The sequence below is a fragment of the uncultured Shewanella sp. genome (genome assembly GCF_947501225.1).
GTDB lineage: Bacteria > Pseudomonadota > Gammaproteobacteria > Enterobacterales > Shewanellaceae > Shewanella.
Window position 1 is genome coordinate 57,672 of record NZ_CANMUW010000010.1, and the last position, 114,042, is coordinate 171,713.

90 protein-coding genes, 1 rRNA gene and 1 pseudogene (1 of these 92 cut by a window edge) are annotated in these 114,042 nt (G+C 47.4%); 52 read left to right on the forward strand and 40 right to left on the reverse strand.

The features are described 5' to 3' along the window. The 6 genes from Q1B47_RS14640 to gmk all read right to left on the reverse strand — a co-directional run. Positions 1-641, reverse strand: the start of a protein-coding gene (locus tag Q1B47_RS14640) for an AMP-binding protein (RefSeq protein ID WP_299795081.1). Its footprint begins 1,015 nt before the window's first position; 641 of the gene's 1,656 nt are visible here — the first part of the coding sequence; its start codon is at positions 639-641; its stop codon lies off the left edge, out of view. Positions 642-898: 257 nt separating this feature from the next. Beyond that, the gene (gene trmH, locus Q1B47_RS14645) at positions 899-1,597 is read right to left on the reverse strand and encodes a tRNA (guanosine(18)-2'-O)-methyltransferase TrmH (protein ID WP_299795083.1); all 699 of its coding nucleotides are present in this window, start codon (positions 1,595-1,597) and stop codon (positions 899-901) included. A 69-nt stretch (positions 1,598-1,666) separates the two neighbouring features. Continuing rightward, entirely contained in the window at positions 1,667-2,050 is a 384-nt protein-coding gene (locus Q1B47_RS14650; protein ID WP_299795085.1) for a RidA family protein, read from the reverse strand. 73 nt (positions 2,051-2,123) lie between these two features. Then, positions 2,124-4,229 carry a bifunctional GTP diphosphokinase/guanosine-3',5'-bis pyrophosphate 3'-pyrophosphohydrolase gene (gene spoT, locus Q1B47_RS14655; RefSeq protein ID WP_299795087.1) on the reverse strand — a complete coding sequence of 702 codons (2,106 nt, stop codon included), beginning with the start codon at positions 4,227-4,229 and terminating at the stop codon, positions 2,124-2,126. 13 nt (positions 4,230-4,242) lie between these two features. After that, on the reverse strand, positions 4,243-4,527 hold the full coding sequence (gene rpoZ / locus Q1B47_RS14660) for a DNA-directed RNA polymerase subunit omega (protein WP_012327157.1): 285 nt from the start codon (positions 4,525-4,527) through the stop codon (positions 4,243-4,245). 57 nt (positions 4,528-4,584) lie between these two features. Then, positions 4,585-5,208, reverse strand: coding sequence for a guanylate kinase (gene gmk, locus Q1B47_RS14665; RefSeq protein WP_299795094.1), 624 nt, complete (start codon positions 5,206-5,208; stop codon positions 4,585-4,587). A gap of 382 nt (positions 5,209-5,590) precedes the next feature. Between gmk and Q1B47_RS14670 the strand changes: the two genes are divergently transcribed. The 4 genes from Q1B47_RS14670 to Q1B47_RS14685 all read left to right on the forward strand — a co-directional run bounded on the left by Q1B47_RS14670 (position 5,591) and on the right by Q1B47_RS14685 (position 9,627). After that, the gene (locus tag Q1B47_RS14670) at positions 5,591-6,658 is read left to right on the forward strand and encodes a DUF805 domain-containing protein (protein ID WP_299795096.1); all 1,068 of its coding nucleotides are present in this window, start codon (positions 5,591-5,593) and stop codon (positions 6,656-6,658) included. Between the two features lie 125 nt (positions 6,659-6,783). Continuing rightward, the gene (locus Q1B47_RS14675; RefSeq protein WP_299795258.1) at positions 6,784-7,752 is read left to right on the forward strand and encodes an NTP transferase domain-containing protein; all 969 of its coding nucleotides are present in this window, start codon (positions 6,784-6,786) and stop codon (positions 7,750-7,752) included. After that, complete coding sequence (locus tag Q1B47_RS14680; RefSeq protein ID WP_299795098.1) at positions 7,749-8,813, forward strand: aminoglycoside phosphotransferase family protein; 1,065 nt, start codon at positions 7,749-7,751, stop codon at positions 8,811-8,813. The genes Q1B47_RS14675 and Q1B47_RS14680 overlap by 4 nt, the downstream gene beginning before the upstream one ends. 385 nt (positions 8,814-9,198) lie before the next feature. After that, on the forward strand, positions 9,199-9,627 hold the full coding sequence (locus Q1B47_RS14685; RefSeq protein WP_299795100.1) for a hypothetical protein: 429 nt from the start codon (positions 9,199-9,201) through the stop codon (positions 9,625-9,627). Between the two features lie 203 nt (positions 9,628-9,830). Here Q1B47_RS14685 and Q1B47_RS14690 read toward each other — a convergent pair whose 3' ends face one another. The 4 genes from Q1B47_RS14690 to Q1B47_RS14705 all read right to left on the reverse strand — a co-directional run bounded on the left by Q1B47_RS14690 (position 9,831) and on the right by Q1B47_RS14705 (position 15,112). Beyond that, positions 9,831-10,211: a cytochrome c3 family protein gene (locus Q1B47_RS14690; protein WP_299795102.1), complete on the reverse strand. Its 381-nt coding sequence runs from the start codon at positions 10,209-10,211 to the stop codon at positions 9,831-9,833. 44 nt (positions 10,212-10,255) lie between these two features. Beyond that, a complete protein-coding gene (locus tag Q1B47_RS14695; RefSeq protein ID WP_299795260.1) occupies positions 10,256-11,896 on the reverse strand; it encodes an aromatic amino acid ammonia-lyase in 1,641 nt (546 codons plus the stop codon). Positions 11,897-11,925: 29 nt separating this feature from the next. Beyond that, entirely contained in the window at positions 11,926-13,485 is a 1,560-nt protein-coding gene (locus tag Q1B47_RS14700; protein ID WP_299795104.1) for a flavocytochrome c, read from the reverse strand. A 469-nt stretch (positions 13,486-13,954) separates the two neighbouring features. Continuing rightward, positions 13,955-15,112, reverse strand: a complete 1,158-nt coding sequence (locus tag Q1B47_RS14705; protein ID WP_299795106.1) for a hypothetical protein — start codon at positions 15,110-15,112, stop codon at positions 13,955-13,957. Between the two features lie 648 nt (positions 15,113-15,760). On the opposite strand from Q1B47_RS14705, the gene Q1B47_RS14710 reads away from it, so the two are divergent. Continuing rightward, entirely contained in the window at positions 15,761-17,284 is a 1,524-nt protein-coding gene (locus Q1B47_RS14710; RefSeq protein WP_299795108.1) for a sigma-54 dependent transcriptional regulator, read from the forward strand. On the opposite strand, the gene Q1B47_RS14715 is transcribed toward Q1B47_RS14710, so the two are convergent. From Q1B47_RS14715 to Q1B47_RS14740, 6 genes are all read right to left on the reverse strand, one after another. Beyond that, positions 17,281-17,739, reverse strand: a complete 459-nt coding sequence (locus Q1B47_RS14715) for a hypothetical protein (RefSeq protein WP_299795110.1) — start codon at positions 17,737-17,739, stop codon at positions 17,281-17,283. The genes Q1B47_RS14710 and Q1B47_RS14715 overlap by 4 nt on opposite strands. 30 nt (positions 17,740-17,769) lie before the next feature. After that, positions 17,770-18,447: a molecular chaperone TorD family protein gene (locus Q1B47_RS14720; protein WP_299795112.1), complete on the reverse strand. Its 678-nt coding sequence runs from the start codon at positions 18,445-18,447 to the stop codon at positions 17,770-17,772. A gap of 82 nt (positions 18,448-18,529) precedes the next feature. Then, positions 18,530-19,165 carry a DMSO/selenate family reductase complex B subunit gene (locus Q1B47_RS14725; protein ID WP_299795114.1) on the reverse strand — a complete coding sequence of 212 codons (636 nt, stop codon included), beginning with the start codon at positions 19,163-19,165 and terminating at the stop codon, positions 18,530-18,532. A gap of 12 nt (positions 19,166-19,177) precedes the next feature. Beyond that, on the reverse strand, positions 19,178-21,607 hold the full coding sequence (locus Q1B47_RS14730) for a DMSO/selenate family reductase complex A subunit (RefSeq protein WP_299795116.1): 2,430 nt from the start codon (positions 21,605-21,607) through the stop codon (positions 19,178-19,180). Between the two features lie 40 nt (positions 21,608-21,647). After that, positions 21,648-23,654, reverse strand: a complete 2,007-nt coding sequence (locus Q1B47_RS14735; protein WP_299795118.1) for an MtrB/PioB family decaheme-associated outer membrane protein — start codon at positions 23,652-23,654, stop codon at positions 21,648-21,650. A gap of 15 nt (positions 23,655-23,669) precedes the next feature. Continuing rightward, positions 23,670-24,623 carry a DmsE family decaheme c-type cytochrome gene (locus tag Q1B47_RS14740; RefSeq protein WP_299795120.1) on the reverse strand — a complete coding sequence of 318 codons (954 nt, stop codon included), beginning with the start codon at positions 24,621-24,623 and terminating at the stop codon, positions 23,670-23,672. Between the two features lie 1,030 nt (positions 24,624-25,653). Between Q1B47_RS14740 and Q1B47_RS14745 the strand changes: the two genes are divergently transcribed. Continuing rightward, positions 25,654-37,161: an Ig-like domain-containing protein gene (locus Q1B47_RS14745; protein ID WP_299795122.1), complete on the forward strand. Its 11,508-nt coding sequence runs from the start codon at positions 25,654-25,656 to the stop codon at positions 37,159-37,161. Positions 37,162-37,183: 22 nt separating this feature from the next. Beyond that, positions 37,184-38,413 carry an OmpA family protein gene (locus tag Q1B47_RS14750; RefSeq protein ID WP_299795124.1) on the forward strand — a complete coding sequence of 410 codons (1,230 nt, stop codon included), beginning with the start codon at positions 37,184-37,186 and terminating at the stop codon, positions 38,411-38,413. An 80-nt stretch (positions 38,414-38,493) separates the two neighbouring features. Here the strand turns inward: Q1B47_RS14750 and Q1B47_RS14755 are convergent, their stop codons facing one another. Further along, positions 38,494-39,507 (reverse strand): helix-turn-helix domain-containing protein, encoded by a 1,014-nt coding sequence (locus Q1B47_RS14755; protein ID WP_299795126.1) that lies wholly within the window; start codon positions 39,505-39,507, stop codon positions 38,494-38,496. 36 nt (positions 39,508-39,543) lie between these two features. Continuing rightward, complete coding sequence (locus Q1B47_RS14760; protein ID WP_299795128.1) at positions 39,544-41,142, reverse strand: DASS family sodium-coupled anion symporter; 1,599 nt, start codon at positions 41,140-41,142, stop codon at positions 39,544-39,546. Between the two features lie 339 nt (positions 41,143-41,481). On the opposite strand from Q1B47_RS14760, the gene Q1B47_RS14765 reads away from it, so the two are divergent. The 12 genes from Q1B47_RS14765 (at position 41,482) to Q1B47_RS14820 (ending at position 55,296) form a co-directional block, all read left to right on the forward strand. After that, entirely contained in the window at positions 41,482-42,117 is a 636-nt protein-coding gene (locus Q1B47_RS14765; RefSeq protein ID WP_299795131.1) for a hypothetical protein, read from the forward strand. A gap of 13 nt (positions 42,118-42,130) precedes the next feature. Next, a complete protein-coding gene (locus Q1B47_RS14770) occupies positions 42,131-42,601 on the forward strand; it encodes a CYTH domain-containing protein (protein ID WP_299795133.1) in 471 nt (156 codons plus the stop codon). A gap of 16 nt (positions 42,602-42,617) precedes the next feature. Beyond that, the gene (locus tag Q1B47_RS14775) at positions 42,618-43,943 is read left to right on the forward strand and encodes a hypothetical protein (RefSeq protein ID WP_299795135.1); all 1,326 of its coding nucleotides are present in this window, start codon (positions 42,618-42,620) and stop codon (positions 43,941-43,943) included. A 284-nt stretch (positions 43,944-44,227) separates the two neighbouring features. Next, positions 44,228-45,583: a porin gene (locus Q1B47_RS14780; RefSeq protein ID WP_299795137.1), complete on the forward strand. Its 1,356-nt coding sequence runs from the start codon at positions 44,228-44,230 to the stop codon at positions 45,581-45,583. 9 nt (positions 45,584-45,592) lie between these two features. After that, complete coding sequence (locus Q1B47_RS14785; RefSeq protein ID WP_299795139.1) at positions 45,593-46,417, forward strand: hypothetical protein; 825 nt, start codon at positions 45,593-45,595, stop codon at positions 46,415-46,417. Between the two features lie 81 nt (positions 46,418-46,498). Further along, on the forward strand, positions 46,499-47,167 hold the full coding sequence (locus Q1B47_RS14790; RefSeq protein ID WP_299795142.1) for a DUF47 family protein: 669 nt from the start codon (positions 46,499-46,501) through the stop codon (positions 47,165-47,167). Between the two features lie 12 nt (positions 47,168-47,179). Continuing rightward, on the forward strand, positions 47,180-48,223 hold the full coding sequence (locus Q1B47_RS14795; RefSeq protein ID WP_299795144.1) for an inorganic phosphate transporter: 1,044 nt from the start codon (positions 47,180-47,182) through the stop codon (positions 48,221-48,223). 975 nt (positions 48,224-49,198) lie between these two features. Continuing rightward, the gene (locus tag Q1B47_RS14800) at positions 49,199-51,025 is read left to right on the forward strand and encodes a hypothetical protein (RefSeq protein ID WP_299795146.1); all 1,827 of its coding nucleotides are present in this window, start codon (positions 49,199-49,201) and stop codon (positions 51,023-51,025) included. A 123-nt stretch (positions 51,026-51,148) separates the two neighbouring features. Further along, the gene (locus Q1B47_RS14805) at positions 51,149-52,174 is read left to right on the forward strand and encodes a manganese-dependent inorganic pyrophosphatase (RefSeq protein ID WP_299795148.1); all 1,026 of its coding nucleotides are present in this window, start codon (positions 51,149-51,151) and stop codon (positions 52,172-52,174) included. Positions 52,175-52,387: 213 nt separating this feature from the next. Beyond that, positions 52,388-53,050 (forward strand): adenylate kinase, encoded by a 663-nt coding sequence (adk, locus tag Q1B47_RS14810; RefSeq protein WP_299795150.1) that lies wholly within the window; start codon positions 52,388-52,390, stop codon positions 53,048-53,050. Between the two features lie 414 nt (positions 53,051-53,464). Next, positions 53,465-54,586, forward strand: a complete 1,122-nt coding sequence (locus Q1B47_RS14815) for a hypothetical protein (RefSeq protein ID WP_299795152.1) — start codon at positions 53,465-53,467, stop codon at positions 54,584-54,586. Beyond that, positions 54,583-55,296 carry a hypothetical protein gene (locus Q1B47_RS14820; protein WP_299795154.1) on the forward strand — a complete coding sequence of 238 codons (714 nt, stop codon included), beginning with the start codon at positions 54,583-54,585 and terminating at the stop codon, positions 55,294-55,296. Before Q1B47_RS14815 ends, Q1B47_RS14820 begins: the two co-directional genes overlap by 4 nt. 89 nt (positions 55,297-55,385) lie before the next feature. Here Q1B47_RS14820 and Q1B47_RS14825 read toward each other — a convergent pair whose 3' ends face one another. Continuing rightward, positions 55,386-55,700, reverse strand: coding sequence for an Arc family DNA-binding protein (locus Q1B47_RS14825; protein WP_299795156.1), 315 nt, complete (start codon positions 55,698-55,700; stop codon positions 55,386-55,388). Positions 55,701-55,987: 287 nt separating this feature from the next. On the opposite strand from Q1B47_RS14825, the gene Q1B47_RS14830 reads away from it, so the two are divergent. Beyond that, positions 55,988-56,989: an HNH endonuclease signature motif containing protein gene (locus tag Q1B47_RS14830; RefSeq protein ID WP_299795158.1), complete on the forward strand. Its 1,002-nt coding sequence runs from the start codon at positions 55,988-55,990 to the stop codon at positions 56,987-56,989. Between the two features lie 362 nt (positions 56,990-57,351). On the opposite strand, the gene Q1B47_RS14835 is transcribed toward Q1B47_RS14830, so the two are convergent. The 10 genes from Q1B47_RS14835 to Q1B47_RS14880 all read right to left on the reverse strand — a co-directional run bounded on the left by Q1B47_RS14835 (position 57,352) and on the right by Q1B47_RS14880 (position 65,330). Next, the gene (locus tag Q1B47_RS14835; RefSeq protein WP_299795160.1) at positions 57,352-57,798 is read right to left on the reverse strand and encodes a hypothetical protein; all 447 of its coding nucleotides are present in this window, start codon (positions 57,796-57,798) and stop codon (positions 57,352-57,354) included. A gap of 91 nt (positions 57,799-57,889) precedes the next feature. Next, a complete protein-coding gene (locus Q1B47_RS14840) occupies positions 57,890-58,231 on the reverse strand; it encodes a hypothetical protein (RefSeq protein WP_299795162.1) in 342 nt (113 codons plus the stop codon). A gap of 852 nt (positions 58,232-59,083) precedes the next feature. Beyond that, positions 59,084-59,755 carry a nucleotidyltransferase domain-containing protein gene (locus Q1B47_RS14845; protein WP_299795164.1) on the reverse strand — a complete coding sequence of 224 codons (672 nt, stop codon included), beginning with the start codon at positions 59,753-59,755 and terminating at the stop codon, positions 59,084-59,086. Between the two features lie 405 nt (positions 59,756-60,160). Next, positions 60,161-60,766: a tyrosine-type recombinase/integrase gene (locus Q1B47_RS14850; RefSeq protein WP_299795166.1), complete on the reverse strand. Its 606-nt coding sequence runs from the start codon at positions 60,764-60,766 to the stop codon at positions 60,161-60,163. Positions 60,767-60,772: 6 nt separating this feature from the next. Beyond that, positions 60,773-60,982, reverse strand: a complete 210-nt coding sequence (locus Q1B47_RS14855) for a hypothetical protein (RefSeq protein WP_299795168.1) — start codon at positions 60,980-60,982, stop codon at positions 60,773-60,775. A gap of 269 nt (positions 60,983-61,251) precedes the next feature. Next, a complete protein-coding gene (locus Q1B47_RS14860) occupies positions 61,252-61,488 on the reverse strand; it encodes a hypothetical protein (protein WP_299795170.1) in 237 nt (78 codons plus the stop codon). A gap of 467 nt (positions 61,489-61,955) precedes the next feature. Beyond that, positions 61,956-62,255 (reverse strand): AlpA family phage regulatory protein, encoded by a 300-nt coding sequence (locus tag Q1B47_RS14865; protein WP_299795172.1) that lies wholly within the window; start codon positions 62,253-62,255, stop codon positions 61,956-61,958. 92 nt (positions 62,256-62,347) lie between these two features. Continuing rightward, positions 62,348-63,076 (reverse strand): DUF6387 family protein, encoded by a 729-nt coding sequence (locus tag Q1B47_RS14870; protein ID WP_299795174.1) that lies wholly within the window; start codon positions 63,074-63,076, stop codon positions 62,348-62,350. Positions 63,077-63,080: 4 nt separating this feature from the next. Continuing rightward, positions 63,081-64,295 carry a site-specific integrase gene (locus Q1B47_RS14875; protein ID WP_299795176.1) on the reverse strand — a complete coding sequence of 405 codons (1,215 nt, stop codon included), beginning with the start codon at positions 64,293-64,295 and terminating at the stop codon, positions 63,081-63,083. A 171-nt stretch (positions 64,296-64,466) separates the two neighbouring features. Further along, a complete protein-coding gene (locus tag Q1B47_RS14880) occupies positions 64,467-65,330 on the reverse strand; it encodes a YicC/YloC family endoribonuclease (RefSeq protein WP_299795178.1) in 864 nt (287 codons plus the stop codon). 180 nt (positions 65,331-65,510) lie between these two features. Here Q1B47_RS14880 and rph point away from each other — a divergent pair, with 180 nt between their 5' ends. Both rph and pyrE read left to right on the forward strand, forming a co-directional pair. Beyond that, on the forward strand, positions 65,511-66,224 hold the full coding sequence (rph, locus tag Q1B47_RS14885) for a ribonuclease PH (RefSeq protein WP_299795180.1): 714 nt from the start codon (positions 65,511-65,513) through the stop codon (positions 66,222-66,224). 88 nt (positions 66,225-66,312) lie between these two features. Next, positions 66,313-66,954: an orotate phosphoribosyltransferase gene (gene pyrE / locus Q1B47_RS14890; RefSeq protein ID WP_299795182.1), complete on the forward strand. Its 642-nt coding sequence runs from the start codon at positions 66,313-66,315 to the stop codon at positions 66,952-66,954. 215 nt (positions 66,955-67,169) lie between these two features. On the opposite strand, the gene folE is transcribed toward pyrE, so the two are convergent. The 6 genes and pseudogenes from folE to coaBC form a co-directional block, all read right to left on the reverse strand. Beyond that, positions 67,170-67,829, reverse strand: a complete 660-nt coding sequence (folE, locus tag Q1B47_RS14895; RefSeq protein ID WP_299795184.1) for a GTP cyclohydrolase I FolE — start codon at positions 67,827-67,829, stop codon at positions 67,170-67,172. Positions 67,830-68,066: 237 nt separating this feature from the next. Further along, positions 68,067-70,031 carry a S9 family peptidase gene (locus Q1B47_RS14900; RefSeq protein WP_299795186.1) on the reverse strand — a complete coding sequence of 655 codons (1,965 nt, stop codon included), beginning with the start codon at positions 70,029-70,031 and terminating at the stop codon, positions 68,067-68,069. A gap of 235 nt (positions 70,032-70,266) precedes the next feature. Further along, a pseudogene (locus Q1B47_RS14905) lies at positions 70,267-70,362 on the reverse strand (nucleoid occlusion factor SlmA); the annotation flags it as partial. Positions 70,363-70,431: 69 nt separating this feature from the next. Then, on the reverse strand, positions 70,432-71,025 hold the full coding sequence (gene slmA, locus Q1B47_RS14910) for a nucleoid occlusion factor SlmA (protein ID WP_299795188.1): 594 nt from the start codon (positions 71,023-71,025) through the stop codon (positions 70,432-70,434). Between the two features lie 141 nt (positions 71,026-71,166). Then, positions 71,167-71,625: a dUTP diphosphatase gene (dut, locus tag Q1B47_RS14915; protein WP_299795190.1), complete on the reverse strand. Its 459-nt coding sequence runs from the start codon at positions 71,623-71,625 to the stop codon at positions 71,167-71,169. Further along, positions 71,622-72,824: a bifunctional phosphopantothenoylcysteine decarboxylase/phosphopantothenate--cysteine ligase CoaBC gene (coaBC, locus tag Q1B47_RS14920; RefSeq protein WP_299795192.1), complete on the reverse strand. Its 1,203-nt coding sequence runs from the start codon at positions 72,822-72,824 to the stop codon at positions 71,622-71,624. The genes dut and coaBC overlap by 4 nt, the downstream gene beginning before the upstream one ends. A 144-nt stretch (positions 72,825-72,968) precedes the next feature. Between coaBC and radC the strand changes: the two genes are divergently transcribed. From radC to argA, 4 genes are all read left to right on the forward strand, one after another. Next, complete coding sequence (gene radC / locus Q1B47_RS14925) at positions 72,969-73,646, forward strand: DNA repair protein RadC (RefSeq protein WP_299795194.1); 678 nt, start codon at positions 72,969-72,971, stop codon at positions 73,644-73,646. Positions 73,647-73,774: 128 nt separating this feature from the next. Continuing rightward, entirely contained in the window at positions 73,775-74,011 is a 237-nt protein-coding gene (gene rpmB / locus Q1B47_RS14930) for a 50S ribosomal protein L28 (protein WP_076415159.1), read from the forward strand. A 6-nt stretch (positions 74,012-74,017) separates the two neighbouring features. Further along, complete coding sequence (gene rpmG, locus Q1B47_RS14935) at positions 74,018-74,191, forward strand: 50S ribosomal protein L33 (protein ID WP_011494790.1); 174 nt, start codon at positions 74,018-74,020, stop codon at positions 74,189-74,191. Between the two features lie 283 nt (positions 74,192-74,474). Next, a complete protein-coding gene (argA, locus tag Q1B47_RS14940) occupies positions 74,475-75,794 on the forward strand; it encodes an amino-acid N-acetyltransferase (protein ID WP_299795262.1) in 1,320 nt (439 codons plus the stop codon). 125 nt (positions 75,795-75,919) lie between these two features. Here argA and rarD read toward each other — a convergent pair whose 3' ends face one another. Beyond that, positions 75,920-76,828 (reverse strand): EamA family transporter RarD, encoded by a 909-nt coding sequence (gene rarD / locus Q1B47_RS14945; protein ID WP_299795201.1) that lies wholly within the window; start codon positions 76,826-76,828, stop codon positions 75,920-75,922. A gap of 221 nt (positions 76,829-77,049) precedes the next feature. After that, on the reverse strand, positions 77,050-77,514 hold the full coding sequence (locus Q1B47_RS14950; protein ID WP_299795203.1) for a thioesterase family protein: 465 nt from the start codon (positions 77,512-77,514) through the stop codon (positions 77,050-77,052). Between the two features lie 300 nt (positions 77,515-77,814). On the opposite strand from Q1B47_RS14950, the gene recQ reads away from it, so the two are divergent. After that, the gene (gene recQ / locus Q1B47_RS14955; protein WP_299795205.1) at positions 77,815-79,638 is read left to right on the forward strand and encodes a DNA helicase RecQ; all 1,824 of its coding nucleotides are present in this window, start codon (positions 77,815-77,817) and stop codon (positions 79,636-79,638) included. A 5-nt stretch (positions 79,639-79,643) separates the two neighbouring features. Here recQ and Q1B47_RS14960 read toward each other — a convergent pair whose 3' ends face one another. Then, positions 79,644-81,395, reverse strand: coding sequence for a histidine kinase (locus tag Q1B47_RS14960; RefSeq protein ID WP_299795207.1), 1,752 nt, complete (start codon positions 81,393-81,395; stop codon positions 79,644-79,646). A gap of 515 nt (positions 81,396-81,910) precedes the next feature. Here Q1B47_RS14960 and leuA point away from each other — a divergent pair. From leuA to glpK, 7 genes are all read left to right on the forward strand, one after another. Continuing rightward, the gene (gene leuA / locus Q1B47_RS14965) at positions 81,911-83,482 is read left to right on the forward strand and encodes a 2-isopropylmalate synthase (protein WP_299795209.1); all 1,572 of its coding nucleotides are present in this window, start codon (positions 81,911-81,913) and stop codon (positions 83,480-83,482) included. Positions 83,483-83,546: 64 nt separating this feature from the next. Continuing rightward, positions 83,547-84,641: a 3-isopropylmalate dehydrogenase gene (leuB, locus tag Q1B47_RS14970; RefSeq protein WP_299795211.1), complete on the forward strand. Its 1,095-nt coding sequence runs from the start codon at positions 83,547-83,549 to the stop codon at positions 84,639-84,641. Positions 84,642-84,644: 3 nt separating this feature from the next. Next, entirely contained in the window at positions 84,645-86,045 is a 1,401-nt protein-coding gene (gene leuC, locus Q1B47_RS14975) for a 3-isopropylmalate dehydratase large subunit (protein ID WP_299795213.1), read from the forward strand. Positions 86,046-86,054: 9 nt separating this feature from the next. Further along, entirely contained in the window at positions 86,055-86,660 is a 606-nt protein-coding gene (leuD, locus tag Q1B47_RS14980; protein ID WP_299795215.1) for a 3-isopropylmalate dehydratase small subunit, read from the forward strand. A gap of 516 nt (positions 86,661-87,176) precedes the next feature. Beyond that, positions 87,177-88,490, forward strand: a complete 1,314-nt coding sequence (locus Q1B47_RS14985) for an outer membrane protein transport protein (RefSeq protein ID WP_299795217.1) — start codon at positions 87,177-87,179, stop codon at positions 88,488-88,490. Positions 88,491-88,745: 255 nt separating this feature from the next. Further along, positions 88,746-89,252: a nuclear transport factor 2 family protein gene (locus Q1B47_RS14990; RefSeq protein WP_299795219.1), complete on the forward strand. Its 507-nt coding sequence runs from the start codon at positions 88,746-88,748 to the stop codon at positions 89,250-89,252. A gap of 145 nt (positions 89,253-89,397) precedes the next feature. Continuing rightward, positions 89,398-90,885: a glycerol kinase GlpK gene (gene glpK / locus Q1B47_RS14995; RefSeq protein ID WP_299795221.1), complete on the forward strand. Its 1,488-nt coding sequence runs from the start codon at positions 89,398-89,400 to the stop codon at positions 90,883-90,885. Positions 90,886-90,945: 60 nt separating this feature from the next. Here the strand turns inward: glpK and Q1B47_RS15000 are convergent, their stop codons facing one another. Beyond that, positions 90,946-91,248: a hypothetical protein gene (locus tag Q1B47_RS15000; protein WP_299795223.1), complete on the reverse strand. Its 303-nt coding sequence runs from the start codon at positions 91,246-91,248 to the stop codon at positions 90,946-90,948. 445 nt (positions 91,249-91,693) lie between these two features. On the opposite strand from Q1B47_RS15000, the gene mraZ reads away from it, so the two are divergent. From mraZ to lpxC, 15 genes are all read left to right on the forward strand, one after another. Further along, positions 91,694-92,152: a division/cell wall cluster transcriptional repressor MraZ gene (gene mraZ, locus Q1B47_RS15005; protein ID WP_299795225.1), complete on the forward strand. Its 459-nt coding sequence runs from the start codon at positions 91,694-91,696 to the stop codon at positions 92,150-92,152. Between the two features lie 29 nt (positions 92,153-92,181). Beyond that, positions 92,182-93,123, forward strand: a complete 942-nt coding sequence (rsmH, locus tag Q1B47_RS15010) for a 16S rRNA (cytosine(1402)-N(4))-methyltransferase RsmH (protein WP_299795226.1) — start codon at positions 92,182-92,184, stop codon at positions 93,121-93,123. A 76-nt stretch (positions 93,124-93,199) separates the two neighbouring features. Further along, the gene (ftsL, locus tag Q1B47_RS15015; RefSeq protein ID WP_299795227.1) at positions 93,200-93,514 is read left to right on the forward strand and encodes a cell division protein FtsL; all 315 of its coding nucleotides are present in this window, start codon (positions 93,200-93,202) and stop codon (positions 93,512-93,514) included. 77 nt (positions 93,515-93,591) lie between these two features. Then, complete coding sequence (locus Q1B47_RS15020) at positions 93,592-95,328, forward strand: penicillin-binding transpeptidase domain-containing protein (RefSeq protein WP_299795228.1); 1,737 nt, start codon at positions 93,592-93,594, stop codon at positions 95,326-95,328. Continuing rightward, positions 95,328-96,809, forward strand: coding sequence for a UDP-N-acetylmuramoyl-L-alanyl-D-glutamate--2,6-diaminopimelate ligase (gene murE / locus Q1B47_RS15025; protein ID WP_299795229.1), 1,482 nt, complete (start codon positions 95,328-95,330; stop codon positions 96,807-96,809). The genes Q1B47_RS15020 and murE overlap by 1 nt, the downstream gene beginning before the upstream one ends. Beyond that, complete coding sequence (gene murF, locus Q1B47_RS15030; RefSeq protein WP_299795230.1) at positions 96,806-98,173, forward strand: UDP-N-acetylmuramoyl-tripeptide--D-alanyl-D-alanine ligase; 1,368 nt, start codon at positions 96,806-96,808, stop codon at positions 98,171-98,173. Before murE ends, murF begins: the two co-directional genes overlap by 4 nt. Further along, positions 98,173-99,255, forward strand: a complete 1,083-nt coding sequence (gene mraY, locus Q1B47_RS15035) for a phospho-N-acetylmuramoyl-pentapeptide-transferase (RefSeq protein WP_299795232.1) — start codon at positions 98,173-98,175, stop codon at positions 99,253-99,255. The genes murF and mraY overlap by 1 nt, the downstream gene beginning before the upstream one ends. 72 nt (positions 99,256-99,327) lie before the next feature. Further along, on the forward strand, positions 99,328-100,659 hold the full coding sequence (gene murD / locus Q1B47_RS15040; protein WP_299795234.1) for a UDP-N-acetylmuramoyl-L-alanine--D-glutamate ligase: 1,332 nt from the start codon (positions 99,328-99,330) through the stop codon (positions 100,657-100,659). Beyond that, entirely contained in the window at positions 100,652-101,869 is a 1,218-nt protein-coding gene (ftsW, locus tag Q1B47_RS15045; protein WP_299795236.1) for a cell division protein FtsW, read from the forward strand. Before murD ends, ftsW begins: the two co-directional genes overlap by 8 nt. After that, entirely contained in the window at positions 101,866-102,963 is a 1,098-nt protein-coding gene (gene murG / locus Q1B47_RS15050; protein ID WP_299795238.1) for an undecaprenyldiphospho-muramoylpentapeptide beta-N-acetylglucosaminyltransferase, read from the forward strand. Before ftsW ends, murG begins: the two co-directional genes overlap by 4 nt. A gap of 1 nt (position 102,964) precedes the next feature. Next, positions 102,965-104,434, forward strand: coding sequence for a UDP-N-acetylmuramate--L-alanine ligase (murC, locus tag Q1B47_RS15055; RefSeq protein ID WP_299795240.1), 1,470 nt, complete (start codon positions 102,965-102,967; stop codon positions 104,432-104,434). Positions 104,435-104,564: 130 nt separating this feature from the next. Further along, positions 104,565-105,329 carry a cell division protein FtsQ/DivIB gene (locus Q1B47_RS15060; protein WP_299795242.1) on the forward strand — a complete coding sequence of 255 codons (765 nt, stop codon included), beginning with the start codon at positions 104,565-104,567 and terminating at the stop codon, positions 105,327-105,329. Between the two features lie 3 nt (positions 105,330-105,332). Then, positions 105,333-106,568 (forward strand): cell division protein FtsA, encoded by a 1,236-nt coding sequence (gene ftsA, locus Q1B47_RS15065; protein WP_299795244.1) that lies wholly within the window; start codon positions 105,333-105,335, stop codon positions 106,566-106,568. A 76-nt stretch (positions 106,569-106,644) separates the two neighbouring features. Continuing rightward, positions 106,645-107,826 (forward strand): cell division protein FtsZ, encoded by a 1,182-nt coding sequence (gene ftsZ / locus Q1B47_RS15070; protein ID WP_299795246.1) that lies wholly within the window; start codon positions 106,645-106,647, stop codon positions 107,824-107,826. A 193-nt stretch (positions 107,827-108,019) separates the two neighbouring features. After that, positions 108,020-108,937 carry a UDP-3-O-acyl-N-acetylglucosamine deacetylase gene (lpxC, locus tag Q1B47_RS15075; RefSeq protein WP_299795248.1) on the forward strand — a complete coding sequence of 306 codons (918 nt, stop codon included), beginning with the start codon at positions 108,020-108,022 and terminating at the stop codon, positions 108,935-108,937. A 41-nt stretch (positions 108,938-108,978) separates the two neighbouring features. Here the strand turns inward: lpxC and Q1B47_RS15080 are convergent, their stop codons facing one another. Then, the gene (locus Q1B47_RS15080; RefSeq protein ID WP_299795250.1) at positions 108,979-109,431 is read right to left on the reverse strand and encodes a DciA family protein; all 453 of its coding nucleotides are present in this window, start codon (positions 109,429-109,431) and stop codon (positions 108,979-108,981) included. A 27-nt stretch (positions 109,432-109,458) separates the two neighbouring features. Here Q1B47_RS15080 and Q1B47_RS15085 point away from each other — a divergent pair, with 27 nt between their 5' ends. The 3 genes from Q1B47_RS15085 to Q1B47_RS15095 form a co-directional block, all read left to right on the forward strand. Then, the gene (locus Q1B47_RS15085) at positions 109,459-110,358 is read left to right on the forward strand and encodes a M23 family metallopeptidase (protein WP_299795252.1); all 900 of its coding nucleotides are present in this window, start codon (positions 109,459-109,461) and stop codon (positions 110,356-110,358) included. Positions 110,359-110,417: 59 nt separating this feature from the next. After that, positions 110,418-113,141: a preprotein translocase subunit SecA gene (gene secA, locus Q1B47_RS15090; protein ID WP_299795254.1), complete on the forward strand. Its 2,724-nt coding sequence runs from the start codon at positions 110,418-110,420 to the stop codon at positions 113,139-113,141. A gap of 732 nt (positions 113,142-113,873) precedes the next feature. Further along, a 16S ribosomal RNA gene (locus tag Q1B47_RS15095) occupies positions 113,874-114,042 on the forward strand; the annotation flags it as partial.

The following is a 114,042-nucleotide window of genomic DNA, read 5'->3' on the forward strand; positions in this document are numbered from 1 at the left end:
GGCAGATAGGAGATCAACCTGTCTTCGACATCCGTCTTTAGATCCCGCACCACCGCCTTACAGGTCCAGCCGTAGCTGGCGAAGGTCTGTATCGCACCCTTAGGCTTGCCCGTGGAGCCCGAGGTATAGATGAGGGTCATGACCTGATCCGGCGTCGCGAACGGCACATCGACCAGAGGCTGGCCCATTTCGAGCAAACTGTCCCACTGGTATTGGGCCGGCATGGTGTCGTAGGGCATTGCCATCCTCAGGATATCGCCGCCAACACCGGCTTCCTGATCGGCCCAGTAATCCAGCTTACCGATGAAAATGGCTTTCGCTTCGCTGTGCTCCAGCACATAACGTATGGTGTCTGCATTGGCGGTAGGGTAGATGGGGACGCTGATGTATCCGCCGTGCATCAGTGCCAGATCGGTAATAAACCATTCGGCACAGTTCTTCGATAACACGGCGATCTTATCGCCGGGCTTCAATCCCAGATGCCTGAGTGCTCCGGCGATCTGCTGCATCTTCTGCTGCACATCCAGCCAGCTAAAATCTTTATACTGACCATTGATAGGTTGTCTCAGATAGGTTTTGTTACCGAGCTTGTCGACCCAGTGGGCTAGCATCTCTACAGGGGTTTTAATTGTCGATTCCATCAGCGATTCCATAATTATTATTGTTAAAATCAAACCAAACAGAGCTGTTCTTTTTATTAGTGTTCGATATCTGTGCGGCTACGTCTTTGAGTATGGCGAAAAATGTGATCTATGACAAATTCTTTGGAGAATAAATAGTTGGAAGATGAAAACTTAAAGAGGAATTGAGGGAGAAAGGAATTATATGGCTGGAGTTTGTCTCTGCAAGGGGCGCTCGCTTGTGCCGGAACGACCCTTTAACAGAGATGAAAATAGGCTTACTCTACCGGCTCGGGGAGTGGTGTTCGCATCCTTTCCCACCAGTGGGCATCGGCAACGATTTGCCCCTGTTCATCTACCTTAGGATAGGGGATATCCTTGCGGCGACAAGCCTTAGCGTAGATGGGGTGCCCCTGCTCGAATAGTTTTATCTGGCAATAGGCTTCATCGAGTCTGCGTTGGCCATACATTCCGGCAACTTGTCTCTGACGCTGCGCCTCATACATGATAAGCGCCGAGGCGACCGAGACATTGAGTGATTGCACCATGCCTATCATAGGGATGATGATATGTTGATCGGCAGCGGCGATCCCCTCCGGGCTGACTCCATCACGCTCATTACCTAAGATGATGGCTGTGGGACGCGTATAGTCTATTTCGCGAAAATCTACCGCATTTTCAGAAAAGTTGGTTGCCAGTATCTGCATTCCCTGGGCACGAAACTCAGCTTTAGCCTCATCCATATGATTATGTTTGACGGTTTTAACCCATTGCTGGCTGCCCGAGGCTGTATTACCCGAAACTCGCATCTCAATATCCGGCCAGACCGCATGAATTTGGTGGATCCCCACGGCATCGGCCGTACGAACGACTGCGGCGATATTATTGGTTTTATGGACCTTATCGAGACAGAGGGTCAGATCCGGCTGGCGGTTGTCTAGCATCTGATTGATGCGTGCAAAGCGTTCTGGACTCATGGCTAACTTCTTTGTGAATAGTAAAAAACAAAAGGGCGCCGCAGCGCCCAGGTAGAGGGGAGAGCGAGATTAGATCTCCATGACCCCATCCATCTCAACCAAGGAATCCTTTGGTAACTGCTTAACCCCGATTGCGGCGCGAGCAGGGTAAGGCTGAGAGAAGTAACGCTCCATGATCTCATTAACGGTTGCGAAGTTGCTCAGGTCGGTCATAAAGATGTTGAGCTTGACGATATCGCTCAGTGAGCCGCCTGCCGCTTCACATACTGCGGTAAGGTTTTCAAATACCTGAACTACCTGTGCTTCGAACTCATCGCTGACCATCTGCATACTTTCAGGGTTCAGCGGGATCTGGCCCGAAAGATAGACGGTGCTGCCGACTCTTACGGCTTGAGAATAGGTACCGATCGCTTGTGGAGCTTTATCTGTGGCGATGATGATTTTTTCTGCCATAACACTCTCTCTGTTTTGTTAACTAACTATCGATGAGGAATTTAACGCTTACAAAACTTAATGACTACCATGCTTAGCGATTACGGGATGTGCGTAGCACTTCTGGCAATACCCTGATGCGGCGCATTACGTTGGCTAAGTGGATCCTGTCTCTGACCGAAACGCGCAGATTGATGAGGAATACTCTGCCATCCCTCTCTTCGGTGCTCAGGTTGTGGATGTTGGCACCTTCGGCGGCAACAATCGAGGTGATCTTTGCCAGCGCGCCTTGATGATTCACTATCTCAATTCGCAGGTTGGCTTGATATTCAACGCCCTCTGCGCTGTCCCACTGGACCGGAATATACTTATCCGGCTCGCCTTGATACCCACGAATATTGGCACAGCTCTCCATATGTACCACTAGCCCTTTCCCCGGGCTGACGTGGGCGATAACGGCATCGCCGGGTATCGGACGACAGCAGTTGGCAAAAGTTACCAGCATTCCCTCGGCACCACGGATCGGCATCATGGCCGAGTCTTTATCTTCGTGATGCTCTACCTGATCGCCACGGAGTCGTTGGGCGATCACTATGCTCATGGCGTTGCCTAAGCCGATATCGGCCAGCAGTTCATCTAAGGTGTTATGTTTGGTGTCACTGACTACGCTGTCTATCTGTTCGGCGGAGATGTTGTCTAACTTAGTCTCACCCAGAGCGTGGTTCAACAGGCGTTTACCCAAAGCGACCGCATCATCCTCTTTGAGGCTCTTCAATATCTGGCGGATCTTAGCGCGAGCCTTACCCGTAACAACGAAGTTCAACCAGGCGGCGTTAGGTCTGGCACCCTTAGCCGTAATGATCTCTACGGTCTGGCCTGAAATAAGTGGCTGGCTCAGTGGATAGGCCTGACGATTCACCCGGGCACCGACACAGGTATTACCTACATCGGTATGAACTTCATAGGCAAAATCGACCGGTGTCGCACCGACAGGAAGCTCAAGAATCCGGCCTTCGGGTGTAAAGACATAGATCTCTTCCGGGAACAGCTCTGTTTTGAAGTTTTCGACGAATTCGAAAGAGGTACTGGCGCTTTGCTGCAGTTCCAGCAAGCTCTGCATCCACTTACGGGCACGAACCTGAGTCGTCGTCCCCTGTTCACCCTCGCTGCCCTTCTTATATATCCAGTGCGCCGCTACCCCTTTATCGGCCATCTGGTCCATATCTTCGGTACGGATCTGGATCTCAACCGGTACGCCGTGGGGGCCAAACAGTGAAGTATGAAGTGACTGATAACCGTTGGCTTTAGGGATAGCGATATAATCTTTGAAACGTCCCGGGCGGGGCTTATACAGCCCGTGCATGGCACCCATGACGCGATAACAGGTGTCGATGGAGTCGACAATCACACGGAAGGCGTAGATATCCATCACCTCCTGGAATTGCAGCTCCTTGCTACGCATCTTGTTATAGATGGAGTAGAGGTTCTTTTCACGGCCCTTTACGGTGCCTTCTAGACCTGTGTCTTCCAAGCGAGTGCGAACAGCGGCCTCGATGCTTTGAATAAGCTCTTTACGGTTGCCTCTGGCTGCCTTCACCACCTCTTTAAGTACGCGATAACGCATAGGGTAATAGGCTTGAAAACCTAAGTCTTCAAGCTCGATCTTGATATTGTGAATACCGAGACGATTCGCTATGGGGGCATAAATTTCGAGGGTTTCTCTGGCAATACGGCGACGCTTATCGGGCCTGAGTGCTCCTAGTGTGCGCATATTGTGAGTGCGATCGGCTAATTTTATCAGGATGACCCGAATATCCTGAGTCATTGCCATCATCATCTTGCGGAAGTTTTCGGCCTGAGCCTCTTTCTTATCGCGGAACTTTAGCTTATCGAGTTTGGAGACGCCTTCGACCAGCTCAGCGATGGATTCACTGAATAGTTCAGCGAGTTCCTCTTTGGTGACCGGGGTGTCTTCAATGGTGTCGTGCAGGAGGGCGGCCATAAGCGTCTCATGATCGAGACGCATATCGGCCAGGATGCGGGCTACCGCAACCGGGTGTGTGATATAGGGTTCACCACTTGTGCGCATTTGGCCTTCATGGGCATCACGCGCCACCTGATAGGCCTGCTTGAGTAATTCTACCTGGTCAGGTTCTAAATAACCCGATGCAGACTCCTTGAGACCTTCAAACAGATACAAGTGGCTGTACTCCTTATATTACGTTGTTACGACCTTCGGCAATCGCAGCAACAGCAGCAATTTCAGCTGCTTCACGTTCACGGACAGTTTGGCGCTCATCGGCGTCCAAAGTATCGGCAGTGACTAAACCTAGTTCGATTTCGCGAAGAGCGATAACCGTTGGCTTGTCGTTCTCTTCTTCAACCATAGGGTCTTTACCCTGCACAGCGATTTGGCGAGCACGACGCGCTGCAACCAGGATCATATCAAAACGGTTGCCGATTTGTTCTACGGCGTCTTCTACAGTTACGCGAGCCATGTGTTGAAACTCCAGTGTTAGGATGAAAAAATGACGCAAAATTGTACACGATGACAGTTAGTCTGCCAACAGATCTTTAATCATATCATTTTGAGCATGAATTTGGCCAGCACCAGTTAGGCGCTGACTGCGAATAATGGCGATTAAATCGGCCAGGGCCGTATCAAAATCATCATTAATTATGATGAAATCGTATTCACCATAATGTGAAATTTCAGCTGCTGCCTGAGCCATGCGACCGGCGATGATCTCGTCGCTATCCTGACCTCGCCCTGTTAGGCGCCGCTCTAATTCGGCTCTCGAAGGAGGTAAGATAAACACTCCTATTGCCTCAGGCATCAACTTCTTGACTTGCTGAGCACCTTGCCAGTCGATATCGAGAAATACATCGATACCTTCATTAAGGGTCTGTTCGATCACCTTACGGGAGGTGCCATAGTAGTTACCGAATACTTCGGCCCACTCGAAAAATGCGTTTTCCTCAATTAATGCCTTGAACTCTTCGACCGTAACAAAATGGTAGTGTTGGCCATTCACCTCACCTGGGCGCGGTTGGCGTGTGGTGTGAGACACAGAAACTTGCTTGTCAGTCGGCTTATCTTTCAGTAGTGCCGATATCAGTGAGGACTTACCCGCACCACTGGGTGCCGATACGATAAATAGATTTCCGCGTGCGGTCATTTGCTAAGTATCCAAAAGGTGAAAACGAAAGGTTGCCCCGGATTTACGGGAGATCCGAATATTATACAGCTTAGCAAGGGCGCGGCGCTAGTGTCAGTTTGATTCAATTATGCCAGGTTCAGCCTGTGTCAGCAGGGAAGCTGCAGTGGAACTTAGTTTTATACCGGTAGGAAAGGAGAGCTGATCGGTGAATTTTTCAAGCTGACACTGACTTTGCGGGAGAAATTGGTTAGTCTGTTAGCAGTTAACGCTGAATATATCGCTGGGGGCAAAGTGATATCTTGGTATCAAGGCATTTTTTGGGCGTTTTCTGCGATTTAAAAAATTTATATCCTTTACGTATTATTTCCCATTCGAACGTTATTGTTAGGTGTCGACATTCATGCAATATAGCTCTCTTTTTTGTATCCGCGGGCGAGATAATGGCCCAAGGTTTGCCGCCATCACTGCGCTGGCTTATCTTGTCTTATTGTTGGGTTTTATCTTTATCGGAGCCAGTTCGGCTCTGCTGCTTCTCGCACTTATCTTGATGCCTCTTATCGGGCTTAGTGGCCTTCGTCGGATGCGGGATGCCGCCAGACCAACTTGGCTGCTTGGGTTGAGTTTCATCCCTCTGCTGCTTTTCGTTCTCTCTCTTGTTTACGGCGACAGCCTCAGCTTCGCTGCTAGTTGTGTTGTCTTTGCCGCTCTTATTACAGGCTTTCTTGCGATACAGAGGCCTGTGGGTAAAAACCGCTATCATCAGGGGTATTTCGGGCCTGCAGCCACAGTGGTCAATGCGAAAGGGCGCATGAGGGTCGAACCTACATTAGATGGCTCCGCGGCGGCAGTTACAGGACACAGTTCAGATGTCGATATGGCAGAGCAGCTTAAAGACCATGAACCATATGATGAACCCGTCAGAGGTTTCGATGGCATCTCTATGGCGCAGTGGAGCTCATGGGCGCAACAGAACCGTAAGTTGCTGGTAGGCTCAGTTGTCGGTATCTCTAGCATGGTCATTATCGCCGGTATCTGGTCACTATTTTCAGGGACCGCTGACGATGAGTATGTTGCTCCGGAGCCCGAGGTATCTGAGCCGGCAGTTGTGGTCCAGAGAGATGAGGTGAAGCTTCCCGATGGATTCAGCCTGATACTGGAGCAGGAGTTGCTGGTAATGCGCTGGCTGGGCGAGGCGGATGAACCCGGTATGATCTGGTCTCTGGCTACCGCCGAGGGAGATAAAAGTTGCGCGCATCTGACGTTTAACAATGGCACACGCTACCGCCCGGTCTCGGTTGAGCTGATGCCTGATACCGCTATTGAAGCCAGATTCTCGCCGCTGGACACAGAATCCGTTATCAGCGATATTGCGCGTCGTGGAAGTGTAAAGCTTTGCGGCTATGATTTTAGCCTGAAAGGCAGTCAGTCGGCCCTGGCCAAGAGTGGTACTTTCATCCCCTATCTGTAAGTCGGTATCTTGGCACCCGGGGGAAGCTTTTATCGCTGGATATAAGCTGGCTTTCTCTTTAGACTCTCAGGCCGTATTTGGGGCGTCTATTAATGGCGCCCAACAATGGTGTTGAAATCGAGTGTATGACGCATACAGCAATCATGAATGAAAATAGTCCGTTGACCCTGGTCATCATGGCCGCAGGGCTCGGAAGCCGGTTCGGTGGTGATAAGCAGCTGGCCGCCCTGGGGCCGAGTGGCGAGACCATGCTGGAGTTATCGGCACTATCGGCATATAAGGCGGGTTTCACTAAGCTTGTGCTGGTGATAAGGCCCGAACTGGAAAACCGGCTCGATTCTCTGCTGCGTGAGCGAATCAACCCACTGGTCTCACCCGAGTTTCAAGTCTGTTATTGCTATCAAGAGCTTGATGATCTACCGGCCGGAGCATTGAGCCACCTCGACCACTTTGACCACAGGCAGAAACCCTGGGGGACGGCGCACGCGCTGTGGTGTGCCCGACATAAGGTTAAGGGACTCATGGCGGTGATTAATGCCGATGATTACTATGGCGACAGCGCCTTCGAGCTGCTGGCTAAGGGGTTACTAGCCCGTCCTCAGGAGTGGATGATGGTTGCATATCCGCTGCATCTGACCCTGTCAGAGCATGGCGGAGTAAACAGAGGCGTGTGCCGGGTCGATCAAGGTATGCTGCAGGAAGTTGTAGAGTGGGTGGATATTAGACAGCAGGGTCAAGAGGTAGCCGGTTTGTGTAATGGCGAACCGGGCAATCTAAATGGATCTACACCTGTCTCTATGACCTGTTGGGGCTTCTCTGCCGCCATTTTTGCTGTATTAGAAGATGCACTGGAGCAGTTTATTGTCGAGCATGGTCATGAACAGAGAACAGAGTGTTATCTGCCCATGGTGATTCAGCACCATTTGGATTCGGCGAAACTGAATAGACAAACGGAAAATGAACAAGCAACCGGGTTGATACGGGTCGAAACGGCTCAGGAACCCTGGTTTGGAGTGACCTACCCTCAGGATGTAGCGTGGGTGAAAACTAAGCTCGATGAGCTTGAAGATAATAAGAATGGAGTGGTTGCGTGATCGATTTTATTAGGCAGACTGTGCTGCCCTTTTATGGTATTCCGTCTGCGAATACCTCAGTGTCCCCTTTGGGGAATGGTCACATCAATGATACGTTTCTGGTGCGGTGGGATCAGGGGGAATTTGTCCTGCAGAAGCTCAATACACAAGTCTTTAAGACACCCAATGCATTAGTCGAAAATGCCGATAAAATTGCCCGTTACCTGTCTGACAAGCAAGCAAGTGGCCACTACTCACTTAAGCTGGTCGAGCCGGTTAGAACCCGGGATGGGCTGCTGGCGGCTGACTTAGGTGAAAAAGGGTTCTGGCGGGCGATCAACTACCTCCCACACAGCCATAGCATCGAAGTGGTGAGATCAGAAGATGAAGCCTTTGCCGCAGCCAAAGCCTTTGGCCACTTTTCATCGGCCTTGAGCGGCTTCGATGCCACAGAGCTAACCGATGTCATTGCACAATTTCATCACCTGCCCGGACGTATTGAGCAGTTGCAGGCGGCCGTAGCCACTGACTCTCAAATGAGAGTGGATTCCTGCCGGGAGTGGGTGGATTTTGCGCTTTCCCAGCAGTCACTGCTGGATGAACTGAGTGAAGTGTCGCCTAAGCTGCCACTCAGAACCTGCCATAACGACACTAAGATCAATAACATGCTGTTCGATAAGCGTGATATGAGCAGCCTGGCAATCATAGATCTGGATACCTGTATGAAAGGGCATCTGATGTATGACTTCGGCGATATGGTGCGTACCTTCTGCTCGCCGGAGGAGGAGGACTCTACGGCGCTGGAAAATGTCCGTGTGCGCGAGTCTGTCTTTGCCGCCATCTGTCGTGGTTACCTGAGTGAGTTGGGGGATGTGCTGAGCCGTGAGGAGAGGGAAAGCCTGTGGCTGGGAGCCCGTGTCATCTGCCTGATGATCGGGGTACGCTTCTTAACCGATCACCTCAATGGTGATGTCTACTTCCATATTCATCATGAAAATCACAATCTGGAGCGCGCCGCCAATCAGTTCACTCTCTATAAAAGTCTGCTGGCGCAAGAGAAGAGTCTGACTTCATATCTATAAGCTTTTTGGATAACTTAAATATTCGATAAGCTTCAAACTTGATGGGGGAGAATACCTTCCCCCTCCTTTGACCTAAGTGAACTTTCCATTATCGCTATTCCTGATGGAGAGCTTTGTCTGGAGTTCATCATCCCCCCCCCTGATAAACAAGCCCCTTTACAGTATTGCCGACTTTGAATCTGTCGTTGATTCGATCGTTTTTACCAACCAGTATGTAGCTCACCGGTCACTCGCTTCAGAATCTATATGTTATTGATTAATGGTGGGAGGTCGTGTGCTGCGTAATCGAGTGGGTTGATTTGTACCATTTTTTGGCTTACATGTTCCTACCATATAAAATCATGATTGTTATGATCTCCGTCCACGTTCTGACGGAGAAAATTAAATGGCTTTCAAAAGAATAATAGCAGTATCAGCTATCGTTGCGGCATCAGCCATGATGGTAAGTGTTGCTTGGGCCAATCCGCTAATCGCTGACAATCCAACCATTAAAAGCTACACAACTAATGATGAGCAGTCATTTGTCGGCATTGGCTATCCAATCACTAATGATATGTATGGCTCACAAGGTAGGGCGCAATTCTCTGATATGGTCTCTGCTCTTGAAGAGCAGGGATACATAAAAGAGAAATCTGAGCAGCTGGACGGATCGAATATTTATGAAAAACCGTCTGAATTCTGGCAATGCATAAAGATTGACGGTTGTGGGCAGTATTATTGGATCGGAAAAAACGGCAATGAGATTGCGACTATTAAGCTTGTAGGTAAGCGGAATGGTGTAGGACATCTTGAGGTCGTGATTAAGTCGATATAGATGAGTGGACTGTCCCGGTTTATCTTAAGAACAGTTCTGCATAACAACTGGTCATCATCAAAGCTCACCATAAAAAACGTCCCGGGACCTAAAGGCCACGGGACGGCGGAAAAATACCTTCGTTTATTCAGATTGGGAGCTAAAGCCGGTTATTCCAAAAATTTAATGAGACTGTGATGTAATACCAACTGGTATAAGTTTTTTTAACGCTTCATGTCCGGATATTCAAACTCATGACATTCGTTACAGTATACCTTGCTCTGCTTGTGCTCCTGATGGCAGTAAGTACAGGGCAGGTCGGTGCCGTAATGCAGGCTATCATGGGGGTTAGGCTCTACATCGTGTCCCGCATCCTTCGGGCGCGCCGTCTGCATGGCCATATCATCGCTGCTGCCGTGGCATGACTCACACTGACTCGCTGCCGGAATGGTTTTACGCTTAGCATCACCATGACACACGGCACATTCAACCTTGCCGTTATCATCTGTCATGATCTCTTTATGATAATCCTTCATCTGTACCGCAGAAGCAGCAGGAGCCGCTAACAAGCAGGCTAACAATAAAGTATTAAGGGTTTTAAACATCTTGAAATCCTATTGCGGGGCAGCAAGCCGCCCCGCCTAACCGTTTAGTATTGAGCGATAAAGTCGTGTGACGCCTTGATATCCGGCGTAAATGGACGGTCCAGCTCAACGAATGGCACCTGCTTGCGATAGTCTTTGTACATCGCCTTAGTCGCTTTACCCATGTCCAGTTCTGGAGTGGTCAGCTTACGCAGATCGATGGCCTGAGTTGAGTGCAGCAGTTCGAGGCCGTAGATGTAGTTGGTGTTATCGACGATCTGGATCAGGTTATCCGAAGCCAGCTTCAGGTTAGTGAAGGTATCTTCGATGTTACCGGCAACCGGAATACCGTCGAATGAAACCGGGTTGGCAAGATGCTTGTTACGTACCTGCATATCGACGAAGTTCTTCTGGATAGCACCGAAAGCGTGACCATGGTTACCGGGTGCGCTCAGGAAGCGGGACAGTTTAGTGAAGTGGTTGTCTGACAGATGAATGGTACGCATCACACTGTTGTGAGACACATGGGTTAATGCCACGCTGAGTCCCTGAACGGCAAGGGCAACCGGTAGTGGCTCGAAGTTAGTGGTCGGGAATACGCCGCCTTTACCTTCGATCAGGTACTTAGCCACTTGAGGGTGCTGGGTGTAATCCTTCGATGCATTCAGCACCACGCCTGGGTTATCGTCCGAGTGGTTGATCTGTACATCGATAACTTCGCCCAGATCGGCAAGCGCCTTCTTGGCACCGGCAAAGGTGTAAGCGGTAGTACGGTAGCTCAGTGGATCCTGTAGTGAACGTTTATCGTTCAACTGCCACAGGTAGCTGCCGTCTAACTGATTAAGGATCTCGCTTGTCGCTTCCTTGATGTATGGGAAGGGACGAATGTCATTGGTCTGAGGCAGGAATGGCGAGACGTTGCCGTTCAAACCTTCCAGACTTAGGCTGAATACCGTTGGAGAAACGGTTAAGAGGTGCGATGCATCCTGGTAACCCTTCATGGCATAGGCAACAGCGACAGAGTTGTTAGAGAGGATAGAGAGTGCATCTTTACCGATAGGCTTAAGTGGCTTAACGCCGGCATCTTTCATCGCCTCAACGCTGCTGACACGCTTTCCTTTATAGAACACGTCCCATTCACCGATCATGGCCAGGCCGACATGAGACGCCATCAGGATATCGGCTTCACCCACTGTGCCCTTAGATGGAATTACCGGAGTGATTCCCTTGTTCAGGTACTGCTTGTATAGCTCGGCAACATATGGCTGAACGCCGGTTTGTCCGGCCAAAATAGTGTTAAGGCGTACGGCCAGAGCGACACGGGTCAGGCGAACCGGTACGGCTTCTCCCATCGCGGCGCTGTGAGCTCGCAGTGTGCTGTAGTTGAAGCTCTTGGAGGCATCTAAAACGGCCTTGCTCAACTTACCATCGGCGGTAAACAGCTTCTGATCTTTGTTTAGCCCGACACCTACGGTTAGACCGTATACCGGTTTACCCAGACGCGCCGCATCCATCAACAGCTCATGGGCCTTAACCAGGTTTTTAGCCGCTTTATTGTCAATTTTGACCTTAGCGCCGTCGGCAATTGCCCACGCCTGTGCTTGTGTCATATGCTTGCCATCTAAAACGACACTATCCATTGCCAGTGCACTTCCTGACATCAGGCTCAACGCCAGAGAGGCCATAACAACTTGCTTACTATTCATCATCTTAACCCTTTTTATATTTGACTTAATTATACGTGTTTCAACACAATACTTTTTGATGCGGCACATAATTGACCGGCGTTACGGCCCGTGACTACCCCCTCTGCTACGGCGCAGGCGCCGAGACGACTCGCGCCGTGAATACCGCCGGTTGCTTCACCCGCTGCATACAAACCTTCGATCGGCTTGTTGGTCACCAGATGCAACACCTCGGAGCGGGTGTTTACCTTGACGCCACCCATGCAGTAGTGAACCTTGGGCCACATACGAACCGCGTACCAGGGGCCCTGTTCAAGCTTCATCGCCTTCTGCATGGGCCTGCCGAATTCACTGTCCTCACCTGCATCGACGGCCTTGTTCCAGTTCTCTACCTGTGCCTTGAGAGCATCGGCGGGGATGCCATAGATATTGGCAAGCTCTTCCAGCGTATCGGCCTTCTTGATGACGTTATATTTCAGTCCCCAATCCAGAGTCTGGGCCTTGCTGGCACCCTCTGCGTTAGTGAAACCTATGGGGTAGACAGGTTGCCCCTGTGCGTCACGACGGGTCATGATGGCGTCGGCGCGAGCCTTACGGTCTGCCAGTTCATTGAAGAAGCGCTTTCCGGTTCGCGCATCGACCACTATGCCTCTGGGGTAGGTCGCGATGGTGTTAAATTGTGAGGCGGTACCAAAACCTTTCTCATCGGGAGAGGCCCATGGGCCCAACTGGATCTGATCCAGGTGGATAGGGTTGGCTCCGATCAGCATCATCTGCTTCAGTGCGTCGGCATTGGCACCCGGATGGTTGGTTGAGTCCAGCTCCTTGGTGAGCTTAGGTTGCTGCATCTTACGATATTCGATATCACGGCCGAAGCCGCCGGTGGCCATGATGACTCCCTTACGGGCGCCATAGCGGCGGGTCACCCCGGAGCGCTCTTTAGGGAAGAAGTAGTCGGCCTTAACTTCGATACCCGTTACCCGTCCCTTGTCATCCTCGATAAATGACTCCAGTTTGGTTTGGGTGCGCATTTCTATGCCGCGTTTCCTGGCTGCCTTGATAAGGGGGCGAATGATCCCGGCACCTGAGCTCTCTACGGTTTGTAAAACCCGGGGAATAGAGTGGCCACCGAAGTGTTGTACAAACGGCTTCCACTTGACGCCATAATCAGTCAGCCATTGACACGACTCGGCGGTGCCATTACATACCAGCTTGAGCATCTCTACATCGTTCATGCCTCGGCCCGCTTCGAGCATGTCGGCAACCATGGTATCCACCGAGTCCTGAATACCGTTTTGCTCCTGTAGTGGGGATCCGGCAACAGCCATAGCGCCGCCATTGATGGTGGAGTTACCGCCGAAGACCGGCATCTTGTCGACCACCATTACGCTGGCCCCGCCTTCACGGGCCTGTAGCGCCGCAGACATGCCGGCAAAACCACTACCAACTACAATGACGTCGACCACCTCATCGAATTTGATCGCTTCAGTCGGTGTACATGCGGCACTGACAGGCTTGGCTATCGATGCTCCAAGACCGGTAACGGCCAGAGCCGCTCCTCCGGTAATTAGCTGGCGCCTGCGATGGCTTATAGGTTGTTTGTCACTCATTCTCGTGTGTTCCTTAATCTTTCCGGGCATATCAAACTGCTTATCAGTGTTATTACATGGATAACTGCAGTGACTATGCCAACTGCTATAAATAGATGAGAAAGGTGACGCTTTATGATCTGTAACACTAAATCACGAAATATGATGAATCGAGACCACGAAGTTTCGTGTTCGACTTGATATATCGGCCAATTGGTTTTGTTAGATAACGCTATATAACTAATTCGTGTTTTTGTTTTATATCATCGGGTTGAAAGAATAATGTGAGTTTAAGGTTTAAATCAGGTTGTGAACTCTTGATTTTTAGACGGTGAAGTAAATTGCTGCTTTAATCTGTGTCTATAAAAGAAAAAGGCTCTATATATAATAGAGCCTTTTGTGATGCCATTATTATAATGGCGCAGGGAGTTGAGTTTTTAATTAATCGGTGATGCTTTCAACTGTTTATTCGATATGTAATCGTCAAGAATTAGAAATAGTAACCGAAGTTGATGTTAATACGTTTGTCCATATCATCACCAAATTCAGGTAGGCCAACATGGTCGTTATTCTTAGTCGAGAATGTCATGTTTTTACCCATGATGAAATCGATCATGGTATATGTCGGGCCAGCTGAAACAGCACAGCCTGTGACATTCTGGATGCTGTCATCATAACTTGAATCAGCAACATCGGGGGTCATCAGACCGAAGTCGTTATAACACTTAACGCTACCCCATGATGTTGGAATTGTCTTGGCCAGGTTAAGGCTGTATACCTGCCCTTTGGATGCAATTTCATATTGCCAGTTAACAACCGATACACCGATCTTGTTGTCGTCTGCCGCGTCGGCGGCGTCATACTCATATTGCATCGCCTGAAGTTGCAACTTCCAGCCGTTGTAGATTGTTTCCATGTGCGCGGCAACCGCATACCTGTCGCCATTGTTACCCGTCTTGTTGTTGTAGATCTGACCGGCTTCAACGGAAGCACCTATGGTGGTCGAGCCGCCTTCATGCTCCATGGTATAGGTTTGACGAAGGTTTAACTGATTCGTCTCTTCATTGTTGTATTCGGTGCCATTGTCGATACCGTCATAGGTGGTATCTATGGTGCCGGTGAAGAGATCGGTAGCGTAGCGCTTGATCTCAGACGGTCCATATTCGGCGCCCTTATAGAAAGCTAAGTCTGTGTGCCAGCCATTCTTCTCGTAGATGGCCTTGATACCGATATCATGATCGTCTTCGAAGCCCAGGTAGTAAGGCAAGCCAAACCACCAGCTGTTAGAGATGAAGCCAGGGTTACCGAAGGGAACCTTGTTGATACCAAACTGAAGTTGCCAGTCAGGGTCTATATCGTAGTAACCGTAACCATATTTGATAAAGTTTGTGCTCTTGGTAAAACGGTATTCGGCAGCCAGGCCGAAATCGCCTTTTTTGCCCTTCATGACTAAGGTTGCAGTATCGAAAACCAGGTCTCCGCCTTTCTCTTTTGAGCTGTCATCGTATAATTTCAGGCCATAATTGACCCGCACCGAGCCACCAATATTAATCCCATCTTCCTGGGCCTGAGCACAACCAATAGAGCCGGCCATTGCCACGGCTGTCGCGACGGCGGACAGCATAAGTTTAGTGGATTTTTTCATCATCATTTTCCTGTTACTACTGTTTATTATTGAGTTATTTGCATGCCGTTCAGCCTTTTATATCAAAGGTACTGTTATTCAGCTTTTTTGTGTTTGTGACATAAAAAATTGATATTTCTCACAAACAACTAATTATTGTCGAACAGCATAAGTTGAAATCTTATTCTCACCTGTTACCTGCTAGATCAATTATTAATGAAATTGATTGTCGCAACTTTAATAAAGCAGTATGCATGCCAAGCTATAAATGAGGCGTGTAATGGACAGTTAATTAGATATGAATCAACAAAACACGAAATATCAACAAAACATAACACTAAATGCCGTGAAAACACCTAAGTTTCGTCAAATGTGTTACATCTGTATTCTGCGGCTAATGAGATCCTGTTAACGGTTTTTAAGTAATCTAGATATGGCGCTTATGTGATTAATAAAAGTTTGGCGGCTCATATTATTTGCATAATTACAGTTTAGATCACATATATTTAAATGTTTTTGTGAATTTGAACTCAAAGAATATATTGATGTCACATTAATTGAATTTGGAAGGTATACATAGTTATTATCAAGTTAAATTTTTGATCGGTACCACGGAATCACGAAATATAACGAACTACAATGATATTTAACGATGGCCATTCAGAAGAATCAATGGAAAAGTTCTATTATAAAGCGACTCAATGTTTATGCAGTAGTCTTCAGTTAGAAGAGTCACTACAGAGCTACTTTGATTACATTAAATCCCACCTTCCGATCGATGGGATCTACCTGAATATCTACCGTCCCGACTTCAGCGATATTCAGTTTATCGCTCAGGTCAATGAGCAGCAGTCATCCACCCTGGATAAGCGTATACCGATCAGCAACGAGATGTGTGAGGCGCTGCAGGATCTCGACAGGCCGGTTATCCGTATCGTTAATGATATTGAGCTGGATAATGTGACACAGTTTGTCGCGCCTCAGGTCATTCCCGAAATTAAGTCTGTCATTCTGTTGCGGATGGTTTCCGGCAATACCCATCTTGGGGTCGTGGGCTTTTACGCCAAGCAAGCCGGTGTATTCAGGCCGCGACATGTGGATATGCTGGAACCACATATGCAGACCTTCTCCCTGATAACTGCATTCAATCTTAAGGGGCGTAATCTTCTCAGAGCCAATGAAGCACTGACGGAGCAGAATCAGTCGCTGAAGCGAACCTTGAACATCTGTAATGGTGTTGTGGGCGCTCAATCCGGATTGAAGCTTGTGATGCAGCAGGTAGAGTCCATTGCCAAACTCAATACCACGGTGCTGATGTTGGGAGAGACAGGTTGCGGTAAGGAAGTCATTGCAAATGCCATTCATGAGCTTTCACTGCGGGCCAACAAACCATTTATTAAGGTCAACTGCGGTGCGATTCCCGAGAGTCTGATCGATTCAGAGCTGTTCGGCTATGAGAAGGGGGCGTTTACCGGCGCAGAGTCCCGCAAGGCCGGATATTTTGAGCAAGCCAATGGCGGTACTATTTTCCTGGATGAAATAGGGGAGCTACCGCTGTCGGTTCAGGTCAGGCTGCTCAGGGTATTGCAAAACAGTACCATTACCCGTGTCGGTGGCCACGATGCCGTGCAGTTGGATATCAGGGTCATAGCCGCGACGCACCGTAATCTCAAGGCGATGGTGTCCAGCGGTGAGTTTCGTGAAGATCTCTGGTACCGTCTGGCTATCTTTCCGATTGAAATTCCCTCTCTGAGGCAGAGGCGTGCAGATATTCCGTTGTTAATTCAGCACTTTATCGAGATGTTATCGGCAAAATTTAATCAGGACCAGCTGCCCCGTGTTGCCCCCGAGCAGTTGGCCATTCTGAGTCAGTATCATTGGCCGGGTAATGTCAGGGAGCTGATCAATGTGCTGGAGCGGGCCATTATTCAGCGCCCCAAGGGGCCGCTTAATTTCGACTTCCTCATGCCGGAAGTAGAGATCGAGCATAAGGAGAAGAGGGTAGAGACCATTATTGTCGACCCCAGCCATGCGACCGATAAGCTGGTGCCGCTGGAAACCATGACCCGAAAATATATCGAGCATGCGTTGCGGGTCACGGGAGGGAAGCTCTATGGTCCGGGTGGAGCCGCTCAGTTGCTGGATATCAACCCCAATACCATGCGCAGTAAGATGAAAAAACTAGGTATCTGCTAACGCCCCATATTTCGTTTCTGCAGTCGCCTCTGACGGTTGAGCTCATCGAGCTGTTCGGTCAGATTGAGGATCTGCTGTTGTAACTCGCGGTACTGAGTCGGGCTGAGCTCGCTGTCCGGCCTCTCTTCAAGCTCCTTTGCCGCCCAAATCTTGGCAAGTTGAATGATCAGGTGCTCTGCCTGGGTCAGGTTGTCATGCTCTATCTGTTTGATCATCAGCAGACGGAAACAGTCGAACAGTATGGTGAGCATAAACTCATGGGTGAGGGGCCGATCTTGATCCTGAGTATCAGGCTCCCGAAAGCCGATGGCCGCGATCAGATTAGCGACAGTGGTGACCGTAGTTGCGCCGATAAAGAGGGAGTGGATCTCAGCCTCCTGAAGCAGAGCCTGCTCAAGCTGTTGTGCCAGCTTGCCTTTATTCCACTGCTCTCCGAGCGCCTTGATGAAAGTCATAGTAACTCACCCATGATAAAATCTTATCTGTTAACGATACAGGCGTGCCGTCATAGGGACCAGATTTAATTTCTGTATCAACCCCTCCAGATAGGCTTGTGTAAGCAGCGCAATGCCTCGGTAGAAGTCGGTTTTGGCATGTTCAGCCATCAGTTCGAGACAGCGACCCGACCAGGGGAGCAGGTGTTGCTGTAGCAGTATCATGCAGCTGCGCTCTATCGCTTCACTATCGTCAGATTGAGCCCATTGGGTAAGCATCTGATCCAGCACCGCGAAAAACAGACCGATATGATCGACCGGCTGATTGGTATCCAGCTCGAAGCTGATCCCTTGCTCCTGATAAAATGCCTTCAGTGCCAGTGTAGTCTTGTCATTGAGCAGTTGTCTCTCACTCAGGTAGACTGAACCCCAGGGCACGGCATTGGGTTCGCCGGGTCCATAGAAGAGCTGTGCATAGTCCAGTTTCAGAGCTTGTTGATTATCTCTGGTCCATTGGTCGAGATAGGTCCATTGTCCGAGATAGCCCGATAGCAACTCACGACCACTCGATTCCCGGGCCGAGCCGGTAAATTCAGGCCAGCTTTGGGCGACATCGTGCTCGATAAAGCCCTGAATCAACTCGGGTGTAGGGTCGTTAAAGAGTACATTGTGAAGAATGCGCGCTATGCCTTGATATTCCAGAAGCTCATTTTCGGTAAGGGATGACATGCTAACCTCATTTGTTGAACTAAAAAGTTTTGCAATTAACAGGAAAAAAGGTGCCACTCAAGGGAGTGGCACCAAGCAGGGGTTAAACTTCTGAGTAGTTCAACACTTCTCCGTCGGTGGCGCCGCTTGGGCGGGAGTGACGGTTAGGGGTGATTATCAAGTTTGGTGTCGTCACACTGCTTTCCGGCAGGGGAGCGACATCCGGTGAGATGGCACCCGGGTACTTATCCTTCAACTCATCCATAGGCGCGAAGTCGATAGCACGCATAGGACAAGATTCGACACATGAGGGCAGCTTGCCTTCGGCCAGACGCTCGAAGCAACCATCACACTTGGTCATCACCTTACGGTCTTTGTCGATCTGAGGCGCGTCGTATGGACAGGCTCTTGCGCAGCTTTCACAGCCGATGCAGAGATCTGCCGCCACATGGACTAAGCCATCTTCACGGCGCTTATGCATAGCACCGGTCGGACATGCCTTAACGCACACGGGCTCAGAGCAGTGGTTACAACCAATAGACATGTAGTAGGCGAATACGTTCTGGCTTACTGTGCCATCGCCATTTTCTGTCCACTGTCCGCCACCGTATTCATAAACCCGGCGCCAGTTGATGCCTACAGGAAGGTCTTTACGATCCTTACACGATACCTGGCAAGTTTTGCAGCCGGTACATTTGCTTGCGTCGACATGAAAGCCGTATTGGATATTATTGCTCATTGTTAACTCCTATCAGACCTTACGGATTTCAACCAGGTTAGTATGTTGAGGGTTACCTTTAGTTACAGGTGTGGTGCGCTGTGTTGTCAGGACGTTCAAGCAGCCGCCTTTATCCACATCACCGCCGGGCTGGAACCAAGCGCCCTGACCCAGTGCTGTTACGCCGACCATGATGCGAGGCGTAACCTTGACTTCGACTTCGATGGTGCCGCGGTCGTTGAAGATATGGACCTTATCGCCGGTCTTCAGTCCGCGCTGATTAGCGTCGAGCGGGTTCATCCATACGGCATCCTGTACCACTTCACGTAGCCATGGCACGTTATGGTAGCTGGAGTGTGCACGGCCCTTGGTGTGGTAACCGGTAAGCTGTAGCGGATACTTCTTCTTGGTCTCTGTGTCTTCATAGCCTTCCCAGGTCGGCACATATTTAGGCAGCGCAGATATCACGTCGCCCTCCTTGAGCTTCCAGGTGCGGGCTTTCTCTGCCAGACGCGAAGAGTAGATCTCGATTTTGCCCGATGGCGTACCCAGAGGATTAGCTTCAGGATCGTTACGGAAATCTTCCAGTACGATATAGCCGCCGTCCGGCAGGTACTTGCGATAGATACCCTGTTTGAGCATCACCTCTTTATCCGGCAGTCCCGGTGTAGCAGCTTGAGACTCGGCATAGAATTGATTCAGCCAGTCCTGGCGGCTCTTGCCTTCGGTAAACTCAGACTCGACGCCCATGCGCTTGGCAAGATCGACACATACTTCATAGATAGGACGGCTTTCGAACATAGGATCGACGCCACTGCTCATCTGTACCAGGGTGGCGGTATCACCGGCTGCATAGCTTTGATAGATAAGATCTTCCGATTCTAACCAGGTCACATCGGGAAGCAGAATATCGGCAAACTTGGCACTCGGAGTCATCCAGTTGTCGACCACAAGGATAAACTCACACTTAGACTCGTCCTGAAGTAGCTTCTCTGTCTTACGTACCTCTGAGTGTTGGTTGATCAGGGCATTACCACCATAGTTGATGATAGCCTTGATATCCGTGCCCAGTTTTCCGTCACCCTCTTCATCAAGATCGACACCCTGTACACCATCGGCCAGCACAGTCATGTTTTTACCGTCCTCGATAGCCTGAGTGAAGGTAAAGAATGAGATAGCTTTCTTAACAGGGTTTGCGCCTGTCGGCATAAATGGCGCGTGCAGGAACGAGCCCTTACACAGGCCGCCACAGTTTGTGCCCGGCAGACCCAGTTGGCCTAACAGGATAGGTAGCATGTAGCCTGCGCGTGTGTTGTTCTCACCGGCGGCCTGGCGGTTAAGAGAGGCCGCAATTTGAATGAAGGGAGCACGAGCCGCAGCCAGCTCACGGGCAAGCTCCACAATGACATGGGCTTCGATACCCGTAATTGCAGCCGCCCATTCGGGGGTCTTAGCGTTAGCGCCGGGGGTTGAGTCGCCAATGGTGGTGTTATCGAGAATATAAGCCTTATAGCTCTCTTCATATCCTACACCGGCAGGCATGGTCTTCTCGTCGTACCCGACGCAGTACTTGTCCAGGAAGGCCTGATTGACCTTGTTAGTGGTGATCCACTCATAGGCCAGGGCTTCAAACAGCGCCGCATCGGTACCGGGACGGATAGCGATCCACTGATCTTCCTTACCTACCGCGGAATCGGTATAACGTGGATCGATCAGGATAGTCTTGAAGTTGTTTTTCTTCTTTTGCATCAGGAAGTCATAGGCTTCACCTGAACCACTCATGCGGATCTCAGATGGGTTGTAACCTACCATCAGCACTAAGTCTGAGTTTTGCATCTCTGACACGCTGCTTCCCTGCCAGCCCGGGCCCGCAGAGCCATAGGTCTGTCCGGCAGCTTCATAGATTTGTGACCAGCTATAGTCACCATAGGCGTTGAGATAACCGCCTTTAAGGTTCATCAGGCGGTAGAGACACTGTTTACCCGAGAAGTGATAACGGGCACCCGAGTTATAGGTGAAGTGAATCGATTCGTTACCATATTGGTCTATGGTGCCTTGCAGCTTCTCAGCCACGATATCCAGTGCTTCGTCCCAGCTGATACGCTCAAATTGACCGCTGCCGCGAGGGCCGACACGTTTCATCGGGTACTTCAGGCGATCGGGAGCATAGACACGCTTTCTCAGTGAACGACCGCGAAGGCAGGCGCGCACGTCGTGATCGCCGAACTCATCTTTGGTGGTAAATTCTGATTCAATGCGGGTGATCACCCCATCGGTAGAGTAAACCTGTACCGGGCAGTTAGAACCACAGTTAACCAGACAAGCCGACCAGTTCAGGTTTTCACCGGCAACTGGTGGCGTAGGCGGTACCACTTCAACATCTTTAGAGCTTGAGTTACAGCCTGAAACCGTCGCTGCGCAACTTAGTGCTGCACTCATTTTTAAGAAACTTCTGCGTTCCATTATTTTATCCTCATTGCAGTTATGATTAGCACTGTTTGCATTAGCGCAGCTGGTAGCTAAACGACAACATCACTTGGTGCGCGTTATAGTTATGGTTCAGGTTGCCTAAGGTGGTCAGTCCCGGAACGGTATCGACATCGATTTGCGCGTAATCGGTGTCGTAATAGCGTTCATACTGGTAAGCCAGTTTTAACGCCATCTCTTCACTCAATGCGTAGTTCGCATGTAGCTTGAGACTATGATTGAACGAGTAGTAATCCCCCTGCGGCGTGGTGACGTCATAGATGACTAACGTGTCGCTGGTGGAGTTTGCGAACAGATAATCGCCGCCCAGAGTGAGCTTGTCTTCGAGTAACCCTGAGTAGGTGAAACCTGCCCCCAGATTGATAAACTCATCTTCGATATCAGCGGACCAATCCGGAGCAGAGAAACTCTGGCTGCCGGTTTGATTGGAGTCGATCCACTGCTGACCGGCAAAGGCATAACCCGACAGATGCTCATCAAGGTGCAGCCCAAGGTTGAGCTCATAGCCGTAATCTTCAGATTCGGTCAGACCCAGTTGAGTCTGGTCGTAATCGTCTTTGGCATAGCGGGCTGTTACATCCAGGCTTAGCCATGAGGCCGGAGTGTGATTAAAGCTGGTTTCGAAAGCGGTGCGCTCTCTGTCGGCCAGATAATATTTCCGTAGTAAGGGGTTAGATTCAGATGATGTCAGCTCGCTGGTTTGATACTCGCTGCCGCCACGATTACTCAGGCTGGCTTTAAACTTAAGTTTGATATCATCCAGTGCTGTTACATTGAACTTGGCCCATAGCATGTCATCATCGGTTTGCTCACGATCGCCGTGGCTGCGTTCCATCTCTTTGCGCTCATAGCCGGCCTGCAGGCGATAGTCGCCGCTCAGGCGGTAACTGGCGTTGAGCTTGAGGCCTCGACGCTCTGTATTCAGAGGCACATTTTGTTTAAATGCCCCCGTGATCCCGTTGACTTCAAATTGAGCGAAATCCCATATCGAGCTATTGTTGTCGCGCTTGCTGTAATCGACACTACCACCGAGCCTGAGTTTATTGCTCACAAGCGAGGTGACAGACAGCTTGCCGTCTAAGGTGTCGACCTCTCCGTCCCAGTTTTTTATCGGATTACCCGACATCTGGATTAATTGCTCATCCTGGATCATCTTGCCCGATGCCAGACGGCCGTTCATGACGGTGCGGCTTAGCTGATATTGACCCGACAGGCTAAATTGATGAGCCTGATTGTCGGGAGCCGATGCAAAGACGTCGTACAGATAGGGGAGGCTTAAGGCTCCGATATCGTTCTTGTACTGACTGACGAAGTAATTGAGATCGCTAGCCCAGTTGTCACCGGACAGTGACAGCCCCGCGGTTAGGTTATCTGTGTTGGCATCGACGGGCAGACCGAAATTAACCGGAAGCGGCGTGACAATACTGCTGCTTTGATAACCGGTTTTATCTTCGTGGTCGTAACGTACATAAGCCTGGTAAAAGTCGCGGCCATAACTCAGACCCAGGCCAGCTTTGTTTCTCTGCAGGGATAGCTCCTGGGTCTGAGTATGCTCGCTCGGAGTCAACACGCCATCTTTGTACCATAACTGACTGCGTGCATCGCCTGACTGATAGCTGGTTAGCTGCTGATAATCCGCCGTTATCTCATACAGTCCGGATTTTCCCGCTTCAAGGTGAGCGAAGCCGTTATCAAGACCTAACTGGTGTGCCTGGAATCTGGCTTTATAACCGGCGCCGTTTTGATAATTGAGGTCGGCATCCATACTGGCATTAGCGCCGTCGTTGTCGGTACCGAAAGCATTGCCGGAATGAATATCATCACTCTCAATGTAGGCGGCGTTGATACCGATAGTGCCGGTATAACCATCGACCTGAGGGCAGCGCTTACATTGAAAAGTTTCCTGTTTAACTGTACTGGTGTTGGCCCTGTTCACGCCAAAGTCAGCCGCCATTGCAGAGCCCGTTACCGCGCCCGACATGGCGAGCAGTGATAACGTGATGAGGTTAAATTTGAATCTCATTTGAGTTACTCCTGATTAGCGCTGCAGCTTGCTGCCGGCTGGGTGATTGGAGCCATGGATCTGGCTATGGCAGTTGAGGCAGCTCTTGCCGCCACCAAAGGCGTCGCTTCCACCTTGCTGTATGACACGGCTTGCATGGCCGTCATCCATATGGCATTGCTGACATAGCTGTGGTGCCCTGTGAGTAAGCAAGGCTTCATTCACGCTGCCATGGGGGTTATGACAGTTGGCACAATTTTCAGTGACCGGCGCGTGCTCCCATAAAACGGGGCCACGTTTCTCGCTGTGGCAGCTATAACAGGTGTCATTGACAGTGGTGTGATTCAGTGCACTTTCACTCATAGAACCGTGTGGGTTATGACAATCGATACAGGTCATTCGATCCCACTTCATCGGATGGGATGAGCGCTTATTCATGTCTGATTTTTGCTGAGTGTGACAAGAGGTGCAGCTGTCATTGACGCTGAGGCGATCCATCACAGGATCTTTAGTGGTGTGGATATTATGGCAATCGCTGCAGGCGACCTCATCTAAGTTGTGGCTGCTGCTATGCCATGCCATCTGTTTAGGATCGTTATGACAACCCAGACAAACACTGTTCTGGCTCTGAGCTGACAGCTTGCTCTCTTTACCGAAGGCGATCATCGGCTCCTTGCCGCCCTTATTGTGTTTGCCTAAAGGGCCATGGCAGGCTTCGCACTGCAGACCTGCCATGGGTGAACCCGGTTGACTCGGGTTACCGTGTGCTCCACCGAAGAGCGCCATGACCTTGTCATTTTTCTTATGACACATCAGGCAGGAATCGGCGCCTTTCTTTGAGTATTTACCCTGAGCAAATTTCTCCGCCAGTTGCTGTTCCAGTTGTTCACCAGTGAGTTGGTTCCAGGGGGCCGCCTGAACTGAGAGGGATAAACACGCTAAAGCGAATACCCCACAAAGTAACTTAGTGATAATACATTGCTTCATCATCTTGGCCTTACGGTTAATTATTTTATGGTTTGGTAATATTTGTGTTAATTGTTTCGCATTTAAATTGTAGTTTGGATTTTTAAAAATGCGAAGCTATTACTAAAGGGGTATTTTAAAATGTGTGACTTTTAATTTAAAAATAATTTATGCGTGATCGGGATCTTTATTTGTGGCCGTATTTTGTAGGCTTGCCTTAATACTTGTGCGTCGCTGTAACTGTCTGAATTTTATTTGTTATTTTACTTGTCTGTGTGGTCGTTATTATGGTTTGTGTTTTGGTTTTTTATAAATGAGAATGCTTTCAATATAATTTCTTTTATGAATGTTCATGGTTGTTATTCATATATATTATTATTAGTTTAATATCCATTAATGATTATTCATAACTCCGTTAATAGTTTTAATTATCTTTTCACATGTTTTCACAACTCAATTGATAATCATTATTGATTGAACGTTTTATAGGTGTTTATTATTTGTGGCTTAATACTCATAGTCCTGAATTTTATTTGTTGTTTTCTTTGATTTTTTATTAGCGGTCTCTAATTCACGTGGGAGGTGAGAGCGGTTTTCATCGTTGTCGTTCGATGAGGGGGGATAGGTATTTCGGAGCGAGAGCATAACTCTCACGATTGCTCACTTAGGGAGAGTTCAGCTTTTCAGTTATCCGTATGCGACAAAATCGATGATTTTTAACATGCTTGTTTTTGTTAATGTATTGAAATTACCAGTTGAGGGCTCTGTTTTAGCGTGTTGTTCTTGCTGCCGGTTAATTGGTGATGCAATGTTTCATTTTTTTGATGCTAAATCAGAGAGGTGCTTTTGTGTTGCTTAAATGGCGAGTGTCAAAAATGTGGCGATCGCACTTTACTTTGGTTGTGGATTTGTTAGTGTTGCGCGGCTTGTGTTACCACTTGGTTGCCGCTTGGTCTCACTTGGCAGTTTGAAGTGGTTTTGAGGGGGGAGGAGATTGCCTTATTTGAGTCCTCTCATCTAACGAATTGTGATATCACCGGAAGATAGCGTTACTATGACAAAATATAAGTTGCTTGTTTCAACTCTGTTTATTTCTTTTTTCTCTTCACTTCTCACACAAGCTTCTGCACATGCTGCAACCCCCGCTTTAACCAATGGGTTACCTGCAGCATCCTTTGCCGGTGAGCAGGTCTGTTTTGACGTCGGTTTCAGTAACTCCGATACGACTCCGGGCTTTGGTCCCTATATTCGTCTGGACTTTCCCTCCGAGATAACACTGGACTCGGCGAGCTTTCTGGGAAGTGGCGTGACTGTGACCAATGTGGGTAGCTTTCCTGTTTCCGGCTCCTTAACCGATCCTAAAACGGGGTCGATTGTCAGCTCTGAGCAGGGGCGTGGTTTGAGTCTGTTGACACTTCCCTTAGGCTCAGTTGTTAAAGATGGCCCGGAGCTAGCGGTAAATGTCTGTGCTACGCTCGATACCTCTGTTGTGGTAGGTACTCCGCTATCTGTGGGTGTCCAAGGGGTCTTCGAATATGGAGATACGGCGACCGGAGACAATGGTGCAATTGAGGGTACCTTAATAAGTAAAAGCGTTACGCCAACTGTTATCTTATTCCAATCTTCAAATAACGCGCCGGAAGCCGAGAATGTACCGGGTTCGGCTTTCAAATTCAGTGTTACCGATAAGATAGATGTTGCTAACGGCAAAACCGCTTTCGACCTGAAGCATCAAAACAGCTTAGATGCCGCACTTCAATATCATGCTTCATCGGCAACCGGTGGTGTTGGTTTTGTTAAAACGGCAGAGCCGTTGACCTCTGCACCGGGTGGTATCTTTACCAGCAACTTTACTTCTATAACAGGTACTGCAGCAGGAAATGATGCAAGTGTCAGTTATACGGCCTATATCACGGATATATTAGATGAGTCCCAGTGCGGTACTCAGCTGCTGACCAGCAATGCACAACTGGATGTTGAATACCCTGATGATACTCCTCTTCCTCAACAGAACGGCAGCTCATCGCTTACGGCTAAACATCTGGTTATTCGCCAGTCGGCTTCACCGAGGTTAGTTCAGCCGGGTGATACCGTTACCTTTACCGACACGCTGGCGCTGACTCAGTTTGGAGAGGCGAACTCTCTGGTGATAACCGATGTGCTTCCCGATGGCTTCACCTTTGCCGCTCATCAAGCTATGACGGTTAACGGCGGGGCTGTGGTGATCACGCCGTCCGTTTCCGTCAATGCCGGTATAACAACACTTACTTATGATGTGCACGCCGTCACCGGTAACCTGGCACCGGGTACGACAATTGCTGTTGCTTATACCGCGACCGTAGATCAAGCCTATGTCGCAACGAGTCAGCCAGTGCTCGCTAACGATAACCTGCAGGCGACGGCAAGTGCCGAATACAGCCTGACCGTAGGTGCGACAAGCTGTACCGATGGCTCGGCAAGCTCTGTCGGCATCACCTCTGTCAGCAACGCGCTCTCTATCGTTAACCCACAGGCTGAATATGCCCCCGACGATGTTGTTACTTTGCGTCACTCACTCTCTGTGCCTTCTGGCGATACAGACAGCATCGTCTTCGAAACATACCTGCCTCTGCCTGTGTTCGATGTCTCTAGTATTAGTACTACTTTTGGTACAGATATTGTCCCAGCCGCAACAGATACTCTGGCCCTAACGCCAGCGAACATCTCGGTTGATGCTGCGACCAATAAGTTACGCATCGTATGGCCTAACGTCTCTTCAACAAGCGCTCAAACCATTGCCGTCGATATTCGTGTGGCCATCGAAGATGATCCCTTTGCCGATGATCTGTTTCTAACTACCCTGTTTTTAGCCAGCACCGCCAACACTCCCAGCGTTATGGCTATAGATACCTCGCCGGTGCAGTTGCATGTCAGAGCGCCTGAGCTGACGCTGACCTATGGCATTGCTGCCAGTGATAACTCAGTTGCCGACGCATCCTTGATATCTGCTTCGCCTGTGGATAGTGATATTTTTAAGTCTGATGCCGGTGATAGCTTGAGCTTAGCCATCACGGTTGAAAACAGCGGCGGTGCCGATGCCCATGATGCAGTCGTTACGGCCCCGGCCATAGCTGGTCTGACAAATATCAGCATAGATTCGGTGTTAGATGGCGCGGGCACTCCTATAGCCTATACTGGCAATCTACTAACAGGTCTTACCTTAACTAACCCGCTGCCTAAAAATGATGGCACTCCCGGAACGTCATTTAGCAGTGATACGGCGATCATCACCTATAGCGCCGACATAGATTCTTCGGTTAACCCCAATGAGATTTTAACCTCTACGGCGAGTGTCAACTGGTCGTCTGCAAGCGGTGCGGTGTCATTCCCGACTATAAGTGATTCGGCAGTGATCACCATGGAGTATCCTGCGGTAACGACTAGCTTAAAAAGTGTTGCCCCCAAAGGGAATCCGGGTAACTTGGTGGTGGGGGATATTGCGACCTATGAAACCAGTGTGACCCTCCCAGAGGGCAGTACAGAAAATTTAAATGTATTCGTGGCTCTGCCGGCAGGCTTTGAATATGTCGATGCCAGTCTTAATGTGGATACCACGGGATTTGCAGGAACTGTCGATACCGCGCCAACTATCACGGCCAGTGGTGCTGTGAATAGCGGGCAGAGCATCAGTGTGGCCTTCGATAGTCCGGCCATAACATCGGTGACCAACGATAACATCGCCAGTAATAACAGCTTTACTTTTACCGTCAATGCCTTGGTGACCGATAGCACCTCATTAAGTGCTATCGATGCGGCTCAAAACACCACGCTCACGGCAAATCTAACCTATAAGGATCAGACGGGAAGCCCAATTCAAGATAGTGCCTCTGTCGACTTCACCGAGCATAATTTAGCGGTGACCTCCAGCTTCTCTCCGGCCTCGGGTCTGACCGCGGGTGATACGGTCACGGTAACCATCAATTTAGCCAATAATGGTACCGCCCCTGCCTACGATATTGTCGTAACCGATATCTTAAACGCTGATCTGTTCGATGTAACCAGCGCAGTGGAAGGCACGACACCTGCAGGATACAGTTATTCGTTCGTCAATCCACAGGTTACCTATACGGCAAGCGGTGCGTTGGCGGTAGGCGCTAGCGAGGTATTTACCTATAGCGCTGTCGTGAAAGATGGGGTGGTGACAGGCTCGAGTTATGCCAGTAACGTCTCGGCGACGGGGGATAGCCAGGCCGGCGTTTCTGGTAATCCTGAAAGAGATAGCAGTGATACCGGCTCTGCAACGGCTTCGGTCACCGCTTTGAGTGTGGCCGATTTCAGTATAATTGACTCATCTGAATCGTGGACCAGTGATACGGGTTCGGTAGAGGGCGCCATAGGCGAAGTATTGACTTACCGACTCACGGTCACTGTACCCGAGGGCGTGAGCAGTGAGGATGGTAGCAATGCGATCATCGATATCGACCTGCCTGCCGGTACCGAGTACCTGACGGGCACGGCCCTCATTAGAGCTTTTGAGTCTGCTTCACTGCAGGGCAGTAACTTGTCTGGAGGGCTGGCACCGATCCCTGAGAGTAATACCGTGATTTCTCCGGTGATTAACGGGTCGAAAATTGGGTTTGATCTTGGGAGTATAACTAACAGCGATAATGATGCTAACGATGAGCAGATCATCCTGACCTTCAGCATCTTAGTCAAAAATACCTCAGACAATGAGCGAACCAATGTTAAGACATTAACGGCCAATATCAATTATAACAATGTCGATAATAATCCTCAGAAAGTAACCGATACAGCCGGGTTTACGGTTGTTGAGGCCGATCTGGCAGTCAGTAAATTGGCATCACCTTCGAGTGTTACCGGTGGCGAGTTGGTTACCTTTACCACAGTAATAACCAACAGTAACTCCACGAATGCAAGCCGGGGCTGGGAGTGGGAGGTCAGCGACCTCTTACCTGCAAGGTTACAGAGTCCATCGTTAACCAGTGCCACCTTGTCCCGTGGCAGCAAAGATCTGTTGGGCTGTTTTAGTTTCATCGGTAATACACTGGCATCTAACGCGTCCTGTGTGAGCGGCGAGCATTATCTGGACCCGGGCGAGACAATCACACTTGTATATACCGCGACGGTCGATCCTACGATTGGTTTTGAGGAAAAATTGACCAACACCCTGAGCGCCACAGTGACCTCTCTGCCGGGAGCAAGGGGGACCGGTGATGCGGCTCCAGGAGCCGCCGAAGGCGACACGGGAGAGCGAACCGGTAGTGGCAACGATAACGATTCTGCCCAGAAGGTTAATGATTTAATCGCAAGTGATTCGGTTACTGTTACCGCAGGCAAGCCAACCATTAATCTAACGGCTGGCAGTAGTGAACTGCCTATTCTTGATAAAACTACCGTCATGGCTACTATGGCTATTCCGGTAGGTACGACGGACAACTTCGTATTTACCTATGATCTGCCAACGGGATTAACCTACACAGGTACCCCGGTTAATATCACGACTCCAGCGAGTAACTTTACCGCATCTCTGACACCCGAAACCAACCTGGGACCAGCTGACGATCCACTCATCTTCGATTTTGGTGCGCTCACCAACAGTCACAGTGGTGCGCAAGATATCTCTATCGAAATTGAGGTTGAAGTCGATAATATTTTGGCAAACCAGGCGGGGACATCTCTGTCGATAGGTGCCTCGGCCAGCTACGATAATGCATCCACGCCACCGACTAAAACATTGGTTATCGATGTTATCGAAGCGAATCTGGACTTATCGAAAACGATAACTTCAGGTGCAACCGGGAGTGATGCGGGTGATACGGTCTCCTATAAGATCACATTGACCAACACCTCAACCAAGGCAACGGCGTATCGGGTAAGTGTTGCAGATCTTTTACCTGCAGAGTTGCTAGGTGGACCTGACGGAACGGGCAGTGGCAGTACATTTGCTAATCTTGTGTTAACTAACATTGCCGATGCGGCGGTATTAACCAATACCTCTACACCATTGGCCAGTGCAGATGCACAGGTTACAACCACGAACAATGCCGATGATACCTTAACCTGGCCGCTGTTTAACCTGCCGCCAACCGCTTCAGTTCAGGTAGATTATGATGTTGTGATAGCGAATAGCGCCAATGCCGGTGATTCTGTATCTAATACGGTAACGGCCAATTACAACAGCCTGGAAGCAGGTGGTGGACGTGACAGCAGTGACTCATTGGATGATGATGACGGCAACTTAGATAACTATGGTGAGTCAGTAACACAGGCATTTACCGTCGATTCCAGCCTCTCGATTCAGCAAGGCTTGAGTGCCGGTCAGGCCGATAGTAACTTCGCTATCGGTGAAACGGTTTCCTATGATATTCGTATCGACCTGATCGAGGGGATGAGCAAGAGCCTGGTGTTAACCGATACTTTGCCTGGGGGGCTTAGCTTTGTTTCAAGCAGTATCATCGCAGGGGCACATATCAGCTACAGCGGAGCCGGTACTCCGGTAGAATCGCCTACCGGCACATTGACCTATAGCTTCGGTGATGTGACTAACACCTCAGATGCCGATGCCGGTAACGATTTCTTTATTGTGCGCTTAGTCGCGCAAGTCGAGGATGAACCGGGCAATGTCGCCGGTGTGATACTAAATAACACCGCGTCGGTGACTAGCCAGGCGGGTGCGGCCGGGCCTGATATCGAGCCTGTCACTATCGCAGAGCCCAACTTACTCTTTTCTATCACGCCTAGCCTGAGTGAAGTGTCTCTGGGCGATAAGGTCAGCATTGCCGTTGTTTTGGACCATGACTCGAGCAGTGCCGATGCTTTTGAAACGAGTTTCGATATTAATATCCCTGCCGGATTGACCTACACAGGCTCTAGTCATGTGGGTGATGGCAGTATCGATAGTAGCGTTCCTGGTGTGCTAAGTGTCGATATGGGTTCAATTACCTTGGTCGAAGACAGAAAATCATTCACCTTTGAAGTCACCGTGGACAGCGATACTGAGATAGATAAAGTCTTATCGATCGGTATATCCAATGGTGTTTACTCATCGTTACCGGGAACTCCCGCGGTTGAGAGAGATTACAGCTTCGGTGGCTCGACGAGTATTACGACCAGGAGCCTGTCATTTATCGATGTTAGCCATAGCGTTGTCATTGCCGTGGATGATGGTGATGCGGGAGTGCTTGAGGTCGGTGATATTCTTGAATACACAGTGGTAATAACTAACAAGGGGCCGGCGGTTAGCCAGACCAGCTATAGTGAGAATATTCCCGGCAACACTACCTATGTGGCAACAACGCCGGCAACTACGAGTCAGGGCAGTATCGATGTAGGTAGCTTGCCAAATCTGGCATTTGATATTGGTGCGATGAACACTAATGATGTGGTGACATTGAACTATAGGGTCAGCATCAACAGTGGCGTGACAGCCGGCACTCAGATCCGGGCTCAGGGAGCCGTGGATTCAGAGCTAACAGTGCCGGAACTCTCTGATTCAGATGCCAACGACAGTAACGGCGATCAGGCAACAATCATCTATGTGCAAGATGCCGTTGGACGACTCGATGCGCTCTATATTCAGCAAACGGCGCAGTGGACTCAAGATCTAGATGGTAATGGTGAGATCTCACCCAGTGACACCATGAAGATCAGTTATTTTATTCAGAATATCTCATCCAGTGAGCTAACTAATGTCACCTTGGCTGAAACTCTGCCTGTAGGCGTGACCTATGTCGCCCCGACTTCTGTAATTTCCGGTGCCAATATCATCAATGTTTCGGGAAGCAATGTTGATGTTACTATTGCGTCTCTCGCGGCAGGTCAGGTGATAGTGGCCGAGTATCAAGTTACTATCGATGACCCATTATTCGATTCAGATGCAACACCTACCATTGAACAGTTTACTCACACTGCAATAGGTAACAGCGATCAGACCGATGCGGTTACCAGTGACAGTAACGGTAACCAGGCTGACGGTTCTCAGCCCGTCCGCTATACGGCTGTGAGTGGTGGGGCGAGTGAGCCTGATGTCGATGTTTACCTGGATTGGAGCTTAGTTAACGATCTTGACGGTGATGGTTTGGTCGACCCTGATGATCAGGTTCTCTATCAGTTTACAATTGTCAATTCCGGTTCGGCAACGGCTGTTAATAGCCGCTTGGCAGATGCAATTCCTGCTAATACGACAGTGATCGCCAACAGCGGCTTTACGAGTCAGGGGGTCGTAGTATCGGATGCACCATTTGCACTGAATATCGGCGATATAACTCCGGGTAGTGTGATTAATGCTGGAGTCATTGTCACTATTGACTCATCGACAGCGGATGGAACCGTTGTTGCCAATCAGGGTATATTGAGCGGAACAAACTTTACCGATGTTCCCAGTGATGACAATGCCGATGCCAGTGACGGCAAGAATCCGACCTTGTTCTCTGTCAGCATCACATCGTCATCGGGTCAGCCTCAAATGTCTGTCTCTGTGGTGAGTTCAACCTTAGTTGAGACGGCGGGCAATGACTTTATTCAAGGTGAGGAGTTTACTCTCGAGGTCACTCTTAACATTCCAACGGGCAGAACCGATGATTTAACCATCAATGTCGAGTTGCCGACAGGATTAGCCGTTAAAGCTAACAGTGCCAAATTGAAGCGTCTGTTCGATACAGGGTTAACGGCGTCTCTGGCTCCGGTAGGTTTAAATACTCTTAGCAGTAATACATTTGTCGATGCAACCAGTGCATTTACCCAAAGTGGCCAATCCTACTCGGTTGTATTTGGCTCTGTGATCAATTCCGATGCAGACAGTAACGATGAGCAGTATGTACTTCGACTTGAACTGCTTGAGTCAGGATTAGTCCCGACTTTGGCTTCAGAAAATTACCCGGTTAGGGGGACATTCTCTTATGTGGATAACCTAAACACTAATGTGACCTCAACACCGGTTGAACTGCCGCTGAGCTTCTTAAACCGGCTGCCGAGTGCTTTAGATGATAACTTCGATAATATTGCAGAAGATTCGGGGAGCCATTTGTTTGATGTGCTGGTCAACGATTTTGATATCGATACCGGTCATGTTGTGAATCTCTCCTCTGTTGCGACTCCCGCCAGTGGATCTAAGGTATCTGTTGTTGCAGGTAAAGTCTCTTATACACCGGCGGCTAACTTTAATGGGGTCGATACACTCACCTATACCATAGCGGATAATGCTGGTGGCCTGAGTAGTGCGTCTGTCACCGTTAATGTGTCACCGGTAAATGATAAGCCGGTAGCGCAGGGTGATACTTACTCTGTGAGCGAGGGAAAAATCTTAACTGTTGCAAGTAGCAATGGTGTAAAAACTAACGACTCAGATGTAGATAACGATCCGTTAACGGTCATCTTGGTGAGTGGTGTCAGTCATGGCTCTTTAACTTTGAATGGGGATGGCTCGTTTGTCTATCAGCATAACGGTGAAGAGTCTTTGTCAGATAGCTTCAGCTATAGGGTGAGTGATGGCTCACTCGATAGTAATGTGGTCATGGTGACTATCTCAATAGCGCCGGTTAATGATGCGCCGGATGCGATTAACGATATGTTGATATTAGACGAGGATACGCCGACTTCGACTTATCCGTTAGTAAACGATATTGATGTCGATGATAGCCAGTTAAGTGTAACTTCGGCTCAAGCGGCTCACGGCACCGTCGTTATCGGCAGTGATGGCAGCGTTCTTTATACCCCCGAGGCCAATTATCATGGTGAAGATCAAATCGCCTACTGTGTTGAAGATGCTAGCGGGCTTTCAGATTGTGCCGTAATTTTTGTGACGGTTACACCGGTAAATGATCGCCCGGTCGCGTTGAACGATATTGCTTCAACCATAGTGGATGAAGCTATCAATATTTCTGTACTGGGTAATGATTCCGATGTCGATGGCGACTCGCTTACGATTGTAAATATCGGTAGTTCTCAGGCGAATGTTCAGCTAAATGCGGATAATACACTCGCATTTATGCCACCAGAGGGCTTTATCGGTGAGTTAAGCTTCTCATACACCGTCAGTGACGGTGTTAATGGTGATGAGCTTACGGCTCAAGCAATGGTAACTGTAACGGTTAAAGAGAGTGAAGAGGATAATTTACCGCCGGTAGCCGTCGATGACAGCTTTGCGGTCAATGACTGGCAACCGATCAAGATATTACCACTGGCTAACGACAGTGATCCTGAAAATGAGTTAATTAGCTTACTGTCTGCGAGTGTGGGTATGGGGCAAATTGATATTCAGGGCAACGAGATTACTTACACACCAGTGCAAGGCTTGGTAGGCGAAGTCGTTATTGAATATCTTATTGCGGACCCGGAGGGGTTAACCGATGTGGGCCGCATTCGAATCGATATCGATATTGATGAGGGTGCGCTATTCCCGGTAATTTCACTGCCGGACGATCTGTGTGGTGACTTAAGAGCCGATGCAGATGCCCTATACACCAGACTGGATATAGGTACGGCGACAGCGGTTGATAATTTTGGTAACCCGTTGCCAGTGTCTATCATCAATAATAACTTGTTATTTCCTCCCGGGAATAGTCAGGCGTTTTGGCAGGCCGTTGATAGTGAGGGGCGCGTCACTATTGCTGCGCAAAACATCTGTGTCAGGCCTCTGGTCTCTTTCAAGAAGGACCAAACTGTATTAGAAGGTGAGAAGGCTAAGGTTGGTGTGTATCTTAACGGCCCATCTGAGACTTATCCATTAGTGATCGATTACCAGCTTTCTGGAACCGTCGTTGATTCTGATTATGTGTTGGCATCGGGGGAGGTGGTAATCGAGTCAGGAACCGAGGCTGAGCTCTTAATCGATATCTTACAGGATGACTTAATCGAGGGGGATGAAACTCTGACGTTGACCTTAGGTTCGAGTTTAAATCGAGCCAGTCAATCGAGCCATACGCTAACTATTAGTGAAGGTAATATTGCACCTAAGGTGAGCTTAACAGCAAGCCAAGCTGGGGACTCTAGATTAACAGTAAGTCGTACTGGCGGGGAAGTGATTATCGACTCGACAGTTTACGATGCCAATGTTGATGACACCTGGGAATTTAGTTGGGATTCACAGCTAACTAATATCAGCCAGTCAGATGCTTCGTTTACCTTCGAGCCGTCAGAGCTGGATACCGGTGTCTATCAAGTTAACCTGTTAGTGACCGACAACGGCGTTCCTGCACTCGATGACAAGGCGACTATCTATGTTCATGTCGTGGATGCCCTAGAGGTGCTAACCGATGCCGATTCCGATGGTGATTTGATCCCCGACAATATTGAGGGTTATCAAGATACCGACGGCGATGGCACCCCAGACTATTTAGATCGTGTCGATGAGTGTAATGTCCTGTTTGAAAAGAGTGAAACTCAAAACCAGTACCTGGTCGAGGGGGACCCGGGGGTCTGCTTGAGAAGAGGCGAGCTGACGTTTAATGCGTCGACAGGTGGGGCCTTAATCACAGAGAAAAGCGATAAGTATGATGACCTGATCCCAGTCGACCAGCAGGCTATCAATGTGGGTGGGATCATGGACTTTATCGCTTACGGCCTACCTGATAACAGTCAGCTGTATCGCATTGTTACACCGCTGCGTAGTCCGATCCCCATGGATGCCGTCTATCGTAAGTATCGTTCCGACTCAGGGTGGGGCGACTTTGTCGAAGATGCTGATAACAGCCTTTGGTCTACAAGAGGCGAGCCTGGCTATTGTCCGCCCACGGGGAGCGATTTGTGGCAGCCTGGCTTAAATGAAGGCGATTGGTGTGTGCAGCTTATTATTCGGGATGGTGGAGCGAATGATGATGACGGTATAACCAATGGTAGTATTGCCGATCCCGGTTTTGTCGGTACCAGACTTCGGGGAAATCGTGCCCCGGTTGCTATCAACGATAGCTTGACCGTTAAATTGAATGAAGAGGTCTTGATAGACATTCTCGTTAATGACAGCGACCCGGACGGTGATGATTTAAGAATAGTTTCTGTTAGTGCCGATTTTGGTTCCGTGGTGATTGATGGTGGCAGTATTGTTTATCAGGCTCCGACTAATATCGTTGGGCAAGATACAGTCCGCTACGGTATTTCAGATGGAAATGGCGGCACCGGCCATGCTGTGGTCAATATCACTATCTTAGCGAATCAGGCGCCGGTTGCTATCGATGATAATGCTGAGGTGCTGCAGGGTGAGCAGGTAGCCATTAATGTACTGACAAACGACTACGACCCCGATGGCGATGATATCGGTGTGATAAGCGCTGCCGCGCAAAATGGCACCCTGGAGATCGGAGCTGACGGCATCATTACCTATATATCCGATATCAGTTTTAGCGGGAACGACAGCATCACCTATGTGATTGAGGATGCATTTGGTCAGAAGGCTGAGGCGGTAATTCATATCGAAGTGACAACCGGAACCCAAGTCGTTGCCAAGACAGAATCATCCGGTGGTGCGGTGAGTATCTGGAGTTTGCTGATGTTACTTCTGTTTATCTGTATATCCCGTAACGGGAACGTTTTAAAGATAGATAGAGCAAACACTTTCAGGTCTGCTTAAATAAATCAGGTGTAATATTTTTATGAATAACAAAACATTTAGCCCACTTTTCAGCGTCGCATTGGGGGCGCTTCTTTCTCCCCTTGCTGCGCAGGCTTCTAATCATGAATCTCAGGTTGAAGCTGAACATATGTGGTCACAAGGCTGGTACCTTGGTGGACAATTTGGCTTGGCTAAAACAGATGTCTCTGAAAATGGGTTAGATAAACTTTATGAGCAAGCCGGGATCAACGCCTCCAGCACAAAAGTTGATGACTCAGGGGCGAGTTATAGCCTGTTTTTGGGATATAAGTTTAATCAATATATTAGTTTAGAAGCGGGCTATACGGATCTTGGAGATCGAAGTGTCGAGTTCTCGGGTCAAGCGATAGACTTAGATGCTTATTATGATTTAGCCGAGAATGTGTATCCTGAAACTGCCGATGGCTTCTCATTGAGTGTATTGGGTACTTATCCTATCAGCGAACGCTTCAGTGTCACTGGTAAGCTGGGGTATTTTGATTGGGAAATGGATGCCGTCACCTCTTCTCTATCAGATGAGTCGGATACTCTGGGGGACGATTCGCGTTCAGGTTCGGGTGTCTGGTTAGGTGCCGAGTTAGGCTACCAAATCAATCATGATCTTCAGGCCTATGTCAGCTATCAGCATATGCCGCTGGATGCTGATGATGTGGGTGTGGTTTCCTTAGGTTTTCGATATTGGTTTGGCGCGTCAGAGTCTAAATCTACGGTAAATACCCAGGTTAAGGCTGCCACTTCACCTAAGTCGATAGTGCCTGTGGCTGTAAAAGATAGTGACAAAGATGGTGTGTTCGACGGGCAAGACCGATGCGCCAACACGCCGCAATCACATGTCGTCAATACTAAAGGTTGCACTGAGTTTGCTCCGAGAGTGGCGGAAATTAAGCTCACTGTTTTATATGAAAATGACAGTGATAAAATTGATGTCACTTACACAGATAAGATTCAGAAGTTAGCCGATTTTATCAATGAGTATGATGTAAAAGAGATCACCGTCTTTGGTCACACTTCGGCAGCGGGATCCCGAGAATACAACCAAAAGTTATCTGAGCGTCGTGCCGCGTCGGTGGCTGAGATGCTGTCGACAAACTTTCATATTTCAGCAGAGATCATCACAGTCGTAGGCAAAGGTGAGTCTGAGTTGATCAGCGAAAACCCCGATGATAACCGACGCATCGAAGTTTATCTCAACGAGGAGTTGAATCTGCCGGTTCTTAAACAGCCACTATAAGCGGCAATATGTTTAGTCTGTAAGGCACTCTAAATTCAGGGTATTGATTAATCGATGCCCTGAACTATCTCTACCTCCATCTATCTATACAGGTGACGGCTGAGCTCTATCACCTCAATGGCCGTTTTGCCTAAGGTATACCTTCCGGCAATCGCATATTGATGGTTGTAGCGCTTAAGCCATTTTTGCAGATTGTCGTTTAAGATTTCTATGTTTGATACCTTATTTCTCTTTAAGAATGGCGCGTAGAACTCACTGTGGGCCAGGCTCTGAAACCTGGCGGCGAGTCCATTAACGATAGGTCCGTTATAGGCCCTTTTCTGAATGTGATTAATGGAGGCTTCCTGAAGCAGAGCCTGAAATGGCTGGCTCTGTTTACCGCTGAATTCGGCGCCCCTGTCGGTTAAAATACTGTTGATGGGAATACCTTGCTCCTTATACCAGGGAAGTACCTGTGCCCGGAGAAAGTCGGAGGCCAGCTGTGAGCTCTTATCGAGAGAGGCCCGGGCATGTGAGTATTGGCTGTAGGCATCCATGCAGGTGTGTTGATAGACAGTGCCAAGCCCGGGAATATTGCCGACTCTAAAAGTATCCTGTACGCAGATATCACCGGGTCTCTGGCAGTCGAGTGCCCCTTCCTCCTGCTGCAGTTTGCAGGACTTTTCTATCTGGTGCTGAGCATTGAAGTCGAGCTCATTTTGCTGTCGCAGGCGGCTGTTCAGGGCGAGCAAGCGGTTGTGCTTAGTCTCAAGGTTATGACGCAGCCAGATGGTGCGTACCCCACTGGGGGATATGGTACATCCCCTCGCGGTTAGCAGCTCCGCCACCTTGGCCTGACCATAATTAGGATAGTCGAGTGCGATCTCTATGACCTGATCTTCCACTTCCTGTGAGACCCGGTTCTTAAGTGTGCTCTTCTTTCTCGACAGGTTGTGCAGTCCCTGTTCGCCGGCATTCTCGTACTGTTTCTTAAAGCGGTAATAGCTGTCCCGGCTGTAACCCATCATGTCGCAGGCTTTACTGATACTTCCAAGCTCTTTGGCTAGCTGCAATAGTGCCAGTTTACTGCGGATCTCGTTATGATTTGAATACATATCAGTTAACTCTGCAGTTTATGTTGGCTGCTTCATCTACCAGAACACGCCGTTGGGTGTGTAACCTAACCAATGAAACCAGGTTTCGCCTAAGATGACGCTAGTGATCCAGCCAATGGTTAGCATGGTAATACCGAACTTGAAGGTGTCACTCAGGGTATATTGATCTGTAGAGTAAAGCAGTAGCGCGGGCTTACTGTTAAATGGCAGCACATAGACATGCTCGATAAGCAGTGCAACGGGCAGGGCCAGGCTCATTATCGGGTAATCAAATCTTTGTGCTATGCCTATCGCAATCGGTACGAATAACATGGTTCGCATCGTCTTAGACTGAAAGACGAGTGAGCTGAACAGCATTGCGCCGGTTAGACCTATATAGAAGACCGAGAAGGGGGTATTGTCATTCAGTCCAAAGTACTCCAGACCGAAATTTACCGCAAGGTTTGGCAGATCAGTTTGTTTAAAGCCGGCACCTAGCGTATATGCACCCGCCGAGAACAGCAGAAGATGCCAGGGAACATCGACCTGGTTCCAGTTGACCACTCCAATACGTGGAGAGAGGGCGACAATGGCGCCGATAAAGGCGACAGCCGTTGCACTGATGCCGTGATGTTTATCGGTGGCCCAGAAAATCAGGATAGTGATAAAGATGACCAGTGCCTTTATCTCTCTGGTAGAGATGTTGCCCATCTTATCCAGCTCTTTCTTCAAGCGATCCATACCGCCTTCAATTTGTGGCAGGTGTTCCTCCGGAGAGAGGGGGAAAAACACCTTGGTCGCTAACAGCCAACCAACGATGATCATACACACAACCACGGGCAGGGCGACGATCATCCAGTCGGCGAAGAAAAAGCTGCCACCGATAGCACCGGCAATCAGGCTGGCCGCGAGCAGGTTCGCTCCCGATCCCGTGACAAATGCCCCAGCACACAAGTTTATCTGCAGCAGGTTCTGAAGTACCAGGTTTCTGCCGAAGTTATTCTTATTGTCTCCGCCGGTAGCGCCATATACCGCGGCGATAACCATAAATATTGGCATCAGGATGGCGGCTTTGGCGGTCGTGGCCGAGATAAATGCCGACAACACTAAGTTGATGACCATAAAGCTATAAAAAATCGGTGTGGCACTGGTCGCGAATTTACAGATAAACCACAGCGCAAATCGTTTGGCAGCGCCGGAGGCAACCAACATGGAAGCCAATATAAAAGAGAGAATATTCAACCACATAATTGGGTGGCCTAGTTGAGCATAAGCCACTTTTTCCGGCAAAACTCCCGTAAGCACCATAGTGATAATGACGATTAGTGAGGTCAAATAATTCGGAATCGCCTCCGTTATCCATAGGATGATGGCGGCGCAAAAAATGGCGAGCATGGCCTGTCCGTGCCAGCTGAATTCAATGTTACCTACATCCAGAAAGTGTTTAGAGGCCGTGGCGCTGAGCGTCGCAGGATCGAAGCTGGTAAGGAAAGTAGATGGTTCACCGACGAGTAGATAGATAAATGCGGCAATAGCGATCCAGATCCCTGATTGTTCCAGCCATTGTTCAAATCTGCTCTTACTCCGTATCGGTAGTTTTTCCATTCGATACTGGTTCATGTCTAAGGGATCGACATGTGCTTTTTTTTTGTTCATACCAGCCTAGCCTCTGTGACTTATTTTGATGTATTTAAACTGTAACGATAATCACAATTTAAAAACACGATCGAGATCAATGTTCTAACTTGCTAGTTTTTATTTAATCTTTTTTGGATTAATTTATTTATTCTTTGTGTGTGCTGCAAGCGGTTGTTTTTTAACGCTTAAAAGTCGGTGTAAAAATATTTTGTTTTATTTATGTCAGATCGAGTTAAAACTTTTATGTTTATAAGTTTGATCTAGATCGTGTTTTTTGAAGCGGTTAAAGAATAGCATGTAACTCGTTCATCAACACTATTCATCAACATTCATAAAACAATTTGATAAGGAAAGAACATGTCTGAGTTAAAGATTGGAGAGATCTCAAAGCCACGCTTCGAGTTTCGTACTTTTGGTCAGGATTTCAGCGTTGCAGCAGAGCGTATGGCGCGCTTATCGGTTCCGGTTCCGGAAAAAGTCTGGCGTCGTGAAAGCGATGAAATCTATATCATGTCCCGTACTAATGATTTGAATAATACGAAGATCCGTGACGGAAAGATGGATGTTAAAACCTATGTGCAAACCATCGATGGTCTTGAGCAGTGGGATCCCAAATTAAAAGCGGAATTTCCTATCTCAAAATCTCAGCTGGTTGAGGAGATTTTCCCCGCATTCATGGTAGAGCTCCCGGCGCTTGCTAAGTCTGAGTACTCTTTCGATGAGTTCATCTCGATTATCGATGCACACCCGGATCTACAAGCGGTTAAGATCCATAAAGAGCGTTATGGCTATATGGTAAACAACACGATTTGCGAAGTGGCTAACGTATTGGTTAACGGCGCCAGCATCGTGAGTGTAAACAGTGAGTCTGTTGAGCTGGACGATATTAAGAAGACGGTTGCAGATCTCCGGTTAGAGGGGGTGGAAAACATCAATTACTTGCAAGCCATCAAGCGTGTGATCGGCATGAAAAATCTTCCATTGGCAAACTAATAAGGGGTAAAAAATGGCGCAGGAGATCGAACGTAAATACCTGGTAAAAAATGATAGCTTTAAAGGTAAGGCCGTGAAGGCAGTGCGAATTATTCAAGGCTATTTGAGCAGTGTTCCTGAGCGTACGGTAAGGGTGCGTATTAAGGGGGATAAAGGGTTCCTGACAATTAAAGGGATAGGCAATGAGTCAGGAGCGTCTCGTTATGAGTGGGAAGAGCAGATACCAACGGCGGAGGCCGAAGAGTTGCTGAAGATCTGTGAGCCAGGCGTTATCGATAAGACACGTTATCTGATCGAGCATGCCGAGCATATTTTCGAGGTCGATGAGTTTTATGCCAGCAACGAAGGTTTAACGGTCGCAGAGGTGGAGCTCACCGATGAAGCGCAGGCTGTCGATAAGCCGGACTGGCTGGGTGAAGAGGTGACCGGAGATGTGAAATATTACAACTCAATGCTGATGAAGCAACCTTACACTCAGTGGTAATCAGGGCTATATAAATATGTTGTCGCTATCAATTGCCGATCAGTATCACCTGAAGATATCTGTAGAAATACCTCCGGAGCTGAAGACTCTGCAATGGAAAGTATTCCTCTTCTTCCCTGCAAAACTGGCACAGCATAGCGACAGCATGAGTAGCGCACTCTTCTATCGTAATCTGTTGCAACAGCAGAAGTTAGTAAAACTCGAAGCCGTCACCCATCAGGGGCTGGAGCACGATCTTTTGGTGTTAAGGCAAACGGCTTATGCGATGGCAAAGGTCAATAAAAGCCTCTACCGGAGTGCGCTCGCCGATCTTGTCGCAGCGAGTTTGGAGATGCTTACCGAAATGAGCGGCGATGAACTGCTCGAGTTTGCGACTTACCTTGATAAGTTTCATCAAATACATGACGATGAAGATCGCTTGACGCAGCGTAAGTTGTTTAAGCTTGCCGACCACCTCCTTCTCTACCACTATCATCAAGCGCTGCTGCAAGCAAAGCATGGTACGACCAAGGAGGAGAGGGGGCAGTATTCGCTGAGATTAAAAACTCTAACGGCCTATGCAGAAAGAGAAAATCTCAGACTAAGCCATGATACCGAGTTTGGCCGGGAGAAGTTACTTGACCGTTTACAGCTTGCCCAGCGAATTATTAATCGTCCCTATCAGCTCAGGCGTAAGATGCTGAACAGCAACGTGTTAGCCGAACAACTTATTTTCGGGTTTGCGGCGGCGTTTGCTATGGCGTTTGCCACGGCCGTTGCTTTTATCACTCAAAGGGCATTCGGTAACTTTTCAACGCCCTTCTTTTTCTCCCTGGTATTGTCATACATCTTCAAGGATCGCATTAAGGAGCTGGGAAGAAACTACTTGATGGAGAAGTATTTCGCCCACTACTTTCAACATCACTATCGTTTCTATAAAGGCAGTGAGTCTGAAGTGCTGTTCGATGCGAAGGAGACGCTATATCGGCTGAAGAGTCATCACTTTCAAGGCTTGTTGAAGAGGGTGCGTAAGGCATTCTCCTCCTCAGACAGTGGTGCGTTTAAAGAGGCGCTTGTATATCAGAGAGGCTATAGCGTTAATGTGAAAAAACGGCAATCAATAAATAGTAAGTTTGTTGATGATCTTACACTGAATTTCAGTGGTAGGTTACGCTCTTTGCCGAGAGTTATCAGGCGTCACTGGAGGGAGGCTGACAGAAGTATACAGGCCGTCAATGTTGAGCAGGTGCATCCAATCTATCTGGCGTTTGAGATAAAAACGGATGCCGAAACAAGCCACAAGATCTATAGGCTAACCGCCAGCAGGAAAGGGATTCATGGGTTGGTTGAGGCGATTGAGTAGCTCTTAAGCTATCTATCTATTCAGTTGGTGAGTACTTACCTTGTAACAGATACGGGGTTAGCTCAAGGCAGCTATGACTCTGCTGTCGATGTTCAATATTTCCATTAGTCAGGAATGGTGTACGGAAAAAATTAAATGCGCTAAAAAAGATTTGTACGATTAGATCGAGATTAGTTGAGCTGGATCACTTTATATTCTCGTTAGTAGTCGTAACCTATCAATAATGAAAATTAAACAAAGTTTGATCATGTACGTATAAAAATAAACTAATCGAGGATGTTCTCATGGCTAAAGCTAATGTTTCACGAATCTCAATTGTTGCGCTCGCTGTCTCTGCTTCACTTTTTTGTTTATCTGCCAATGCTGCCGCGTCGGAAAAAGAGCGAATTACTGAACTGGAAGAGCGTCTGGATATGCTCGAAGTCGAGCTTATCGAGGCTAAAGATGCCGCTTCGCAGGTTGACCGGGTTAAATTTTCCAAGAGCTCACCCAGCCCTGAACTAATCTCAAAAGATGGTCGTTCGACTCTGGAGTTTAAGGCTCGAATTCAAACAGATTTCGTTAGTGCCGATGAGCTATATACCGGTAGTAAGCGTGAATACGAGGATTCATTCAATGAAGCTAGCATCAGACGCATCCGTTTTGGTTTAGAGGGGTATTTCTCAAATGTATGGGAATACGAATTAGAACTTGATTTTGATGGTGTATCCGAAGTTGAAGTCAAGGATGCGAATATTGCCTATAAGGGGTGGGATAACTCTCAATTGACTTTAGGTTTCCAAAAGTTTGCCTTTGGTTTGGAGGCAACCGGAAGCTCTGCTCACCTGGCATTCTTAGAGCGCGCATCGACAGATACTTTCTCTCCGGATCGCGCTTTGGGTGTTCAGTGGCATTATGTTGGCAACAAGTACAACGTCACTCTAGGTTATGGAGTCAATGCTGGGTTCGATGATGACGATTTGAACTTTAAGCAAGACGTATTCAATGGTCGTTTTACTTCCGCCGTAATAGATAATGGTGAACACCTGCTTCATCTAGGTGCCAGTGCGTTGTTTGTGAATAACAACGAAGCAATTCAAGAGACACGTTACCGTGCAAGACCCAATACTAAAGCCAGTGGAAGAACTATTGATACCGGTAAGTTTGATGCCGAATCACTTCAGCATTATGGCGCCGAGCTTGCGTATCAGCACAAGAACTTCCTGCTGCAAGCCGAATATGTAACAGGAATGGCGGACCAAGTGGATGAGCCTGATCTGTCTGAGGTCACCGTAGACTCATACTACCTCCAGGCTATCTATACCTTAACCGGTGAAATGTGGAAGTACAGCGGGAAAAAAGGGAAATTTAAAACAGTTAAGCCTGATAATGCCATCTCAGCCGGCGGTTATGGAGCATGGGAGCTGGCACTGCGGGTCGACCAAGCCAATTTTGACGACGTGGACGCTGATATTTATGGCGGTAAGAAAACAGACTATGTCCTTGGTGTTAACTGGTATCTGGAGAATAACTTAAAGGCTCAATTCAACTATGTACATACGACAGCTGATTACAAGAAGCCTTATGAAGATATCAACGGCAATATGATGTATGACCAAGATGCGAATATCTTCCAGGCTCGTTTACAGTTTGCTTTCTAAGGTGGAGTTATGAGAAACAATTTAATGTTAATTGGCTTAGTTAACCTTTGCCTCAGTTCAAGCGCATATGCTTTGTCACCTCAGGAGTTCACCTCACTCGAGTATCACGTCAACACTGGGGTGGGTAAGACGTTACCCTATGCAGCCAAAACGCAGACATCAGCGTTTAAGCAGGCGTTTAGTTTTATCGAGTTTGATGATGAGTTATCTCAAAAGCTTGTGACCTATATTGATACACCAGACAGAGCATTTAAGGCGGAGCATATTCAGATCCGTGTACGTGAGCATGTGACTAAGCCGCGCAAGAGTAAGATCACTGTCAAATTAAGAGCGAAAGATCCTCAAGGGTTTGGTGAGGTAACAAACTATAAGAAGGCTGAGATCGACTATACCGAAGGCAAGGCGGCATATAGTGTCAGTTATGATATTCCCTATTCTCCCGGTGATATCGATGTAAAGAAGTTGGATATGGAACTTGTTTTCAACCGGCTAAAAAAGGAGAAAGTTGTCTGGGATATGCTTGGTCCAATTTATGAGAAAAATAAGCAACAATTTATCCAGACGGTTGTGATGCGTACCAATGAATGGGAAGGAACCCTTAAAGATGATCGCTTCAGCAATCTGGAAATTGATTTTCAACTCTGGACCCCCTATTACCGTAAACCACGGGTAACATTTACCGAGTTTTCCTTTAAGGGGCATGTGAGTGACAAGGCGAAGCTTGAGGAGGCGTACCAGTTCCTCTATCAGAAGGTACAAGAGGTTGGCCTTTCTAGTGGTCATAAAGGCTCCAAAACAAAAGCAACATTCAAAATGACGGAGGGATTTAAGTAGGTCCTTCCCAGAAGGTCAGGTTTGCTCCCTATTCCTGCCTGACCTTCACCCCCCCCATTCTAATAATATAAAGGAGATACCATGTTTGGCTTTTCTCGAGTCACCTCTTTACTTTCTCAAAGCAAGTCTACCGAAGCGAGTATTTATACATTTATAGAGCAGGTAACATTATCCCACCATACATTTGTTCAGTTATGGAAAGCCTATTTAAGACATGGCGCAGACAGTGAAGAATTTAAAGCGACATTAAATGAACTACAAAGAATTGAACAGCACGCAGATAATTTAAAAAGAGAAATTGAAAATACCTTATATAGAAAGACTTTAATTCCTGATCTTAGATCTGATGTCGCTTCATTAATAGAATTAACTGACAGGCTTATAAATAAACAGGAGACGATTGGTCTTCATCTGGATATTGAAAAACCGTTAATACCTGCAGAAGTCGAAGAGGATCTATTACTGTTGATAGATGTTGTCGGCGAGACTATTGATCATGCACTTTTATGTGCAAATAGTTTTTTCACCGATCTTCAGCGTGTTCAGGAGTATCACAAGAAGACAATTATGTTTGAAAGTGATGCGGATAAAGTGTGCACACGAGCGAAAACCATACTGTTTGAAACAGACCTGCCTCTGATAAATAAGGTTCAGCTGCGTTACTTCTTTGATCGAATCGATCAGGTGGCCAACTTAGCCGAAGATATCAGTGATCGCATCTCTATTTTCACACTCAAACGTGTTCAGTAGAGGGCGGATTCGATGGATATTGCTATTTGGGTTTTCCTCTCCAGTGGTCTGTTTCTGGGATGGTCACTTGGGGCAAATGATGCCGCGAATGTGTTCGGTACCGCCGTAGGTACCAGAATGGTCAGGTTTTCCACCGCCGCATTAATCTGTTCGGTGATGGTGATCTTAGGGGCGGTAATTAGCGGAGCAGGCGCATCACATACCTTAGGTGCTCTGGGGAAAGTGTCTGCTATCGGTGGTGCCTTTACCGTTGCGCTATCGGCCGCAACTACGGTTTATCTGATGACAAAGTCCGGGCTGCCAGTCTCTACGGGTCAGGCTATCGTTGGCGCGATTATTGGCTGGAACCTGTTCAGTGGTATGGCCACGGATCCTAAGGTGTTGAGTAAAATCCTTAGCACCTGGATCATGTGTCCTATCCTGGCAGCAATAACGGCTGTGTTGTTGTACAAACTGGTTGCGGCATCAATAAACTGGTTTCGCCCCGGCCTGTTTCAATTGGATAATTGGACCCGCATCGGCTTGATTGTTGCTGGCGCGTTCGGCTCCTACAGCCTGGGAGCAAACAATATCGCCAATGTTATGGGGGTCTTCGTGTTGAGCACACCTATCGACGCTTCGAGTTGGATGGGAATCGAGTTCAGCCCGGCGATGCAGCTGTTCTTTATCGGTGCGGTCGCGATCAGTATTGGTGTATTTACCTATTCCAAGAAAGTGATGCTCACGGTTGGTGATAATCTGATCCCTATGACGCCGATAACGGCCTGGGTTGTCGTCATGGCTCACTCGATAGTGTTATTTATATTCTCCTCCCAATCTCTGTCCAACAGTTTTGTAGAACTTGGACTGCCGGCAATCCCTCTGGTACCGGTATCCAGTTCGCAGGCGGTTATTGGTGCCGTTATCGGTATTGCCCTGTTAAAGCGTTTACCTATCAGGTGGGGAGTGTTATCTCAAATATTAATGGGTTGGATTATTACACCAATACTGTCAGCACTTGCCTGTTTTATTGGATTGTTTATAGTTCAAAATCTATTTAATCAGGTTGTTGTTTAATTATGTTTATATTTAAGTTGTTCACAGTTTAGTTAGATTCATGATTTTTTATTTTTATCTTGGCTTATATTGTGCTCTAGGGGTTTTAAGTGCGTTGACAGCCTGTTGTTTGATGCTGTTAATATTATTTAATTTTTGGCTTGTTTGAGTTTATATTGTTATTAATTAATTTGTTTCTAGATTGATGGGGGGGGAATTGGGGTGGATTTATTGTTATCTATAATGAATCATTAATTTAAACTCATATTTGTTGTGATAATAGTTTTATTCTTTGATATTAAATATGAAGTGTAGATCGAAACTGCCAGCTTCTGTCTTCTAGTTTTTATTTTGCGACCTCAATTTTCAACTGCTATTTCGGTGAGCCGTCAGATTCAGTGAGGCTTAAGGGTGAACGAGCAGTGCACTGATTGATCGTGGAGAGTAAGGAAAGGTTGTCGTTGGAATATAACCTTGTGGTGATATTGGCAAGGTGACAATGCCCTATGGAGCAATCTGTATTGCAGCACATTTTCAATGTCGTGCTTACAGAACCGTGAACACATTGATAACTGTACTCAGTCGAGGCTTTTTTAGTTCATACAAAGTGCTGGCTTTTGGTTGTCGTTCTTTGATGTTTATGAGCTTTTAAACCAATACGTTATAAGTTGATTTTGATTACCATGATTTGTACGATTTAATCAAAACTTTTGATCGTTATCACTGTTTTGATTCCTGTTAGGTATATGCTAATTACATGGTTAAAAATGAATCAAAACAGGTTCATTTGACCAACATTGTGAATGCCTTCAGGTGGGAGGACGATGAGATGAATAGGTGTGCAATTCCAATAAGATCATGCACCGGGTAAATGCTCTCATTAGGCTTCCATAAAGCAGCGACAACGACGGTCGCAGAGCTGGCGTTCACCGGAGAAGTTAACGTTTTAATCGACTTTTACTATCGACTTTTTAGTATCGTTCAAGGAAATGAGCTATGAGATCACGTCTACTCGCACTATCTGTTCTACCCTTTGCCTTTAGCGCTATCGCTTCAAGCAGTTTAGACACGCTTTATGGCCCTGTTATGCCGCCAGCCTACATTAAGGCTTACGAAGTAAATAACCATCATCAGATCGCGTTGAACCCCTACCTTCAAGTCGGTAATGCCGATAACCCTATCGTTCTGGACGAGGGGGAGGGTTACGTTTGGGTTATCGATAAGGACGGCAACTTTGTTATTGCCCCTGAGGTAACCTCTCCCTGGGGGAGAAAATACAAAGAGGGCATGATGCGCATCGAAGATGGCAAGCCTAAGAAGTGGGGTTATAAAGAGAAATATGGACACACGGCTCTGATCGGTGGCAGTAAGGCTCGCATAGGTGGTGAGCTGGAGATGGAAAACGGCCAATGGATTATCAATAATAAATCCGGACGCTACAACAAGCGTCGTCCCGGTCGTACCGAAGAGGCACTGCATAATGCGGGGGAACTGCTGATAGCGATAGCACCACAGATCTCTGAGCTGGGTTATGAATATAAAAAAGATTATGGGCCGGCTAAACCTATCTCCTTAAGGGATATGAAGGACATAGAGTGGCATTACATGATCGATGATAAATACTTCTGGGATGCGGAAGGTAAGAAGTTGGGCAAGGCGTTCGTTGAGAAGACACCTTTCATCAACTGGCGTGCTAAGGTCAAGTTCAAAGAGGGGTTCTATATGGATACCCAGGACCGCTTCCTCAAGAGTCAGAATGAGATTTTCCGTGTTCGTCTAGATGTCAGTAAGCCACGCAAGTCAAAGTTTACCCACAAGATGCGCTCATGGGATGTTGCCGATTTGAAACCTATGATCAATGGCGAAGGGGAGGTGGATGTCTCTATCGGTGGCGACCAATACAGTCTGTCTACCGATGTCGGTTTTAACTTCCTCAATTTTGACTTCTATAACGCTGACTCACAAGAGATTTTCGAATACCTGATGTTTGCGGATCGCCGTTCATACAAGCAGATGACGCCATTGATGCGTTATGGTGCCGACAAGGTATTAAAGACCGACATCATGCGCCAATCTAAGTATAAAGGCTGGATCAATACCGGTCCCTTCGAAGGTCAGGAGGTCGAAATTCAGATCTGGAAGAAGATCATCGAGCCCGGCAAGTTTGGTAAAGAGGGGAAGTACGGTAAGCCGTTACTGCTGGAAATTGGTTTCGAAGGCAAAACCAAGAACCGAGAGGACCTCAACAAGCTAAACAGCTGGCTCTACGGCAAGTTGAAACAGGCAGGTCTGCTGGCTGAAGATCAGTCTCAATCCAAAACTGAGATCGCGTTTGCCGTCAGTAAGCGTTTTAACGCCAAGAAGCAGCCTAAGACTCCGGATGTCACTCCTGAGGTTAAGATTGCCGCGCTTGATGGCATCAAGACCCGTAACCTCGATGGCAGCATCAATGTGAAGACTAACGGCGTTAAGCAGACTATTGCAGGCGAGAAAGGTGTTCAGGGTGAGGTGTATCAAACGGCTTTGAATGATGAGCCACTTTCGGTAGTCGTGTTGGGTGGTAAGGGCAACATGAAGCAGGCTTTTGCAAAAGTGGTGGGGGCTAAAGGCAAGTTGTTGGTGGCCGTAGCTCAAGGCTCCTCTTTGGATAACGCTAAAAGCCGGGCAAAGATTGCCGCTGAGTTAGACGGTGGTAATTCACTGAAAGGCTATGAGTTATTGGGTGATACCGCAAGAGATTACCTTAAGCCTATCATCAAGAAGAATATGGATATTAAGGCTCGCAGCAATCAGCACTACTACTGGACCGGTGTTGCAGAGTAGCTGAAATCCCAGCTCTGGGGGAGGGGGCAACCCTTCCCTATACACCAGGTATCTAAGTCCGGTCAGGCTTAAGGAGTTCGGCCGGAACTCAAATAAGAAAATAATTAATTACGGGGAAGTATCATGACTTTTCATCGTTTAACACTCGTTGCGCTATCATTAACTGCGGCCATGGCATTACCTTGTCAGAGCGCCGACCTCGACCTTTCACTCAATGCACAGCCTATCTCATCCGATACGCTTTGGTTTGGGCACACGACCCCTGATACCGATACCATTGTTTCGGCCATCGCTGCCGCCGAAGTCTACGGTGGACAGGCCCGCAGTACGGGGAAGTTAAATAAAGAGACTCAATTTGTATTGGATCAGCTAAATGTAAAAACACCACCACTGGCCAGAAACCTGGAAAACGCCAAGGTGGCATTGGTAGATTTCAACCAGACGACACAACTGATGAAAGGGGTGGAGCAAAACAATATCCAGGCGGTGATAGACCACCATGCCCTGAGAGATAACCCTATCTCACTGTCGGCACCTATCAGCATCAATATTAAGCCCTGGGGCTCGGCGGCCACCATCATTGCCGATGATGCCCTGGATCATGGTAAGACGCTCTCAAAAACCATGTCCGGCCTACTGCTCGCGGGCATCCTGTCGGATACGCTAAACCTTAAATCAGTAACCACGACGCAACGTGACAGGGAGCTGGTTAAGACGCTTTCGGCAAAGGCAAACCTTAACCCCGATGAGTTTGCCCAGGGCATGTTCAGGGCAAAATCGGATCTGTCGGATGTCAGTGGATATGACATAGTCGTCGGGGACTACAAGAACTATACGGTTAATGGCAAGGAGATAGGGTTTGGCGTTGCCGAAGTGCTGGACTCGAGCGAGTTGCTTGGGCGTGTAGATGAGCTGCGCGGGGCTATGGCGAAGGCACGTAAGAATCAGAAACGGGAGCAGATCTTCTTCGCTATCGTCGATATGCAGAAGAAGACCGCCTATGTAATCACCAACAGCGATAGCGAGGCTAAGACAGCCACTAAAGCCTACGGGGTGAAACAGAACAGTCAGGGCATTTTCGTGTTGGAGGACACTCTGTCCCGTAAGAGACAGATGATGCCGGCGATTAAGAGGGCGTTAGCCAATTAAAATGTGGCCACATATAGTTTTTTGAGCCATCAAAAAACTGGCAGGAAAGAGTGGATTCTGATTGCACTAAGGGTCCACCTCAAAAGTAATATCACTCCGACTCCATCTCATTGAACAGGGCGGCTATGTCACTCAGGCCGCCCTATATCTGAATTTAGTCAAACATTTAACCAACAGCTTAATAAGAAGCTTAGAAAAGAGGACAATTATAAGATGCGTATCATGCTATTAGGCGCACCAGGTGTAGGTAAGGGAACTCAGGCACAATTCATAAAGGAAACATATGGTATTCCGCAGATATCGACGGGAGACATGTTGCGTGCAGCCGTTAAGGCACAAAGTCCGCTGGGAATAGAGGCTAAACAGCTGATGGATTCAGGTCTGTTAGTTCCGGACGAGCTTATCATAGGCCTGGTAAAGGAGCGTATCGCTGAGGACGATTGCAGTAAAGGTTATCTGCTTGATGGCTTTCCGCGCACCATACCCCAGGCCGATGCTATGGTAGCCAACGGAATCAAGATTGACCACGTGGTTGAGATTGATGTGCCCGATGAAGAGATCGTGAAGAGAATGGCTGGCCGACGCATCCACCCGGGATCGGGCCGTGTCTATCACACTGTTTATAAGCGACCTGAGGTCGAAGGCAAAGATGACCTGACCGGTGAGGCGTTGATTATTCGTGCAGATGATGAGGAGAGCACGGTAAGAAGCCGGTTGGAGATCTATCATCAGCAGACTAAGCCACTGATAAAGTACTATGGCAAACTGGCTGAGTTTGGCAAGCTGACCTATAACAAGTTTGACGGCACCCAAAGCGTTGCCGATGTCAGTGCAGCCATAGTTAAAGCGCACCAGGCGTTTGCACCGGCCATCTGATAACGCTTGCTGCTCTGCCCGCTAAATGAAACAAAGCCTCGATAAATCGAGGCTTTGTGTTTTTAAAGAGGTTTAGCGGAGAACTATTTACTCTACGTTCTGGATCTGAATATTGCTTATTGTTATTTTGCTCTTTGTTATCAGTACGTTTGTTGTTTTATGTATGTTCTTGGTTTACTCTGCCCACCATCGTGCCCACCATCGTGCCTACCATTAGTAGAACAAAATGTGTGAAACGAATTTTCTTGAGCTTGGGGCGATGCTCTATATTGGTGGCATTATTTCATGTGACAAGAATTTCTAGAAATTTGTTAGGTTTATCATTTAAACATCGCCAATTCATGTGTAGAATCTTGATGTGAATAGAGGTTGAAAATCAACCATTTTCCTAACTCAACAGACAAGGAATGTTAAATGCGTTTGCATACCCTGAACCCAAATCAGAAGTATTGGGTTGTACGCCCAGGCGAGAATGGGCGTTATTTTGAGCATTTTCGTGAAAATAATATTATGTGCTTAGGGCATATGGATGCAGTTCCTGTTGAGTCAGAAGGCTTTGTTGGTGCTAATAGTTTAGAGAGAATTGAAAGTGAGATTCGGGCACTAGAGAATAAGAAAAATCTCGATGACAGAGAATCAGCAAGTCAGCTATCAAAGAAATTATCTCAAGTGCGTACATTCGTTGATGATATGTCTGTTGGTGATATTGTTTTTACCTTGGATTCAGATCGAATTTTACTTGGAACTATTAAATCCCAAGCCTTTGTTGATACAACGCCTCTTCGAGGTGCTGAAAGTAGAAGAGCTTCAGCGACCTTTTTGAATTATAAACTTCGACGATTCGTTGAGTGGGAGTTTCCTAAGCCGAGGCAAGGTATCCCATTGGTGGTTCGTGTTAGTTTGGCAGCTAATCAAACAGTTTTTTCTCTAGAAAATCATAAGTTGATGCTAAATCACTGGCTATTTAGTATGTTTCAGTTAGATGAAAAAATATATTTTTCTACTAAGTTGTCAGAAGATGAAGGGATAAGTCAGTTTCATGTGACTGAGTTTCAAAGGATGATTCAAAAGCTTGAGTTGCTTTCAGGGCTTATACAGTCAGGAGAAATTAATAATGATAGTATTTTGGATGACACCCTAGTAAATAGAGTTGAATCTGAGTATGTCGTCAAAGGTTTAAAAGCAGAGTTTACGCTCACTACTAAAAATGTGTTTATGTCTCCTGGAAATATTTGGAGTGAAATGAATGCGGATAAAACAAGAGCTGCAATCTTTTCGATGCTACTTTCCACATTTTTTTCAACAAGTGTTGATGCGGAAGAATATGTAGCTTTAAGTGAAGATGTTAGAAATGTTACGCTCAAGGTTGCTGAGAAATTTAATGAACATTCTAAGTTTGATATTTTTAAATCTTCCATTGGTGCGAGTTTGGATAAACCAAATAAAGGCATTCCTGCTATAAAAGTTACTAGTAAAATCCCAGAGAACGAAATTATTTTTCCAGAGGATAATGAAGAGGGGGTTACCGGGTTATGATTGCTTTAATAGCATTAGTTCTAGTATTACTAGTCCTAGCTGTTTATATAGCGGTTGTAAAAAAACTAGGGGCGCAGGGGGAAAAATACTCTGCATTTGCTTCAGCATTTCAACATCTGTTTGTTGTTATTTCAATAATATTCACTGCAGCTTGGACATTGCAAACTTTCGATGTTTTAAACCAAAAAGAAAAGGCGGAGGCTGACTTAAAAGAGTTGCAAGAAAGAATTAATAATACTGAATCAACAAATATAATAATTGATACTCAAGTCGTTGATTATGTAGTTAATAAGGAAAGGGAACGAGGCGTTATCATTGATGTAACAATAAAAAATCAAGGTAAATCAAAAGTATCATTTGATCTTTCTAATTCGCCATTAAAAATATACCAAGTTGAAGCTTCTGGAGTAAAAATAGGTAGTAAAGAGGTACTTAAACCCAAACTTTACAGGGACTTGGCTGAGTTAGGTCGAGGTGGTGCTAAACCAAAAGGCAAAAACGTTCCTATAGATAGGTGGATTTCGTTGGCCTCATCGGAAAGAACATTGAGCTACTTTGTTACTTTAAAAGAAAGTGAAATGTATTACATAGTATTTTCTTCTAAAGCTATAGGTATGCAATCTATTGATGCGGAATGCCATGGTGAATCTGAATCAGAGTGTGATTGGTTTGTGTCAAAATATTTTTTTGTTGGTGGAAAAAATAGATAACCGATTAACTGGCCAAAATGTATCTTATTCTGAAAAACAGAACTTAGATTGACTTGGTGATTTTCTACGTATATTAATCACATTTACTTCTACTTTTCCTTTAACTCTTTAATTTTCATATCTTTATATCCTGAGCTTTTACCTGACCCGTAATTGCCAAAAATAACAGAATCCTGTAATTTGTTAAGTATTTCATGATGCTTTTTTGTTTCTTCTAATATTGTGTCAATTTTTTCTGAAAATTTAGATTCATATGTGTCTTCTGCTTGATGTTTCAAGCTGAATTCAAGTCTAGAAGTAATCTCAGCGTTAAGGCTACGTTTATTAGCCTTAGATGCTTCCTCCAGGTCAGATTTTAATTCATGCGGAATTCTGATCCGCATTTGATGGTGCTCTCTGCTCATGACTTACCTCTCATAGTTAGTCTGTCATTTTACCAAAATTTTTACTTGACAGCAATTGTCACACGGTGTGACAATTGCTGTCAGTTGCGTTATTTGATGAAAGTGGGCTCTGATATTTTAATTTTTGTTGTTTTAAGTTGTTAATATGTTGGCTTTTAACTTAAAAAAAGGGGGGGAGGATGCTTATAGAGAAGCTATGTAAGTCTTGTGGCAGTATGTTGAATATTTCAAATTTTTACCGTTCAAAGATTATTAAGGACGGTTTTGTTAATAAGTGCAAAAACTGTATGAAAAAACAAGCAAGTAAAAGGCATAAACATACTTGCATGCAGTGTAAGTCTGATTTTACAAGCTCTATAGCAATCTCAAAGTACTGTTCCTCTTCATGCTCTGTGAATGCTAGAAGAAAGAGGGTTGAAGTTGAATGTGCATTTTGTAAAGCCGCAATAGAAGTGATGCAATGCAAAATTAGAATGCATAAAAAGTTTTATTGCGATAAGACCTGTAAAGCAGAAAACCAAAGGCTAATGGTCGGGAGTGCACATCATAACTACAATAGAGTTGAATATAGCTGTGATGGGTGTAATAAACTAATAGATGTTGTCCCTAACCGTATCGAAAGGCAAAAATATATTTTCTGTTCTAAAGGTTGCTTTAAAAGTAATGTTGGTAAATTCTATTTAGGTGAGAATAATGGCAATTATATTAAGTCGATAAGTAAAATTTGTCCAGAATGCGCTCGAGACTTTGAAAGAAAACCAGGGCAGTTTGAGCATAATGTCTCATATTGCTCGAGAGAGTGTTATTTTACATCACGACGAAAACTTGATTTAAAAATTGATAGAGTGCAGTTGACTTGCCCTTGTTGTAAACAGTTGTTCAAAAGGTTACCTTCGCAGATAAAAGGTAAAAAGAACATCTATTGCTCTAAACAATGTAAAAATGTTGACCATGGAAAAATATATTTCGGTAGTTCTCACCCTAGATTTAATGCGGAGCTGACAGATGATGAAAGGGTGGACAGAAGAAAGTCTAATGAATATTATATTTGGCGTGAGAAAGTTTACGCGCGTGATAATTATACGTGTCAATGTTGCAAAGATAATAAAGGTAAAAACTTAAATGCGCATCATAAGTATAGTTATAGAGATAACGAAGACCTTAGGACTGTTTTGAGTAATGGTGTTACTCTCTGTAAGCGTTGTCACAGTAAATTTCATGATATATACGGGTATGGGAATAATACAAAAGAGCAGTTTGATGTTTTTTTAAAGGTGTATGGAAACTAGGTGATGTGATGGGGGCTGCTCCCAATGAAAAACCTAGCAGTTCCCCTGCATGAGTAGGGCCCTTAGTTGCTTACACTTGCTTGATATATTTATATATTAGTTAGTAATAATGCTATTGAATAACTTGATGTTTGCGCTGCTTCCTTACTTTTTTTGCTCACGAACTAATGATTGAACATTCCTTTTCCTGATGGGGGCGGCCTGAAGCTGATGTTGCCAGCATCTGGATAGTTATCTGGTCGGGTCTTCTATTCATTTAGAATTGTTTTGTAACCCTCCTTATTTTTAAATAAGAAGGGTTACAGTGGCTATAGATGAGTATAACAGCTTGAGTAATTTGATTACTTTATTCTATTGAATAGTTATATATCGCCACACTTTATCGTTAGGCTGTGATTGTTTTCATCTACAAGTTCGGTTACCAGCATAAGCTCAGATGACAGTTGAGTATATTTTTCTTCATCCAATCTAGGCCACATATTCTTAGCTAGTTTTTCCGTTGGGAAGAAGTTGGTTGTTACCTTGTGTAATGAATTACATTGTTCTTGTGTAAGGTATTTCGACTTACCGCTAAATGAAACTTTTAGTCCAAGCCTGTTGTTTTGCTCAATGACTGATGTGTTGTAAAAATCGAATTTGGTATTTTTAATTGAGTCACCTTTTGCTTTTTGTGTTGTAAATGCAGAAAAAATTTCCAACTGCATTTTTCCAAGATCGTACTTCGTTGCTGGTGTTTCTTTTAGTTCATCTAGCACACCAGCATTAACTGAAAATGTAGCTGCTAAAAATAGAGTTAAGAATAGTCTCATTTACTGCTCCAATGTTTTTAATGTAATTGGCTAGATATTGCCTACATAGGTAATATCTAGCCATACTTGGTCTTGTGAGGTATATATTTGTTTAGCACCCTTTTAGCGGCTCATAGCAAATAATTTTATTATTGATTTTGTTTTTAGAAAAAATTGCATACATTCCTGGAGTTACTGCAAACATGTCGCCCTTTTTCATTACCTCAGCTCCTTTTTGTGCTTTGCTTTTTTGATGATAAAACCAAAGAACACAGAAACGGTTACTTGAGCATAATGATTTACCTATTTCATCAAGCTTGCGTTCTGTCAATTGTCTATCCTCAGTGAGGAGAACTTTAGAGTTTCCTTTGTCGTACATGACATCAAAATCAGCTCCAGTTGCACTTAATGAGAAGAGGACTCCGACGAGCAAAACTAATGGCATCCATTTCATTTTTAACATCCTTATATTTAGATTTGTTCGATAAGTTAACACATTGATAGGATGCATTAAATGTCATGAATCACAGAGTCAACTTAGTTTGAGGTTTGGGTATAGGCTTTAGGGTTAGAATTTTTCGATGTCAAAGACTTCGCTACGAATAATGCATCTCTGAGCATTGCTGTATAGTCACTCGATTCTCTTGGGAGCAGATAAAGAGAGGGAACCAGGCTAGCACAAACTATAAACCTCCATAAGTGCACTACTATAAATATTTGTGAACTAAGTTGGCTGACAGTTGTTTTTAATGTAATGGGAATTTATCAGCCTGCGAAAAAAAGTTCTTATTTATTGCGCATAAAAATTGACTTAGGGGGACGGTGTTCAGTTTTAAGCTAGTAGATATTTGACCTCCCCCCTCCCTCATTCTATAGGGAGGAATGTTTGGTCGGTAGAGGGCTGTAGCCCTTATAAACACTGAGGGATAGGCGGTTATATGTTTTTTGAAATTAGATAGCAGATACGCCATGTTTTGAGGCTAAACTACGGCGTTCAACTTCATCGATCTAGTGTCATTCTTTGTCATAACTCGATGGAAAAAGTAGTTTTTTTCCCGCATTTAAGCCCAAACTTCGGTTAAATAAGGCTGGATTTCGCTAATTGTTGAGCTGTTTTCAATGCTTAGGTTAGTGTTATTGCGCTCGTACTGGTGTTTGTGACGGGTCACAAACACCACTTTTCAGCCTTATTTTGCTGTAACCTGTGGTATTAGCATCTTGTAATGTTCGACTACCAGGTAGCGAATGATTGCGACTAGGGCACAACTAACTAGTAGGATGATGACAAGTTTTTTGGAGCAACTATTCACACAGGTATGGTTTCGATTATTTGAAATACAACCTTATGCTCAAACTGTTCGTAGCCCTCGTTATGCCCTTGGATGCTGATAACTCTTGAGCCGTTTTTGAGGTACTTGCGTACATCCAATTCAGGCCAACAAATTACTTCACTATAGTTTTTAAATCGACGTCCTTCAGCAAGCATGTCTTTGGTCCTCTGTTCGCGGATGCTCGAAAAGGCGGCTTCGAATTTTGGTTTTTTTGCTAACCAGACAAATATGTCTATGTCACTCACAGGTCCAGTCCCTGATAGATAGCTACCGAACAGAGCTACTTTGGTAACTTGATACATATACAGGTCGTCATCATTGATCTCTGAGACTCTTGCCAGAAACGCTTGATAGTGTTTGTCGGCTGTTGTTCGTTTAACTTTCTTGGCTGCACTGGCTTGAACTAAGGAGGCGGCCATCATGGTTAGTTGCCAGCGTGGTGTCTTGTTGTCATCACTTATTCTTTCAAAGTATCCCTCGAACTCAAACGCTTCTATGCGTGCCTTGGCGATCCGTTGGCTTGTATCGAATCGATTGGCAAAGCATCGGACTGAGAAGCCTTTTTTTTCGAAGGGAATATTACTGACAAGCTTTCGTGCGTCCAGTGCTGGTAATCCTGCGATGATTGTATTTGAGTCTATTTTCACAATTAGCTCCTAATCCTATGATGTTCAATAAAGTTATTTTCTCTAGCATGGTTTACCGCTGTTAACCGTAGTCAGAATGCGTCAAACGACAGTCTGTATCCCTGTCATTACAAGGGTTTTTCCAGTGACCTGGTAACATTGCTGCTGTTGCATAGGGGCCGCAATATTTTTCCAGATACTGCGGGCCTCGTACCCGTGGTTAAAGTTGAATTCCCCAGGGACCCCGATGTTTTTAAATCACCGCGCGATTCACGCAATTCGTTGATATAGAAGTTTTTTAATCTTCTATTTATGTTGCTGATAACTGCCAAAATAACTCATCAATTACTGCTTTTATGAGTCATTTAAAATCAGTGTGTTAGCTTCCATTTGGGACGTAACTTATAAACTGTCTCAAGTTGGATATTAATCACCAAATAATGCCCGGTCTCCCGCTACGAACGTATCAACTAGGTCTTGTTCGTTATTGTCGAGATAGTTAATCGTTGTCTCAGGTTTGCTGTGGTTTAGAAGTTGTTGCAGCTCCTCAAGCGTGACGCCAGCCTGTTGTCTTAGCCTAGAGCCTGATTTTCTTAATGAGTGAGTGCCAAGATTTACACCGCCTAAACGGCCATTTGTTCTGCGCCACTTAATCACATCAGTTTCAACCTCACACATCCAACGCCAAGCTGTCTTTCTGCTAATTGGCCTACGCGATCCTCCATGCCTGCTTTCAAATAGGTATTGGTCATGCGGGTACTCAAGTCGTATTTGGTTTAATAGCTTGATAGCGTGGGGTGTAAGAGTAATGACTTTTACTTTTTGGGTTTTGGTTTCCACTATTGAAAATTCACCAGTCTCAAATGACTCATCAATTTGTTCTGTTGTGATGGCGAGAAGATCACTAATCCTTAATGCCCAAAGTGAGGTGAGTTCTGCAAGCCAGCGAGCTTTTAGACCTCTGTTGCGTTCGAGTGCATTAAGGATGACCTTAAATTCATCTCTATTTCTTGCTGAATGGACTCTGGACATGGCTAATTACTCCAGTAGATATTGTTTTACTGTTTGCTGCGCTAATTTCTCAATATCGACTGATAGATCGATCATTAAGCTGAATAGGCTAGATATGTCTGAGTCTTTCATTTCGCTGATGTCACTATTTTTAGAAGCTACTGAAATAGCTTTAATTTGGTTAGCTTTAGATTGGATTTGCTCCAGGTTGTTTGATGTTATGTGTTGTTTTGTCATCTTCGTCTTACCTTAATTCAATTACTCTATAGATGTCGGGTATGGCTATATATGTAGTAAACCAGTTTCTGGTACGTACTTTTTGCAAAGCTAAAATCGTGACGCTTCAAGTTAAGCTATAAAATTCAATTTATTAGCGTTGCTTTGGGTAATGTTTCATATACCAGTTTCTGGCGTTTGCTTTCTCTGCTTTAGGAATGGTTTACACCAGTTAATGGATCAAACACTAAGATGTTTGTACCAGTAACTGGTATGGGTTTCTTAATTCGCTATTTTGACTGGGCCTTATTCCAATCATTTCGAATGGGGGCTGTTGTGGGCTTAACTGTCATTTGTCCTTTGCCTCTGTAGTCGTCAACAGCTTCCCAGGTAATTGCATATAGAGTCGGTGGCAATCCTCCTTTTCTCGATGTTGAGCCACTACCTGTAATTTCAATTAAGCGGTTTTTAATCAGTAATTTCAGTGCTTTCCTCATGGTGTCTTGTCCGCCAAAATTGGTTTTCATCTGCTCCCATGTGCATGTAAGGTTCCCATTGTTGTAACCGTTCCATTGTCTAGCTATTAGCGTGAGGAGCTTGACCGCGTTGCCGTTGCAGTTTGCGAAGTCGGCAGAGTCAATTACGCAATGGGGCAAGCTGGTATAACGCTTGTGAGAGCTTCTGCTCTGTTTTCGTCTGGCCATAACTCGCCTATGAGCTAGTTGTTATCAATGAATCTAAAGATGCTTGTGATGGCTGGTGTACCATTGATTGATAGGCTCAAATTTGTCGCCATAATCTATAATTCGTTTGAAATCTTCTAAGTTATCAACTCGGGCCGCTCCGAAATAAACCTTGGTTTTAAGGCCCTCTTTGCATCTCAATATTGTGAAATGTAATGGCTCCTTACCTTGATGGGCGATTATGACACCACGCCGTTGGTACACATGTGCATCGTTAATTGGGAGGTCTAACCCATTCCTCGTTAATAGCTTCATTTAGCCTCCATAGAGGCTGTTGCGCCTTTACTATGGGATAGTGGAGTGTGATTTCTTTGTACTGGGTTGTAGATGAACCAAAGTAGATCAGATAAAACCCAAGCTACAGAGTTCGCGCCTAATTTTTTGCATTTGGGGTGCTTACCTTCGCGCTCAAGCTTCCATGTCTGAGAGCGTGAGATCGAAGTTATACGCTCGCGCTCTGCACTTCTTACGAGGCGCTCTGATAGGCCTGCGCTGTGTAGTACTTCTTGGCGCTGCTCAGGTGTTGGTGGGATAAATTGATAGGTATTCATAAGCCTTCACTTGTGTTGGTAAGTTCAGGCATATCGTATTGCGAGTCCTAGAGTATTTCCGCCTAGTTTTAAAAGTTAAAACTAGGCGGTTTCTACTTCATATTTTTGATATTGGCTGTAAATTGCTCTAGATATTCAAAGGTCATCGCTTCTTTAGCATATGGAACAGTATTTTTTCTCAGATAGTCGGAAGTTATTAGTTCTTTATGGGCTATCGCATCGGTGATTAATTTTGGCGTCATTTTCCACCCGTACACCCGTGCCCAAAGAGTTAAGTCTAAATATTCGAATACACCATAAGAAAATAGCTTTCTATGCTTTTTTCCATTTGCGGCTTGTGGGCGTTCTGGTTCAGGTACATCAAGCTCGCTTCGCAGCCTTGTTAATAGTCGTGCAAGTTCTTGTCCGATTTCTTTGTCCGTGGCATGAGAAAGGCTTATACCGACACAAACCCCTTTACCATCAAACGCACTATGTATGATGTCGTTAAATTGATGTAAGTATGCATGTTCCCCAGAATCTAAAGATCCTTGCGGTAGTTGCTTGGCCATTCTGGCTATATCATATGAGTGTATCGGATGAACATTTTCATCGGGGTAATCAATTAGCTCATTTGAAGTTGCTTGGTTTTTTTCAGAAAAAAGTTCTGATTGCAGCTCAAAATCTGGCTCTCCAATATCTAAGGCCCGTTTAACAAAATATCTCAGTGCTAATTCTTCGTAGATGGTTCCTAGGCTTGAATTTTGTATGTTTCTGTATCTGCTTTCTGTGAACCAAGGGATTAGTTTTAGCAGTTGTTCCTGGCTGATTGTTTTGTTCATTCCATCATCCGTTGATTATTGGTTCGAGTAGAGCCGCCACTTTGGCGTGAGCTTCCTTGCGTTCTTTTAGGTAATCGTGGCGATCATAGATACCTTCAACACCTTTCAGTTTGTGGTTTAGGCAACGCTCGGCAACATGGCCAGGCACACCAGCGTAAGCAGCTAAGCTCCTGAATGTTCTTCTAAGATCATGAGGGGAAAAATGCTCCATATCTCCCATTAGATTAGGGGGCTGTATCTTGCGCCCTGGTTCACGGCCGAACATTTTAGAAATGGCTCTGTTAAGTGTGTCATTCCCCATGTGCAGTTTGGTTGAAACTCTACGAGGTGGAAAAACGTAATCAGCGCCACAGGCACGCATTTGAAGCTCTGTTAGCCAAGCCATTACCTGTTTAGGCAATGGTATAGTGATAGGTGCGCCTGTCTTACTTCTGCCTTCTGGTAGGTGCCACAGAGCTTTATCGAGTTCAAATTCCTCCCATTTAGCACAGCACAATTCACTTTTACGAACGCCAAGGGTGACTAGTAGGGCACAGGCTAGATAATTGTCTCTGGTAAATTTAGCTTGGTTCTCTCTAAATAGCTTAAATGCAGTTTTAAGTTCATCGATTGATAATGCTCTATCTCTACTTGTTTCTATGCCGCCAGCATCAGAAACAGTAAAAGCGCTAGCTGGGTTGTTAGCTAGTAAGTCTAGTTTTATGCCATGGCGAAAAAGTTGTTTTAAATACATCAAAGAGTCATTGGCAATGGTGGGGCGTTCCTTGGCAATGCTCAGGATTATGGCTCTGATATCGCGTGCATTAACTTGTTCGATCTTCATGTCACCGATGGATGGCTTTATGTCTTTCAGATAAACACGTTTAGGGATATGTGGATGCTTTAATCGTTTGGCAATATCGTTGTCATACCAATCTTGAAATAGGTCATCGACTACACGGATTGACTGCTCTTTGATTCGCCTTCTGGCAACTAGGGGATCGGCTCCTGATTTTACTTCACGCTTTTGTATCGCTGCATCGGCTTTGGCATCTGCTAGTGATAAATCAGGATACTGACCAATCGTCATCTCTTTACGTTTACCGTTGGATGAATAGCGGAGCATCCAGTAGGGAGTCGCGTTATTTCTAACGACTAGATAAAGCCCACCGCCGATTGGGTGGCGTTTTGGCTCGCCTTTAACAAATGATTGGATTTGCTTTGCTGTTACCGTTGCCATAGGAATACCTTTTGCCCACCAATTGTGTTTTAGGGTAAAGTCATTGCTCACCACTTTGCCCACCACAAATGATACATCTAACGGAAACGAATGGAAACAGGTGGAAATAAAAAGCCCCGTAAAAACGAGGCTTTAAAGTGATTTGTGAGAGCTTAAGAAAACGTGAAAAACTTACTCTACATTCTGGATCTGTTCACGCATCTGCTCGATTAAGACCTTGAGTTCTACAGCGGCGGCGGTGACCTCTGCGCTGATAGACTTAGAAGCTAAGGTGTTAGACTCGCGGTTAAACTCCTGCATCATGAAGTCGAGGCGGCGGCCCTGTGCGCCACCTTTCTTAAGGATGCGTTGGGTTTCGGCAACGTGGGCGTCGAGTCTGTCCATCTCTTCGGCGACATCCATCTTCTGGGCAAGAATCACCATCTCCTGCTCCATACGAGCCGGATCCAGCTCACCGGTGATCTCATTGAGTCGGTTAGTCAGCTTGTCTCGCTGCCACTGCATAACGGTAGGCATATGCTCACGAACGATGGCAACCTGCTCTACTATGGCATCCAGGCGAGTCTGTAGCATGGTCTTGATAGCCTCGCCTTCACGACCGCGGGCTTCGATGAACTGTTCGATGGCAGAATCGAAAGCGACAAGCAGCTCTTTACCCAGTGCATCCATATCCTGCTCTGAGCCTGACATGACACCAGGCCACTTCAGGATATCGACCAGGTTAAGCTCACCCTGACCGGCTTCCTGCTTAACCCAGTTAGCGGCGCTAATAAGCTGCTTGGCAAGGTCCTGATTAACCTGCAGCTCGTTGTTTGCGTTTTCGGCGAGGTCGTATCTTAAGTTAACTTCGATCTTGCCGCGGTTTAAACGTTTACGCAGACGGTCTCTTAATACCGGCTCCAGGTTGCGAAAGTGTTCGGGTAGGCGCAGGTAGGTTTCCAGATAGCGCTGATTGACTGAACGAATTTCCCAAGAGGCGGTGCCCCATTCGGCTTTGTGCTCGATACGAGCATAGGCTGTCATACTTTGGATCATGGGTTTTCCCGGTCGTGTAAACGTTAAAGTGAACTGGGATTATAGACCTATGCTTGCAAGGTTCAAAGTAAACTCGTTCGGCTTTAACTCAGGAGTTCGAATAACGTGGCATCAAACGGCACAAGCCCCTATAATATGCAGCCAAATTCGCCTATAGATTTATGAATACAGGAATTTCCTATGCGCCCTAGCGACAGAACGCCAGCTCAATCACGTCCGGTGACTATTACCCGTCAGTTTACAGCCCATGCTGAAGGCTCTGTTTTAGTTGAGTTTGGTGACACTAAAGTACTTTGTACTGCCAGCTTCGAAGAGGGTGTTCCGCGTTTTCTTAAGGGGAAAGGCCAAGGTTGGGTAACGGCTGAGTATGGCATGCTGCCGCGTTCGACTCACAGCCGTATGAACCGTGAAGCTGCCCGTGGTAAGCAATCAGGCCGTACTCAGGAGATCCAGCGTCTAATCGGTCGTTCACTGCGTGCAGCCGTCGACATGAAGGCTCTGGGTGAAAATACTATCGTTATCGATTGTGACGTGATTCAGGCCGATGGTGGTACGCGTACTGCGGCTATCACAGGTGCATGTGTTGCCCTGGTCGATTCCCTGAACTGGGCACGTGGCAAGGGGATTTTGAAGACAAACCCGCTTAAGTTCCTTATCGCCGCTGTCAGTGTCGGTATCTATAAGGGTGAGCCGATTTGTGATTTAGAGTATATCGAAGACAGCGAAGCCGAAACCGATATGAATGTTGTGATGACCGAAACCGGTAAGATGATCGAAATTCAGGGCACGGCAGAGGGTGAGCCATTCAGCCATGAAGAGCTGTTGAGTCTGCTGGAGTTAGCCAAGCACGGTATTCGTGAAATTGTAGATGTACAGAAAGCGGCACTGAGCTGATTTATATAAAACAATGATAAGGGCCCTTCGGGGTCCTTTTTGTAAGTAAAACATTTAAAACCCAGCCTACAAATTTTAAGGAGAGATTGTGAAAGCCTATCAGCGTGAGTTTATTGAATTTGCTTTAGAGCGTCAGGTACTGAGATTTGGCGAATTTACGCTTAAATCGGGTCGTACGAGCCCTTACTTTTTTAATGCTGGTCTGTTTAATACCGGTCGTGATCTGGCGCGTCTTGGACGTTTTTACGCCGCTGCCCTGGTGGATTCAGGGATCAAACACGATCTTCTGTTCGGACCCGCTTACAAAGGGATCCCGATCGCTACCACTACCGCCGTGGCGCTATGTGAGCATCATGATATCGACATGCCTTATTGCTTTAACCGTAAAGAGAAGAAAGATCACGGTGAGGGTGGCAGCTTAGTCGGTAGTGAGCTTAAGGGCCGTGTTATGCTGGTGGATGACGTGATCACCGCCGGCACCGCGATTCGTGAGTCTATGGAGATCATCGAGGCCCATAAGGCGGAACTGGCAGGTGTGTTGATTGCGCTGGATCGTCAGGAGAAGGGCAAGGGTGAGCTCTCTGCTATTCAGGAAGTTGAGCGTGACTTTGGTTGTGAAATCGTCTCTATCGTCAAGTTGGGCGACCTGATCAGTTACCTGTCTGAAAAGCCGGGTATGGAAGCGCAGCTTGAGTCTGTGAGTGCTTATCGCGATCAGTACGGGATTTAAAAGAAGCCTCGAGTTCCCAGGGCTTAGACTCCAAGATTCTTTGCTGGCTTATAGTAAAGCCAAAAAATAAAAACGCTGCGTTTGTGACGGAGCGTTTTTTTCTGGAATAACATCTTACGAAGCTTGAAACCCTTAAAGATTCGCGGCTAAAGCCGCTCCTACATGGGAATATCGTAGCTCGTAACTAGGCTCTGGAACCTCGTACCTTTGAACTCTTAATTACTTAAGAACTCTGCGCGTGTGGCCGGGTTTGATTTGAAGATCCCGCCCAGTGCCGTGGTGGTCGTTGTGCTGGTGGAGTCCATGACGCCACGGGACTTCACGCAGTAATGAACTGCGTCCATCTTCACGGCGACATCTTTGGTCTCAAGCAGGGCCTGAAGTGCGACCAACACTTGCTGCGTGAGTCGCTCCTGTACCTGAGGGCGCTGGGCGAAGAACTTAACGATGCGATTGATCTTAGATAGGCCGATGATATTTTTTCTCGGCAGATAAGCCACTCTGGCAAACCCATCTATTGTGACTAAATGGTGCTCACAGGTGCTTGTCAGGCTGATATCGTTTACCTTGACCATCTCATCGAAACCCATCTTATTTTCGATGACGGTGATCTTGGGGAAGTTTCGGTAATCCAAGCCTGAGAATATCTCATCGACGTACATCTTAGCTATGCGACCAGGGGTATCGGCCAGGCTGTCATCGGTCAGATCCAGCGACATCAAATTTAAGATTGCACGCATATGCTCTTCAATCTGAGCTTTACGTTCATCTGCGCTGAGCTCACTGGGGAGCATAGGTGTCTCCAGTCCCCGCGCTAAGAGGGCACTTTGCACAAGTTGTGCAGATTCGCTGAGAACGGCTTCTTTTGATGTCATAAGTTCCTCCACTATGATGCTTAGTGGTTTGTTCTGTATCTTTTCTTGCAACAAACGCTGGATTTGCTGAGGTGTCAGTCTTCTCTTAAAAAGCGTCGAGGTCAACTCGTTATTTGTCGCTTGAATCAGGAGAGAGCGGGAGGATACCGCTATTTGCTGTAAATATATACCAGAAATCTTAGTTAAGGTAATAAAAAAGCCGATAGAGGCTATCGGCTTTTCATCTGCAATCGAGGATTATAGCTTGAGGTTTTCTTTCAAGAAGCTCAGCATCTCACCATAATACTTGGCTTGATGCTCGTCGTTGTAGAAACCATGGCCCTCGTCATCCATCACGAGTTTTTGGTAGGGATAGTTATGCTCATTCAGGGCATCTTCCAGAGCTTCAAACTGCTCGATTGGTGCACGCTCATCATCACCACCATGAACCAGTAAAAGCTTGGTCTTTAGCTTGTCGACATTATGAGTGGGTGACATAGATTGCAACACCTTAGTGTCTTCACCTAAGACCTGCTCTAAGTAGCGCTCACCGGCGCGACGGCTCTGTACGTCCCCCTCTTTGAACATCAAGGGCAGATCGTAGACACCGGCAAATCCGATAGCGCATTTAAACATGTCGGGTTCGAGGGTTGATGCCATCAATGCCGAGTAGCCACCGAAGCTTCCGCCGGCGATGCAGATACGGTCTTTGTCGACCAGCCCCTGTTCGATGACATACTTAGTGCCGTCGATGATGTCATATTGAATATCGGTTCCCCACTTTCGATGACCTAAGTGTTCAAAGTGTTTCCCGTATCCGCCCGAACCACGAAAGTTTATCTGTAATACTGCGGCGCCCTGGCTGGCAATAAGCTGATTTTGAGGATCGAAGCCCCACCAGTCTCTGGGTCCGTGGGGGCCGCCGTGAGGGTTGACCACTAAGGGTAAGTTTTTGGCTTCAACATTGTTCGGCAGGGTGAGATAACCATGGATTGTTTTACCGTCCCTGCTGGTGAAGCTGATAGGTTTCACCTCGGCCATCAGCTCAGGGTCTAACCAGTTCTTTTCAGAAACCAAATACTCAAGCTTCATGGTCTCACTATTGAAGAGATAATAATCTCCTGGGTTACGATCATTAAATGCTTTGATAATAAATTGGCTGGAATCGATTGTTTCACTGACCAGGTGGATCTGGTATCCCGGTAAGGATGCGAGCAGCTGTTTTATCAGCTTGGCCCGGGCATCTTTTTTATCTACAAATTCGTAACTGGGGTAACCATTTTCAAACTCTACGGCGTAGAGCTTCTTATTGTTTTGATTGATCCAGACGTTATAGGGATCGACCACATCATCACGGCTTATCAGCTCTTTCGTACCCGTTTTGATATTGATCAGGTATATACCTTTATTCTTTCCTGGCTCGCTGCCAACAACATAGACGCTGTCTTTATTATCTCCGAATGCAATCGGTCGCATCTGCTCCAGATTTAACTGTAACTTTTCAGTATCGACCCAAAGGTTGTCTTTTCGGTAGAAAAGGCGAGAGTTGATGTAATCTTTAGTCCCGCTGACAAATCGTACTTCTCCTTCATCATCGGTCAGGAAGTTAGCGTAAGAGATTGGCGAGGTCGCCAGTTTTTTACGTTTGCCTTTGTAAACATCGACACGATAGACCTGCTGTAAATTTTCGGCAGTATTACTGCTTCCAGAACCCCAGGGCAGAGCCTTAACCAGCATGTAACGTTTGTTTTCAGGCATGGGATCGAGAATATAGGCCGTGGCACGTATTGGCGTATTTTTTTTAATTCTGCTGCCTGTCTGTTGCCCATTTTGAGCGTATCCGAATAGATATTCCGGTTTCGAGCCGTCGGCATTAACGGCCATCAACTCGCCGTAATAGAGCGGATGCTCTTGCCAGCCCTTCAGGTAAACTTTTTGGAGCACGATTCTTTCATCGTTTACCCATTCGTAGTCACCAACCTGAGCATTAGTAGAGAAGTAGACTGAGTGAAGTGGCTTTTTGGTTTTTGCATCTAAAATTATCAACACCTTTTTACTGTCTTTGGTGGTGATAGTACTGAGGTAGTCGCCGCCCGGGGAGATTTTTACATTACTGAACTCGGCCGAACGGCTGAAAACCTGAGCGGGATTCTCAATTTTTGCTGTAGCAGCAAAGCTGAGAATCGTGAGGCAGGTAAAACTAAAAAACTTAATTAGTTTCATACAACTTCCTTGTAATAACATTGTGACGATTTGTTTGCTTTTTATCTGGTGGAGGGTAAAGCAAAAGTCGTGGCATATCAACAGAATGATTTAAGTGGCTGCGCTGGACAATGGCTGCCTCTTCGCTAATGAAGCCCTAGGATGAGGCTCTACGGTTATAAGTGGTGCTGATTTCAGAGGTGTTATAACAGCCCACCGCTCAGGTAAGGGGCGCCTGGCATCTGTGTGGGTTGTCTTAGCTTTGGAGTAGCTGTTGTTGGATAAATACCCACTGCTGCTCGAAATGCTCGGTGGGCTTCTGTTTGGACTCGCTGCGTATAATCGGGGCGATGCTTGCTTAGCGGGATAATAACAGCCCACCTTATTAGGTAAGGTCAGGCTGTTATTTGTAATGATTCATTTAGCTTTGAAGTAGCTGCTGTTGGATAAATACCCACTGCTGTTCGAAATGCTCGGTGGGCTTCTGTTTAAACTCACTACGAACGAACTGCGCTATTCTGCCTTCGGCGATGGCCAGGAGCAGGTTGGCGAGAATAGCCTCATCCAGATCGAAGCCTTTACCCTCTCTCAGGGTCTTCTCACGTAAGATCTGTTTAAGGTGAGTCTCGATTTTTGAAAAGATGAGGCCGACTCTGCTGCGCAAACGATCATTTTCACCAAGCAGGGCATCACCATTTAATACTCTGGAGATCCCCGGATTTCTTTCTGAGAAGATAAGCAGCAACTGCAGCAGTAACTGGCATCGTCTCATGGTGTCTTTCTCTTCCGTCATTATCAGGTTGATACGGGAGAGCAGTGACTCTTCGATGAAGTCGATCAAGCCCTCAAACATGCGGGCCTTGCTGGGGAAGTGTCTATATAGTGCGGCTTCAGACACGCCAACTTCTGCAGCGAGCTTTGCCGTTGTGATCCTCTGTCCCGGATTGGTCTCGAGCATAGTTGCCAGGCACTGGAGGATATGTTCACGACGATTTATTTTTGGGCTTACAGCCATTTAGTTTTCCTTCACTCAAAATACGGCAGGAGCTAGGTGATCTCTTCGTCGACATTCGATGGTTGAATGCCGACAACTGTTCACTCTCTTATTAGTTTTCGTGTCAGGGGAAGATACTCCCGTAGAGCACTGAGGTTGAGGTTACTTGGTTCCGGAGTGGCCGAAACCACCTTCACCACGAGATGAGTTATCGAACTCATCTACGAGTTTAAACTCGGCTTGAACGACCGGAACAAAAACGAGCTGTGCCAATCGATCTCCAATCTCTAATGTGAATGGCTCATCGCCTCGGTTCCAGCAGGAGACCATGAGGGGGCCTTGATAGTCTGAATCGATAAGACCAACCAGGTTGCCTAAAACAATGCCGTGCTTATGACCCAGACCCGAGCGGGGTAAAATCACAGCAGCAAGGCTGGGGTCGGCGACATGAATCGATATGCCTGTTGGAATTAGAATGGTCTCTCCCGGGGCCACCTGGATACTGGTATCGAGCATAGCGCGTAGGTCCATGCCGGCACTACCGGGGGTGGCATAAGCTGGCAGGGGGAATTCAGATCCAATGCGTGAGTCGAGAATTTTTACTTCAATAGGAGTCTTCATGGGTTATCTATTCGTTTCGCTATCAGGGTGAGCAATTGAGTGGCCAATGAAAGTTTATCAGTTGCCGGTAGATCTTGCTGTCCTTTTTCCCAAATGACTTTCAGTGCGTTGCTATCGGCATTGAAGCCAAGTTCGGGGCTGGATACATCGTTAGCTGCAATCATGTCGAGCTTTTTACGGATGAGTTTGTCTTTAGCGTAGTGTTCAACATCTTGCGTTTCTGCCGCAAAACCGACAGTAAATGGCCTAGGGCTATGACTTGCGACTGTGGCTAAGATATCAGGATTTCTTACCAGCGCAAGCTGCATATCTGTCGCTGACTTCTTAATCTTATCAGCGGCTATATCGGCAACGCGATAATCTGCGACCGCGGCGCAGCCGATAAAAATGTCATGGGATTCGACCTGGGCCATGACGGCATTGAGCATATCATCCGTCGACTCTACATCTATTCTATTCACCCCCTCCGGGGTGGCAAGGTGAACCGGTCCTGCGACTAAGGTGACCTTAGCTCCCATGTCGGCAGCGGCTTTAGCCAGTGCGAAGCCCATCTTGCCTGAGCTGTGATTTGAGATGTAGCGTACCGGGTCGATCGCTTCTCGTGTCGGGCCAGCTGTCAGCAGTAGTGAGTGACCGGCAAGCAGCTTAGGGGCAAAAAACTGTTCGACCTGCGCGGCAATCTCTAAGGGTTCCTGCATACGGCCGGGACCTATCTCTCCACAGGCTTGACTGCCGGAGGCGGGTCCCCAGATTGTGAGTCCACGTTGAGATAAGTTTTTGATGTTGTCCTGTGTCGCCTGATTGCGGTACATCTGTTGGTTCATTGCCGGGCAGATGACGACCGGAGATTCTGTGGCTAAACAGGTTGTAGTAATGAGTTCATCGGCCATGCCGGCGTTGATGCGGGCGATGAGGTTCGCCGTTGCCGGGGCAACAATGACCAGATCCGCCCAGCGTGCTAACTCAATATGTCCCATTGCGGCCTCGGCGGCGGTATCGAGTAGATCCGATGCAACAGGGTAGCCTGATAGGGCCTGCAGTGTCAGCGGAGTAATAAATTCTTTAGCGCTTTGACTCATGACGACACGAACTTCGGCGCCTCGCTCTTTGAGACGGCGAATGAGGTCGGCAGACTTATAGGCCGCAATGCCGCCGCCTATCGCTAATAAGATTTTTTTATTTGTCAGACTCTGGTTCATAGGAGATAGCTCATTAAGAGATGAAATCAGTCGCTAAGTTGAATTGCCGCCTAACATATCACAAACCTGATGAAGTGGAGGATACAAGTTTGAAAAACTCGACCATACTCAAGAACAGGTAAAAAATCACACAGGGAGGTGGTGATGGGAATAAAAGATTGGCCTGAGGGAGAGGGACCAAGAGAAAAGCTTTTAAAATCAGGTGTAGGACAGTTGTCCGATGCCGAGTTGCTTGCTGTTGTTCTCAGGAATGGTATCCAGGGCTTAAGCGCCGTTGAGCTTGCCAGGAATTTGATTAGTCGATTCGGGGGGCTAAGAGAGCTACTTACAGCTTCAGAGCTTGAGGTTTGCAGAGTTCAGGGGATGGGACCGGTAAAGTTCGCTCAACTACAAGCGGCTAGCGAGTTAAGCAAGCGAATTTCCCGGCAAAATTTAAAAAGAGGAAAAATATTGAGTGATCCCGATTTAACTCGGGACTATTTAATGAGACAATTATCGGATCGTGCCTATGAAGTGTTCGCAATTTTATTGTTGGACAGTCAGCATCGAGTAATTCAGTTCGTTGAACTGTTTCGGGGCACCATAGATTCAGCCTCGGTATATCCGCGAGACGTGGTATGCCTGGTGCTTGAGAAAAAGGCCGCGGCCGTGATTGTCTGCCACAACCACCCATCGGGTGTTGCGGAGCCAAGTCAGGCCGACAGGCGAATAACTGAGCGATTGAAACATGCGCTTGCAACTATTGATGTTTCCTTGTTAGACCATATGGTTGTAGGCGATCGCGAGATAGTTTCATTTGCAGAAAGGGGATTGATAGATTAACTATCCCTTGATCTTTGTTTTTAGATCCTGTATAAAATGCGCCCTCTGTTGTGTGCCTCAGGCGACGGCCGTGTTCGAGGTGCATTAATGCTCGAGCGTTATATATATTGTTTTTGGAGAAGATTGACATGTCAAGAGTATGCCAAGTAACTGGCAAGCGACCAATGGTTGGTAACAACCGCTCGCACGCGAAAAACGCGACGCGTCGTCGTTTTTTACCTAACCTACAAAACCACCGTTTTTGGTTAGAAGGCGAAAAGCGTTTCGTTAAGCTACGTATCTCTACTAAAGGTATGCGTATTATCGATAAGAAAGGTATTGAAGTTGTTGTTGCAGAACTTCGTGCCCGCGGCGAGAAGGTATAATAAACCATGGCTAAATCTAAAGGTAATCGTGAGAAGATCAAGCTAGTTTCTAGCGCTAAGACTGGTCATTTCTATACGACTGAAAAGAACAAGCGTAACATGCCTGAAAAGATGGAAATCAAGAAATTTGATCCAGTTATCCGTCAGCACGTTATGTACAAAGAAGCTAAAATCAAGTAATTGCTTGATTATAACTTCTCGAAAAGCCCCTGTTTCAGGGGCTTTTTTTTTGCTCAAATTTCTCTACCTTGGCCCCCCCTGTTTACCCTTGCATAATATAAATTCATATCTAGTCTTTAGGTTAATTTGTTCAATCATCATCATTTTATTCTTTTTTTAGCTATTTATGGTTCACTGTCGCGTGAAAACAAATGCTTTTAATGTGAATTAAAATGCAATACTATTGGGCTTCCTCTGCAATGCTGCAGATGACTGTGTATTTGATTAAGGTGAGAAGTTGCCCGTGCGTACCACTGAACTCGTTGATGGATTTCGTCATTCAGCATCCTATGTTAACTCTCATAGGGGAAAGACCTTTGTCGTGATGTTAGGCGGCGAGGCCTTGGCTCAAAATCAGTTTCGCTCAATCATCAACGATATCGCCCTGCTCCATAGCTTGGGAATTAAAATCGTTCTGGTGCATGGAGCCCGGCCGCAAATCGATGAAGCCTTAGCTGAAAAGTCGATCGCTCCCGAATACTACAACGGTATACGGATCACCGAAGAGGATGCATTCAAGGTTATCAAGCAAGTTGTCGGGGGGCTTCAGCTCGATATCACCGCAAGACTCTCCATGAGTCTGAGTAATACGCCCATGCAAGGTGCGCAGATAAATGTCGTAAGCGGTAACTTTGTTATCGCTCAGCCGCTGGGGATAGATGATGGAGTGGATTACGCTCTCAGTGGAAAGGTAAGGCGAATCGATGTTCAAGGGCTTAAGGCTCAGCTGGACAATAACGGTATCGTGTTGCTCGGCCCCATTGCCGCCTCGGTGACGGGGGAAAGCTTCAATTTAACGGCGGAAGAGGTGGCGACTCAAATAGCGGTCAGGCTCAAGGCCGATAAGATGATAGGCTTCAGTTCTCAGAAAGGCATTCTGGATAACAGTGGTGAGGTGTTGGCCGAGCTGATGCCAAACGAGGCGCAACAGATCCTCAATGATCTTAGTCAGGAGTCCGAGGTCTGTGTGGGAACCAAGGCATTTTTAAAGGCCAGTATTGATGCCTGTCGTAATGGTGTGGCGCGTTGCCATTTTGTCAGCTACCTCGATGATGGCTCACTGCTTCAGGAGCTATTTTCAAGAGATGGCGTCGGTACGCAAATTGTTACCGAGAGTGCTGAGCGTCTTCGTCGAGCCGGTATCGGTGATATTGGTGGCATATTAGATCTGATTCGTCCGTTGGAGGAGAAAGGGATACTGGTGCGTCGCTCACGTGAGCAGCTGGAGATGGAGATAGAGCAGTTTATGCTGATTGAGCGTGACAGCTTAGTGATAGGCTGTGCCGCCTTCTACCCCTTTGAAGAGGATAATGCCGGTGAGTTCGCCTGTCTGGTGGTGCACCCTGAGTATCGTGATGCGGACAGAGGCAGTATTTTACTTAAAAATATCATTGGCCAGGCCAGGGTCAGGGGTTACTCACGACTCTTTGCATTAACGACCAGAAGCATTCATTGGTTCTTAGAACATGGATTCGAGATTGTTGAGGTCGATGAGTTACCGGACAAGAAAAAGCAGCTCTATAACTATCAGAGGAAGTCGAAAATACTTTCGCTTCAGCTGTAATAGGGGCAATAAAAAAGGAGGCGCTATCGCCTCCTTTTTTATATTTGGAACATTTATACCGAGCGTCCGTGGGTGGGGGCTATCGGCTTTATAACCTATGGTTCAGTGTTAATGTCTGGGCTGCCCTAACTACCCCTGCCGGTGGAGCTTGTTGATTTTTGACGCTTGTAGAGCATATCGATACTAAACACGATGAGTGCACTCCAGATGAAGCCGAAGGTGATCCCCTTCTCCAGATCAAACGGCTCCTTGTAGAGGGTGATCGCGAGTATAAACATGATGCTGGGGCCGATATATTGAAAGAAGCCCAGCATAGAGAGCGGGATCCTGACCGCGGCTGCTGCAAAACAGAGAAGCGGTATAGTTGTGACTATACCTGCGGCCATCAAGAGCAGGTTGAGTGACAGGGGATTGCTCATGAGGTTGGTCAGTGCACTGCCCGAGTCAGAAAAAAGATAGAGCATGGCGATGGGGCACAAAATGGCCGTTTCCACTAATAAGCCTGTCTTGGCATCGACATTGACCTTTTTGCGTAGCAGCCCATATAGACCGAAAGAGAAAGCCAGCCCCAACGAGACCAGCGGGATCGAGCCGAATGAGATCAGTTGGATCAGTACCCCCGATGCGGCTAAGCCTACGGCACACCACTGTAGTTTCCTTAGTCTTTCGCTCAGAAAAACCATGCCTAACATGACATTAACCAGAGGGTTGATGAAATAGCCCAGGCTTGCGTCTAACATGTGGTCATTATTTACGGCCCAGATAAACAGTAGCCAATTTCCTGCTATAAGGATGGATGTCAAGGTGAGTACAGTCAGCTGTTTCGGGCGTTTCAATACTTGTCTTAATCTGGAGAAACCACCGAAGATGAGCATCAGCAGGCTCACAAATACAAATGACCAGATCACTCGATGGATTAATATTTCAGTCGCTGAAACATGATCGAGTAACTTAAAGTAGAGGGCAGCAAAGCCCCACAAGGTATAGGCACAAAGCGCAAATGCGATGCCTTTGCGGTTTTCAGAGTCAAGCATGAATATAACTACAAAAGAAGAGAGGAGTACATTGTATGCGTCATGGACTGCGGGCTCAACTTCATAGGTAATATATGTCAGAAAAAGTGCACGTAATTGATGTCTCGTGAAAGTAACAGCAGGAAACTAAAGCTGACACTTGAGGCAGACGCTGTCGATACACAGAGTAAGCAGGGAGAGCCCCGCCCGGCAGAAAGAGACGGGGATAAATTCAGTAGGTATTAACCAACCATGTAAGTTCCTGTGCCGAATGCAATATGACTGCCCTGTTCGTTGTGTAGCTCCATACGGCAAACGGATACACGATTACCCGCCCTTATCACAGTTCCTGTTCCGGTAAACAGCATGCCTCTTCCAGGTCTGAGGTAATCGATACGCAGATCTATGGTGCCCAATGTTTGTAATCGGCTCTGAAGATCTTCGAGACTCCAATCATCCCGGCTTGCAACCAGACCCGAGAAGGCGGTGAGGCCGCCGACAACATCCAGTACAGTTGCGGTAACCCCCCCATGAAGGATCTGCTGGTGAATATTTCCTATGAGCTCAGGCTTCATGTTGACGACGACTTCAACACCATCAAGGTCATAGCGCTTGATATCCATGCCTAACAAGTTATGGAAAGGGACCTGCTTGTCGAATACTTCGGCGACGCGGTGAAGTGTTTGCTCTTGAATTGGATTAGTCATGAAGCTCCCTCTTAGACCTGTCTATTATTAGAGCAATTAATCTATCGCTTATGTATGTCTGAATGCAAATTAAATCTCGATAAAAGATAAAATGCTACTGAATTTGTTGGAAATTAACTTAGTTGGTCAACGACTTTTGTGGCATTTATCAGGCGGCTGATGCTGTGGCGCAGATGTGAATGTCGATGAATGCTTGCAGTAAAAATCGATGTTTACAGTGCCAGAGTGGCGTTATTAGGCAAGCAATTTTATCTGATTGGTATTAGAATAGGCCCCCCAAATTTCTGACTATGATGGCCAATGGAACAAGCGATAGAGGAACCGCAATTAGATCCACTCTCTGCCAGTTTGCAGTCCGTGTTCGGTTACCGGACATTCAGAGACGGGCAAAGAGAGGTGATAGAGCAAAGCTGTTCGGGTTATGACTGCTTAGTCATCATGCCCACGGGGGGCGGTAAGAGCCTCTGCTATCAGCTTCCGGCCCTGCAGTTACCTGGCTTGACCATCGTCGTTTCTCCGCTTATCTCGTTGATGAAAGATCAGGTTGATAGCCTGATCCAGATGGGAGTGCCCGCCGCTTATCTTAATTCGTCTCTGCCACGTGAACAGAGCGCTAAGATTTTGAAACAGATGCACAGCGGTGAATTAAAGCTGCTCTATGTGTCTCCGGAACGCCTGCTTCAGGCCAGCTTTATCGACAGGTTACATGAGCTTAATATCTCGCTGTTTGCCATCGATGAGGCTCACTGCATATCTCAGTGGGGACATGACTTCAGACCCGAGTATGCGGCTCTCGGTAAGCTGAGGGAGTATTTTCCTCATGTGCCAATCATGGCATTGACGGCAACTGCGGATCAGGCAACCAGAAAAGATATTTGTGACCGTTTGTCAATTAGTCCGTTTTCATTACTTACCAGTTTCGATCGTCCTAATATCCGTTATACCGTGGCTGAGAAACTCAATGCTGCTAACCAGCTACGTCAGTTTATCAGCGACCAAAATGGCAGTAGTGGTATTATTTATTGTAGTAGCCGTCGCCGGGTCGATGAGGTTGCCGAGCGTTTGAAGTTACAGGGGTATAATGCCGAAGCTTACCACGCGGGAAAGACGCAAGAGGAGCGAGCCGAAGTTCAGGATCGTTTTCTTAAGGATCAGTTAGATATTGTGGTCGCTACCGTCGCCTTCGGCATGGGGATCAATAAGTCGAACGTACGTTATGTCGTTCATTATGATATTCCAAAGAGTGTCGAGGCCTATTACCAAGAGACCGGCAGGGCGGGGCGTGATGGCTTAGACTCCGAAGCATTGATGTTATTCGATCCCGCCGATATCGGTCGCGTGCGCCACCTGATTGAACAGTCTGAACCCGGGCCGCAACAACAGGTGGAGTTCCATAAGTTAAACACTATGGCGGCTTTTGCCGAGGCTCAGACCTGTCGACGTCAGGTCCTGCTGCACTATTTTGATGAGAGTGCACTTGAGCCCTGCGGTAACTGTGATATCTGCTTAGACCCTCCTAAACGCTATAACGGAATTCAGGATGCCCAGAAGGTGCTCTCCTGTATCTATCGCCTGGAGCAACGTTTCGGCATTAATCACCTGATTGAGGTGCTCAGAGGCTCAAAAGCCGCCACCGTTATCGAGCGTGGCCATGATAAGTTGTCTACCTGGGGGATAGGTAAGGAGAAGAGCCATGAGTTTTGGCTGAGTATTATCAGGCAGATAATTCACTTAGGCTTTGCCAGTCAAGACATCACCCGTGGCTCGTCGGTGAAATTAAACCCTTCGGCCCGTTCAGTTTTAAAGGGAGAGGTCGAGTTGTTGCTCGCAGAGCCAAGAATAGTACTGCAAACCACCAAGCGAAGGGGAAGCAGCACTCGTGCACCGCTCAATTATGACCGTAAACTCTTTGCCCGGCTAAAACAGCTCAGACGTCAACTGGCTGAGGAGTTGGATGTTCCACCCTATCTGGTATTTAACGATGCTTCTTTAGCCGAGATGGCGGCCATGATGCCAACGAGCCCCGCAGAGATGCTAGCCGTAAACGGTGTAGGTGAACGAAAGTTGACTCGTTTTGGCGGTGAGTTTCTTGATGAGATCGCCGACTATCTGGCTAAAAGTTAGTTGGGTTAGCCTGTCGGTTCCTCTTCTATTTTTGTTTGCCTGAGTTGTTGGATGTTAGCCCTCTTTATCAGGGAGTTCAGGCTGTCATGTTGCTGCATTCTGGCATAGCCTATTCGCGTTCTGTGGCCGTGTAACAGCGGTAGCATTATCTCCTTCAGCTGTCCGATAACTCTTAAGGTTCCGGTCTCCTTAGTATGGGGAAGCAATAGCAGAAGCTCCCCATCCTCTCTGTTTATCACCAGATCCTGATCCCGAAGTAAGCCCTCTATACGTGAAACCAGTAGCGGAAGATCGGCCGGGTAAATATGCGTTGTCTGGATGGCGATGAGGCTAAGGGGGTAGCCTCCTGATTTACTGCTACTGATTAAGCGTTCTACTTTATGGGCGTTATTATGAGGTTCGATGGCTATGGGGGCTTCGACAGTACGCTTCCTGTATCTGACGGTGATAACCCCTAAAATAAAGCCAAACAGCAGGGTCAGCACTATTGCGATATAGCCTGACTTAAACCCCAGGCCGACGTTTATCGAGGAGTTACCTTGTAATAACTCAGTTTTAAACAGTTGCTGTTGTCTGCTCACTCTGGCATTTAGCTGAAGCAGTCGGGTATCTTTGATGAAATTGAAAGAGCTTTCAGCGGCTTCAAAACGCTTGAGTTGATATTGGTGGGCGAGTTTATATTCGCCGATTTCCGCATAGTAGTCGCTTAATAGTTGATAACTCAGTATCAGTTCACCATAGTGGGATGTTCGTAAGCCAGTGCTGATTGACTTGTTTATTAATACTAATGCCTTAGAAGAGTTACCACTTGCCAGATATACTTCGGCAAGTAGGCGCTGTGCCCTTAACTCTTCAATGGTTTTTTTCTGCTTCTTAAAGGTGTTCAGGCTGATTTCGAGTAGCTGAACCGCGCTGATATAGTTAGCCCTGCTGTATTCGAGTCGAGCCAGCTCTGTGTAACTGATGGCTAGCTCAAGTGCGGTGCCTAATTCGGGAAGTAGAGACTTGGCTTGCTGTATTAAGGTATCACTGGAGCTGTATTGGTTTAATTGAGCCATCCGGGCCATTTGAGTTGTCACCATGACCCTGACTTTCCCCTTTAGTTCCTGAGTGTTTGCCGCTCTTTCTATCACCTCATAGGCGCGTTTGTTTTCCCCTTTCTTGGCGAGAAGCTGGCTCAGTGATAACTGAATATGTGCAAGGGGCGGCAGCGCCCAGTCAGGCTTCTGGTTTACTGCGTCCGGGTATATATCTATGGCTAAGCGAAGATCTTCATAAGCGCTGCTGTAGCTGTCAACCTGCGTATCGATGGCACCTCTCAACCTCAAACCATTGATTAAAGATTGTGGCTGCTTAAGTTCTCTGGATAAAAGAATCGATGAGTCGAGTATGGGCAGTGCCTGTCTGAAATCACCATAGTTAGTAAAGGCTCCCGCCATACAGTTAAGGAAATAAGGTCGTGCCTGATCGAGTTTGAGAATTTTGGCCTTGGCTTCGCTGACCCTGGATAGGTTTATGGCCGCTTCGTTTTCGCCGAGTTGTAAGAAGGTTTCGCACCTGAATAGGGCGAGTCTTAGCTTCTGAGCTTCAGAGAGTCTGACGGGAGAGGTGATCGCTTCGAGGTTATTTATCTCTGTTAATGCTTTACTGGGATATTGATAGAGTAAGGTTCCGATCGCATCGAGTTGTTCAGATGTGCTGGCCCACGCTGGCACGAGCCAGAATGTCAGGCTTAGCACGACGATACGAAAATCCATTTTTACCAGCTCCGGTTTACTGTTCAGATATCCATGAAGAATTGCATTATACCGAATTTAAATAATATGTTGCATAAAAATACAGCTAAGTGTGATTGATCGCTGCCAGATTGAATAAATGGTGGTTAATAGCTGTTAAGTATTCAGCTGTGGTGAAAGCTGTGGTGTGGTGCAGTTTTGCCGGCATTTAAAATTGAGTCTTCTGGTCTAATCTTTGATAAATGAAAATAATGGGGTTGACACCGGCAGGCTCACACGTTAAAAATTAACCACTCGAACGATAAATGAACGCATATCCAGTTATGCATGACCGATATTAAAAGATGAAAATGACCAGTGCTCTACTCAACCTCCTTATTCTCATTCTCGCAGATTCTGCGCGGAGGATATAGTGTTGCACGCTCGATAGAACTACCAGCATTCACAAACCCCGCGCTAACAACCGCGGGGTTTTTTGTTTTTTACAGCAACGATTTGATAAGCGCCAATAACATAAGTATCCACGGAGAAAACAGATGTCCAACCGAGTGATTATTTTTGATACAACCCTACGAGATGGCGAGCAAGCTTTAGCGGCTAGTTTAACGGTTAAGGAAAAACTACAGATAGCACTCTCACTGGAACGTCTAGGCGTCGATGTTATGGAAGTGGGTTTTCCGGTCTCTTCACCCGGTGATTTTGATTCGGTGCAGACCATAGCAAAAACGGTGAAAAATAGCCGGGTATGTGCCCTGGCCAGAGCGCTCGAAAAAGATATTGATGCTGCAGCTCAGTCCTTGTCGGTTGCCGAACAGTTCAGAATTCACACCTTTATCTCCACATCAACCATTCATGTAGAGAGTAAACTGAAACGCTCCTTCGACCAGGTGCTTGAGATGGCTGTTGGCGCGGTTAAATACGCCCGTCGATTCACCGACGATGTCGAATTTTCCTGTGAGGATGCCGGCAGAACGCCAATCGATAATCTATGTCGCATGGTCGAGGAGGCAATTAAGGCGGGCGCGCGTACCATCAATATCCCTGATACAGTCGGCTACACAGTTCCCAGCGAGTTTGGTGGCATCATCGAGACCTTGTTTAACCGGGTTCCGAATATTGATCAGGCGATCATCTCCGTTCATTGTCACGACGATCTGGGGCTATCTGTCGCCAACTCGATAGCTGCGGTGCAGCAGGGAGCCAGACAGATTGAGTGTACCGTTAACGGTATTGGTGAGCGAGCGGGCAACTGCTCGCTGGAGGAGATTGCGATGATCCTCTCGACCCGCAAAGACACATTGGGCCTTGAGACCGGGATCAATGCCAAAGAGATTCACCGAACCTCTAATCTGGTTAGCCAGCTGTGCAATATGCCTGTGCAGGCTAATAAGGCGATTGTAGGTGCCAATGCCTTCACTCACTCATCGGGGATTCACCAGGACGGCATGCTGAAGTCACAAAATACCTATGAAATTATGACGCCGGAAAGCATAGGTTTGCATCGTAATAATTTAAATATGACCTCCCGTTCGGGTCGTCATGTGATCAAGCATCGCATGGAGGAGATGGGTTACGGTGATAACGATTATGATATGGATGTCCTGTATGACGCCTTCCTGCAGCTTGCGGATAAGAAAGGGCAGGTATTTGACTATGATCTTGAAGCACTGGCGTTTATGGAAGCTCAGGCCGATGAGGAAGCCGATTATAAGCTTGCGCAATTAGTCGTCCATTCAGACTCTACCGAAGGAAATGCAACCGCAACCGTAAAGTTAGAGATTGACGGAAAGACCGTTACTGAGGCCGCGACAGGAAATGGTCCTGTCGATGCGGCTTATAACGCCATTGCAAGAGCGAGTCAGTGCGAGGTGAATATCACCAGCTATAAGCTGAGCTCGAAGGGTGAGGGGCAAAATGCGCTGGGGCAGGTAGATATTGAAGCTAACTATAACGGGCAGAGTTTTCATGGTGTTGGTCTCGCGACTGACGTGGTAGAGGCTTCGGTTCAAGCCTTGGTGCATGTGATGAATCTGACCTCCAGAGCCGACAAAGTGGCGGACTGTAAAGAGAAGAGACAAAAAAACCGTAGTGAGCTGGGTGGTGTTTAACCCCCTGCGCGGCGAGTTTAATAATTGATAAGAATATAATTGAAGAGCAGGAGTCAGGTGTCGTATGAGTTATCAAATAGCGGTATTAGCCGGAGATGGAATTGGACCGGAAGTGATGGCCGAGGCACGTAAAGTGCTGAGTGCTGTAGAGGAGCGGTTCGAGCTTGCTATTGAATATAGTGAATATGATGTCGGTGGCGCAGCCATCGATAATCATGGTTGCCCCTTACCACAATCCACCCTAGAGGGTTGTGAAGCCGCAGATGCCATATTATTTGGCTCTGTTGGTGGCCCTAAGTGGGAGCATTTGCCTCCTAATGACCAACCCGAGCGTGGTGCTTTACTTCCCCTTCGTGGTCATTTCGACCTGTTCTGCAATATGAGGCCGGCAAAATTGCACGCAGGACTCGAGCATATGTCGCCCCTTCGCAACGATATATCAGGTAAAGGTTTCGACGTTCTCTGTGTTCGTGAGTTAACCGGCGGTATCTATTTCGGCAAGCCGAAAGGGCGTCAGGGTGAGGGTGAAGAGGAGGAAGCGTTCGATACCATGCGTTACAGCCGCAAAGAGATCAGGCGTATCGCCAAAATAGCCTTCGAAACCGCTCAGGGGCGACGCAAGAAGGTCACTTCTGTCGACAAGGCTAATGTGTTGGCATGCTCGGTATTATGGCGAGAGGTTGTCGAAGAGGTTGCGAAGGATTACCCCGATGTCGAGCTTGAGCATATCTATATCGATAATGCCACCATGCAACTGCTTCGCCGCCCTGATGAGTTTGATGTGATGCTCTGCTCTAATCTGTTCGGTGACATTATCTCAGATGAGATCGCCATGTTAACGGGCTCTATGGGTCTGCTGTCGTCGATCAGTATGAACAGTGATGGCTTTGGTTTGTATGAACCTGCCGGTGGCAGTGCCCCCGATATTGCCGGAAAGGGGATTGCCAATCCTGTCGCTCAGATCCTCTCTGCAGCACTGCTGCTACGCCATAGCCTGAAACTGGAGGATGCGGCTGCGGCGATTGAGGCGGCCGTAGGCAAAGCCCTGAGCGATGGGTACCTGACCGGAGAGCTGCTGCCTGCATCACAGCGAGCAGATGCTAAATCGACTTCGCAGATGGGTGATTACATTGCGAAGTTAGTAAAGGGGGGGAGCTAACTCATGGCAAAGACATTATATGAAAAGGTTTGGGACAGCCATGTGGTGGTTGAAAATGAGGGAGAGGCACCATTAATCTATGTGGACAGGCATCTGGTGCACGAGGTGACCTCACCCCAGGCATTCAGTGGCTTAAAGGTTGCGGGTCGCAAGCTTAGAGCTCCGGAGAAAACTTTCGCGACAATGGATCATAACACGTCGACCAAGAGCGCGAGCCTTGATGCATTGAGCCCTATGGCTCGTATCCAGGTGGAAACCCTACAGGACAACTGTAAAGAGTTTGGCGTGCGCCTGTATGACATTCATCATAAAAACCAGGGGATCGTCCATGTGATGGGGCCTGAACTGGGGATCACCTTGCCCGGTACGGTTATCGTGTGTGGTGATTCGCATACTGCGACCCACGGTGCTTTCGGAGCCTTGGCTTTTGGTATCGGTACCTCTGAAGTTGAGCATGTGATGGCGACGCAGACTTTGCGTCAAAACAGAGCCAAAACCATGAAAATTGAGGTTCGTGGTCAAGTTGCCGCCGGCATTACTGCAAAAGATATTGTACTGGCCATTATCGGTAAGATAGGTATGGATGGCGGTACCGGTTATGTGGTCGAGTTCTGTGGTGAGGCGATCGAAGCACTCTCGATGGAGGGGCGCATGACGGTTTGTAACATGGCGATCGAGATGGGAGCAAAGGCGGGCATGATAGCGCCGGATGCGATCACCATAGAGTATCTTAAGGGGCGTGAATTTGCCCCTGAAGGAGATGCCTGGGAGCAGGCTACTGCCGCATGGGCCGAGCTTAAAACTGATGACGATGCCGTTTTCGATGCAACGGTTGTGCTTGATGGTGCCGATATCGCTCCTCAGCTCACTTGGGGGACTAACCCGGGTCAGGTAGTCGCTATCGATGCTTTGGTACCTAACCCAGAAGATGAGTCTAATGCAACTGTCAGGGCCAGCATTGAGAAGGCGCTTGAATATGTCGCCCTGTCTGCCGGAACCTGTATGACAGATGTGAGCATTAACAAGGTCTTTATCGGATCCTGTACCAACTCGCGTATTGAAGATCTGCGTGACGCAGCCAGACATGCAAAAGGCCGTAAAGTGGCTGAGGGAGTCACTGCAATTGTGGTACCCGGTTCAGGCTTGGTTAAAGAGCAGGCGGAAGCGGAAGGGTTAGACAAGATCTTCATTGATGCTGGCTTTGAGTGGCGATTGCCGGGCTGCTCCATGTGTTTGGCAATGAATGATGACAGGTTAGAGGCGGGCGATCGCTGTGCCTCAACCAGTAATCGCAACTTTGAGGGGCGACAGGGACGTGGTAGCCGAACTCACCTCGTGAGCCCCGCGATGGCTGCTGCCGCCGCCGTTACCGGTCATTTTGTCGACATTCGCAAAGCATATTAGGAGAGCATCATGCAAGCATTTATCAAGCATACCGGGCTGGCGGTGATGATCGACAGCGCTAACGTCGATACGGATCAGATCATACCTAAGCAGTTTTTGTCAAAAGTGACCCGGGATGGCTTCGGGGTTCACCTGTTTCACGATTGGCGTTATCTGGATGATGCAGGCGATGAGCCCAACCCTGATTTCAGTCTCAATCAGCCAAGATATAAAGGTGCCTCTATCCTTATATCAAAAGAGAACTTTGGCTGTGGTTCGAGTCGTGAGCATGCTCCCTGGGCGTTAGCCGATTTTGGTTTGCGGGTTATCATTGCACCGAGTTTTGCCGATATTTTCTATGGCAATGCTATCAATAACGGCCTGCTTCCGGTTCGCCTGAGTGATATCGAGGTGCAGCAACTGATGGATGAGGTTGAGGCCTGTGAAGGCGCAGAGGTGACTGTTGACCTTGAGGCTCTCAAGGTGACCTCCCCGTCGGGAGCGGTCTTTAACTTTGATATAGCCAGCTCCGCAAGACACAACCTGCTAAATGGCCTGGATGCAATAGGTTTGACTCTGGCTTATGCCGATCAGATAGCCGGCTATGAGTCACAGTTACCGGCCTGGAAAACTTAAATAGTTTTAAGCGTACGTTTGTACACGTCTGTTAAAAAAAATAAGCCGAATGGATTTTTGTTCATTCGGTTTTTATTTTAGTTCACTAAGGTGATTTGTTAATTGTCTGAAATGTATCACCTTTATGTTTTTTATTTGCTCTTTCTGTGAATGTTTTTGATATTAGTAGTAGTTTATCCTGCCATTTTATTCTCTTTTTAGCGAACACATGTCTTGCTTGGTTTTATGCTTTAGTTATTGATATTTATGTTTTTTATTTTATGGTTTAGCTCTTGGCAACTCATTATGGCGATTGTTGTTTAATTCTCTTTGGAGATATAAACGTTTTAACAGTCATTTGTACTGTTTTTGTGGCTGTCACCACCTTAGATATGGTGTTTTGTTCTGTTTTGCTGTCCGTGCTTGCAAAGATATGCTGTATCAGTACACTCCCGCCTCAATAATGGTTTGAGCTATTGCTCTAATTAAAAGCCAAGAGTATTAAATTCAATAATGACATCAGAGATGAGAGAGACGATGAACAAGCGCATTTTAGCTATGGCCGTGACTGCGGCGATTGTGGGGTCGGTTACACAAGTTCAGGCAGCAGGTTTTCAATTAGCGGAATACTCGGCAACCGGCCTTGGTCGTGCATTCGCCGGAGAGGCAGCTATGGCCGATAATGCCGCTGCACAGTTCCGCAACCCAGCCATGATGACTTATCTGCCCGGTACACAAGTTTCCGGCGGTGCGATTTTGGTGATGCCAAACATCGATATCGACGGAGAGGTTACCTTTGTTGATGGTACAAATGCTACCTCTGCATCCGACATCGCCGACGATGCCGTTGTGCCAAATTTCTACGTGACTCATCAGTTAAATGAGCATTGGTTTTTAGGTTTGGCGCTGGGGAGTAACTTTGGTATGGCGACCGAGCAGGATGACAGCTTCCGCGGCACCCAGTTCGGTAATGAAGCGTCTGTTACCACCATAGAGATCAATCCAAATGTCGCATATCGCATCAATGAGCAGTTCAGTGTTGGTGGCGGTGTTCGTTTCGTTATTGGTGAAGGCAGCATAGGAGCCAAGAGCTCGGCTGATTCTGTTTTACCTACCCCGATGGGCAACCTGCCGGTACCTAAAGGGACAACGCTGAAGTATATGGAAGGCGATGATACCGCTTGGGGTTGGCAGTTAGGTGCTGCCTGGCAGGTTAATGACAACAACCGTATCGGTGTAAATTATCGCTCTGCTGTCGATCAAAATCTGGAAGGAGAGGCGAATGGTCTGGCGTTTAATCCACTGGATCCGACTCAGAAGCTGGATGGCTCAATGGAGCTGTCTCTGCCGGCCACAGCTGAAATCGCCTCTTTCCATCAACTGACCGAGAAGTTAGCCATTCATGCCAGCTTCAACTGGACCGACTGGAGCTCATTTGAGAAGCTGGAAGCCGTTATCCCGGCCCTGTCTGAGCCTACTCAGTTGGTGAAGCAGGAAAACTGGAAAGACAGCTATCGCTTCGCGCTGGGCGGCACTTATGTTCTTAACCAGAAGTCGACACTGCGCGCGGGTGTAGCTTATGACAGATCTGCAGTTTCTGATGCCAACCGTACTCTGACCATTCCGGAGATGGATCGCTTGTGGGTGAGTGCAGGTTATGGGTATCACTTCAGTGATAACCTCGACTTAGACTTCGGCTTCACCTATATCTTTGCCGATGAGTCTCCTGTTGTTGAACCACGTCCGGGGATTGAATCGGATCTCTCTTCGGCTCTGTTCGGCGGCACATTCAGCGGCACAACCAGCGGTAATATTATGCTGGTGGGAGTACAGGCAAGCTATCGCTTCTAATATCGCTGGTCTATGAAATTAAGGGGTCGGAGCTTAAGCTCCGACCCCTTTTTTACACCTGACCACCTGATGTTATCAGCAAGAATAGACAGCTAAGTAAAATTTTTGTTAGCAAAATGAACTTCATAAGATTATATTCAACTAACGGATTACCCTATTAGCTATGTATTTTTGTGCCTATTCTTAGGCTTAAAGTACGATTCGTATGTCTGATTTCATTGTTCCGGCATACGGTAACGAAAAATGAGGTGTACAATGAGGCCCTACCTGCTCGCCGCCAGTTTAGCTTTCCTACCCTTAACCTCACTCGCCGCTCAAACTCCAACAGAAGTGGTTGAAAGTTTTATTCAAGCCTACAACAAACATGATGTTGAACTAATGGTGCAGCACACCAGCGAGTCTGTGCGTTGGATGCATATCTCGGGTACTAAAGTCGAGGTAGAAACATCTGATCGGACGGAGTTTGGTGCAGCCATGACCGATTACTTTGAGACCCTGAAAGATGCCAGGGCCACCATTCTCAAAATTATTGATTCGGGTAACTATGTCAGTACCGTCGAAAGGGTGACATGGGATAACGATGGTGAGCAGCTCAGCCAGTGCAGTATCGGTACATTCAGGGTTAAAGGAGGCAAGTTGGCAGAGTTTTGGTATTTCCCGGCCCATGCTTGTGATGAGCCCTCTTCACCGGAGATGCCTGATAAATCAGACTCAACCGATATAGAGCCGGTGAGCGGTGCATTGCAGGAGAAGCAAGAGTAACCCTAACGCCATCCGTTTGCTTATCAAGACCGAAGCTTGTGAGGCAGTGGAACCGGGTTGTCATTGAGGAAGTGGTGTATTATTTTCGCTGCTGCTTTAAGGTTATATTGGCTTTAATCAGTTTGCAGTAGTTAGGGGAGCAGTTGTGACAAAGAAGTATGTGGTAGCGTTAGATCAGGGAACGACAAGTTCAAGAGCGATCATATTTGATCACGATGCCAATATTGTGGCGATATCGCAGCGTGAGTTTCCCCAGATATACCCTCAGGCTGGTTGGGTCGAGCATGATCCCATGGAGATATGGGCGTCACAGAGCTCGACTCTGATTGAGTTACTTGCTCGCTCCGACATCCATGGTAGTGAAGTGGCTGCCATAGGGATAACCAACCAGCGTGAAACCACAATAGTTTGGGATAAGGTAACAGGAAAGCCGGTATATAACGCCATTGTCTGGCAGTGTCGTCGCAGTAGCCATATCTGTGAAGAGTTAAAGGCCAGAGGGCTGGAAGAGTATGTGCGTGACACAACTGGTCTTCTGCTTGATCCCTACTTCTCCGGTACTAAGATTAAGTGGATTTTGGACAATGTTGCCGGTGTGAGGGAGCGAGCGGAAAAAGGAGAGCTACTCTTCGGCACTATCGATACCTGGCTGGTCTGGAAGCTGACAGAGGGAAAAGTACATGTCACAGACCCGACTAATGCGAGCCGTACTCTGTTATTTAATATTCATACCCAAGAGTGGGATAGTAAGCTCCTGGAAGAGTTAGAGATCCCGAGATCCCTGCTGCCTGAAGTTAAGCCCTCTTGTGCCATTTACGGTAAGACCCGAATCGCCGGGGAGGGTGGCGAGATCGATGTAGCCGGGATCGCCGGGGATCAGCAGTCTGCGCTGTTTGGTCAGCTCTGTATCGAAGAGGGGATGGCAAAGAATACTTATGGTACAGGCTGCTTCCTATTGATGAATACGGGGAAGCAGGCGGTGAGATCGACCCATGGATTACTCACTACTGTCGCGATTGGGGCAGACTGCGAAGTTAACTATGCCTTAGAGGGAGCAGTCTTCATGGGAGGGGCCACCATTCAATGGCTCAGAGATGAATTGGGTCTTATCAGAGATGCTCAGGATACCGAATATTTTGCTTCAAAGGTGGAAGATACCAATGGGGTTTATTTAGTTCCGGCATTTGTTGGCTTAGGGGCCCCTTATTGGGAGCCCGGGGCCCGTGGGGCACTGGTTGGTTTAACCCGCGGTTCCAATCGTAACCACATCATCCGTGCTTCCCTGGAGGCTATCGCTTACCAGAGCCGGGATCTTCTCGATGCCATGGCAAAGGATAGTTGTGTGATGCTTAAACAGCTGAAGGTCGATGGCGGAGCAGTATCAAATGACTTCCTGATGCAGTTCCAGGCCGACATTACTAGTGTTGAGGTGCAGCGCCCGGCAATCACAGAAACTACTGCAATGGGAGCGGCATTCCTCGCCGGGTTAGCCGTTGGATTTTGGAGCTCGACCTCTGAACTCAAGCATAAGGCCGATATCGAGCGAACATTTAAGCCATCGATATCGGTGCAGAGGTGTGATGAGCTATACGCCGGCTGGAACCGGGCAGTTGCGCAGACGCTGAAGGATTGATGGTTATCGTTAACAATCAGAGGTAGGCGTTCCTGGTTTTGTTGAATCTATGGCGCTTCGTTAAACATCAATATCGATATGGGGAAGGGGAGACTCTGCGGCTTCTTTCTGAGCTTTAGCTATCTCCTCTTTTCTCTTCTCCTCTCGTTCTTTCTGACCACGGCGATCGCCTCGCGGTGAGGCGCGCCTGTCTTCAACGGCATGGCGGCGTTCGAGGTTAGGCGGAAGTTGTGATTGAGGTGCCTCGTGGCTGTCTGGCGCGATCCCCTTACTGTACTCCGTCTGTTCAACGACTCGCTTTCGTTTTATAACCGGTGGAATGGGGCGAGCCAGCATGGCGTATAAACTGTCTAAACCAACCATATCTCCTCCTTTGTTAAGTATATATTCCTTTATCGGCAAGCTGTGGTCAATATTTATACCGTTCAGGCGTGTTTGCGGAGAGTCGCTAATGCATTTTATCTGTTAGCGGATAGTGCGGGCCAGGACGAGTTAGTGAGGCTCAACAGGTAGAGATGTCCTCTTATTAGGGAGATGCAGGAGACTTTTTCCCACTTAAATATTAATTAATGTTAAATGTAGTGTTATACCTGTCTATTTTTTCTGCTTTTTGGGGATGTAGATCCACTTTTTACCCCTATTATTTCTTGCTTTTACAATATTTTAAATTTGCTTCTAACCCGCTTGAATACTGGATTTATAAATGGTTTGTGGCCTTGACAATGCTTGCGTTCTGTCTCTAAACTTAGGTCTTGTGGGAAATTGTGGATAATTGTGGATCACTTATTACTGGCAAGGATAAGCTAACGTGTTTCGTGGGGCGAGCGCTATCAATCTTGATACAAAAGGCCGGATCGCTATTCCAAAGCGCTACCGTGAGCCTCTGCACGCCGAATTTAACAGCCAAATAGTGATTACCGTTGATTTTCAATCCCCCTGTCTCTTGCTCTATCCATTGGATGAATGGAGTAAGATCGAAGCAAAATTACTGTTGCTATCAGATACCCGGGCCACTGAAAGATCCATGAAACGCTTGCTGCTGGGTTATGCCCATGAGTGTGAACTCGATGGGAACGGTAGATTATTACTACCCCCCCCGCTTCGTCAATATGCCAATTTAGAGAAGCGGGCAATGTTAGTGGGGCAGCTGAATAAGTTTGAACTTTGGGATGAAACTGCTTGGCAGCAGCAGATAGAGCACAGCCGAGAGACGATTCAAAGCGAAGAGTTCGCTGAAAATGAGCGTCTTGCCGATTTCTCACTGTGATCAGTGAAGCTAATAGATAGAAGAGAATGATGAGCCAAGAATTTGCGCACTTATCGGTACTGCTAACTGAAACTGTAGCGGGCCTAAATATTAAAGAAGATGGTATCTATATCGATGGCACATTTGGTCGTGGTGGTCATTCTCGGGAGGTGCTTAAGCATCTGGGCGAAAATGGTCGCCTAATCGCTATCGACAGGGATCCTCAGGCGATTGCCGCCGCCGAGCAGTTTGCCGATGATGCCAGATTCAGCATAGTTCATGGTGGCTTTGGGCAGTTGGCTACATATGTAGAAGAGCTGGGCCTGAAAGGCAAGATCGATGGGGTGCTCCTGGACTTCGGTGTTTCGTCTCCGCAACTCGATGACGCCGAGCGTGGCTTTAGCTTTTTGCGAGATGGTCCGCTCGATATGCGTATGGATAACTCTCAAGGAGAAACGGCTGCAGAGTGGATTGCCCGAGCTGAGATAGAGGACATGGCCTGGGTATTTAAAACCTATGGAGAGGAGAAGAACTCCCGACATATTGCCCGTTGTATCGCGGCCGACAGAGAGAAGACTCCCTTCTTGAGAACCAAAGAGTTGGCAGATTTAATTGCTCGGGTGAGTAAGAGCAAGGAGCGCAATAAGCATCCCGCCACACGCGTTTTTCAAGCCATCAGGATCTATATCAACAGTGAGCTTGAGCAGATCGATCAGGCGCTGGAGGGGGCGCTGAAGGTACTCGCTCCCCATGGGCGTTTATCGGTGATCAGCTTTCACTCTCTGGAGGACAGGATGGTGAAGCGCTTCATTCGTCGCCATAGCCAAGGTGAAAGTGTCCCCCATGGGTTGCCTATCACAGAAGCCGAGATCAATAAGACCCGTCTACTCAAAGGTGTAGGCAAAGCCATAAAGCCTTCAGAGGAGGAGATTGAGCGCAATACCCGGGCCCGCAGCTCTGTATTGCGGATTGCGGAGCGGTTGGAATATTAATGTCGGGTGAAGTGGCTGTGTCACTGCTAATTAGCTGCTTCCCCTTGAGGAAGGTTGCCGTCGGCGGGAGTAAGGTTTGAGCAAGTCTCAATTAAATCTTCCCAGAATCGTGTTGCTCGATCTGTGGCATCACAAGTGGGTGTTACTGCTTGCTGTGGCCGTGATGATCAATGCCATTGCCGTTGTATACACAAGCCATGTGAGTCGAAAGTACATCACAGAGTGGGATCAGATGCTACAGGAGCGGGATCGACTGGACATAGAGTGGCGTAATTTACTCCTCGAGGAGCAGTCGCAGTCTGAGCATAGCCGGATCACCCGTTTTGCGACTAAAGAGCTGGAGATGAGCCGCCCACTCCCCAGGGAGGAGATCGTGGTGAGAGTACCATGATGAATAAGTGTTTAAAAATAAGTGAGTAAAACTAGCTATTCCCCGAGGCTTTATTGGGGAGTGTTGTTGAGGGTGTAATGAACAAACAGGCAAAGCGTAAACAGAAGCCGCAGTTAATAGAATGGCGTTTGTATGTCGTCGTGGCTTTCGTATGCCTGCTGTTTACCAGTCTTATCGGTCGCGCCGCCTATATTCAGATCATCGAGCCGGAAAAGTTACGCCACGAGAGTGATATGCGTACGTTGCGCACAACCAGCAGGGAGGTGCAACGTGGACTGATCACCGATCGTAATGGTGAGATGTTAGCCGTGAGCGTGCCGGTAAAGGCCGTTTATGCCGATCCGAAAGTGGTCCATGATCGCAATGGCTTTGTGGATATGCGCCGCTGGCAAGCACTGGCTGATATTCTTCATGAGCCTAAAGAGAAGATACTGGAACGGGTGCAATCTAACCCCAAGAAACGTTTCACCTATCTCAAGCGTCAGGTGACACCGGCCGTTGCGGATTATATCAGTAAGTTAAAATTACCCGGTGTCTACCTTAAGTCGGAGTCCAGGCGTTATTATCCGACCAGTGAGATCTCTGCTCAGCTGGTGGGTATTACTAATATCGATGATATTGGTATCGAAGGAATCGAAAACTCCTATAACGACTGGCTTACCGGTACCCCATCTAAACAGAAAGTCCGTAAATCAAGAGATGGCCATGTCGTCGAGCGTCTCGATATCGTACAAGATGGAGACAGCCCAAACGATCTCGTGCTGAGTCTGGATCAGCGAATTCAACAGTTGGCATATCGTGAACTGAAAAAAGCGACCGAGATAAACCAAGCCACATCCGCATCTATCGTGGTGCTGGACGTTCACACCGGTGAGGTGCTGGCGATGGCGAATACGCCATCATACAACCCCAACTCCCGCGATAATCTGCAGGCGTTCAGAATGCGTAACCGTGCGCTGACAGACTCTTACGAACCGGGGTCGACCATTAAGCCATTCGTTGTCGCCGCTGCACTCGAAGCCGGAACCATCCAATCCGATCAGATTATCAACACCTATCCGGGGCGAATGAGGATCGGCGGCAAGATCGTCCGGGACTCTAGATATTATGGTGATCTATCACTTGCCGATGTATTGGTGCACTCGAGCAACGTCGGCATGGCAAAAATTTCGCTTTCAATGCCAGTGCAGGAGCTGCTGGGGGCATATCAATCTATGGGGCTGGGTAACTACTCGGGTATCAACCTTGCCGGCGAAAGTGCCGGACTGATCCATGACCGCAGGCGTTGGTCTGAGTTTGAGCGTGCGACACTTTCATTTGGCTATGGCCTTATGGTAACGCCACTACAGTTAGCGAGACTCTATGCCACCTTAGGCAGCAAAGGTGTGCTGTACCCCGTCTCTATCCTGAAACTCAAGCAGAAGCCCGAGGGTGAGCAGGTCATCTCCCCCGAGATTGCGCAGAGGGTAATGGAGATGCTTATCGGTGTCACTGAAAAAGGGGGCACGGCGACTAAGGCTCATATCGAGGGCTATCCGGTGGCCGGAAAGACGGGAACGGCACGTAAGGCCGTTGCCGGTGGTTATGGTGAAGATTATGTCGCCCTGTTTGCCGGGGTAGCCCCTGTGCATAATCCGGAATTGGCGATTGTTGTCGTAGTCAATGAGCCCAAGGGCGACAAATATTATGGTGGTGACGTTGCTGCGCCAGTGTTTGCTGCGGTGATGTCAGGAGCCCTGCAGATGCTCAATATTGAACCAATTTCATCCAGAGAGAAGGTACGCTTAGCAGGTACAACGAGGAGAGCTGAGTGATGCTGTTACGTGATTTATTAGCGCCCTGGTTTCATTACGCGGGGGCTGAAAGTTTTAATAAGATGACCTTGGATAGCAGGGCCGTCCAACGCGGGGATCTTTTTATTGCGATCCCGGGTCATCAGGTTGATGGCCGCAACTATATTACAGCTGCCCTGCAGCAAGGCGCCGTAGCAGCTCTGGTTCATACCGATGATCCTGAGAGTCACGGACAGCTGGCAGACGGAGAAGGTGTACAGATACTATTTTTCCAGCTAAACCGTCAGTTGTCGGCATTGGCGGCACAAGCCTATCCGTTAAGCGCAAGTCGCCTGAAGTTGGTCGGTGTCACGGGAACCAACGGCAAAACATCGATTACTCAGTTGATGGCTCAACTGGTCAGCTTGTTGGAGAAGCAAAGTGCTGTCATGGGGACCTTAGGTAACGGTCTATGGGGAGAGTTGGTCGATAGCGGTAATACGACTGCAGACCCCATCACCATCATGGCCCAGCTTCAGGAGTTTGATGCTAAAGGCGCCGAATTATGTGCAATGGAGGTTTCCAGCCACGGTTTAACACAGGGAAGAGTTGAAGCCATTCCATTCGATGTGGCGGTATTCACTAACTTAAGTCGTGATCATCTTGATTACCATGGAAGCATGCAGGCCTACGGCGATGCAAAGAAGCGGTTATTTAACTTCCCCTCGCTGAACCATGGATTGATCAACCTCGATGATGAGATAGGTAAGCAGTGGCTGGCCGAACATGATGTGCAGAAGTTTACCAGCTTCAGCATTCATGGCGAGGCCGGGGCCGTTGATATATCGAGAGCCATATATACCGAAAATAACCACTTTCATCACCAGGGGGTGGATGCAACATTAGTTTGGCCTGAGGGGAAAGCCGAGCTGCGTTCACCGCTACTGGGCTCATTTAATCTATCGAACTTAATCGCTTCACTGGGGGCGTTATACCTGCTGGGCTTCGATATGAATGCACTGCTCTCGGTTGTACCTAAGCTGCAAGCCGTTGTGGGGCGAATGGAGCGTTTTACTACCCAAGACGATGTCACCTTAGTGGTCGATTATGCACATACTCCCGATGCAATCGAGCAGGCTCTGCAGGCGTTAAGAGGACACTGTGACGGAGAGTTGTGGTGTCTGTTTGGCTGTGGCGGTGATCGTGATAAGGGTAAGCGCCCGTTGATGGCACAAGCTGCCGAAAAGTATGCTGATAGAGTTGTTGTGACCAGTGATAACGCCAGGAGTGAACAACCCGAGCTTATCATAGGTGATATTCTGAAGGGGTTAACGGCTCCCGATAAGGCATTCACACAAGTGGATCGTGAACTGGCTATCCGTCAGGTGGTGGCAGATGCCAAAGCCGGAGATATCGTGCTGCTTGCGGGCAAAGGACATGAAACCTATCAGGAGGTGGCCGGAGAGCGCCGTGATTATGATGAGCGTGCGTTAGCCCGTGAACTCGCCGGGAGCCAGTTATGATTCCGTTACAGTTATCGCAATTAAGTCACAGGCTAAATGCTCGTCTCATAGGGCGAGATCTTATCATTACCCATGTCTGCAGTGACAGCAGAAACATTGAGGCTAAGACACTTTTTGTGGCGCTGAAAGGTGAACGGTTCGATGGCCATGATTTTGCCCTGGTAGCGGTAGACAATGGCGCTTGTGCACTTCTTGTTACCCGAGAGCTGCCCATAGATATTCCCCAGCTTATTGTGAGAGATACTCAAAAAGCGATGGGAGATATCGGGGCTTACCTGAGAGATACGATTCAGCCGAGATCTGTCGCGCTGACCGGCTCTAACGGTAAGACGAGTGTGAAAGAGATGGTCGCAACCATCTTATCCCAGAGAGCAAAGGTGCTCTACACCGCTGGTAATTTTAATAATGAGATCGGTGTTCCCCTTACCCTGCTTCGTCTGGAGGAGGGAGATGAGTTCGGTGTTTTCGAGCTTGGAGCAAATCACAGGGGGGAGATCGATTACACCTCGTCACTGGTAAAACCCGATGTTGCATTAGTCAACAACGTCGCCTCGGCTCATCTGGAAGGCTTCGGATCGTTAGCTGGTGTGGCTGTTGCCAAGTCTGAAATTTTTAATCATCTCAGTGTTGACGGGACGGCTGTGATTAATGCCGATGACGACTTTGCTCAGGTGATGCGAGAGGCGGCCGGTAAGCATAAACAGTTAACGTTTGCCATTGAGTCCGCAGCCGACCTTAAAGCCTGTGAGCTTGAGGCCGATCCACTTGGTCGATACCGTTTTACTATGCGTTATCAGGCACAAGAGGTGTCGGTGACACTGCCCTTGTCCGGCCGCCACCAGGTGAGCAATGCGCTTGCTGCTGCGGGGATCTGTTTAGCTCTGGGAGTGCCTCTGAGTGAGATCGTTACAGGTCTATCCCTGCTCGAACCGGTCAAGGGTAGAATGCTGCCAACTCAACTTGGCAGGGTAAGAGTCATTGACGACAGCTATAACGCAAATCCCGCCTCCGTGGGTGCCGCAATTGACTGGCTTCAAGAAATTGATGGATATCGCTGTTTAGTGCTGGGTGATTTGGGAGAATTAGGCGACAATGCGTCCCTTTTGCATGCTCAGCTAGGTGAGCTTGCGAAAAACAGAGGGATCGATGCACTGTTTTCACTGGGGGAATTAAGCGCCAACGCGAGTGCTGCCTTTGGTGGTGTTCATCATCAGGAGCTGGAAAAGATAGTGCATGATTTAATTAGTCTTATTAATCAGTTACAAGGTGATGTAACTGTTTTAATCAAGGGCTCGCGCAGTGCCAAGATGGAACGCGTGGTTGAAGCCTTAACAGTTGCCTACGGGCGAGGGGAGTTTGTTTAATGCTGGTCTACCTGGCGGAGTATTTAACTCAGTTTTACTCTGGGTTTAACGTTTTTTCTTATGTAACGTTCAGAGCCATTCTTGGCCTGTTAACTGCCTTGATATTTAGTCTTTGGTGGGGACCTAAGATGATTGAGCGTCTGCAGATGCTGCAGATCGGTCAAATTGTTCGCAATGATGGACCGGAATCTCATTTCAGTAAGCGTGGTACGCCGACTATGGGCGGCATCCTGATCTTAGCCGGCGTGTTTATCAGCGTCTTGCTTTGGGGCGATCTTGCCAGCCGTTATGTGTGGGTGGTGTTATTCGTGCTCGCAAGCTTTGGTTTAATTGGTTTTATCGATGATTACCGTAAGGTTGTTAGAAAAGATACCAAAGGTTTGATTGCCAAGTGGAAGTATATCTTGCAGTCACTTGCGGCATTGATCATCGCATTTTACCTTTATGCCTCTGCCGACCTGGCAGGAGAAACACAGCTGGTTGTGCCTTTCTTTAAAGATATTATGCCTCAACTCGGTGGTTTATTTATCGTGCTGGCGTACTTCACCATTGTTGGCTCGAGTAATGCGGTCAACCTGACCGACGGGCTGGACGGTTTGGCTATTATGCCTACGGTTATGGTGGCGGCGGCGTTTGCCTTAATTGCATATCTTTCAGGTCATGTTCAATTTGCAAATTACCTGCACCTGCCTTATCTGCCCGGGGCAGGAGAGTTGGTGATTGTCTGCACGGCGATCGTCGGTGCGGGCTTAGGTTTCCTCTGGTTTAACACTTACCCGGCACAGGTCTTCATGGGAGACGTAGGTTCTCTGGCCCTTGGTGCAGCGCTTGGTGCGATAGCCGTGTTGGTTCGCCAGGAGATCCTTTTGGTGATCATGGGAGGGGTCTTCGTTATGGAGACGGTCTCGGTCATCCTGCAGGTGGGTTCATATAAGCTGCGTGGGCAGAGAATTTTCCGTATGGCGCCGATTCACCATCACTATGAGTTGAAAGGATGGCCTGAACCCAGAGTGATCGTTCGTTTTTGGATTATCTCTCTGTTTCTGGTCTTACTCGGCCTGGCTACTCTGAAACTAAGGTAGTAGCCGATGGATTTTGCTATGACGTCACAGTGCATTTTTGCACTCTGCATCGCTGAACAAGGGTAACTGAATATGGTTAACCACAAGTCGCATCTGGTATTGGGGTTGGGAGCTACAGGGCTCTCTGTCGTGCGCTATCTGTGTGGGCAGGGGATCACCCCTTTGGTCATGGATAGCCGACAACAGCCGCCGGGAGCAGATGAGTTAGCGGCTGAGTTTCCCGGTGTTGAGTTGATCTGTGGTGGGTTTGATTGCCGCTATCTGGTGCAGGCGACTCAGATCATCGTCAGCCCTGGCATAGCCATCGATACTCCGGAGATCCGTGCCGCCATCGATATGGAGATCGAGGTGATCGGTGATGTCGAACTATTTGCCAGAGCCATAAAAGAGCGTGATGCCTGTGTTATCGGTATAACGGGGTCGAACGGAAAATCTACGGTTACGACCTTAGTGGCTGAGATGGCTAAGGCTGCGGGAATCAATTATGCCGTCGGTGGCAACATAGGTATCCCGGTATTAGATCTACTCCGGGACGATATTGAGCTTTATGTTCTGGAGTTGTCGAGTTTCCAGTTGGAAACGACTCACAGTCTGAACTGCGTATCGGCAACCTGTCTCAATATCAGTGAAGATCATATGGATAGATACAGTGATATTGAGGCGTATCGTCAGGCTAAGTTGAGGCTATATTCACAAACCCGGTTCGCCCTGTTTAATCGGGAGGATGAGCTGACCAAGCCTAAAGACCCTATGAACCAGAACAGCTTCGGTTTATCTGTGCCGGAAAATGATGAGTGGGGGATCTGTGAAGGTAAGATAGTACACGGCAGTGCCTTGGTTATCAGCCTTCAGGATGTGGCGTTGGTAGGCAGTCATAATCATGCAAATCTTATTGCGGCTATGGCCTTGGCCTATCAGGCCGGAATTGAAAAGGCGGCAATGGTTGAGGTGGCTTCATCATTTACCGGGCTCAAGCATAGGTTTGAACTGGTTGTTAATCACAATGGTGTTGCGTACATAAATGACTCTAAAGCGACCAATGTCGGCGCGACGGTTGCCGCGATAGAGGGGCTTAGCGATCACCTGGGAGATATCATCTTAATTGCCGGTGGTGATGGAAAGGGAGCCGATTTTAAACCTTTGGTTCCGGTCCTGAAGCAGGTGAGTCATCTTATTACGTTGGGCAAGGACGGAGATAAGATTGCCGCCCTTTCCGATAACTCGCTGAAGGTCAAATCGATGGCCGATGCGGTAGATAAGGCTGCTCAACTGGCAATCGCCGGCGATATTGTTTTACTCTCTCCAGCCTGTGCCAGCCTGGATATGTACAAGAACTTTATGGAAAGAGGCGACGACTTCCGTCGTCTGGCCGAGGGACTGAGTACCGAGGCCCTGGATGCGTAGCGAAGAGAGACAGCTGAACTTATTTGGCACCAGTGTTAATTGGAGTTGGCCAAATTTGTTTAAAGAGCGGCAGGCTCCGGGAATGCAGTTGTATGACCGAGCCTTGCTGTTTTCTGTTTTGTCTCTGATCTGTTTTGGATTTGTCATGGTGATGTCGGCTTCAATGCCTGAAGCACAGAGCCTGACCGGTAACCCATACCACTTCGTTATCAGGCATTTTGCCTATCTTGTGGGCTGTGGTGTTATTGCGACTGTGGTATTGCGTATCGAGATGAGTCGTTGGCAACAGTTTAGCCCCCTATTGTTGCTGATAGTAGGCATCATGTTGGTCGCCGTATTGCTTGTGGGGACTTCGGTCAATGGCGCTACCCGTTGGTTATCTGTCGGCCCGATTCGCATACAGGTAGCCGAAGTCGCTAAGTTTGCTTTCGCCATCTATATGGCGGGATATTTAGTCAGACGGCACCAGGAGATCAGAGAGAATGCAAAAGGCTTCTACAAGCCGATAGCCGTATTTGCTGTTTATGCGTTTCTGATCTTGATGCAGCCCGACTTAGGTACCGTGGTTGTGTTATTTGTGGGAACGGTAGGCTTACTATTTTTAGCCGGAGCCCGTCTGCTGGACTTCTTTGCCCTGATATTGACAGGCGTGATGGCCTTTGTGGCTTTGGTGTTGCTGGAGCCTTACAGAATGCGGCGGGTAACCTCTTTTATGGATCCCTGGCAAGATCCTTTCGGCAGCGGTTATCAATTGACTCAATCTTTGATGGCTTACGGTCGTGGTGATTGGCTCGGCCAGGGGTTGGGCAACAGTATTCAGAAGCTGGAATACCTTCCCGAGGCGCATACCGATTTTATCTTCGCCGTGATCGGTGAGGAGTTAGGTTTTATCGGCATCATTGTGGTGCTGTCGGTACTACTGTTTGTTGCCCTCAGGGCCATTAAGTTAGGAAATTTATGTATTGAGATAGATAAGCCCTTCGAAGGCTATCTTGCTTACGCTATCGGTATCTGGTTCTGTTTTCAGACCGTCGTTAATGTGGGAGCAAGTATTGGCATGTTGCCGACGAAGGGACTCACTCTACCTTTTATTAGTTATGGAGGCAGTAGCCTCTGGGTTATGACCGCCGCAGCTATGATATTGATCCGAATCGATCATGAGCGACGTTTGAGCTCAATTCAGGCTGTTCAGGGGAAAAAAAGTAAATGACGACCGTTACTACCGATAAACGTATTTTGATTATGGCCGGAGGCACTGGCGGCCACGTATTTCCGGCATTAGCTGTCGCGAAATACCTTTGCCAGCAGGGGTGGCAGGTCAGGTGGTTGGGTACGGCTGAGCGTATGGAAGCAAGGTTGGTTCCTCAGCATGGTTTCGATATCGATTTTATTGACATTAAAGGGGTAAGAGGAAACGGCTTGCTGCGTAAGCTGGCAGCCCCATTCAAGGTGATACGTTCGATCATACAGGCCAGGGAAGTCATTAAGGATTTTAAGCCCGATGTCGTCTTAGGCATGGGAGGCTTTGCCAGCGGACCCGGCGGTGTCGCCGCAAGGCTATCCGGGATCCCCCTGGTACTACATGAACAAAATGCAATACCGGGAATGACCAACAAAATTCTTGCACGAATTGCCAGCCAGGTTTTATGTGCCTTCGAAGGTACCTTCGGCAAGACAGAGGCTGAAGTTGTCGGAAACCCGATCAGAGAAGAGCTGATCGCCTTGGGTGATCGCGCAGGCGCACCGGTTGGTGGTGATGCTTTGAAGGTCTTAGTCGTTGGTGGCAGCTTAGGAGCAAAGGTCTTTAACGATCTGATGCCGAGCGTGACAGCGGCAGTGAGTAAGACGCAATCCATCACAGTATGGCACCAGGTAGGCAAGGGAAACCTTCAGAAGGTTAAGGCGGAGTATCAACACCTGGGCCAGGATGGCAGTGTAAACGTAGCTGAGTTTATCGATGATATGGAAGCGGCTTATCGTTGGGCCGATGTGGTGCTGTGCCGCTCGGGAGCGCTGACCGTTTCAGAGTTGGCTGCCGTTGGCGTGCCTAGCCTGTTGGTACCATACCCTCATGCCGTTGACGATCATCAGACCAGGAATGCACAAGTTCTGGTACAGGCGGGAGGGGCATTTTTACTGCCGCAAACGATTTTAGATGCAGATAAGCTGATTGGTAAGTTGCAGATTCTGGCCTCAGATAGAGAGGAGTTGAACCAGATGGGGCAACGAGCAAAGAGTGCAGCGGTATTGGATGCAACGCAGAAAGTTGCAACCGTCTGCATCAGGTTAGCCGGAAAGGATTGAGATGAGTAAGAATCAAGAGAAGTATTCACAGTTAAGAAGCATCATCCCGGAGATGAGACGGGTTAAACATATCTACTTCGTCGGTATCGGCGGTGCGGGTATGGGTGGCATAGCTGAGGTACTGGTTAATGAAGGCTACCTGTTATCGGGATCCGATATTGCTGAGAATGCCGTGACAAAGAGACTCGCATCCTTGGGCGCTAAGATCCATATCGGTCATAAACAAGAGCAGGTTCATGGCGCAGATGTCGTTGTGGTCTCTACGGCGATAAGTGCTGATAACCCGGAGCTGTTAGAGGCTCAGGCGCTGAGGATCCCCGTCGTTCAACGTGCAGAGATGCTCGCCGAGCTCATGCGTTATCGTCACGGTGTTGCCGTTGCTGGCACCCATGGTAAAACGACTACCACGAGTTTAATTGCCAGTGTCTATGGTCAGGCGGATCGCGACCCGACCTTCGTTATCGGTGGCCTTCTGAACAGCGCCGGCACCAATGCCAGATTGGGCCGCAGTCGCTACCTCATCGCCGAGGCTGATGAGAGTGATGCCAGTTTTCTGCATCTGCAGCCCATGGTCAGTGTTGTAACTAATATTGAAGCGGATCATATGGATACCTATGAGGGAGACTTTGAAAAACTGAAGTCAACCTTTGTCGATTTCCTGCATAACCTGCCTTTTTATGGTGTGGCTGTGATGTGTATCGATGATCCTGTTGTACGTGAACTGCTCCCGAGAGTCGGCCGTAAAGTCGTTACCTATGGTTTCAGTGAAGATGCTGACATTCGGGCGCTCAACTTCGTTCAGGAAGCCTATCGTAGCCGTTTCACCCTGCGAAGGGACGGAGTTGAAGATATTGAGGTCGTGGTGAACCTGCCAGGTCAACATAATGTACTCAATGCATTGGCCGCAATTGCCGTAGCTACAGAAGATGAAATTGATGATACGGCAATTATTCAAGCTCTGGCCGACTTCCAGGGCATTGGCCGTAGATTCGAGCAGTTGGGCTGTTTCGATACCGACAAGGGAGAGATGGTTCTGGTAGATGACTATGGCCATCACCCCAGCGAAGTAGCTGCAACGATCAAAGCTGCAAAATCCGGCTGGCCGGATAAGCGTTTAGTCATGATTTATCAGCCACACAGATATAGTCGTACACGCGATCTTTATGATGACTTTGTCGAAGTCTTATCTCAGGTTGATTGTCTGTTGTTGCTGGATGTTTATGCTGCGGGAGAGGCGCCCATACCTGGGGCGGATAGCCGTGCCTTGTGCCGCTCTATACGTCAGAGAGGTCAACTTGACCCAATTTTTGTCTCTGACAGTGAACAGCTACTGAGTCTATTACCGGATGTGCTGCAGGAGGGTGATCTTGTATTAACCCAAGGCGCGGGTAATATCGGAGCGATCGCTAAACAGCTATCACAATCGAGCTTAGGCTTCGATTTTGCGATTTCGCAAACGAATGAGGGATAAATTTGAAAGATATCCCATTGATGATGTTTCAGATTTTGACCCCACGAATAAGGTCTATATAATGGCCGGTTTTCTGTGGTTCGTTAACATATTTATTTTTTCATTTAAGTATAGATTGGGTTGAATATCTGTGTCTTGGGCTGAGGTGGGTCAAAGGTGGAAATTGAGGCTGGAACAGGTCGATTGGTATCTCTGTTTCGGACTTCTGTTTTTGCTCTTGGTACTGCTCGGTTTATCGATGGGAGCCTGGAAGCTGAATTTGATCGTCAATGATGCGGATGCACTACCTATCGAGGCGGTGGCGATAAGGGGAGAGCGAGCCAGAACCTCTGATGAAGAGATACAGGTTGCTCTTCAGGACCTGATGCAGAGAAGCTTTTTCTCGGCAGATGTTAATCAGGTACAAAATGCCCTGGAGGCGCTGCCCTGGGTATACCAGGCTTCTGTTCGGCGTGAGTGGCCGGCAAAACTCAAGGTGTACCTGGTTGAGCAACAGGTGGTTGCTCATTGGAATGGCGACGCCTGGCTCAACATTCATGGGCAGGTGTTTGATGCCCCACAAAGAGCCGACATCGGGCCACTGCCTCTTCTGGCCGGACCCGAGGGACAGTCGAAAGTGGTGTTAACGGCATATCGACAGGTCAGTGAGTTACTGAAGATAAATGGTTTTAAGTTAGACAGCTTAAGTTTAAGTCCAAGACATGCATGGCACGGTTCGCTGGATAACGGAGTTAAGCTTGAGTTAGGTAGAGAAGATAAAATGGCAAGGATACAAAGGTTTATCAATGTGTATCCGACACTGGCTAAGCAATCTAAGCCAGTAGCCAAGGTAGATTTGCGCTACGACACCGGATTAGCCGTAGGTTGGGAAAATGCACAGAAAGAGAGCCAGTAAATAATGACCAAGAATCAAGATAGAAATCTGATCGTTGGATTAGACATAGGAACCTCAAAGGTTGCTGTGATCATAGGTGAAGTGCTACCCGATGGTGAGATCAGCGTTGTCGGTCTGGGAAACCATCAGTCCAGAGGGATGGACAAAGGTGGCGTTAATGATCTTGATTCAATTGTGCGCAGCGTTCAGCGAGCACTGGATCAGGCTGAGTTGATGGCCGACTGCCAGGTCTCATCTGTATACCTGGGCATTTCCGGCAAACATATTGATTGCCAGAATGAAAATGGCATGGTCTCTATCAACGATGAAGAGGTTACGCAGGATGATGTTGATAACGTGATCCATACGGCTCGCTCAGTCAAAATTCCGACCGAGCGCCGCATTTTGCATGTGTTGCCTCAAGAATATGCCATCGATGTTCAGGACGGTATCAAGAGTCCTATCGGCATGTCCGGGATGCGCATGGAGGCAAAGGTTCATATTGTGACCTGTGCCAATGATATGGCAAAGAATATAACCAAGAGTGTTGAGCGTTGTGGATTAAAGGTCGACGACCTCGTTTTTTCAGCGATTGCATCAGCAGATTCTGTATTGACTAACGATGAGAAAGACTTAGGTGTCTGTCTGGTTGATATCGGTGGTGGTACCACAGATCTGGCTATATACACTAACGGGGCATTACGTCACTGTGCCGTTGTGCCGGTTGCCGGTAATCAGGTGACTAACGATATCGCTAAGATTTTCAGAACACCGCTTTCCCATGCGGAGCAGATCAAGGTTCAATATGCCAGCGCTCGCAGCGCCATGGTGAGTCGTGAAGACAGTATTGAAGTTCCCTCTGTCGGTGGCCGACCATCCAGAACTATGTCCAGACATACATTGGCGGAGGTCGTTGAACCTAGGTATCAGGAGTTGTTTGAGCTGGTATTGAAAGAGCTGAGAGACTCAGGGCTCGAAGATCAGATCGCTGCAGGCATTGTGCTGACCGGTGGAACAGCATCCATTGAAGGGGCTGTTGATATTGCCGAAGCAACATTCGGTATGCCGGTAAGGGTGGCATCGCCATTGCCGGTGAAAGGTTTATTTGAATATGTGGATCAGCCTATCTATTCGACTGGAGTAGGCTTGTTACACTACGGAGCAAGAAGGGTCGTCGAGCGTCAGTTTGAACGACCTGAGCGTCAAGGGGTTACCAGTCTTTGGAATCGGGTTCAAAGCTGGTTTAAAGGTGAGTTTTAATAGCTTGATAAAGAGGAATTTAAACTCGTTTCAATCGCTATTTAACATATAACGCAGGCAAAACGGAGAGAAGACCATGTTTGAGATCATGGATAGTCATACTGATGAAGCGGTGATTAAGGTCATCGGTGTCGGTGGTGGCGGTGGTAATGCCATCGAGCATATGGTGAAGCACAACATCGAAGGTGTTGAGTTTGTGGCAACCAATACAGATGCACAGGCTTTAAGAAAGTCTTCTGCAGGTTCAACCATTCAACTTGGACGTGACATCACGAAAGGGTTGGGAGCCGGGGCGAATCCGGAAATTGGACGCCTTGCAGCAGAGGAAGATAAAGAAAATATCAGAAACGCCATCAAAGGCTCTGACATGATCTTTATCGCCGCCGGTATGGGTGGCGGTACAGGTACCGGAGCAGCGCCGGTTGTTGCCGAAGTCGCGAGAGAAGAGGGTATCTTAACCGTAGCCGTGGTGACTAAGCCTTTCCCGTTCGAGGGTAAAAAGCGGATGTCCTATGCCGATCAAGGCATAACAGAGCTGGGTAAGCATGTTGACTCACTGATCACGATACCGAATGAGAAGCTATTGAAGGTATTGGGTCGAGGCACCTCATTGTTGGATGCTTTCGCTGCTGCCAATAATGTATTGCTGGGAGCTGTACAAGGTATTGCTGAGTTGATTACTCGTCCTGGCCTGATCAACGTGGATTTCGCCGACGTGAAAACAGTGATGTCTGAGATGGGTAATGCCATGATGGGGACTGGTGTTGCCAGTGGCGAAGACCGTGCGGAAGAAGCGGCAGAAGCTGCTGTTGCAAGTCCACTGCTGGAAGATATCGATCTTGCCGGAGCGCGTGGCGTACTTGTTAATATCACTGCCGGTATGGATATGAGTATCGAAGAGTTTGAGACTGTGGGTAACCACGTTAAAGCTTACGCTTCAGATAATGCAACTGTCGTAGTGGGTGCGGTGATCGATCCTGAAATGAGTGATGAGTTACGGGTAACTGTTGTTGCTACAGGTATCGGTGCAGAGAAGAAGCCAGACATTCAGCTGGTAACTAAGCCTGCTCCTCGTCCTGAGCCGGTAGTTGCACCTGAAGTTCGTCAGGAAACGGCCTCAGAGGAACTTGTTGCTCAGCCTGTTGCGACCGGGAATGTTGTTCCTGTTGCACAAACGACTCCTGCGCCGGCGCCAGCACCAAAAAATGAAGCTGATTATTTAGATATTCCAGCATTTTTGCGAAAGCAGGCTGATTAATAGCTCTGTTAAAGGCTAAATTGAGCTTTATAGTTTCACCAAAGTGGCATCTGCAATGTCGCGACGGTGATTGCTAGTAGAATTTTGGCTAATTTGCAAAGATATGTTAGCATATCCGACCAGCCACGCCTGTATGCAGAGAGTTCTCTGTACAGGTTTTGAGCTTTTTATGTTGAGATGAACGGGTAATAGAATGATTTTTCAAAGAACTGTTAAAGAAATGGTTAAAACTACCGGAGTCGGATTGCATTCCGGCAATAAGGTAACTTTGAGTATCAAGCCTGCTCCCGTTAATACGGGTATTGTACTCGTGCGCACGGATCTGGAGCCGGCTGTAGCTATTCCAGCCAAAGCAGATTTAGTGCGTGAAACGACCATGTGTACAGCACTGGTAAATGATGAAGGTGTTCGCATCTCAACGATTGAGCATCTGTTTGCAGCTCTTGCGGGATTGGGTATCGATAATGCTGTCATTGAGGTCGATGCTCCGGAGATCCCAATTATGGATGGTAGTGCCAGTCCATGGGTATTCCTGCTTCAATCTATAGGGATTCAGGAGCAGTCTTCAGCCAAGAAGTACCTGAGAATCAAAAACACTGTGCGTGTTGAAGATGGTGATAAATGGGCTGAATTAAAACCCTTTAAAGGTTTTAGAGTAGATTTTGCAATCGACTTTAATCATCCGGAAATTGCCCGAAGTCAACAACATATGGTGATGGATTTTTCAACTTCAGCCTTCGTTCGCGATATCAGCAGAGCAAGAACCTTTGGTTTTATGCGTGATATCGAATACTTGAGAGCTAATAACTTAGCACTTGGCGGAAGCATGGAAAATGCAGTTGTGCTTGACGAATATAAAGTCCTCAACCCCGATGGTCTGCGTTATGAGGATGAATTCGTTAAGCATAAGATTTTAGATGCCTTTGGTGACCTCTATGTTGCTGGTCATGCAATTGTTGGTGAATTCAGTGCATTCAAAACCGGGCATGCATTAAATAATCAGTTAGTGCGTGCTTTGTTAGCTCAAGAAGAAGCTTGGGAACTTGTCAGCTTCGAAGAAGATGAAGCTCCGGTGAGCTTTTCTGTGCCTGCAGGTGCCGTATTCGCTTAACCTTCGGGTTAAACGAACTGAGAGTTACTTCATTGCTAACGCTAAGATTGCCTCGAACGGCTGGCTAATGCAGCCAGCCGTTTTAGTTTCTCTGCTAAAGACCCCTCCGTATGTTCAGCTAGTGCCTCAATATGTGCAGCAGCTGTTTCGCTGATTGCATGTTGTGGGATTTTGGGCTTTGTTTCATACAAAACCAGACTCGGGTTGACTTTGACCTCGATAGCGGAGAGCATGGGTAACGTTTCGGCTTGTAGCTGTTGTAAAATTTTGGCCTTTTGGAAGTTTATTCTTGCGGCCCATGCAGCTGTAGTCGTTTCAATAACAAGAACACCCTGTCGAAGATTGGCAACTTTCAGTTGCTGCGACACTGGACCGGCTAGCACCTGTTTTACGTGATGATTCAAGTGCAATAGCAGTTCTGCTTTTTCAGCAATATTAGGCATTTGCCCGTGCTGATGCAGTAATTGGCTTAGGTCCTGCGGGGGCTTTTTCATATGATAACAAAATGGCTTAACTAGGCTATGAGTGTAACAGTTTTTATTCAAGGTCGAAATGGTGCCTCTCGTTGGCAACCCGGTAAGCGTTGGTTGTTGTTACCTGTTCTATTGATTGCAGCAGGTTCTGGTCTATATCAGCATAGTGCTAAACAGGTCGAACAACAGCAAGCGAATGTCGATAATGAGAGAGTCGCGCGTGAGGCGCAAAAAGATGAGCTTATCAAGCTTAAAGATGCGACCGAAGCACAATTGGCTATGCTGGTGACTCATGTTGCCCGAATGCAGGCTAAGGTGACTCGTTTAGAGGCTTTAGGCCAACAAGTTGCCAAAAACAATCAACTAGAAGATCAATTCGATTTCTCTTCCGAAGTCGGTGTGGGCGGCCTGAGTGAATTGGGTGCCGGTATCGAGTTAGACCAACTTATTGCAGACATGGATAAGTTAGTATCAAGAATAGATAACAATAATGTTCAGTTTTCAATACTTGAAACAGTATCATCTAATCTCCATATAGATGAAGAACGTTATATATCTGGGCGGCCCATCCAAAAAGGATGGTTATCATCGCCCTATGGTTTACGTAATGATCCCTTTAATGGCAGAAGAACGATGCATAAAGGCATCGATTTTGCCGGTAAAGAGGGAACCGATGTGGTCGCCACCGCTGGCGGTGTGATCACATGGGCAGGCAAAATGTTTGGTTATGGCGAGCTTGTGGAGATAGACCATGGCAATGGTTTGCGAACTCGTTATGGGCATAATAAGTCTTTGTTAGTAACCGTAGGTGATGTCATCGCCAAAGGCGAGAGTATCGCCAAAATGGGAAGTACCGGGCGCTCGACTGGGCCCCATGTGCATTATGAAGTGTTGCGGGGTGGACAGCAGATAGATCCGCAGAAATATGTCTACCGCAAAGCAGGTTAATATAAAATTAGGCTTTTGACTCAATCGGGAATAGGCCAACAACATAAAAAGTGGTTCAGATGTTTGGTAAAATACTGACAAAATTATTTGGTAGTCGTAACGATCGCACACTTAAATCTCTTGGCAAAACTGTCACAAAGATTAATGCACTGGAAGATGAATATGAAAAGCTGACTGACGAAGAGCTAAAGGCTAAAACGTCAGAGTTTCGTGGTCGTTTAGAGTCTGGGGAGACTTTAGATGATGTCATGTCTGAAGCTTTTGCCGTAGTTCGTGAAGCGTCGAAGCGTGTGTTTGAAATGCGTCATTTCGACGTTCAGATGCTGGGTGGTATGGTTCTGGATAGTAACCGTATTGCGGAGATGAGAACGGGTGAAGGTAAAACGCTTACCGCAACGCTACCAGCCTATCTGAATGGTTTGACCGGTAAAGGTGTTCACATTATTACGGTAAACGATTATCTGGCGCGTCGTGATGCCGAGAATAACCGTCCACTCTTTGAATTCCTTGGCTTAACCGTTGGTATTAACGTTGCGGGCCTTGGCCAGCAAGAGAAGAAAGCCGCTTACGATGCCGATATTACCTATGGCACCAACAACGAGTTCGGTTTCGATTATCTTCGTGACAATATGGCATTCTCGCCACAGGAGCGGGTTCAACGCCCGCTGCATTATGCTCTGATCGATGAGGTCGATTCGATTCTTATCGATGAAGCAAGAACACCTTTGATCATCTCTGGTGCTGCTGAAGACAGCTCTGAGCTCTACACTAAAATTAATACCCTTATTCCGCACCTTATTCGACAGGAGAAAGAGGATACGGAAGAGGAGATCGGTGATGGCGATTACTCTATCGACGAGAAGGCTAAGCAGGTCCATATGACCGAGCGTGGTCAGGAGAAGGTAGAAGTTCTGTTGACTGAGCGTGGCATGTTAGCCGAAGGCGACTCACTATATTCAGCTACCAATATCTCTTTGCTCCATCATGTGAACGCCGCACTTCGCGCCCACACACTGTTTGAAAAAGATGTCGACTATATTGTTCAGGATAACGAAGTCATCATCGTCGATGAGCACACCGGTCGTACTATGCCGGGTCGACGCTGGTCAGAGGGACTTCACCAGGCGGTTGAAGCGAAAGAGGGGGTTCATATTCAAAATGAAAACCAAACCCTTGCATCTATTACTTTCCAGAACTTCTTCCGCCAATATGAGAAGTTAGCGGGGATGACAGGTACGGCAGATACCGAAGCATTTGAATTTCAACATATCTATGGATTAGATACAGTAGTGATTCCCACTAACAGACCAATGATCCGTCAGGATCATGCGGATCTGGTTTATCTAACTCCGGATGAGAAATACGCGGCTATTATCGAGGATATCCAGGGCTGTCGTGAACGTGGCCAGCCAGTACTTGTGGGTACGGTTTCAATCGAGCAGTCAGAGTTGCTTGCTCGCTTATTGAAAAAGGAAAAGATCCCACACGAAGTCCTGAATGCTAAATTCCATGAACGTGAAGCCGACATCGTTGCCCAGGCGGGTCGTACCGGTGCGGTAACCATCGCCACTAATATGGCGGGTCGTGGTACCGATATCGTACTCGGTGGTAACTGGGCTATGGAGATCGATGCGCTTAATAACCCTAGCGATGAACAGAAAGCCAAGATTAAAGCCGACTGGCAGGTACGACACGATGCCGTAGTTGCCGCAGGTGGTTTACATATTCTGGGTACCGAGCGTCATGAATCTCGTCGTATTGATAACCAGTTACGTGGTCGTTCCGGTCGTCAGGGAGACGCAGGCTCTTCACGCTTCTATCTCTCTATGGAAGATAGCTTAATGCGTATCTTCGCTTCAGACCGTGTTTCATCAATGATGAAGAAACTGGGCATGGAGAAAGGTGAGGCGATTGAGCACCCTTGGGTGTCTCGTGCAATTGAAAATGCGCAACGTAAAGTTGAAGCCCGTAACTTCGATATTCGTAAACAGCTGCTCGAGTTTGATGATGTGGCCAACGATCAGCGTCAGGTTGTCTATGCACAAAGAAATGAGCTGATGGATGCAGAAAGCATCCAGGATACGATCGTAAATATTCAAGCCGATGTGGTTAATGGTCTTATTGACCAATATATCCCTCAACAATCTGTCGAAGAGCTTTGGGATGTACCAGGTTTAGAAACTCGCCTCGAGCAAGAGTATGGCTTGAAGATGCCTGTACAGGAGTGGCTTGACAAGGAAGATGATCTTCATGAAGAGACACTTCGTGAACGTATCGTTGATACTTGGGTTAAATCTTATCAGGCTAAAGAAGAGATGGTTGGTGAACAGGTGCTTCGCCAATTTGAGAAAGCAGTCATGCTACAAACCCTCGATGGTTTGTGGAAAGAGCATCTGGCTGCCATGGACCACCTGCGTCAGGGTATCCACCTTCGTGGCTATGCACAGAAGAATCCTAAGCAGGAATATAAGCGTGAATCATTTGAGTTATTCCAACAGATGCTAGAAACACTGAAGCACGATGTCATCAGTGTGCTATCTAAGGTTCAGGTTCAGGCTCAGTCAGATGTTGAAGAGATGGAGGAACGCCGCCGTCAGGAAGATGCCAAGATCCAACGTGATTACCAACATGCTTCAGCCGAAGCGATCGTTGGTGCAGAAGAAGCTGAAGCTTTGGCTGCACATACTCCGATAGTACGCGAAGGCGAAAAAGTGGGTCGCAATGATCCTTGTCCATGTGGTTCAGGTAAGAAGTACAAACAATGTCACGGTAAGCTGACCTAATCGCATCTATTTTGCTTTAATATTCCTAAAGGCCACTCAATGAGTGGCCTTTTTATTTTTAAGGGACCATGAATGCTATAGGTGCTTGGTATCGAAATATCTGTATTTGAGTAGTGTGCTGCAAATTTCAGCTAAAACTTAACGGTTTGTGGATAAGTTTGGGGGTAAATAGTGAGTATTGTGTGGCTATCTTAAAAGAGATAAAAAAGATCGTTTTTTCTGAAAAAAGGCCTTGTGCTCTGCTCCGAGATCCCTATAATGCGCAACCACTGACACGGCGCAGCAGGCATACAGCCTACATCTCATGGAGATGTGCACTGGAAGTTGAGTTAACTTTTTAACGAAAGATGACTCAGGCGGAAAAGCCTTTAAGAGTTACACCTGTTGTTCTCTTATATAAGTCTCTTGTATAAGAAAAAGGCAGTTGAAAAAACTTCTTAAAATTAGGGCTTGACGCCAACAACGGGAAGTGTAGAATACGCATCCCTAAGCCAACGACCTAGCGTCATCGGCAGCATCTGAAAAATTGGTGCTACGCTCTTTAACAATTTATCAAGTAATCTGTGTGGACACTCACAGGTGTTGAGTTATTCGAAACCATCTTAGATGGTAACAAATTTTCTCAATGATTGAGTGTTCATAGATTCGAACCTAGTTCGGATCACTTATATAAACAGTACAATTCATTGAGCCGAAGTCATTCCCGAAAGAGAGTGCTTCAAAAAAAACTTTTAATTGAAGAGTTTGATCATGGCTCAGATTGAACGCTGGCGGCAGGCCTAACACATGCAAGTCGAGCGGTAACAGAGAGTAGCTTGCTACTCTGCTGACGAGCGGCGGACGGGTGAGTAATGCCTAGGGAACTGCCCAGTCGTGGGGGATAACAGTTGGAAACGACTGC

Excerpts from the sequence above, each read along its gene's own strand:
- trmH (WP_299795083.1), bottom strand. The coding sequence starts at position 1,597 with ATGAGTCCAGAACGCTTTGCACGCATCAATCAGATGCTAGACAACCGC.
- Q1B47_RS14650 (WP_299795085.1), bottom strand. The coding sequence starts at position 2,050 with ATGGCAGAAAAAATCATCATCGCCACAGATAAAGCTCCACAAGCGATC.
- rpoZ (WP_012327157.1), bottom strand. The coding sequence starts at position 4,527 with ATGGCTCGCGTAACTGTAGAAGACGCCGTAGAACAAATCGGCAACCGT.
- gmk (WP_299795094.1), bottom strand. The coding sequence starts at position 5,208 with ATGACCGCACGCGGAAATCTATTTATCGTATCGGCACCCAGTGGTGCG.
- Q1B47_RS14670 (WP_299795096.1), top strand. The coding sequence starts at position 5,591 with ATGCAATATAGCTCTCTTTTTTGTATCCGCGGGCGAGATAATGGCCCA.
- Q1B47_RS14675 (WP_299795258.1), top strand. The coding sequence starts at position 6,784 with ATGACGCATACAGCAATCATGAATGAAAATAGTCCGTTGACCCTGGTC.
- Q1B47_RS14685 (WP_299795100.1), top strand. The coding sequence starts at position 9,199 with ATGGCTTTCAAAAGAATAATAGCAGTATCAGCTATCGTTGCGGCATCA.
- Q1B47_RS14690 (WP_299795102.1), bottom strand. The coding sequence starts at position 10,211 with ATGTTTAAAACCCTTAATACTTTATTGTTAGCCTGCTTGTTAGCGGCT.
- Q1B47_RS14695 (WP_299795260.1), bottom strand. The coding sequence starts at position 11,896 with ATGAATAGTAAGCAAGTTGTTATGGCCTCTCTGGCGTTGAGCCTGATG.
- Q1B47_RS14700 (WP_299795104.1), bottom strand. The coding sequence starts at position 13,485 with ATGAGTGACAAACAACCTATAAGCCATCGCAGGCGCCAGCTAATTACC.
- Q1B47_RS14705 (WP_299795106.1), bottom strand. The coding sequence starts at position 15,112 with ATGATGAAAAAATCCACTAAACTTATGCTGTCCGCCGTCGCGACAGCC.
- Q1B47_RS14710 (WP_299795108.1), top strand. The coding sequence starts at position 15,761 with ATGGAAAAGTTCTATTATAAAGCGACTCAATGTTTATGCAGTAGTCTT.
- Q1B47_RS14715 (WP_299795110.1), bottom strand. The coding sequence starts at position 17,739 with ATGACTTTCATCAAGGCGCTCGGAGAGCAGTGGAATAAAGGCAAGCTG.
- Q1B47_RS14720 (WP_299795112.1), bottom strand. The coding sequence starts at position 18,447 with ATGTCATCCCTTACCGAAAATGAGCTTCTGGAATATCAAGGCATAGCG.
- Q1B47_RS14725 (WP_299795114.1), bottom strand. The coding sequence starts at position 19,165 with ATGAGCAATAATATCCAATACGGCTTTCATGTCGACGCAAGCAAATGT.
- Q1B47_RS14730 (WP_299795116.1), bottom strand. The coding sequence starts at position 21,607 with ATGGAACGCAGAAGTTTCTTAAAAATGAGTGCAGCACTAAGTTGCGCA.
- Q1B47_RS14735 (WP_299795118.1), bottom strand. The coding sequence starts at position 23,654 with ATGAGATTCAAATTTAACCTCATCACGTTATCACTGCTCGCCATGTCG.
- Q1B47_RS14740 (WP_299795120.1), bottom strand. The coding sequence starts at position 24,623 with ATGATGAAGCAATGTATTATCACTAAGTTACTTTGTGGGGTATTCGCT.
- Q1B47_RS14745 (WP_299795122.1), top strand. The coding sequence starts at position 25,654 with ATGACAAAATATAAGTTGCTTGTTTCAACTCTGTTTATTTCTTTTTTC.
- Q1B47_RS14750 (WP_299795124.1), top strand. The coding sequence starts at position 37,184 with ATGAATAACAAAACATTTAGCCCACTTTTCAGCGTCGCATTGGGGGCG.
- Q1B47_RS14755 (WP_299795126.1), bottom strand. The coding sequence starts at position 39,507 with ATGTATTCAAATCATAACGAGATCCGCAGTAAACTGGCACTATTGCAG.
- Q1B47_RS14760 (WP_299795128.1), bottom strand. The coding sequence starts at position 41,142 with ATGAACAAAAAAAAAGCACATGTCGATCCCTTAGACATGAACCAGTAT.
- Q1B47_RS14765 (WP_299795131.1), top strand. The coding sequence starts at position 41,482 with ATGTCTGAGTTAAAGATTGGAGAGATCTCAAAGCCACGCTTCGAGTTT.
- Q1B47_RS14770 (WP_299795133.1), top strand. The coding sequence starts at position 42,131 with ATGGCGCAGGAGATCGAACGTAAATACCTGGTAAAAAATGATAGCTTT.
- Q1B47_RS14775 (WP_299795135.1), top strand. The coding sequence starts at position 42,618 with ATGTTGTCGCTATCAATTGCCGATCAGTATCACCTGAAGATATCTGTA.
- Q1B47_RS14780 (WP_299795137.1), top strand. The coding sequence starts at position 44,228 with ATGGCTAAAGCTAATGTTTCACGAATCTCAATTGTTGCGCTCGCTGTC.
- Q1B47_RS14785 (WP_299795139.1), top strand. The coding sequence starts at position 45,593 with ATGAGAAACAATTTAATGTTAATTGGCTTAGTTAACCTTTGCCTCAGT.
- Q1B47_RS14790 (WP_299795142.1), top strand. The coding sequence starts at position 46,499 with ATGTTTGGCTTTTCTCGAGTCACCTCTTTACTTTCTCAAAGCAAGTCT.
- Q1B47_RS14795 (WP_299795144.1), top strand. The coding sequence starts at position 47,180 with ATGGATATTGCTATTTGGGTTTTCCTCTCCAGTGGTCTGTTTCTGGGA.
- Q1B47_RS14800 (WP_299795146.1), top strand. The coding sequence starts at position 49,199 with ATGAGATCACGTCTACTCGCACTATCTGTTCTACCCTTTGCCTTTAGC.
- Q1B47_RS14805 (WP_299795148.1), top strand. The coding sequence starts at position 51,149 with ATGACTTTTCATCGTTTAACACTCGTTGCGCTATCATTAACTGCGGCC.
- adk (WP_299795150.1), top strand. The coding sequence starts at position 52,388 with ATGCGTATCATGCTATTAGGCGCACCAGGTGTAGGTAAGGGAACTCAG.
- Q1B47_RS14815 (WP_299795152.1), top strand. The coding sequence starts at position 53,465 with ATGCGTTTGCATACCCTGAACCCAAATCAGAAGTATTGGGTTGTACGC.
- Q1B47_RS14820 (WP_299795154.1), top strand. The coding sequence starts at position 54,583 with ATGATTGCTTTAATAGCATTAGTTCTAGTATTACTAGTCCTAGCTGTT.
- Q1B47_RS14825 (WP_299795156.1), bottom strand. The coding sequence starts at position 55,700 with ATGAGCAGAGAGCACCATCAAATGCGGATCAGAATTCCGCATGAATTA.
- Q1B47_RS14830 (WP_299795158.1), top strand. The coding sequence starts at position 55,988 with ATGAAAAAACAAGCAAGTAAAAGGCATAAACATACTTGCATGCAGTGT.
- Q1B47_RS14835 (WP_299795160.1), bottom strand. The coding sequence starts at position 57,798 with ATGAGACTATTCTTAACTCTATTTTTAGCAGCTACATTTTCAGTTAAT.
- Q1B47_RS14840 (WP_299795162.1), bottom strand. The coding sequence starts at position 58,231 with ATGAAATGGATGCCATTAGTTTTGCTCGTCGGAGTCCTCTTCTCATTA.
- Q1B47_RS14850 (WP_299795166.1), bottom strand. The coding sequence starts at position 60,766 with ATGTCCAGAGTCCATTCAGCAAGAAATAGAGATGAATTTAAGGTCATC.
- Q1B47_RS14855 (WP_299795168.1), bottom strand. The coding sequence starts at position 60,982 with ATGACAAAACAACACATAACATCAAACAACCTGGAGCAAATCCAATCT.
- Q1B47_RS14860 (WP_299795170.1), bottom strand. The coding sequence starts at position 61,488 with ATGAAAACCAATTTTGGCGGACAAGACACCATGAGGAAAGCACTGAAA.
- Q1B47_RS14865 (WP_299795172.1), bottom strand. The coding sequence starts at position 62,255 with ATGAATACCTATCAATTTATCCCACCAACACCTGAGCAGCGCCAAGAA.
- Q1B47_RS14870 (WP_299795174.1), bottom strand. The coding sequence starts at position 63,076 with ATGAACAAAACAATCAGCCAGGAACAACTGCTAAAACTAATCCCTTGG.
- Q1B47_RS14875 (WP_299795176.1), bottom strand. The coding sequence starts at position 64,295 with ATGGCAACGGTAACAGCAAAGCAAATCCAATCATTTGTTAAAGGCGAG.
- Q1B47_RS14880 (WP_299795178.1), bottom strand. The coding sequence starts at position 65,330 with ATGATCCAAAGTATGACAGCCTATGCTCGTATCGAGCACAAAGCCGAA.
- rph (WP_299795180.1), top strand. The coding sequence starts at position 65,511 with ATGCGCCCTAGCGACAGAACGCCAGCTCAATCACGTCCGGTGACTATT.
- folE (WP_299795184.1), bottom strand. The coding sequence starts at position 67,829 with ATGACATCAAAAGAAGCCGTTCTCAGCGAATCTGCACAACTTGTGCAA.
- Q1B47_RS14900 (WP_299795186.1), bottom strand. The coding sequence starts at position 70,031 with ATGAAACTAATTAAGTTTTTTAGTTTTACCTGCCTCACGATTCTCAGC.
- slmA (WP_299795188.1), bottom strand. The coding sequence starts at position 71,025 with ATGGCTGTAAGCCCAAAAATAAATCGTCGTGAACATATCCTCCAGTGC.
- dut (WP_299795190.1), bottom strand. The coding sequence starts at position 71,625 with ATGAAGACTCCTATTGAAGTAAAAATTCTCGACTCACGCATTGGATCT.
- coaBC (WP_299795192.1), bottom strand. The coding sequence starts at position 72,824 with ATGAACCAGAGTCTGACAAATAAAAAAATCTTATTAGCGATAGGCGGC.
- radC (WP_299795194.1), top strand. The coding sequence starts at position 72,969 with ATGGGAATAAAAGATTGGCCTGAGGGAGAGGGACCAAGAGAAAAGCTT.
- rpmB (WP_076415159.1), top strand. The coding sequence starts at position 73,775 with ATGTCAAGAGTATGCCAAGTAACTGGCAAGCGACCAATGGTTGGTAAC.
- rpmG (WP_011494790.1), top strand. The coding sequence starts at position 74,018 with ATGGCTAAATCTAAAGGTAATCGTGAGAAGATCAAGCTAGTTTCTAGC.
- rarD (WP_299795201.1), bottom strand. The coding sequence starts at position 76,828 with ATGCTTGACTCTGAAAACCGCAAAGGCATCGCATTTGCGCTTTGTGCC.
- Q1B47_RS14950 (WP_299795203.1), bottom strand. The coding sequence starts at position 77,514 with ATGACTAATCCAATTCAAGAGCAAACACTTCACCGCGTCGCCGAAGTA.
- recQ (WP_299795205.1), top strand. The coding sequence starts at position 77,815 with ATGGAACAAGCGATAGAGGAACCGCAATTAGATCCACTCTCTGCCAGT.
- Q1B47_RS14960 (WP_299795207.1), bottom strand. The coding sequence starts at position 81,395 with ATGGATTTTCGTATCGTCGTGCTAAGCCTGACATTCTGGCTCGTGCCA.
- leuA (WP_299795209.1), top strand. The coding sequence starts at position 81,911 with ATGTCCAACCGAGTGATTATTTTTGATACAACCCTACGAGATGGCGAG.
- leuB (WP_299795211.1), top strand. The coding sequence starts at position 83,547 with ATGAGTTATCAAATAGCGGTATTAGCCGGAGATGGAATTGGACCGGAA.
- leuC (WP_299795213.1), top strand. The coding sequence starts at position 84,645 with ATGGCAAAGACATTATATGAAAAGGTTTGGGACAGCCATGTGGTGGTT.
- leuD (WP_299795215.1), top strand. The coding sequence starts at position 86,055 with ATGCAAGCATTTATCAAGCATACCGGGCTGGCGGTGATGATCGACAGC.
- Q1B47_RS14985 (WP_299795217.1), top strand. The coding sequence starts at position 87,177 with ATGAACAAGCGCATTTTAGCTATGGCCGTGACTGCGGCGATTGTGGGG.
- Q1B47_RS14990 (WP_299795219.1), top strand. The coding sequence starts at position 88,746 with ATGAGGCCCTACCTGCTCGCCGCCAGTTTAGCTTTCCTACCCTTAACC.
- Q1B47_RS15000 (WP_299795223.1), bottom strand. The coding sequence starts at position 91,248 with ATGGTTGGTTTAGACAGTTTATACGCCATGCTGGCTCGCCCCATTCCA.
- rsmH (WP_299795226.1), top strand. The coding sequence starts at position 92,182 with ATGAGCCAAGAATTTGCGCACTTATCGGTACTGCTAACTGAAACTGTA.
- Q1B47_RS15020 (WP_299795228.1), top strand. The coding sequence starts at position 93,592 with ATGAACAAACAGGCAAAGCGTAAACAGAAGCCGCAGTTAATAGAATGG.
- murE (WP_299795229.1), top strand. The coding sequence starts at position 95,328 with ATGCTGTTACGTGATTTATTAGCGCCCTGGTTTCATTACGCGGGGGCT.
- murF (WP_299795230.1), top strand. The coding sequence starts at position 96,806 with ATGATTCCGTTACAGTTATCGCAATTAAGTCACAGGCTAAATGCTCGT.
- mraY (WP_299795232.1), top strand. The coding sequence starts at position 98,173 with ATGCTGGTCTACCTGGCGGAGTATTTAACTCAGTTTTACTCTGGGTTT.
- murD (WP_299795234.1), top strand. The coding sequence starts at position 99,328 with ATGGTTAACCACAAGTCGCATCTGGTATTGGGGTTGGGAGCTACAGGG.
- ftsW (WP_299795236.1), top strand. The coding sequence starts at position 100,652 with ATGCGTAGCGAAGAGAGACAGCTGAACTTATTTGGCACCAGTGTTAAT.
- murG (WP_299795238.1), top strand. The coding sequence starts at position 101,866 with ATGACGACCGTTACTACCGATAAACGTATTTTGATTATGGCCGGAGGC.
- murC (WP_299795240.1), top strand. The coding sequence starts at position 102,965 with ATGAGTAAGAATCAAGAGAAGTATTCACAGTTAAGAAGCATCATCCCG.
- ftsA (WP_299795244.1), top strand. The coding sequence starts at position 105,333 with ATGACCAAGAATCAAGATAGAAATCTGATCGTTGGATTAGACATAGGA.
- ftsZ (WP_299795246.1), top strand. The coding sequence starts at position 106,645 with ATGTTTGAGATCATGGATAGTCATACTGATGAAGCGGTGATTAAGGTC.
- lpxC (WP_299795248.1), top strand. The coding sequence starts at position 108,020 with ATGATTTTTCAAAGAACTGTTAAAGAAATGGTTAAAACTACCGGAGTC.
- Q1B47_RS15080 (WP_299795250.1), bottom strand. The coding sequence starts at position 109,431 with ATGAAAAAGCCCCCGCAGGACCTAAGCCAATTACTGCATCAGCACGGG.
- Q1B47_RS15085 (WP_299795252.1), top strand. The coding sequence starts at position 109,459 with ATGAGTGTAACAGTTTTTATTCAAGGTCGAAATGGTGCCTCTCGTTGG.
- secA (WP_299795254.1), top strand. The coding sequence starts at position 110,418 with ATGTTTGGTAAAATACTGACAAAATTATTTGGTAGTCGTAACGATCGC.